Source organism: Kocuria himachalensis (assembly GCF_054784195.1).
The window spans coordinates 1-84420 of sequence record NZ_BAAGPL010000007.1; the positions used below are offsets into that span (position 1 = coordinate 1).

The window sequence follows — 84420 nt, forward strand, 5'->3', positions numbered from 1 at the left end:
CCCTGTCTCTCGCCGGCCACGCGCATCTTCGCCGAGGTCTCCACCGCCCTGGGCCACACCTTCACGCCCAACCCTCAGCAGTGACCACGGTGGCGCCCGGGCCATGCCGTCTCCTGTGGTGATCCGGCGGCGGAAGGTCAGCGCAGCGGCAGTCGCATGAGGACGCGCGGGAACCTGTTGAGCGTCGAGGTGGTGTCGGCGGCCTTGGTGAAGCCGGCGCGCTCGAACATGGCGCGGGTGCCGACGTAGGCCATCGTGGTGTCGACCTTCCGGTCCCCGTTGTCCACGGGGTAGCCCTCGACGGCCGGTGCGCCGTGGCCGCGGGCGTGCTCCACCGCGCCCTCGAGCAGCGCCTGGGCCACGCCCCGGCCCCGGTGGCCGCCGCGCACCCGGAAGCACCACACGCTCCAGACCGGGAGGTCGTCGACGTGGGGGATCGTCCTCCCGTGGGTGAAGGCGTGCAGCTCGGCCCGCGGGGCGACGCCGCACCAGCCGACCACCGTCTCGTCGTCGTAGGCGAGGATGCCCGGCGGGATCGGCCGGGCGCACAGCTCCCGGGCGGTCTGCGCCCGTTCCCGGCCGCTCAGCGCGCGGTTCTGCTTGGACGGGAGCCGGTAGGTGAGGCACCAGCAGACCGCCGAGTCGGGGTTCCGGGGGCCCAGGATGGTGGCGACGTCGTCGAACCTCTCGCTCGTCGCCGGTCGGATCGTGAACGCGGTGGAAGTCATGGTGGTTCCTCGGTGCTGGGCGGTGCCTCTCACCCTAGGGAGAACCCGCCGCACGGACCACCCTCCGGCGGGGCCGAACCTCCGCGCGTCCCGGCCGGCCCCGGACCTGCGGGCCCGCTGCGAGGTGGTCGAGGGGGACCAGGGCGACCTCACCGCCGTGGCCGGGGCGACCGCCGGGGCCGACGCCCTGTACTGGGTGAACCCACCGACGGACGACGACGACCCCGTCGTCGGCCACGCCCGGACGGGGGAGGTCGCCGCTGCGGCGGTGACCGAGAACGCCGTGCCACGGGTGGTCTTCCAGAGCAGCGTCGGGGCCGAGGCCCGCCACGGTTTCGGGGAGATCGACGGCCTGGCCCGCACGGAGGAGCTGTTCGACGCCACGGGTGCGCACGTCACCCACCTGCGCTGCGGTTACTTCTTCACGAACCTGCTGCTGGACCTCGAGGCGGTGCGGTCCGGAGTGCTGAGCACCACCCTGCCGGTCGACCACCGGATGCCCTGGGTGGACCCCCGGGACATCGGGGACGTCGCCGCTGTCCGGCTCCTGGCCACCGACTGGACCGGCCGGCACACCCGGGGCGTGCACGGACCCGAGGACCTCTCCTTCGCCGAGGTCGCTCGGATCGTGGGGGCGGCGGTCGGGCGCCCGCTCACCGCCGTCCAGGTGCCGGAGACCGAGGTGGCTGCGGCCCTGCGCTCGATCGGCTTCACGGACGCGCAGGCCGAGGGGGTGCTGGGATGTCCCGGGGGCAGCGGGGCTTCACCCCGGAGAACCTGCGGGATCTCGTCAGCACGACGCCCACACCGCTGGGCGCCTGGGTCCACGCCGTGCTCCGGCCCGCGCTCGCGGCCTGAGCCGCCCGGGACCCCGCCGGTGTCGGGACCCCGCTGCCGCGCCGCACCGGATCAGGGGACCGGGTCCCGCCGGCGGTCCCAGGTCAGGACCACGTGGCCGCCGTCGAACGTGCTGACGTCCGTCAGATCGAACCGGGCGGGCGAGAACTCCCCGGCCTCGAAGGCCGGTCGCCCCGCACCGGCGACCACCGGATAGAGCTTGGTGACCACCCGGTCGATCTCCGGGAGCACCGCGCCGGCCAGGGACGCTCCGCCGATCAGACAGACGTCGAACGGCGAGTCCTCGGCCTTGAGGGAGCGCACGAGCCCGGCCGGGTCCTCGCGCACGACCGTCACCTCCGGGGTGAGCCCCTGCTGCGTGGTCGACACGACGTACTGGCGCAGGTGCGCGTACGGACTGACCACGCCGATGGCCAGGGCCGGTTCGTAGGTGCGCCGGCCCATGACCACGGTGTCGAAGTGCCGGTGGGGTGCGTCGTCGATGCCGAGGTGGGCGCGGACGTGGGTCGGGAGGGTCTCGGGGAACTCCTCGCCCAGCCAGGCGCCGTAGGCCTCCGAGAGCGGGAAGAAGTCGGTCTCGTCGTGCGGACCGGCGATCCTGCCGTCGATGGAGACGCCGATGAAGTAGGTCAGTCGTCGCATGCTCCCATTGTCGGCTGGCACGCCCGTCGACGTCATGGGGGAGTCGGACGACGACGGCCCGGTGCCGGTGCCGGCGCCCGGGTCAGCGACCGCGCCGGACGCGGTCGAAGGTCTCCCGGGCGACTCCCCACGAGGTCTTGCCGACGTCGAAGTGGTCGGTGAGCATGTACACCGCGATCCAGCGCTGGTAGGTCCACGCCCGGTGGAGGAGTCCGGGGTCGTCCGGCCCGGTGTAGCGCTCGTGCACCGCGCGGACGAAGGCCTCGCCGTACTCGTACAGCTCCGCGAAGTCCACGGCCGGGTCCCCGATGCACATGTCGCTGAAGTCGATGACGCCGAGCCGGGCGGCGTCGTCGTCCCAGAGCAAGTGGCGGCTGTAGACGTCGTTGTGGACGACCACCTCGGGCAGCTTTGCGGCGAGGAGCGCGTCGACCTCGGCGAGGATCCGGTCCACCTCCCTGAGTTCGGCCGGGGTCAGCACCCCGGGCAGGTGCGCGGCGGCCGCGCTGCGGACGTCGTCCTGGTCCTCGGCCAGGAAGGACGCCGGCACCTGCTCCAGCGGCGTGCCGGGGACGGGCGCGGTGTGCAGGGCCGAGAGGAAGCCGGCCAGCTGGTCCACGAGCGCGTCGCGCGCCGTCCCGTCCAGGGAGGCCGGCACCTGCGGTTCGAGCGTCCGGCCCGTCACGAGCGGGTACCCGGCGAACGAGCCGTCGGGCGCCACGCGGTCGTAACGCGGGATCCGCACGGGCAGCCGCGGGGCCAGGTGGTCCAGGACCTCCACCTCCCGTGCGAGCGCCTCCGTGTACGGCGCCTCCTGCGGGAAGCGGAACACCAGGGCGTCGTCCAGGACGACGACGACGTGGTCCCAGCCCTCGGTGATCCGCCGCGCCTCCGACCACGTCAGGTCGGGGAAGGCCGCGGCGATCCGCTCCAGCTCGTCCATTCCGGTCCTCCGTTCTCAGCGGCCCGGGGTGATCAGCCCGGTCTCGTAGGCGAGCACCACCAGCTGCGACCGGTCGCGGGCGCCGAGCTTGGCCAGCAGCCGGGACACGTAGGTGCGCGCGGTGGCGGGGGAGAGGAACAGTGCCTGGGCGATCTCGTCGTTGGACAGCCCCCGCCCCACCTGCTCGAGCACCTCGCGCTCGCGGTCGCTCAGCGCCCGCAGCGGGGCGTCGTCGAGCACGGTCTCCGGCCGCGCCGCGATGGAGCCGAGCACGGTGCGGGTCACTGACGGCGAAAGCAGGGCCTCCCCGGCGGCGACCACGCGGATCGCCCGGCGGAGGTCGGCGGGGGAGACGTCCTTGAGCAGGTAGCCGGCGGCCCCCGCGCGGATCGCCTCGAAGACGTGCTCGTCCTCGTCGAAGGTGGTCAGCACCAGCACCCGGACGTCGTGCAGCGCCGGGTCGGCCACGATCCGGCGGGTGGCCTCGAGGCCGTCCAGCTCGGGCATCCGGATGTCCATGAGCACCACGTCCGGGTGCAGCTCGCGCACCCGGGACAGCCCGCTCCGGCCGGTGGCGGCCTCCCCGACCACGGCGATGTCCCCGTCCCGCTCGGCCAGGGCCCGGAGCCCGGTGCGCACCAGTTCCTGGTCGTCGACGACGACGACGTCGATCACGACCCCAGCCTCCTCGGCAGCGTGGCGCGGACCTCGAAGCCGCCGCCGTCCCGGGTGCCGGCGGTGAGCGTGCCGCCGAGCAGGCAGGCGCGCTCGGCCATGCCCTGCAGGCCGCGGCCGCCGCCCTCGGCGCCGTGTGCCGCACCGGGCGCCGCACCAGCGGCTGCGCCGGGAGATGCGCCGGTGGGTGCGCCGCGCCCGTCGTCGGCGATCCGCAGCTCCAGCGTCCCGTTCCGCAGCCGGGCCTCCACCACGGCGTGCTGGGCGCCGGAGTGGCGCAGGACGTTGGTGAGGGACTCCTGGACGATCCGGTGGGCGGCCGCGTCGATGGTGGTGTCCAGCTCGTGCGGGTGCACGTCGATCCGTGCCGTCACCTCCACGCCGGCGTGCTGGGCCGCGGCGATCAGCTGCGGGATTCCGGCGAGGCCGATGCTGCTGCGCTCCGCCGGGTCGGCGCCGGGGGAGCGGAGCAGCTTCACGGTGCTCCGCAGCTCTCGCAGCGTGGCGGAGGCCGCCGCGCGGATCTGCTCGAGCGCCCGGGCCGCGGCCTCGTCGTCGTGCCCGACGGCCTCGGCGGCCACGCTGCTGTGCACGGCGATCACCGACATCGTGTGCCCGATGGTGTCGTGCAGGTCCCGGGCGATGCCGGCCTTCTCGTCCTGCAGGCGGCGGGCGGCCTCGTGGCGCTCCTCGGCGGTGGCGAGCGCGCGCAGCCGCTCCTCGTGGGCGCGGAGCTCCCGCCGGGATCGCACGCTCACCCCTAGCGCGACGGCCGCCGCGACCAGGGCGACGTCCGTGAGCAGGTCGTAGCTGACGAGGTAGGTGGTCGGCAGGCCCTCGTCCACGCGGAAGTAGGCGGCCACGGACACCAGCACCGCCCCGGCGGCGACCGCCGCTCGGGTGCGGTCCGTCTCGGCGGCGGAGAACAGGGCGGCCACGGCCGGCAGGGCGATGCCGATCGGCGGCAGCTGGAAGACGTAGTAGACGAAGATGCCGAGCACGGTCAGCACCAGCACCAGCCGGGGCGCGTGCCGCCGGGCCAGAAGCAGGGCTCCGAAGCCGGCCGCGAAGAGATAGGCGAGGGCACCGGCGCGGCCGGTGCCCTCCAGGTCCGCGGCGGCGACGACGGCCACGAGCACGGCCGTCGCGGCGGCCAGCACGGCGTCGACCAGCCGGGGGTCGGTCCCCTCGGCCGTCCGGCGCACGGGGCGGGCCGCCACGGTGCTGGGCATGCTTCCAGGGTAGCCAGACCGCCCGCCACCGGGGTCCGTACTGTGGCGACTGCCGGGGTCATGCCCGGGCGACCCGGAGGTCCGACTCCTCGCAGTGCTCGCTGACGTGTTCTTGCTCTGCAAGCAAGACCGCATGCCTTGGTGACATTGTCGGGCTACGGTGAGGCTCATGAACGAGCACGCACACCACGGCCCCTCCCTCGAGCACACCCACGGACACCTGCACGAGGAGGATCTGGCGCAGCTGCTGGACCTGGACGCCGCGATGTCCGGCGCCTCCTGGGAGGAAGTGACCACGTGGGCCACCCAGGACGCCGTGGGCAGCCCGGAGCGGATCGTCGACCTGGGGGCCGGCACGGGCGTCGGCGCCCTCGCGCTGGCCCGGCGTTTTCCGGCCGCGAAGGTGGTGGCGGTCGACCGGTCCCCGGCGATGCTCGACCGCCTGCGGGCCGCGGCCCGCGACCAGGGACTGGACGGCCGGGTGAGTGCGGTGCACGCGGACCTGGATGCCGCCTGGCCTGCGGTCGGTGCGGCGGACCTGGTGTGGGCCTCCTCGTTCCTGCACGAGGTCGCCGACCCCGGCGCGCTGCTGGAGAACGCCCGTGCCGGTCTGCGGCCCGGTGGGCTGCTGGTGGTCGTCGAGATGGACGGCCTGCCCCGCTTCCTGCCCGACGACCTCGGGATCGGCCGCCCCGGGCTGGAGCCCCGGTGCCACCAGGCCCTGGCCGACGCCGGGTGGAACGCCCACCCGGACTGGCGGCCCCTGCTGGAGCGGACCGGGTTCGAGGTCCACGGCCCGCACACCGTCAGCACCGCCGCGCCCCAGGAGCCGTCGGCCACCGCTCGGTACGCCCAGGCCTGGCTGTCCCACATGCGCCCGGCCCTCCAGGATCGGCTGGCCGCGGACGACCTCGCCGTCCTGGACCACCTCCTGACCCCGGACCACCCCGGCGCCCTGCTGCACCGCCAGGACCTGATCTTTCGGGCGAGTCGGACCGTCTGGGTCGCCCGGCGCCCCGAACCGCAGGGCAGGCGATAAGCATCGCGGCCCGGGCGGACGCGCCGCCGGAGCCGCAACGGCACTCCGCCCGGGGTGCTCGTGAGCGGCCGTCCGCTCCGGGCGACCGGCAGGGTCGCCGCCGGGCGATCGGAACCGTCCTGCTCCGGCGACCGGACAGACGCCTCTTGCCCGATCCCGGGGCAGGGCGCCGCTCCGTAGCGTCGACGGCATGAAGAACACCCACGAATCGCCGGCGGCCCGGCCCGCCGGTGGATCGCGCACACAGCGCGCCACGCACCTCCCACATCGCCTGGCCCTCCCGGTCCTGACGGCCTACCTGTGGGTCACGATGACCCTGTTCGGCGCCATCGTGCTGGAGACCTTCATGGTCTACCCCAACGTCTTCGCCGACCCGCCGGCGTCCCTGGAGCTGGGGATGGAGTTCCTCGCCGTCAGCGGCCCCTCCGACTTCTTCCCGCCCCTGGGCTTCGCGAGCTGGGTGCTGGGGGCGGCGTCGCTGGCACTGTGCCGGCGGATGCCCACGGTGCGCTGGTGGGTGCTGCTGAGCCTGGCCATGTTCGTGGCGGAGGGGGTGGTCTCGATGCTGTACTTCTGGCCGCGCAACGAGATCATGTTCGTCGAGGGCCCGGCCGTGCACTCCGCCGAGCACCTGCGCCAGGTCGCCGACGAGTTCGTGACCTGGCACGGCCGCTCCCGGATGGTCTTCAACACGGTCGCGGCCGTGGCCGCCTTCACCGCCTTCGTGCAGGCCCACCGGCACTGGCTCCTCGCCCTCGGTGCCGCCGGTGAGCGCCCTCCCCGGACAGCGGCGGCCCGATCGTAGACACTGGGAGCGGGACGTCCGAGGACACCCATCGTCCTGCCCGCAAGGTCTCCCGGCCCGGCACGCGTCCGGGCGGGGAACCACCGACTCCAGGAGGCGCCGTGCGCGGATCAGCCGTCGTCGTCGGGGCCGGCATCGCCGGCCTGGCCACCGCCCGCGGTTTGCTCAAGGCGGGCTGGTCCGTCCAGGTGCTCGAGCGCTCGCCGGGCCTGCCGGGCACCGGCACAGCACTGGGCATGTGGCCCGAGGCGATGCGGGCCCTGGACCAGCTGGGGATGGGGGAGCGGGTGCGGGCCGCCTCCGTCGAGCAGCGGGGAGCACGGCTCCTCCGGCCGGACGGCACCGAGATCGCCCGCGTCGGCCCCGGGCGCTCCGGCCGGCTGGTCCCCCGGCCCGCACTCCTGGCGGCGCTGGCCGAGGGCCTGCCCCCGGACGTCGTCGCGTGGAACGCTCCGGTGACAGATCACGGCGCCCTGGCCGCGGCAGACGTCGTCGTCGCCGCGGACGGCGTCCACAGCCCCGTCCGCGCCGCGCTCTTCGGCGTCGCCCCGCGGCCGCTGGGCACCGTCGCCCTCCGCGGCACCGTCCCGGGACCGGCGGACGGGGTCACGGAGACCTGGGGGCCGGCACGGCTCTTCGGGATCACCCCGCACGACGCCGAGCGCACCAACTGGTTCGCCAGCGTCCGCGCCGACGTGCTCGACTCCGCGGGGGCCGGGTGCGACGACCCCGAGACCCTCCGCCGGCTCTACGGCGACTGGCACCCGGACGTGCGGCGCGTCCTGGACGCCCTCGGGGACAACCCGATCGACCGGCGCACGCTGATCGACGTCCCCCCGCTGCCGTCCTACGTCCAGGGGCGCACCGTGCTCCTCGGCGACGCCGCCCACGGCATGGCGCCCAATCTCGGGCGGGGCGCCTGCGAGGCCCTCATCGACGCCACGGCCCTCGTCGACGCGCTGACCGGGGGATCCGACGTGCCCGGCGCCCTCCGCCGGTACGACGTCGCACGGCGCCGGCCGACCACCCGCACGGTGCGCCTGGCCCGCCTGGCGAACAGCGTGAGCACAGCTCGTCACTGGCTGCCCGTGCGCAACGTCGTCGTCGCCGCTGCGGGACGCCTGAGCTAGCTCGGACAGGATTCAGTTGCTGACGGCCGGGGCGTCGCGGATGTAGGCGGTCTCCAGGACCTGGGTGGCGGTGAACCGGGCGATGTCGGCGGCGGTGGCCGAGGAACCCACCGCCCCGGGACCGAAGAACCCCACGTACTTCAGCCCCCGGGCGCTTCCTCCGGTGGCGTGCATGAACCGCACGATCGTCCAGTCCAGTCCGGAGCCGGCGACCACCTGCAGCATCCCTGCCATCTGCCGGTAGGCGTGCGGATCGAGGTGGCGGGCCAGGTAGCGGTGGACCTTGATGCGGGTGGTGGGCCTCTCCCTGGGGCACAGGCTGACCACCGGGGTGCCGTGGCCGATGTAGCGGCGGATCCCGTGATGGTGCATGCCGGCCACGATGTGGCCGGTGCCCTCGACCAGGATCGGCCGGCGGGAACGGGGCCGCAGGCGCGGATCCAAGGTGTTGATCACCGCCCCCGAGCCCTCCAGCGCGGCGTCAACGGCGGCGGGGTCGGTGATCTGCCCGGTGACCACCTGCACGGCCGGCCCCCAGGAGGCCGGCGCCTCCGAGGGGTCGGCCACGAAAGCGACGACCTCGTAGCCGCGGAACAGCAGATCCTCGACGAGCTCCTGGCCGATGGCACTGACAGCCCCGAACACGGTGACCTTCATCTGTCCCCCAACGGATGCAGTTGCACGGACGTGTTTCCCGCACCGTAGATCACCCGGTTTCCAAATGAAATGCCATGGAGCGCGTGTGACATCCGCGGACGGGGCGGTGCAGGCCCGTGGGGAGCAAGGACAGGGCCGGGTGCCCGGAACGCTGAGGCGCCGTCTCGCCAGGAGTGGGACCGGGCCGGCGCAGTGTCCTCCTGGCCTCGAAGGTGTCGCGGGACGTGGACTCTTTTGGGGACAGGGCGGCCAGATTGTGACTCCCGGGTAGCCAGTACGCTGATGACAACGCATCGACTGGGCGTTCCCCCACTTCCAGGAAGCGAGACGACGATGACCACCCCCGAGATCCTGCAAGCCGTCAAGGACCTGGTGCAGACCCCGCCCCCGGCCGGGGTGCGCGTGGACCGGTTCGAGATCGTCGACGAGGTCGCCGAGCTCTCCCTGTCCTTCCACGACGAGGTGCTCGAGAACGTCCTGGCCTCCGAACTGGCCTCCACCGGTGGACCCGCCGACTGGAACGACCCCCGTGCGCCGATGGACGAAGGTTCCCCGACCTGGGCCTATGCCGGTGGGATCGCTGCCCTGCTGCACCACGGCTACTTCAACCAGACGGTCCTCGCCCAGCACGAGGCCGCGCTGCTCCGGATTCTCGCCGAGCACGGCCACCCCGGGACACCGGTGACCGCCACCGCCACCTACACCCCGGCCGACCTCATGCCCCACTACCGCAAGCTCAAGGCCGAACACCTCAAGAACCTGAGCGCCCCTCAGGGCTGAGGGGTCGTTCCGGCGGAGGCCCAGCGAGCGGGGCCGGTGGATCCTGCCGGGTACTCCTCCAAGGGAACCTCTCCGGTCTGCCAGGCGGCGCGGATCTGGTCGATGATGCCCCAGGCGTGCTCGGCGGCCTCGCCGGAGAGGGACAGTGAGGGGTCCCGGTCCAGGATCCCGTGCAGGACCTCTCCGTAGGGGTTCAACCTACCGGCGCCGAAGTCGGCGGTGAGCCGTCCGCGATCCAGGACGAAGGGGTCGCCGGGGCCGTTGACGTTGAGCTCCAGCACCATGGCGTCGGGACCCAAGCAGATGCGCAGCACCGTCGGCTCGAGGTGCCCGTCCAGGCCCACGGGCAGGTGCGGGACCTCGCGGAAGGTGATGGCGATCTCCCGCCGGGCCGCCCTCAGGGCCTTGCCGGAGCGCAGGGTGAACGGCACTCCCGACCACCGCCAGGTGGTCGACTCCAGGGTGAGCTCGGCCAGGGTCTCGGTGCCCCGCTGCGTATCCACCCCGTGCTCGTCGACGTAGGAGGGAAGACGGCGGTCCCCGACGGTGCCGGCGGTGTAGCGGGCGCGCCGGCCGGCCGCCACCGGGTCCCCGGCGAAGGGACGCACGGCGCGCAACGCCTCGGTCTTGGCCGCGCGCAGATCGGTGGCGTGCACCGACTGTGGGGCGTCCATGGTGACCAGGGCCATGACCTGCAGCAGGTGGGACTGGATCATGTCGACCATCGCCCCGGCCCGGTCGTAGTAGCCGGCCCGGTTCTCCAGCCCCAGGACCTCGTCGTAGACGATCTCGACCTTCGCGACGTGGTCGCGGTTGAACAGCGGTTCGAACAAGTAGTTGGCGAAGCGCAGCCCCAGGACGTTGAGCACCGTGGACTTGCCCAGGAAGTGATCCACCCTGAAGACCTGGTCCTCATCCACCAAGGAGGTCAGTTGCCGGTTGAGCGCAGCGGCACTGGCACGGTCCACACCGAAGGGCTTTTCCAGGGCCAGCACGGTGCCTTCCGGCAGGGCCACCTGGTGCAGGGCCTCGATGGCCTTGGCCGTCACCGCCGGGGGCAGGGCGAAGTACAAGGCCGGGATGCCCTCGGCTGAGGCCAGCACCTGCTGAAGGTCCTCGGCCGACGAGACATCGGTGACCAGATAATCAGCGTGGCCCAGGACGTGCTCCACAGCGGGCCCGGTGGCCTCGACGCTGTCGAAGGCCGTTCGGACGGTCTCGGCCCACTGCCGGCTGTCGCGCGGGGCGAGGTCGGCGCCGATCAGGCTGATCCGGCGCTCGGGCTGCTCGGTGAGCAACCGGCCCAGACCGGGCAGCAGCAGCCGGGAGGTGAGGTCCCCGGTGGCGCCGAGAACGACCAGGCTCCCGATGTTCTCCGTACCGGTGTTGTCCATGACAGCACGCTACCCCCGCCGGCCCTGGGCGTGGGCGGTGGCCGCTGATTGAATGGGCGCATGAGCGACGACCGGACCGGGGGCCTCTCCACTCCGCTGGAGGACTACGCGCTGCTCTCCGATCTGCGCACCGGCCCCCTGGTGTCCCGCGACGGCAGCATCGACTGGCTGTGCTTTCCGCGTTTCGACTCCCCGTCCGTCTTCGCGGCTCTGCTCGGGGACCCGGAGGACGGCCGTTGGCGGCTGTTCGCCGTGGACGGGACGGTGGTCTCCCGCCGGTACCTGCCGCGCACCTTCGTGCTCGAGACCACCTGGAGCACCTCGACCGGCACCGCTGTGGTCACCGATTTCATGCCGCCCAGTGACGGACAGGCGGATCTGGTGCGCCAGGTGACGTGCACCCGGGGCGCGGTGGCCGTCGAGCACGACCTGCGGATCCGCTTCGACTACAACCGCTCCAAGCCCTGGACCCGGCGGGTGGACCTGCGCGGGACCGCCCGGGACGGGCTGCTGTCGGTCGCCGGGCCCAACGCCCTGCTGCTGGCCGGGCCCCTGCTGCACCCCCACGAAGCCCAGCAGGTCGAGCCCCAGGCGGGCATGGAGCACCGCCACCAGGCCTCCCGGCAAGGCCACCCCGACGACTACCAGGGCGCAGTCTCCGACCGGCTCACCGGGGTCTTCCACCTGACAGCCGGTCAGTCCCTGAACTGGGTGCTCACCTGGCACAGGTCCCACCGGTACCCGCCCACCCCGGTGGACCCCCAGCAGGCCCTGGAGCGGACGGTGGCCTACTGGCAGGACTGGTCCCGGCGGGTGGCGGTCGGCGACCGTCACGACGAGCTGGTGCTGCGCTCCCTGATGGTGCTGCGAGCCCTGACGCACCAGGCCACCGGCGGGATCGTGGCCGCGCCCACCACCTCCCTGCCCGAGGAGTTCGGCGGCGTGCGCAACTGGGACTATCGCTACACCTGGCTGCGTGATGCGGCCCTGACCATCGAGACCCTCATCGCCCACGACTTCACCGACGGCGCGCTGCACTGGCGCAACTGGTTGCTGCGGGCCGTGGCCGGGGACCCGGAGGACCTGCAGATCATGTACGGGATCGCGGGAGAGCGGCAGCTGCCCGAGACCGAACTGAGCCACCTCGCCGGCTACGAGGGCTCGGCCCCGGTGCGGATCGGCAACGGTGCCGCGGAGCAGTACCAGGCCGATGTCGTCGGGGAGGTCATGCTCGCCCTGGCCGCCCTGCGCGACGCCGGGGTGGCCGAGGACGAGTACTCCTGGGGGCTGCAGAAGAACCTGCTGCGGTTCTGCGAGGACAACTTCGACCGGCGGGGCCACGGCATCTGGGAGATGCGCGGGGAGCCGACCTCTTTCGTCCACGGGCGGGTCATGATGTGGGCGGCCTTCGACCAGGGCGTGCGCGCCGTCGAGGACCACGGTCTGGACGGCCCGGCGGAGCGCTGGAAGGGCCTTCGGGACCGGTTGCGGAAGGAGGTCCTGGAGCACGGGTTCGACGAGGAGCTGAACTCCTTCACCCAGACGTACTCCACCTCCGAGGTCGACGCGTCTCTGCTGCAGCTGCCGCACACCGGTTTCATCGCCTACGACGACCCGCGGATGCTGGGCACCGTGGCCCGGATCGAGCAGGACCTGCTGGACGCCTCGGGCTTGTTGCACCGCTACCGCACCGCCACCGGCCTCGACGGCCTGCCGGGTGCCGAGTACCCGTTCCTGATCTGCTCCTTCTGGCTGGTGAAGCAGTACGCGCGCAGCGGCCGGGTCGAGGACGCCGGGGCGCTCCTGGAGCAGCTGACCGGCTGCGCCACCGACCTGGGCCTCTACAGCGAGGAGTACGACCCGGCGAGCGGCCGGCTGGCCGGGAACTTCCCCCAGGCGTTCAGCCACCTCGGCTTCATCCGCGCCGCTGACGCCGTCGCGGAAGCCACCGGGAAGCAGCGGCTGTCCGTAGGTGACCGGCGCCGTGGCGCCGAGGGTGCCGGCGACGACGCGGGCTCGTCCCACCCGCTTCCGCCGGGTTCCTTGGTGTGAGGGGTCTGCAGGACCCGGGCGGCCACCGCCGCCGACGTCGCGGATCTGCGCGCGGAGATCATCGGACTGCGCGAGCTGCTCACCCGGCGCCCAGAGGCAGCGCGCCAGGATGCGCCTCCGTCCTCCTGAGTGCCGGTTCCACGGCTCCGTCAGGGTGCGGGGGGCGACGACGCGGCGTCGGCCTCGGCGACGCGCTTGAGCCGCTGCAGGCTCTCGTGCAGCCCCTCGCGCATCGTGGTCATCCGCTCCGGGTCCCGGCCCAGGGTGCCGATGATGAACCAGCCGATGCGCCCGACCGGGCGGGCGACCTCGTAGGACTCCGTCACCCGGGTGCCGCTGCCCTCGGGCTCGAACCGGTAGCGCCACACGATGGTCCCGGCGAAGGCCTCGGTGCGGGCGAACGCGAACTCCCGCCCGGGCTCGGCGGCCATGACGAGCGGCCTGTTGTGCCACGAGAACCTGGAGTCAGCCGGCACCCGGTTGCGGGCCCGGAAGCGCGCTCCGACGCGGGGCCCGCCGTCGTCGAGCCAGACGACCTCGTCGACCTCGGGACTGTACTCGGGGGTGCGGGTGACGTCGGCGACGAGGTCGTAGACCACCTGAGGCGGTGCCTCGACGTGGATGGAGTCCTCGGCGCGGCCCAGGGTCTGCATGGTGGTCCTCCGTGCGGTGTCCGAGTAGCGCGGGCCCCGGGCACCTCGGGTGCCCGACGGGCCGGGTGCTTCCACGGTAGGACCTCGCCCTGCTGAGCCCTCGGGGCGAGACCGGATCGTTGCTCGGGGCGGTTGCGTGTCGTCGCCCCCGACCGACCCGGGGGCTGCGCTCCACAGGCACGAGTCGACCCCATGAATTGGCACAAGCGCGTGCCAGATCCGGCTCAGCCGGGACACAGCACCCGTTCCTAGCGTGGGGCCGACAACCACCGCACCGATGGAGGATCCATGGACCGCAACACCCCGCACGAGACGGCGCACAGCTACGAGGGCCGCCGGCTGCCGCGGCCCGAGGAGGAGGTGGTCGACCAGGGGCTGGGCTTCGACATCGGCACCCTGATGAACCGGCGGAAGGTGCTGACGGTCTTCGGCCTCGGCGCCTCGGCCTTCGGACTCGCGGCCTGCGGAACGGGGGCGGGCGGTGCCGGCACGAGCGCGTCGTCGTCGGCCTCCACGTCACCGTCGCCCTCGGCCACGGCCCTGGCGGTCGACGAGATCCCGGACGAGACCGCCGGCCCCTACCCCGGGGACGGCTCCAACGGTCCCGACGTGCTCGAGCAGAGCGGGATCGTGCGCAGCGACCTCCGCCCCAGCTTCGGGGACTCCGGCGGGACCGCCGAGGGCGTGCCCATGACGCTGGAGCTGACCATCGCCGATCTCGCCGGCGGCGGGGTGCCGTTCGCGGGGGTGGCCGTCTACGTCTGGCACTGCGACCGCGAAGGCCGCTACTCCATGTACTCGGAGGGCGTCACCGACCAGAACTACCTGCGCGGGGTGCAGATCGCCGACGACGACGGGAAGGTGCGCTTCACCAGCATCTTCCCGGCCTGCTACACCGGGCGCTGGCCGCACATCCACTTCGAGGTCTACCCGGACCAGGCGTCCATCACCGACTCCACCACGGCGATCGCCACCTCGCAGGTCGCCCTGCCCAAGAACGCCTGCGACGCCGTCTACACGACCACCGGCTACGAAGCCTCTGTGGCCAACCTCGCCCAGCTCACCCTGGGCACCGACAACGTCTTCGGCGACGACGGCGGGGCGAGCCAGCTGGGTGCCGTCACCGGCAGTGTCTCCCGGGGCTACACCGTCACCCTGACCGCCGGTGTGGACACGACCACCACGCCCACCGGCGGCGGCATGGCCGGAGCGCCCCCTGGAGGCGAGGGCGGCACCCCGCCGGCACCCCCGGCCAGCTGAGACGGCCGACCACCTGAACCGGAAAGGAGTTCCCGATGGCCAGACTCGTCGACAGCCCGATGTCGTTGTTGCTCATCCTGCTCGTGGTGCTGCTGCTCTTCGGCGCCCCGAGACTGCCGGGCATGGCCCGCAGCCTCGGCCAGTCCCTGCGCATCTTCAAGTCCGAGGTCGCGGAGCTGAAGCAGGACGATCCCACCGGCGAGCCCGGTGCCGCCGATCCGGTCAGGTCCCGGGAGGCCGGTACCTGATCTGCTCGGCCTGGTGCAGGGCCTCCAGCGTGTCCTCGACGCTCATGAGCACCGTGGTCTCCAAGGAGCTCAGGGCGCCGCCCCCGCTGATGGCCAGGGCCACCGCGGCCATGGACACGTTGTCGGGTGCCTCCCAGAGGTTGTAGCCGTCGTGCTCGCCGAAGGCGTACCAGAAGCCGTGCAGCTTACCGCCGACCGATTCGATGTAGTCCTGGGCGGCTTTGCGGCGGTCCTCCGGGTGGGTGATCAGCCGGGCCCAGGTCTCCGGCGTGTAGCTGAATTTCGACAGGTAGAGCGGCATCGTCTCGTCCTTTCATGTCCTGAGGGGCGTCCTCCTGGGCGTCCCGTCGAGGTCCCGTCCGTCCCCGGTTCAGTCCTGCTCGGCGAGGGACTCGATGGGTCGGGGCGTGGTGATGGGGTCGGCGTGGCGGTGGCAGATCCGCCACACGCCGTCCTCCTCGCGGCGGAAGACGGTGGTGGCCCGCAGTGCGAAGGGGATCAGCTCCTCGGTTCCGCCGAGCTTGGCCCGGGAGCGTTCGATCTCCACGACATAGGCGAGGTCCGCGGTGACGACCTGGGAGATGCGCTCGAAACGCACGGTCTCGCCCTCCCGCAGCTGAGCCACGGCCCGTCGTGTGGCCGCGACGACGTGGTCGAAGCCGCGCACCGGTGGACCCAGCGGATTGGCCAGGGTGACGTCCTCGGCCCGGGAGAACATCTCGAGCTTCGGTTCCGGATCGCCGCGCACCAGGGCATTGAGTGCCTGGTGGTCAGCCTCCATGGCCTGGGTCAGCTCTGCGGGGATCATGGTGTCCTCCTGGGTGCCCGGGATTCTCGATCACGGTGGTGCTGACCGTAGGCCCCGGCAAGGACCGACCCAAGGGAATCGGCCGGATCGTCGCCGGCCCGTGACTCATGTCGCCTCCGTGTCAGCGGCGGCGCCCGTTCAGTCCGGGGCGCCGTCGCGGGCGCGAGCGGTCCACGGGCCGTCGCCGAGCTTGGCGTAGGACGCGGCCACGATCTCCTCGAGTACGGTCAGGTCCACCGCGTCGAGGTCCTTGATGTAGATGCAGCCCACCCCGGTGGTGTGGGGGCCCAGGCGCGCCAGGTTCTCCTGGTGGGCGTCGACGCCGTCGTACACGTAGATCGTCGTCGCAGCTTTCCGGGCGGCGAAGCCGGCCGCGGGGGCGTCGCCCTCGTGCCCGCTCGCGTACTGGTAGTGGTACTGGCCGAAGCCCACGATGGTGCCCCACATCTCTGCCGGCTGCCCGGTGATCCGTGCGAACCACGGAACGAGCCGCTCGGCGCCCTCCCGCCGCCTCTTCGGCGTGACGCCGGCAAGGTACTCCTCGACCGGCTGACCTGTCTTCTCCACGGTGGGCTCCTCGGACTCGCTGGGAGACGATCGTCTCAGGCACCAGCGTCCTCGGCCCGTCCGACACGGCGGCGCGGAGCTTGTGCGCACACCGGGCCAGGCCCTGCACCATCACCGTTCGGCTTCTTCTCGGCTCCTGGACGACGACGGCGCCGGCCGTCAGGAGCTGCTCGACGGCGCGCTGCGCGGCCGGTGGGGACACCCCGGCGTGGTCGAGCAACCGGCCGGTGCGGCACCTGCCCGGCGTCAGCGGTACAGGGTGGTGCTGGGTGGCACACCGTAGGTGGCGCGGTAGTGGGACGTGAAGCGCCCGGTGTGGCCGAAGCCCCACCGGGCGGCGATTCCGGCGACGGTCTCCCCCGTGGTGGGATCGGCGTTCAGGAGCTCGGCGTGGGCTCCGGCCAGCCGTGCCTGGGCCAGGTACTCGGTGGGGCTGAGCCGGTGCGGGTGGTTGGCGCGGAAGGCCTGGGTCAAGGTGGGAGTGGGGGTGTTCGCCGCCCGGGCGGCGTCGTCGACGGTGATCGGCTGGTGGGCGTGGTCGTCGATGAACTGTTTGGCGATGCGGTAGCGGCGCGTCTGGGCGGCCATGGACAGCGCGCGCAGCTCCTGGTCCCCGACCAAGGGGAAGCACTCGAGCAGAGCCACGGCCAGGTGCCGGGTGAGGCCGGCGCGGACCAGGGGAGCGTCGAAGAAGGCCCCGGAGTCCACGAGTTCCTGAGCCAGGAGGGTCAGGGAGGACCAGTACTGGCCCAGCCGGGGGGTGAGCGGGTGGGCGGAGGCGAACGCCACCGGGGTGTTCTCGGTCCCGTAGATGGTCTCGGCAATGTCCTGCACCAGGTCCGTGGTGAGGTAGACGTTGCTGGCCCGCAGGGAGTCCACCACGAACAGGGTCGGGCTGGACGGGGTGATCAGCACCGGGGCGCCGAGGCCGGTCCCGGACTCGGTGCGGGTGGACCAGTCGCACTGGCCTGCGGTGCGCTGGATGACGCTGAACATCTGGGTGTCCCCCCACGAGGAGTAGGACCCTTCCACTTCCACCCGTGCCAGGGACACCTCCTCGTCCCCGGCCCTCTCTTCCCGGTAGGACAGGCCACGCTCGGAGGGCTGGAAGGAGAAGCGCGCCCCGATGGTGTCGAACAACAGCATCACGGCCTCCGGGTCGTCGGCCGCCAGTTCGAGGTGGAAGGCCTCATTCACCGGATCCACCCCCCGGGCCCGGGTTCCGCGCCGGGGACGGTGGAGATCGGCCGGGTGTCCCGGCAGGACGGGAGCGCGTGGATGGCCATGTCAGTACCCTCGACATCGAGGTGCAACGGGGTGGAGCCGTGCTGGGTCCTATGATCCTCCCCGGCTCCTCCGACCGGCAACCACCAACGGGTCTCGGTCGGCGAAACCGGGCCGTCCCTCCGGCTCCAGTGGTCTGGGCGCACCGATCCGGTGGCCCTCCCCGCCGGACGAGGGCTGCCGGGCCGGTGTACGCGGACTCCGCACCGCCCCTCAGAGCACCGCCTGCTGGTCTGGCGCCGGAACGTCGGGGGATGCTGCCGCCGCCCAGCCTGTCCGCGCAAGAGGGGGCGCCCGAGGGGTCCCTGTGGCCCGAAAACAGGCTTCTGACGTGGGACGATGCTGATTCCACCGACCATTTCCCCACGTCAGGAGCACTCCCGTGGAAATCATTCCCGAAGCCCGCCCCCTCCATGTGCTGGCCGTCCTGCTCGGCATGGTGCTGGGCATCAAGGCCCCGCCCGAGTCCCGGCGGTCGACCGCTGGTTGGGCACTACTGGCCGCCGTCGCCGCCACCACCTACGTGGCGCTGGTCGCCCGGGACCGGGACCGCAATGTCCAGTGGCATTTGGCGCGCGCCGCCTATGACCGCTGGGGTGATACGTGCCGGTGCTGCTGACGTCGCGGGTTGCGCACTGAGCAGAGAACGCAGGGTCATGCACCTGAGCGGTGCCGGCGATGAAGGAACCTGCCTCCACCTTCGCGCTCAGCAGGGCTTGAAGAACTCCCCGCCCGGCGCGTAGCAGCGCGGGCCCGTGTAGCCCCTTCAGCCTGCGTGCGTTGCTACCGTGGGCCGTCCTCGGACTCCGGTCCCCACCTCGTCAGGTGCCGGCGGCCTGGCGGGGAATGTGAAGCCCCTTGCCGGTGCCTGGCACTGGAGCGCACAGTGTGTGCATGAGGACGACGACGCCGTTGTTCGTGGTGGCCGTGGTGATCGCGGCCCTGGCCCAGCTGGTGGCCGGGTACTTCTACATGGCCAGCGGTCTGATGGCTCCGCTGTGGGCCATCGTGCTCCTGGGCGTGTGGTGGCTGCTCCTCACGTACGTCGGGGTGCGGCTGGTGGAGCGCCGGTCCTACCTGGTGCTGCTGGTCCCCGTCGTGGCCGTCGTGACGTGGTTCGGCGTCATGACATTCGGGGAAGCGGTCCTCGGCTGGACCCCCTGATACCCAGGGATCCTCGATCTGCTGCCGAGCCGAGGTCTCCGCAGGAAATGGGGTGGCACCACTTCGAGGAGTGCCGCACCGGGCTGATCGACGCCGATTGTCGGTGCGGTGATTGAGGTGGCCGTTCGTCTCCTTCAGAATGGCTCCTACCTGTCGTGAGCCCGCACAGAGGTGGAGCCCGAAATGCCCTTGAAGAACTACGGAGTCCTCAAAGGAAGTGCCATCAATCGCGCACTGGGCAGTGGGCGCAATCCCCACTACCAGATCCATGTCGTCGACGACGACACCGACTACCGCATCGCGGTCAACGTCCGGTCAGCGCTGAGCCCCTCGGAGGTCGAGTACCTCGTCGACCCGCGGTTCACGCACCCTGTCCTGCCGCAGCTGGAAGCCCTGGAGCTGGGCTGGCACGACCTCGCCTCGAAGCCGGGCGGTCCTGCCCTGGACTACATCCGGTCCAATCTGTTCGACCCGCGCCAGATGGTGCCGCTGCCGTTCGACATCCCCGGCCCCGACAACGACCTGAACGAGAAGATCGACCACTACATCCAGCGTGCGATGGGCGACGAGTCGGCGATCGTGTACGCATTCGGCGAGCGCTGGGGACCGGAACGGGGCAAGAAGGACAAGATCTTCGGGTTCCTGCCGGGCAACGGGGTCCACGACATCCACATGAACCAGGGGAACGTCGGCCGGTTCGTCGACGACGACGGCGTCTATCAGGACGGTGCCCTGCTCCTGCACTTCCCCGAACAGGCCCAGTGGGTGGGCGTGTTCCTCAAGTTCCAGTCCCAGTCGTGGCACACGGACGACGTGACGGGGCACCGGATCGGCCCGGAGGTCAGCGGTCCGCCCTCGGACGCGGGCATCACACTGCGACCGTTCGAGGCCGGTGGTCTCCCGACGCCGGAGGCGCCGGACGGTGCCGTGCGCATCGTCGCCGCCCTGGCGAACCCCGTCGGCTCCCCCGAGATCGAGACGGTGACCCTGCTCAACGTCACGGACAGGACCGTGGACCTGGCCGGTTGGCGGCTGCTGGATCGCGACAAGAACGCCATGGCGCTGTCCGGTTCGGTCGCCGCGGGCGACACCCTCCGGATCACCCTGGAGGCGCCCGTTGTCCTGTCGAACAAGGGAGGCCAGATCACGCTTCTCAACGCTGAGGGACTGCGCGTCGACGGTGTCGCGTACACGCAGGTGGAAGCGTCGCTCCCGGGGTTCTCGATCGCCTTCTGACGCGGCGGAGCGGTCGATTTCCCCGGCCTCGCAGGCCACCCCGAGCCCCAAGGGGGAGGTCTCGTCGAACACGATGACGGCCCCATCGCTGACCATGGGTTCATGCTCCTTGCCAGGTGGCAGGACGTCGATGCCAGCGGGAAAGGGAACACTCGCGGCAGAACAGGCAGGCGGGGAGAATCGACGCCATCAGCACCGAAGTGCGGGCGGACGGGAAAAGGTGGGTGAACGGTGGAGAGCACGGGTGAGAGCGATCGCCGGAAGGTGGCGGTCCTGGGCGCGACCGGGCAGTTGGGCGGACGGGTGGTGGCGCACCTGCGCGAGAGAGGCGTCGACGTCGTGGAGGTCTCGCGAGGGCAGGGCATCGACGTCTACTCCGGTGAGGGCCTGGACGCCGCGTTCGACGGGGTCTCCACCGTGGTGGACTGCCTCCATCTGCCGACGCCGTCCCGCAAGCGCGCCGTCGACTTCTTCGCCACCACCGCACGCAATGTGCTGGCGGCGGCCCAGCGGAACGGGGTGTCCCGGATCGTGTGCGTCACGATCCTCAACGCCCGAGAACCGGAGGTGCACCGGTGGCTGGGCTACTACGCGGGCAAGGCCGCTCAGGAGCAGACCTACCGTGCCGGACCGGTCCCGGTCACGTTCGTGGCCTCGGCGCAGTGGTACGAACTGGCCGAGACCCTGCTGTCGCAGATCCGCATCGGCCCGCTCTCCGTGGTGCCGGGGATGCGCTCCCGGCCGCTGGCCGCCGACGAGGCCGCCGCGTTCGTCGCCGACCGCGCCCTGGCCCCCGGCGGCGCCGCGACATCCGACGACGCCGTCATCGCCGGGCCCGAGGTCCGCGACATGGCAGAGCTGGCCCGCGCGATCGACCAGCACCGAGGAGGAAGCCGGAAGGTCCTCCGGGTGCCGGTGTCCTTCACACCCCTCGGCAACGGAGGCCTCCTGCCCCGGGGCGACTTCACGACCGCCCCGACCCGGTTCGAGGACTGGCTTCGCGGCACCTCGTGAGGCACGGTCGCCCGCGTCACCGCCGCGGCCGTCCTTGCGGGGGATGTGGCGCCGGAATCCTGCGCCGCTCGAGGTGGAGTCGGCCGTCCTGCAGCTAACCGATCGGTGCGGGCGGACGTTCCCCGGCCAGCACGGCGAGCACGTTGTCGGCGGCGAGCACCGCCATCGCGGTGCGCGTCTCCACGGTGGCGGAGCCCAGATGCGGCACCAGGACCACATTGTCGAGCTCCAGCAGCTCGGGATGCACCTGGGGCTCGTGCTCGAAGACGTCCAGTCCGGCACCCGCGATCCGGCCCTCGCGCAGCGCGGACGCGAGCGCCGCTTCGTCGACGATCGGTCCGCGCGCGGTGTTGACGAGGTACGCCGAGTCCTTCATCGCCGCCAGCTGCTCGGTGCCGATCAGGTGATGTGTGGCGGACCCGTAGGGGCAGTGCAGCGACACGACGTCGGAGACGGTCAGCAGCTCGTCGAGATCGACCCGCCGGGCACCCAGCTCGGCGGCGATCCCGGGATCGATCTCGCTGCGCGACTGGTAGACGACCTCCATGCCGAAGGCCTTGGCCCGGCGCGCGGTCGCCTGACCGATGCCGCCCATGCCGACGACGCCGAGGGTCTTGCCCTGCAGGCTGCTGCCGAGCAGGAAGAACATGCCCCACTTCCAGGCCTGGCCGGAGCGGATGAGCCGTTCCGCCTCGCCGAGCCGGCGGGTCGCCATGAGGATGAGGCCGAGCGCGATGTCGGCAGTCGCCTCCGTGAGCACACCGGGTGTGTTGGTGGCCACGACGTCCCGGTCGGTGCAGGCCGGCACGTCGATGTTGTCGTAGCCGACGGCGACGTTCGCGACCACTTTGAGCTGCGGCCCGGCGGCGTCGAGCAGCTCGGCGTCGATGCGTTCGGTGAGCAGGCTCACGACGGCATCGGCGCCGGACACTCGGCGCAGGAGCTCCTCGCGGCTGATCGACTCCGGACCCGGCCAGGCATCGACCTCGTGCTGGGCGCGGAGCTTCTCGATCGCGGCGTCGGGCACGCGTCCTGTGACGACGACCCGGCTCATGCCGACTCGATCCACTGGCACAGGCGGCCGAGGCCGTCGCGGATGTCGGGGACGTCGATGCCCGAGTAGGCGAGCCGGATGTACTGCTGCTCCTCGCCGGGCTGGCGCCGGCCGAAGTGCTCCCGGGTGCAGAAGGAGACGCCGGTCTCGTGCAGCGCCGCCGTGGCGAAGTCGCCGACCGCCGTGTAACCCATGCGCTCCATGGCAGCGGTGACGTCGGGGAACAGGTAGAAGGTCGACTGCGGTACGGCCACGTGCATGCCAGGAGTGGCGTTCACGAGCTCACAGGCGGCGTCCCGGCGCTCGCGCAGGACGTCGAGCATCTGCTGCACGGGTTCTTGCGTACCGCGGAGTGCTTCGATGCCGGCCCACTGCACGTAGTGCGTGGTGCAGGACTCGTCGTTGGTGTTGAGCGTGCTGAGCACCTTGGCGAGCTCGACCGGCGCGACGGCGCAGCCGAGGCGGGAACCGGTCATGGCGAACTTCTTGCTGAACGTGTAGAGGATGACGGTGCGCTCCGCCATGCCGGGGAGCGACGCGATCGAGCTCGAGACCCCCTCGTAGCGTGTTTCGAAGTAGGCCTCGTCGGAGAGCACCCAGAGGTTGTGCTCCTGGGCGAGCTGCGCGATGGCCTCGCGCTCCGCCGCCGTCGACTCGGCCGAGATGGGGTTCTGCAGGTCGTTGTAGATGATGGCGACCGTGTTCGGGGTGATCGACGCGCGCACTTGATCGAGGTCGATCGCGAAGCCCTCCGGCGTGGGGAGGTAGCGGTACGGCACGGCCGTGCCGCCGAGGTACTCGATCTGTGACTCGTAGATCGGGAAGCCGGGGTTCGGGTAGAGCACCTCCTCGCCGGGGTTCATGACCGCCTGCAGGAACTTCGTGATGACGGGCTTGCCACCCGTCATCACGACGACGTTGTCGGGCGTGAGATCGATGCCACGACGCGAGCCGAGGTCCTCGGCGAGGGCCTCGCGCAGCTGCGGGATGCCGGGGCCGGGGCAGTAGCCCGTGTAGCCGTCGGCGATCGCCCGGTTCATCGCCTCGACGATGTGCGGCGCCGTCGGGATGTTGATGTCGCCGAGGTGGAAGGGGTACACGCGGTTCCCCTGTGCCTTCCAGGCGGCAGCAGCCTGGGCGACACTGAAGGCGGTTTCGGTGCCCAGCCGGTCGAGCCGATGCGCGAGTTCCCGCATGCTGTTCCACTCCTCGTCGAGTTGGCGATCGATCCTCCGGGGATCCGCACTGAGCATACGACTCATATATCAGCTTGGGAAGGGTGATTCGGGGTTGAAATCCCGCAGGGAGGCGGCGAGCGCCGGCAGCTCCTCTCCGTCGCACCGAACGCTTCGCCGCACGCCTGGGTGACAGTCAGCCCTGGTGGCCCAGTACCGAGGGCGCGATCAGCATGTCGAGGCGCACACCCAGCACGGGTGGTCCGGGACGGGTGGAGGGTGCAGCAGTGTTCGCGGCATTGGAGGTTGAGTCCTGGCTATCTCTCCGGCACGTAGAGGTAGGCGCCGACCTGACCAGGGTCGATGGCGACGGAGCGGCGGCTGTACCGGTGGCCCGGGGGCGCGTAGTAGGAATTGTTGTACTCGGAGATGATCACTTTGCCGTCCTCCGTGATTTCATCGACCCAGCCGACGTGACCGGCCGCGCCGACTCCCGCACCGCTGTTGGGCCCCCACCACGCCACTGAATCCACCCGGGGAACGTTGGAGACCGTCCAGCCCGCTGCTTCCCACGCTGATTTCCATTCCCCGCCGTTGCCCTTTGTGTGACCGCCATAGCCGTTGTCGAAAATGATGTCGGTGGGACTGCCGCCCATCAGCTCGTTCACTTTCCAAGCGGCGTAGCTGGTGCATTCACCGTAGAAGAATCTGACCGGGTCCACGTTGTAGACCCCGGGCGCCGGAGTGAAATCGTCCCACGGATAGGTGTTCCTGCCGTGCGCTGACGTGCCGGGCACCCCGGCTCGACCACCGCCGTCGGAGGCACACCCGTCGATGTCGGCGACAGATCCTTGGGTGCTGCCGGCGGCCGCGGCATCCTCCGGGGAGCGGGCCTCCGTGCTGCGCCACTGTTCTTGGTCCTCCTCGTCGGCCGAGCGGTGGACGTCGATGCCGGCCTCCCGGATGATCCTCTCCGCCGGGCCGTAGCTGTCGGCGTAGTGATTCGCGTTGGAGTTTCGCTGTACCCGGTGGATCACATGGGTGATCTCTCCGGTCTCCCACCCGGAGACCGTGACAAGACCGCGGGAAGCGCCGTCGTGCTGGGGGCCGAGCAGGAAGCTCTTGGTCGCGTACTCGGGATCGGTCACCTGCTCGACGGTGCCCCACCCCTGGCTCGTCTGCTGCTGGAAAAGCCCCTTGCTCGTGGTCGCAGTGCCGTCGGGGTTCGTCACCCCCTGTCCTTCGTCACCGAAGTCGAGGTTGAGCAGGGTGGATTCACCCATCGCAGCGATGATGGCGATCTTCGATGCCTGACCGGACAAGCCGAGGGCTGCGGCCGTCCTGTCGATGATCCTGGCGTTCCGGAGCTGCTCGTCGTGAAGCTCTTCGGGCACGTCGAGCCCGTCGTCGACGGCACCGATGGCCGGGTTGACCGTTGATCCTGATTCGCACCTCTGCGAATGGTTGCTGTACCCGATGGAGCCGACCACAAAAGTCACCACGACGATGAGGCTTCCGACGAAGAAGAAGCCGATGACGAGGACGGCGACCAGGGGCTTCCACAGCGGTTTTCCAGTGTCCTGTGCTCGGGATTCTTCGCTGGTCATGGAGCGCTATTCGTCGATTCGGTGCCAGTTGTCGAGGGGGGCCGCGTTGATCAGCCAGCCCTGGTCGGTGAGCTGCGATCGCACGCGGAAGGCCAGCACGTACGTCCCGTCGTCCTGGGTGTCCACGGTGACGTCGGCATGGTGGGCCCAGCGTAGAGAAGTGTCAGAACCCCAGTCCTCGACGTTGCCCTTGATGGCGACGGCACGGACTGCGGTGGGGGTCTTGCCCTCCAGTGCCCCGTTGCTGACGCTGGGAAGCTGCTGGGCGAGGTCCGGGGTCAACCACTGCGGAACAGTCTCCTGCCAGCTCTTGTCCGTCTCAGCGCTGCGGGTGTTGTAGACCGTCAGGAATGCCTCGGCCACTGCGGCCGGGTCGTTCTCGTCCGGTTCCGGGACGGACGAGGGCGCGATGGTCTGCCGCTCGTACTGCCGGGGTCCTGCCGTCTCCGGGGCCTGCGCGTGGTCCGGGGAGGGCTGGGCGAATCCGTTGGCCCTGTCCACCTCGGACCTCGAGGTGGGGCTGCTGGAGCCCTCAAGGCTGCTCTGGGGGCTCTGGGCGGTTTCCGACTGCTGCTGTTCCTGCTGTTCCGCCGCGGCGTCCGGAGCCGGGAGCGGAGTTCTGAGGAAGTGCACGGCCACGATCAGTGCCGCTGCCACCAGGAACGCCGCCCATGCCGTGCTCTTCGCCGTCATCGGATGTCACCCCTTTCTGCTGCACGGTTGGCCCGTGAGCGAGCCCGCGCCTGGTACGTGGCCGGGTGCGTCGCGGCCTGACGGCGGCGGCGGTTCTGGGCCGGGGTGGATTCTTCGACGTCCCAGACGCGGAGGACTCTGGTCCCCTCGGGAACAGAGTTGACGAGTTGCCCGCTCAGCACGTTGTTGGTCGTGCCGTTGCGGTTCACGCGCACTGAGCCGTACTGGCCGGCCGGCATCGTCGAGCGCTTCCGTGTGGGCTCCGTGGCCGGGTGCCGAGCGGCCTCGGAGGACAGTGTGTCCGCCGTGGCGCTGGACTCGGCAGCAGGAAACGCGCGAGCGGTCACGGGCACCCGGTCTCCGGCAGCGGGCTCCACCCGCTCGGGGGTGCGCAACGAGCGCGCTTGGGCGACGTCGTGCTCCTGCTCTGCGGTCTGCGAGCTCGGGAAGGCGTCCTGAGGAGCCAGGTGTCCTATCGGGATCGCCCCGTTCTCATCGCGCACGCTCTGCTCGTGGCCGGTGGGGCCGGCCTCAAGTGCCCTGGCGGAACGCACCGGAGCCGTGTGGGTGCGCGGTGACGCCGCGGAACCGGGCCTGGTGCCGGCACTGGCGTGGGCGTTGTAGAGGCTGCCGGCGACGAACCACCCGGCAGCCGCCGCGCGCGCGGCGACGACGCTGGCCCCCGCGGTGGCGGGAGCTGCTGCTGAGGCGGCTGCCGTCTGGAGTCCCTTGCCCACATACCGGCGGCGGATCTGCTTGGCTGCGGCCTTCTTGCCGGAGCTGGCAAGCTGTGTGGCACTGCGGGAGAACCCCGAGGGCTGGAGAGGAGCGGCGTGGTTGAGCGGAGAACTGCCCAGCGCACGGGCGATCTTCTCGGCGACCGACTTGCCCTGCCGCTTGACGTTCCAGAACGTGAGGGCCATGGCGATCAGGACGAAACCGAAGATCAGGTTGCCGATCATCATCGCGGTTCCACCGAAGGAATCGGTGAACTTGCCGACCAGCCACAGGTAGAGGCTGATCAAGAAGATGTAGGCCCCGACCATGAACACGTTGACGAGCAGCTGCAGCACGGCATTGATGAATGCTTGGCGCCCGCCGCCCGGGAACACCGCCAGGTGGGCCCGGAACACCGTGTTGATGAGCCCCAGTCCGGCCAGCACGACATCCTTGAGCAGGAAGGCCAGGAAGACGACGATCAGGGCCATGAGCCCACCGGTCGATATCCAGAAGATCAACAGGAATGCGAACACCACGAAGTTGTCGGTCTCGTTGGCCGCCTTCAACTCGTCGTTGCAGCCCACCACGGACTTGCGCAGCTTCTCCGTATCGGCGTCGGACGTGGCCTGGTCGTCCCAGATCCGGGCGCACTGGTCGCCCTCGAGGGTGGAGCCGAACGAGAGCACCAGGGCAGGGTGGCGCACCGTGAGGTCGATGATCGGACCGGAGACCGGGCTGGCGGAGGCCGGAGCCCCCTCCTCGGTGCCCGCCACGGTGGCCGTCCCGGCTTCGGTGCCGTACTCGGCGGACGTGCTGATCCACGACTTGATGTGCTCGCTGGGGTTGGCGATGGGGGTGGAGACGAGCCCGGCGAACAGGGCGACGAGAGCGATCTCGGCGATGGCCGCGCCCATCTTGCCCCGGATGAGACCCCAGGCGATCACCACGGCGGCGATGAAGATTCCCAGGCCCACGATCCCGGTCTGGGTCAACAGTCCTTGCACGGTGTTGGACAGGAGGACGAACGGGGAGAGGATCCAGTCCACCCACTCCAGCGACAGGATGAAGTCGCACAGGGCGAGAATGCTGTAGACCACCAGCGTGTAGATCATCCAGGCCAGGCGCATGAGGATGCCGCGGATCTGACGGGTGACGTAGACGGTCTGGCCGTAGTCGAGGGGCAGCTCCGTGTACCTGCCCACGGGCACGCCGTGGGTGTCGGTGACGTCGGCCAGGGGCAGCCAGTAGGTGTCGATGGAGGTCTGCGGAGCCGAATCATCCTCAGCGGCAAGGGCCGGAGCGGTGTTGATCATCTGGCAGACGAGGCAGGTGAACACCACGGCCAGCACCGCCCGGGTCCTGCGGTGGATGCTCAGCCACACCCACAGGTGCAGCAGAGCGTCCTCGGCGGGGGTGCTCGAGATCGTCTTCACGTCTGGGCCTCGATCCGTGCTCTGGGGGGACTGGTCAGGACCGTCCTGGCGCGGTTCTCAGCCTGGGGTATCAGGACCTTGATCTTGCCGATGCGGTTGAGGTGGTCGCGGAACAGGCCTTCACCGCGGCGGTGCACGGGCACCGTGCCGGAAGAATCCATCGGTGACAGGTCCCTCGTCACCAGGTCCACGTACTCCTCGATGGCATAGCTGGGGTCCAGCCACATGAGGTTCTGCTTGGCCATCTCGGTGTCACGGGTGCGGAAGACACCTCGTTGCGGGATCAGGCCGCGCAGCTGCGGCGGGCCCAGTTCCGAGGCGGAGTGCGTGCCCAGCACCACGGCTCCCTTGTGCTTGCGCCCGGTCTTCAGCGCCTCGCTGATGGTGGCGGTGCCTTCGGGGGAACCGGTCATGTGGTGGCACTCGTCCACGGCGAACAGGGTCTCCTGGGAGTCGTCGGCGTACATGATGTTCCGCCCGACGCTGGCGAGGTAGGCGTAGGAGGACCGCCCCATCGTCTTGTCGATGCTCATCTCCTTGCGCGCCTGGGCGTTGTTCAGCTCGTCCGTGTTCGGCAGCGCCATTCCGTGCGTGCAGAAGACCGTGGCCTGGGCGGAGAAGTTCATCGGCGGCAGTGCGGGGTCGAAGAAGGTCGCGCCGAAGTCGATGTCGGCGAACACGTCCATCAGCCGTGCGATTCGGCGAGCCACGTGGCGGTCGGCCTGGTCGACGGCACTGGAGCCGAGGTGGTGCCTGAGCTGACTCAGCGATCCGATCTCGAGATCCTTGTTCAGCAGCTTCTTCAGCTCGGCGTTGAGCACCACCCCCTCGTCGTCCTTGACCGAGACACCGAGCATCATGGTAAGGAGGTTCAGGGTCTCGCGCACCCGCAGTGTGGGGTGGCCGTAGATCCGCAGGGGGTCCAGTGACCAGTCGGGCCGCATGAAGTCGATGACGTTGGCGTGGGTCAGCGACCGGGCCAGTGCCGCCCACTCCTGGTTGTCGGAGTGATCGACCGCGATCATCTGGGCGTTGCGGTCGATGCTGTGGCTGGCCACCGTTTTCATCGCCACGGATTTGCCCGACCCCAGCTCACCGAGGAACCCCATGCTGCCAGAGATGTCGTTCTCCGCCAGGCCGGCCAGATTGAGCAGCAGCGGAGAGAACCGCCCGGTGGTCACGTTGGTGGCGAACCGGAAGCCGTGCGGCATTCCCAGCAGGTCGTTGGTCAACGGCACGCCCATGGAGAAGTTGCGGCCCGTGGTGATCTGCGCGAATTCGTTGGAGACGGAGGAGATCGTCGAGCCGGGCCAGAAGTCCCAGAACAGCTTCTCCTGACCTCCCAGCGGAACGTCGAGGGTCCATTCGTCGGAGGTGTAGAGGTCGCGCAGGTCCTTCATCTCGTCCATGGCGATGTCCGCATCGGGGGCGGCGGAGGAAAAGATGATCGACGCGGCGACCTCGACCTCACGATCGGTGGCGCTCAGATCGGCGACGTACTCCTGGAGGGCCCGGGCCGACTTGTCGATGTCCCCGCTCCCACCGACGATGGAGTCGCTTCCCGACTGGCGCTGCCGGTACTGGTCCTTGAGATTGTGCTCCGCCCTGCGGTTCTTGGCCTTGACCCTCTCGGCCGGAGTGATGACCAGTCGCAGGGCGAAGTCGATGTCGTGGGAGATCGAGGCGGCGAAGTTGATGAACTCGGCGCCGGGAAAGACGAATCCTGCCTGGGGCGTGAGCCCCATGATGGAGAACTGTTGGTAGGAGGGCTCGGTGTCACCGGTCTCGACCTTGAGGAAACGCCGCTTGAACAGTTTGGTCTGGGGCAGCTTCTCGTCGGGCATGTCGCTCAACCCGCCCTCGTCCAGAAGCGGGTCCGGCAGGCAGCTGGAGGGGTTGATCCAGTCCCCGACCTCCGTCACGTCTTTGTGCTCGTAGGGCAGGTTCAGGGCCGCACCACGGCTCACCAGGTGGTCGGTGATCCACCGAACCGCTGTGATGCCGACTCTCTGCGGGTGGAAGGTGGCCGGGATGTTCTTCTCGATCAGGGACATGCGGGTCTTCCAGGTATTGAAGGCCCGCTCCGCCGGCGGTCTGATCGGAAGCCGGGCGATCTCCGAGACGGTCAGGTCGAAGGAGCGGCGGAAGTTGCTCCACAGCTCGTTCGGGGTCTTGTAGGAGAGCGGGGTGATGAGGAAGTACAGCCGCTCACCCGACGGGTTCTCGGACAGGTCCTGATAGGTCAGGCTGCACTCCTCCAACCACTGCTGAGAGGGGCGCTCGACGTCCTGGAGCATCTTGCCCATCAGGGTGTCGGGAGAGCTGCTGGTGACGAGCCCGAGCAGCATCACCTCTCCGGTCAGCGCCTGAAAGAGGTCCTGGTGCTTGGCGCGCACGGACTCTTTCTGCGCGATGGTGCCGAGACCGTAGGCCTGCCCGTCCAGCTGCCAGATCCCGTAGGCCACGCCGTCGCGGGTGACGAAGACGTTTTCGCGCATCCAGCGGATGGGCTGGCGGATGGTGTCGGCCATGAGAGCGCTCCTTGCGATTCTTCAGCGCGCGGTGGTCATGTCGGCCGTCAGCCGATCCAACCCGCAATTGATCGGCATCTGCCGGACGGTCGGCGCGTTCCGGTCGTCCCGTGTCGCATCTTTGACCGTGGTGTCGTCGGACGGGATCTTGTTCGCCGGTCTTGCCTTGGTTCTCGAGTAGGAGGTGGGAATTCCCCGGCCGCGGTACTTGCCTGTCCGCGGCCGCGACATCAGGGTGATGCAGCAGTTGATGAGATTGATGATCGACCGGCGTGAGCGAGGGAGCTTGCCGACCCCGTAGGTGATGCCGATGGCTGCGGCGGCGATGTACAGAACATCGGCGATCGTCCCCTGGCTCCAGATCGGGCGGGTGATGAATCCGGTCACCAGGACCATGATCCCGACGACGAACTGCGTCACGGTGTAGGGCCCCCCGGGAATCGCCTCACCCGTGGGGGTCACACCGATGAGTTGCTGGAACTTGCGCGCCGCGGTGTAGAACTTCCCGGTCTGCACGTGATCATGGGTGCTCATGAGGTCGCTTCCCGTTCAGTTCTCATGCCCTGGCCAGGACAGCGGCCGGAGCACAGGCAACCACCTGACCGGTGGCAACGCTGGTCCCCGTGGCGGTGGTCTCCTGCTGGGCCGCTCCGGCGAAGAACATGATCAGGGCGGGCAGCGCGGCGATGAGACCGCCGATGACGACACCCATGATGACGGACCCGACGTTCTTGCCCCGCCAGGCGATGATGATGGCCACGAGCAGCCCGAGCACGATCAGTATGCCCTGAATGGCTGTCTGGGTCTGAGCGGTCTTGTCGTTGACCCAGTCGAAAAGACCGGTGGCCTGGATCGAGGCCGTGGCCTGAACCACGTGCACGGTGGCGGCGGAAGTAAACACGGGGGTGCTCCTCGGGGGTCGTCTTCGGTGTGTCAGTCGGTTGCTCAGTTGCTCAGTTGCTCAGTGCCGGGGCGGAGTTGAGCGACTGGACTTCCCAGCGCCCGTCCCGGACGTTCATGCCCAGCACGTACTGGGCGGGCTTGGTGGTTTCATCCCGGGTGAGATCGACGTTGACCAGCAGTTCGGCTGTTCGACCATCAGCCGGGTCGGAATCCGCAATCTCCTCGGTCGATGTCAAGGTTCTCACCGTGGCCCGGGTCCAGTAGGCGGGGGTGATGGCAGTGATGGTCGATTCCGGGGAGACGACTCGGGTCACATCGCCCTGTCCGGTGAGGTATGCCGTCATGAAGTCGTCCACTGTGGCCTGCAAGTCCCTGTCCACCACGCGGCCGGGATATCCGAGCTCGGGGGAGGACCCGATGGCGGGCATCGAGACCGGCGTCGGCAGTCCGACGGGAGCCAACGTGTCCCCGTCAGCCTGCACGGCGACCTGATACCAGTATGGCGTCCAGGAGGTCACCTCTTCCCCGTCCTCGTCCTTGGTGGTCTCGATGGAGGCGGAGACGACCACGGTTGTCATGTCCCCCGGCGCATCCTCCACGCTCGCCACGGTCAGATCGCGGTAGCTGATGGGGCTTCGGCCCCGGAGCCCCGCCCCGGCTTCCGGGCTGAACTCGTCGAGTGCGGCGTGATCATCGCTGGTGGCCGTCAACCAGGCTGACAGGTAAGCCTGCGCCAGGGCGCCGGCCTCCTGTTGCTGGGTGCTCACGCCAGGAGCGGCAACCGGTTGGGCTGCGGGGGCGGGCCGGATGAAGGCCAGGACACCGCACAGTGAGCCCAGGCCCATGAGGACGATGAGGCCGTAGACCAACCACTTCCCCGCGGCCGAGGCACCGGACTGGATGACGGTTCCGTCGCCGGTCGTGCTCCGGGGCCGCCGCTCCTGCCTCGATCCACGACGCGCATCCACGGTGGACGAACCCGCTGTGGGCAGTCTTCTCTTGAGGGGGTTGATTTTCTCTGTCATTGCGGGGGGTTCCTTTGTCACTGCAGCCTGTGCGATGCCTGCCGCGATGCCTCGGCGATCTCGACCTGGTCGGATGCGAGCGCCTGGTTCTCAACGTCCCATAAGATTTGGCGAAGCTCATCCGCTATGCGGGACCGGTGTCGGTCTGCCCATTGCGCACATGTCCGCAAGGGCGCGTCCACCAGCTCGCAGGCGTCGAGTATTCGCTGAGGATCACTGCTCCCGGTCAAGGTGGCAACGATCCACTCGATATCGGTGTCAAGCCGGCCAATCCTCCACTCGACCTCATTGCGGAAGATCTCCGGCAACGTGTCCTTGATCTTCTTTGCCGTGCGTGTCCGTCGCGTGCGTGCGGCGGGACCCTCGCTTTCCTCATCCGGCCAGAGTGCTCTGCTCGTCGTGATGGCATCTGCGGCTGAACCATTGAGGTGCAGATAGGCCACCGTTTCAGCGGGCTTACCGCCGGCTACGGCACCGACCGCACTGTAGATCTGCGGCCTGCCCAACAGCGCGAGGGTGAACCTGGGGGCCTGCTCCTGAGCCGATGGGGCCGAAGTTGCGGGCTCCGGCGCCGGGATGGGCGCCCCCGACATCCCGTTCTCCACCAGGCTACTCTCGTGCTCGGGAATCACGCTTTCCCGATCCAGCATGGCTTCGAGTTCCTCCACGCTGATGCTCGTGGACCCAGCCGGCTTGTCGGCGTCGCCTGCGGGAAGGAAGTTCCGCACCGTGAGGTTTTCGACGGCTTCAGCCGCAGATTCGGCTTCCTGCCGGCGCTTGTGCCACGTGATGTCCATCGCCGCGTAAAGACCGTCTCCTTCCGCAACGAGATGGGGCCAGATCTTCAATCCGTTCGGGCCGGCATTGACGATGGTTGCCCCGCCGTCCTCGTCCTCGGAAATGAACATCGCCTGCTCGGTGACGACAGTGTCGGTCATCAGCCCCACGTTCTCGGATCGAATACGGTCGTAGGCCTCGATGGTGGCAGGGCCGGATCCCATGACGTAGATGGTGGCTGATGTCCCGTGCAGTTCCCCCGGGGTGATCTGCTCCATTGATTCTACGAGGTGGAAACGGGATTCATCGTGGTACGGGGTGAGGAAGCTGACCAGCTTGGGGCCCAGCTCCCGGTAGCCGACCAGCCAGATGTGCTGGTTCCTGGCCCACGGCTCAGTGGCCTGCTCCATGACCTGACCAACCATGATGGCGGTGGTAAAACGGGCCAGACCGACAGAGCCGAGCACTTCCCAGCGGTTGGTGTTCACCAGCACTTTGGCCCCGGCCACCGAGTTTCCGATGGCGGTCAGTGCTGCGGTCTGCTGCCCGTAGACGGTGCCGGTCGACAGCGCGAGCGCATCGGTGTGGGCGATGGCCCAATGGTCCTTGTATTCCTCGGAGACAGGATAGAAGGGTTCGTCCAGGTGCACCTCCTCGCCGAAGGAAAGGGTGACCTCGTGCTCCTTGATCTGTCCCATTTCGACGATGGGCAGTTCGGGTCGGTCCCCGAAATAGAACGCCACCTTTTCCATCGCGTCCAGACCGGTACCAACAGGCGTGTGGCTGATCTGATTGGTGGAAGACGGGATGATTCGACGGCGCCGATGAGTCCTGATGCCCTCCTGAAGAATCCACTGGTCGATTTTTTCTTCGCGGCTGTTGTCCATTTCCCCTCCACCTCGACATATTGGTGCTCAGAGGTTCCGCCGATCGGCGAAACCTCCGAGGACGAATCCGCAGCGAAGCTGAGAGCACGAAGGCAGCGAAGCCGAGGTCAACCGTACCGCGACGTGCGTCAACGCGCAGGAGGACCCCGCGCCTTCGTGAACCAAAACCCGGACGGCTTGCTCATCATCGACGAGGGCAGAGGCCGTGCGTTGGGTCGAAGTCCGACCACTGGCCGGCAACCGCCGAAAGCTCGTCGCACAGATCGAGGACCGTCTGCGGGTCGTCGTCGATGGGCAGGATGTCGATCTCCGTGGACATCGTGGCCTGTTCGGGCAGCTGGTCCTCGTGGACGTGGACCGGCCCCTCACGATGTCCTGGGATATCCCTTCAGGGGATTGGGGTGTGCGGTTTCCGTCGGGACGGAAACCGCACTCCCTGCTCACGTGCGTGGGGTCAGCGCACGCGGATGTAGACGGGGCCGGAGCCGACGTTGACGGTCTGGATGACCGTTTGGTTGCCGTTCCAGCCGCCGTGGACGGCCTTGCCGCCGCCGATGTACACCGCGATGTGGGCGAAGCCCATGCCGCCGTTGGCGTAGTAGACCAGGTCACCGGGCTGGGCCTGGGAGGCGGAGACCTGGGTGCCGAGCTTCAGGTAGGAGGCCGGCCACCCGTGGTGGTTGATCCCGGCCGCGCGCAGGGACTTGGTGACCAGGGCGGTGCAGTCCTGGCCCACGCCCAGCTGGTTCTTGGCCGCGGCGGCGATGGTCGCGGCCTTGTCGGACTGGGACTGGATGCTGACGAGCTGCTGGGGGGCCGCGGCGGAGGCGGCCTGGGCCGGGGCCACGCTGCTGAGCGCCAAGGCGCCGCCGGCGACCGCCAGGATCGCGGTGCGTCCGAGGCGGAACGAGCTCTGGGCGCGGTGGCGGGGCGTGCGGGACTGGAAAATGGGCATGAGTGTTGTCCTCCCTCTTGCCTGCGAGGTGAGCTGTCGGATGCGGGTGGGAGACACCCGGTCGTCAGGATGGGGGCCCTGACGACTTAACCCCTAGGTCCCGGGGGAGGGACCGTTCATGGTTCCCCCGCTTCTGCCGAGCGATGTTTTCTGGGGGCCCCGGGCACCGGCAGAATTCGGCGATGTGCACAGGGATACCGATCGGTGAGGCGACCGGCACGGAGAGAACACTAACCGAAGAATAACGGGAAAGTCTCGTTTTGATCACGGGCGTGTCTCGGTTTCTCTTCCGGCTCAGCATCCCACCTTCGTAGCCAGACGACGTGGCTCGGTGAGGGGCGCTGACCAAGATCCTCGGGGAGGCTCAAGTCAAGACGAAAGTGCTCTTGACCTGGGGCTCCGTGCAGGTCGTGTCGGCGGGTGAGCACCATCTTGCTCTGCAGCGGGAGGTCCGGTGGTGACACTTGGGTCATGGCGCGGCAATTCACCGGGAAAGCTTTACCAATTCCTTGATTATCGACGGGAGGGGTTTTGTCCCTCCGGGTGGAAAGGATGACTTTTGGTGCGCCCTATGGTCCGGTCATGAATTCACAAAAAGAAAGCTCTCGAGCGGCACGGCGACGACCACGGCGTGAACCTCACCCAGCTGCGGGCGGTTGCGAAGCGGCTGAAGACGCAGCAGGACCTCGCGCTCGCGCTCTGGGAGACCGGCGACACCGCGGCGAGACTGCTAACGCTGCTGATCTGCCGCCCGAAGGCGTTCGAGCGGGACGAGCTGGACGCCATGGTGCGCGAGACGCGCGCCCCCAAGGTGTACGACTGGTTCGTGAACTACGTGGTGAAGAAGAGCCTGCACGCCGAGGACCTGCGCGTGGCGTGGCTGGCCGATCCGGATCCCGTCGTCGCGAGCGCCGGGTGGGCGCTGACCGCCGACCGCGTGGTGAAGAAGCCCGAGGGTCTCGACCTCGCCGGCCTGCTCGACGTCATCGAGGCGCAGATAAAGGCCGCCCCGAAGCGCCTGCAGTGGGCGATGAACACCTGCCTGGCGCAGATCGGGATCGAGCACGCGGAGCACCGGGCCCGTGCCGTCGAGATCGGAGAGCGCCTGGAGGTGCTCAAGGACTATCCGACGCCGCCGAACTGCACGTCCCCGTTCGCCCCCGCCTGGATCGCCGAGATCGTGCGCCGACGGGACGATCGGTAGGAGGGGCGCCGGCGCTCGTGCCGTGACTCACCGGAGTGCGGGGCTGTCCGGAGCGGCCGGGAGTCGCCAGGTGCCGGCCGGAGTCCCATAAGCGATCCTGATGATTCATGCGCAGGATTCATCGCTGTTGTTGACGCTTCCAAGGACTCACACTGGTGTTGTGCACGTCACACTCCGCAGGGCGGAGTCTTTCGTGCCGCGACCTCCCCTTCACTGCCTTCAGGAGAACCTGCCGCCATGACCACCGACGTGTCATCCCTGCCCGGGATCGGTATCACCTCCCACACCGTGGGCCCACTGGTCGATGCCCAGGCGCAGCTGGCCTCCGCCGTGGCCACCCTGGACTACGAGCCCGGTCTGCAGGCCCTGCTGGCGAGCCCGCGGCGGGAGATGACCGTGAGCATCCCGCTGCGCCGTGACGACGGCTCGGTGGAGGTGCTGACCGGCCACCGGGTCCAGCACAACGTCTCCCGGGGCCCGGCCAAGGGCGGGGTGCGCTACAGCCCGCAGGTCGACCTCGACGAGGTCCGTGCCCTGGCGATGTGGATGACCTGGAAGTGCGCCCTGATCGACGTCCCCTACGGCGGGGCCAAGGGCGGCATCACCGTGGACCCCCGCCGCTACTCCCGTCCCGAGATCGAACGGCTGACCCGCCGCTACACCTCCGAGATCCTGCCGATCATCGGCCCGGACAAGGACATCCCCGCCCCGGACATCGGCACGGACGAGCAAACCATGGCCTGGATGATGGACACCTTCTCGGTCTCCTCCGGCTACACCGTGCCCGGGGTGGTCACCGGCAAGCCGGTGAGCCTCGGCGGGTCCCTGGGGCGCGCCTCGGCGACCTCGGCCGGGGTGGTGCACATCGCGCTGGCCGCCCTTGAGCACGTCGGCATCACCGCGGCGCGGGCCACCGCGGCGGTGCAGGGCTTCGGGAAGGTGGGCGCCGACGCCGCCCTGTTCCTCACCGAGGCCGGGGTGAAGGTCGTGTCCGTCTCCGACCAGTACGGAGCGGTCCACCGGGCTGACGGCCTGGACATCCGCGCCCTGCAGGAGCACGTGGCCGTCATCGGCTCCGTCGTCGGCTTCCCGGGGGCCGAGACGATCCCCGGCGAACAGCTGCTGGCCCTCGAGGTGGACCTCCTGGTGCCCGCGGCGGTGGAAGGGGTGCTCACCGGCGCCAACGCCCACGAGGTCCGGGCCCGGGTCGTCGTCGAGGGCGCCAACGGCCCCACCACCGCCGAGGCCGACCGGGTCCTCGCCGAGGCCGGGGTGCTGGTGGTGCCGGACATCCTGGCCAACGCCGGGGGCGTGGTCGTCTCCTACTTCGAGTGGGTGCAGTCCAACCAGGCCTACTGGTGGTCCCGCCAGGAGGTCGACCACCGCCTCGAGCACCGCATGCTCTCCGCCTGGCACCACCTGCTCGACGTCGCCTCGGCCCGGGGCCTCACCCTGCGCGAGGCAGCGACCGTCACCGCCGTGGAGCGCGTGGCCGACGCCCACCGCACGCGAGGCCTCTACCCCTGATCGGCCGGGGGCGGGCCTCCTGAGGAGTCGGGGCCGGACGAGGGCATCCCGCCGGGGCGGAGTGAATCCCCGGGGATCCACCGGCGGGGCTACCGTGAGGTTGACGCGACGACATCGCGTTCCCTGGTCCGTCCCGAAAGGCCCTGCATGTTCCTCCGCTCCGGTGCCGCGCCCCGCCGTCGTCCTGTGCTGCCCCCGAAGGTGGCCTTCTGGGTGCAGGCATCCGTGCTGGTGGTGGTCATGGCCGCTTCCAGCGCGCCCAGCCCGCTGTACCCGCTGTACCAGGACCTGTGGGGCTTCCCGCCGGTCGTGCTGACCGTCATCTTCGCCGCGTACGTGGTGTCCCTGCTCGCCGCGCTGCTCACGGTGGGGGCGCTGTCCGACCACCTCGGGCGGCGCCCGGTGCTGCTGGTCGCCCTGGTCCTGGAGATCGCCGCGATGGCCGTGTTCGTGCTGGCGGACAGCGAGGTGACCCTGGTGGTGGCACGGCTGGTCCAGGGCGTGGCGACGGGCACCGCGACCGGGGCGCTGGGCGCCTACGTGATCGAACTCGAACCGGAGGAGCGTCGGGGGCTGGGGACCGTGATCACCGGAGCGGGACCGGTTCTCGGCCTGGCCGGGGGAGCGGTGGCCTCGAGCCTCATCGTCGCGGCCGCTTCGCAGATGATCGACCTCATCTTCCTCGTGCTGCTGGGACTGCTGGTGCTGCAGCTCGTGGGCACGGCGTTCGGCCCCGAGACCGTGGAGCGCGCCCCTGGGGCGCTGGCCTCGCTGCGTCCGCGGGTCTCCTTCCCTCCGCAGGTGCGCCGCTCGGCGGTGTGGGTGCTGCCCGCCACGGCCGCGTGCTGGTCCCTGGGCGGGCTGATCATCTCCCTGGGGCCCAACCTGGTTCGATCGCTGACCGGGGCGGACTCCGTGGTCCTCACCGGACTGGTGGTCGCGGCGCTGACGGGCACCGGCGGGATCGCGATCCTGCTGTTCGGCGCGACGGCGCCGGAGCGGGTGCTGGCCGTGGGCATGAGCGTCCTGGTGGTGGGCATGGCCGCCACGGTCGCCGCGCTCGTCGTCGGATCCGTGGGGCTGTACTTCGCCGCGACGGTGGTGGCCGGCGTCGGCTTCGGCGCCGGCTTCCTCGGGGTGCTGCGCACGCTCCTGCCCCAGGCGGCACCGCACGAGCGGGCGGGGCTGCTCTCGGCGATCTACGTGGTCAGCTATCTCTCCCACAGCATCCCGGCGGTGGCGGCCGGTGCCGTGGCGGGCCGGATCGGCCTGGTGCCCACGGCGGTGGGCTACGCGGGCATGGTCCTGCTCCTGGCCCTGGTCGTGCTCCTCGGCCTCCTGCGGAACCGCTCCCGACGCTCATGACCTCCGGCGGTGGTGGAGGATGAGCAGTCGCGCGTAGCCGTCCGTGAGTCGCTCGATGAGGTCGACCTTCAGGTACTCGTGCTCCGAGATCCGGCGCACGGTGTGCAGGGAGATCCCGTCGTACTGCACGGGGTGGGGCAGCTCGCCCCGCCCGCCGGGAGGCTCCACGTCCAGGCGCCACGCGTCCAGGTCCTTCTGCGGCGTGGGGTCGTGCAGCGGCGTGCGCGTCCACAGCCGGCCGTCCGTGCCGACGACCAGGCCGCGGACGACGTGCCACCCGTAGCCGCACGCGACCCGGGAGAACGCGTGGCCGACCAGGGGGTAGGACCTGGCGCCGCGGGGGACGTGCACAAGCTTGGCCGGCTTCAGGCCCTCTCTGCGCAGCAGGTCGCTCGCCTCGACCCCGACCTTGCGCACCTCGTCCAGGGCCCACTCCAGGCTGGCCTCGCGTGCACCGCGGTCGTGCGGGGTGCGGCGGCGCGGCTTCGGCTCGTGCGGTGCCCGGGCGGCAGCGCGGGTACGCCGTTCGTCCTCGATGCTCATGCCAGCCCCTTGCCTCGGTCGCCTCGATTCTATGTGGGCCACGTCACTCAGGGCGTATTTTCGACGAGGCGGTGCGCGTGGTCCTCCGCCGGATGTCGCGTCGGTCGTTGCCGGCGCCAAGGACGGAGGCCCTGTCCGGTCACCCCGGGCCGTCGACCGCGGTTCCCGGGCCGCGGCTGCGCGGTGCCGTCCACTCGGCGGCCGCCCGGCGTTCGGCGTCCCGGCCCAGGGGCCGTGTGCCCCGGCCTCGGACGCGGCGCTCCAGCGCCACCAGGAGCGTGAGCAGCACGACCGCCACCAGCACCTGCCACTCACCCTCGACCGCGCCAAGGCTCCCGGCGGCGTTCCAGGAGGCGTGCTGGATGCCGATGGCCAGCACGCTGCCGCCCGTGTCCAGCAGGTGCATGCCCAGCAGGTACCGGTAGACGGGCACGAGCAGGAAGAGCAGGGCCAGGTTCCTGGCGACCTCCTCGTTCCAGCCCCCGGCCAGGTACAGCGGCAGGTGGATCGCGGCGAAGGGCAGGCTCGTCAGCAGCGCGCCGACCAGCAGCCCGTGCCGGGCGGTGAGCCGGGTCTGGAGGAACCCGCCCCAGGCGGTCTCCTCCCACAGGTTGACCACCAGCGCCCCGACGACGAGGGTGCTGAACAGGTACCACCCCGCCTCGCCCGCCCAGCCGGCCGCAGGACTGCGCAGGGTACCGGTGGCCGCGGTCAGCGCCAGGGTGAGCACCGGCATGCCCAGCAGGACCACGGCCCAGCGTCCTGCGCCGAAGCGCCAGGCGAAGGCCCGCCCCAGCAGCCGGCGGATCCCGCCCGGACCGTCCGCCAGGCGCGTGACCAGCAGTGCAGAGCCCAGCAGGCCCACGTAGGTCAGGAACAGCAGGAACGGCTCCCCTGGCAGGCCCGTGAGTGCGGGAACCGTCAGCGCCGCCCAGCCCAGGCCCAGGGCCAGGACGAGGAAGACCGTCACGGGCCGGCGCCGGGCCGGCGAACGGCTCCGGGGGCGGTGGCCGGTGTCCCGGGGGTCCGGGGCGGACGTGGTCATGGTGTTCCTCCCGACCGGTGCGTGCCGTCCGCACCCGGGGACGGGGGACTCCACTGCCGCGTGCGCGGGCGGTGATAATCGTCGTCGTGGCGCGCCCTGGTGCGTGACTCTCACAGTGCGCGCGGGAAAGGGCGGGAGCAAGGGGGAGCGGTGGGGGAGCACTTGTGTGTCACCGGCAGCCGTCCATGATGGAGAAGGCACGGCCGCGCGCGGTCCGTCCGCAGCCGGACCGGGATCGCCTCCCGAGCCCGGAGATCCGATCGAGTGGATGCCACGACGCACAGGAGGTCTCCGATGACCCGCACCGTCTTCTACACCGCCACCACCCTGGACGGCTACCTCGCCGACGAGCAGGACTCCCTGGAGTGGCTGTTCCGGCAGGACTCCGATCCCGAGGGCCCGTTCCGCTACGACGAGTTCATCGCCGGGATCGGGGCGGTCGTGATGGGCCGCACCACCTACGAGTGGGTCCGCGCGCACCTCCAGGCCTCCGGCGAGGACTGGCCCTACGACATGCCCACCTGGGTGGTCTCCCACGCCGAGCTGCCGGGGATCGGCGGAGCCGACCTCCGCTTCGCCCAGGGGGAGGTGGCACCGATCCACGCCGCCCTCGCGGAGGCCGCCGGCGGGAAGGACATCTGGGTCGTCGGCGGCGGCGACCTGGCCGCCCAGTTCGCCGAGGCCGGACTGCTGGACCAGCTGATGGTCTCCATCGCGCCGGTCACTCTCGGAGCGGGCCGCCCACTGTTCCCCCGCCGGTTCGACCTGGAGCTGACGGACGTGGCCCGGAACCGCGCGTTCGTCTGCGCGACCTACAGCGTCGTGGGCCCGATAGCGCCCTCGGACGGTGGACCGGCCTCCTGACCCCGAGGAGGCTCACATCTCGATCCGGTGCGCCTCCCGCAGGTTCACGAAGCGCTCGGGGTTCGAAGTCAGCACGATCACCGCCTCTCCACCCCCACCAGGCCGGTCAGATGTTTGAAGTCGTCGGTGTTCCGCGTGACCAGGGTGAGCCCGTGCACCATCGCTGTCGCCGCGATCATCCTGTCAATGACATTTTTGCGATGCGATGCACCATTCCTGACCGCTTCCTCGACCAGCACGCCGAAAGCCAAGGCGCATCGGTCATCGTAGGGAATGCCGGCACCGAAAGTGGCCCGCGTCCTCGCGAGTTCGTTCTCCCGCAGGGCCTACTTTGTCGGGTCCGAGGCCATGGCCGCCACTCCCATGTGCCTTTCCGACAGGGACAAGGAGCTGATGGTCAATCCGGAGAAGCCGCGCAGATCGGGGGTCTCCTGCTCCGGGTCCAGGAGAGCGATCAGGATGTTGGTGTCCAGCAACCCCCTCACGGGCTGTCCCAGGGATCATCCGCGACGACGTTCTTCCGGTCCTCCGACAGCTCCTTGATCCAGTCGGTGCTCTCCGGGGAGGCGGTCATGAGGCGGTACACGTCCTCAGGGCTGACGTCCCTCGGCTGCTCACTGCCCAGCGCCGGAAGCGCCGCCTGCCCGAGTGCGGGCGGGAACGAAGGCTCAGGCCGGGCGGCGGGCTGAGCCTGCACTACGTACGCCTCCTGCTCGGGTCGCACCACTCGCAGCCGTCGTGCTACGCCTGAGACGAGGACACGGGGTGCCTTGGACCCGTGGGAGCGACGCCGGATGCTGCCTCGCTTCGGCTGGTCACGATCCAGGCTCACGGCCACCCCCTTCCTCTCTGGCAGATATCGGACGTACTGATGACTTATCTGAAGAGCGTAGAGATGCCGGCTGGGACGCACCAGGGCAGTCGGCGCCGGGCCCGGCTCACATCTCGATCCGGTGCGCCTCCCGCAGGTTCACGAAGCGCTCGGGGTTCGAGGTCAGCACGATCACCTGGGTCCGCTCCCCGGCGGTGGTGATGGCCGAGGCGAGCCGGCGGAGCCGCTGCGGGTCGGAGTGGCCCAGGGCGTCGTCCAGCAGCACCGGGACCCCGTCCTCCGGATCCACGAGCAGGGCGGTGGCGAGCCGGATGAGGATCACCAGCTGCTCCTTGGCGCCGGTGGAGAGGGAGTGGAACGGCAGCCAGTCGCCATGCAGCTTGCGCTGCTCGACCTCCAGGGAGCCGCTCACCTGGACCTCGAAGTCCGGGTCGTAGACGGCCCGACCCAGCCGCTCCACCTCGGTGCGGAACGGCTGGACGTACTGGGCGTGGGCGCGCTCGCGGTGCTCCAGCAGGGTCCGCTCCAGCAGCAGGGCGGCCTCGGCCCGCCGCTCGATCCCGGCGAGGTGGCGCCGGGCGGCCTCGAGCCGTGTCTCGGCCTGGTCGTGGGCCAGCTGCACCCGGTCCCGGCCCATGCCCTCGAGCCGGCCCGACAGGGACTGGTGGCGGCCCCGCCGCTCGCCCAGCAGCGTCTCGAGCCCTGCGATCTCGTCCGCGACGTGCTGCTGGTCGGCGAGCACCCGGTCGGCGTCGAGGCCGGCGAGGGCCGCCTCGTGCCCGTCGATCTCCTCCTGGACCGCGGCGAGCGCCTCGGCCGCCGCGGTGGCGGCGCGGTCCAGGTCCTCGTCCGGCACCTCGCTGCGTGCGTCCTCGAGCCGGGACCGGGAGCCGGCGAGGGCGCGCTCCTGCTCGAGCGCGGCGCCCTGGAGGGAGTGCAGCGTCGTCTGGGCGGACTGCAGGGCGGACCGGGCGGCTTCGGCGGCGGCCTCGGCATGGAGCGCGGCGTCCTCGGCCCCGGTGAGGGCGGCCTCGGCGGCCTCGACCGTCTCCTGGGCGGCGCCGGCGGTCTCCGGCAGGGGGGCGTCGTCGGCCCGCCGCGCACCGTACTGCTCGATCGCGGCGGTCAGCCGGTCCCGGTCGTCGCGCAGGCGGCTCTCGTCCTCGCCGTCGAGCAGACGGTCGCGCTGGGCCACGGCCTCGCGCACCTGCTGCGCCAGCTCCTGGGCCTCGCGCCACGCGGCGCGGGCATCGGCGACCGATTCGACCCCGTGCCGCGCCAGCAGCGCGGTGAACTTCTCCCGCGCCGTGCGGGCGGCGTCCCGGCGGGCCGCGATGCCCTGCTCCGGGAAGACCCGCACCCGCCACTCGCCGGGGATCTCGACCTCGACCTCGTCCGTCACCGGGACGGACCACGGCTCGTCCGGGGCGATCTCCTCGGTGCTGTCGCCGCGCACGATCGGGCGCGCGCGGCCCAGCGCGGTCAGCTCCACCCGGGCGCTGCCGGCCGCCAGCTCCGCCTCGGCCTTCTCCGCCGCCCGCTCGGCCCGCTCGAGCTTCTCCAGGACGTCCTCGACGAGCTCCGTGGCGGGACGGGACCGCAAATCGGCCAGCTGCGCCCGGACCGCCTCGAGCGAGTCCAGGATCTCGAGCACGCGGCGGTGGCGCTCGACGTCGTCGAGGTGCTTCCGGTCCTCCCGGGCGGCGCGGTGGGCCGCCCGGGCCTCCTGCACGGCGGCCTGGGCCGCGGTCCGGCGCTCCTCGGCCTCCGCGGCGTGCTCGCGCACCGGGGCGAGATCCTGCTCGCAGGACCGCAGGTCCTCGGCCAGCGCCGCGCTGCGCTCCTCGTCGGCGGTCAGCGCGGCCACGAACTCCGCGCGGCGGGCCGAACGCTCCCGGGCGCGGTCGAGCTCGCCCTGGGCGGCGTCCCGGCGGCGCTGGGCCTCCTGCCGCTGCCGCTGGACGGCCTCGATCTCCGCGGCGGCACGGTCCAAATCCGCCTTCTCCGTGCGGGCGGTCCCGAGCTTCCGGCCGGTGGCGGCGATCTCCTCCGTGAGCTCCGCCAGCTCCTCCTCGACCACCGCGATGCCCCGCAGCTCCTCGGCGGCCTCCGCGGCCGCGGTCGCAGCCTCTCGGCAGTCCGTCTCGGCCTGGAGGTACTTGGCGTTCTTCTTCCGCGTCGCGGTCCAGTACTTGTCACACTCCGCGCTCACGCGCTCCAGCAGCGAGGCGACCTCGCGGTCGTCGCCCTGGGCCTCGCCGGCGTGGCACTCCAGCGCACGGCGCAGCGCCGCGCTGTCGGTGAGGGCGTTCTGGGTCAGCCCGCCGGCCTGCATGAAGCGCACGGCTTTCCACAGCGCGGTGTCGGCCCCGCCCCACAGCAGCTCGGCGGCGTCGTGGGCCTCGCGGCCGGTGAGCGTGCGGCCGTCCCCGGCCCCGCCCACGTGGCGGAGGGTCGTGGACGGCCGCTTCAGCCACTGCTTCGTGTAGACCACGCGGGTGGAGCCGATCGAGAACTCCGCCTCCACGAGGACGGGCACGTCCCGGCCGGCGGGCTTCGCCCCGGTGATCTTCTTGTGCTTGCTGTTGTCCGGCAGCTCGATCAGCGCGTCCAGGGCATCGATCATCGAGGTCTTGCCGATCTCGTTGCGGCCGGTCAGCACCACGACCCCTGCGTCGGGGAACTCGACCTCGCGGGCGGTCACGCCGCGGAAGTTCTCCAGCTTGAGACGGTGCAGCTTCATCGGGTCGGTCCTCCCACGAGGCGGTACAGGAGCCGGAGCGCGTCCCCGGCGGCGGGTGCGTCCTCGGACTCCGAGGCCGCCAGCTCGCGCAGATCGGTCACGGCGTCGGCGGCGTACCCGCCCACGTCGAGGTTCTCGAACTCGTGCTCGTCCGGGACGACCGCGAGGTCGGTGTGCCGCTCCCAGGCGTTGAGGCTCGCGAAGACCTCGGCCTGCTCCTCCAGCAGGCCGTCCAGCAGGGAGGACTCGGAGAGGTTCAGGGTGCCGGTGAAGACGGTCTTGAGGATGATCCGCTCCTTGGGCGTGAGGGCGGCGAGCTCGGCCCGCAGCGTCTCGACGTCGTCGGAGCCGTCGATCTGGCGTTCGAGGACGCGGTGCTCCCACTGCCCCACCTCGTGGGAGGTGACCGCCACGGTGCTGCCGTCCAGGGCCACCTCGAGGACGTGCCCGCGGCCGGGCTCGCGGAAGCCCGTGGATTCGTGGGTCCCGGAGTAGTGGATGGCGCCGCGGTCGTCCTCGGGCCAGCGGATGTGCCGGTCGCCCAGCGCCACGTAGTGGATCGTCCCGCGCGCCAGCGCCTCGTCCAGGGGCGCGCGGCGCACGGTGACCTGGGAGGAGCGGTCGGGGTCCAGTTCGTCGAGCATCCCGTGGCCGACGACGACGCGCAGCGTCCCGTCCGGCTCCAGCCCCTCCAGGGCCGGTGCGACCGGGTCCGCGTCGGGCCGCTTGCTGCGCCAGGGGGCGGCCACCAGCTCGACGCCCTCGGCGACGGGCCACGGGCCCACCGCGTCCAGGAGCACGACGTTGTCCGGCTTCAGGTTCCGAAAGGCGTCCTGGGCGTAGATGGATCCCGGGCCGAGGGGATCGTGGTTGCCGGGCAGCAGGTACACCGGCAGCTGCACCGAGCCCATCGCGTCCAGGGCGCGCCCGACGTCCCGCCGGCTCAGGTTGGCGTGCTCGAAGACGTCGCCGGCCACCACCACGAACGCGCATCCCCGGGCGCGGGCGAGCTCTCCGATACGGCGGATCGTCTCGACCCGGTCGCCCGTGTACCGGGACTGGGCCTCGCCCTCGAGGTAGTGCCGGGTCATGCCCAGCTGCCAGTCGCTCGTGTGGAGGAAACGGGTGCTCGTCATCGAGGCTCCTCGTGCGGTCGGGGGGTGCCGGCCCGGGGTGCGGGTCCTCTGCCACGGTATCGGGATCGGCGGACACCGGAGGCTGCGGCGCCCCGGCCCGCCGGCGTGTGCTTGAGTGGGCGCATGGAGCCGACCAGCCCGGGAGACCTGTGGACAGCCATTCACGTCGAGCGGGCGCGGCTGGCCGAGGACCTGGCCGGCCTGGACGAGACGCAGTGGGCGGCGCCGTCCCTGTGCGGGCGGTGGACCGTGGAGGACGTCGTGGCCCATCTCACCGCGGCGGCGAGCATCGGCCGGCTGCGGTGGCTCCGGAGCGTGCTGGGCGCCCGCTTCGACTTCGACCGGCACAACCAGCGCCGCCTGGAGGAGTACCGGGGGGCCACCCCGGCCGAGACGCTCCAGCGGTTCCGCGCCGTGACCGCGAGCACGAAGGCACCCTCCAAGGACACGGCGGCGTGGCTGGGGGAAGTCGTCGTCCACGGCCAGGACGTCCGCCGCCCGCTCGGGCTGCCGCGCACGCCGCCGGTCGAGACCGTGACCGCGGTGGCGCGGTTCTACGTGGGCAAGGACTTCGCGGTGCCCAGCCGCAGCGCCGCCCAGGGCCTCCGCCTGGTGGCGACCGACGGCCCCTTCGAATCCGGCTCCGGACCCCTGGTCAGCGGGACCACGCTGGCGCTCGTCATGGCCCTGGCCGGCAGGGCGACGTACTGCGACGACCTGACCGGTGAGGGCGTCCCGATCCTGCGGTCCCGCTGCGCCCCCGTCTGAGAGGGTGGGGGAGGGCCGGCGACGGGCTGGCCCCGCACGCCACCACATACTTGCGCGCCACCACATATCCGAGCAGAGGAGACACCATGCCCGAGACGATCGCCGGGATCACCGTTCCGGACTCCGCCCTCGTCCGCGAGACCACCGAGCTGGTCCGGCGGGCCGCCGACGAGAGCCTGTTCAACCACTCCCGCCGGGTCTTCCTCTTCGGCATGCTCAAGTCCGCCGCGCGCGGGCACGAGGTGGACCCGGAGCTCGCCTACGTCGGGGCCATGTTCCACGACCTGGGTCTCACGCAGGAGCACCGCACGAAGCACCAGCGCTTCGAGATCGACGGCGCCGAGGCGGCGCAGGCATTCCTGCGCGACCACGGCCGCTCCGTGGAGGAAGCCCGCAACGTGTGGCTGGCGATCGCCCTGCACACCACCCCGGAGATCCCCCTGCACCTGGCGCCCGAGGTCGCCGTGGTCACGCTGGGTGTCGAGACCGACGTGCTGGGTCTCGACCTGGACGAGATCTCGGAGGAGCACCGCGCCGAGGTCGTCGCCGCGCACCCCCGGCCGGACTTCAAGAACAAGATTTTCCGCGCCTTCCACGACGGCATGGTGGACCGGCCCGAGACCACCTTCGGCACCATGAACGACGACGTGCTCGCCCACTTCGACCCCGACTTCCACCGGGAGGACTTCGTGCGCATCATCCAGGAGAACGCCTGGCCCGAATGAGCACCGTGGGGTCTCCGCCATCGTGCGGAGGCCCCGGGCGGCCGGGCCGCAACAAGGTGGTTCCACCGTTGTGCCGTCCGCAGGGCGGGAGGAGCATGGAACCCCGGCCCGTCGACGCTCCAGGAGTTCCCGTGGCGTACAAGTTCTTTCCCCACATCCCCGTGGCCGACCTGGAGCGCTCGCGGTCCTTCTACCAGGCCCTGGGCTGGCGGACGGCTCCCGGCATGGCCGAGGGGCACAGCCTGATCCTGGACCTCGGGGAGAACTTCGGGGTCACGCTCGTCGAGCGGCGGTTCATGCAGCAGGCCGTCGGCGAGGACCAGGAGCTCGCCGATCCCCGCCGCACGGTGAGCGGCAGCTTCGCCCTGCTCGTCGACATCTTCGAGGAGGTCGATGCCCTGGTCGACCGGGCGGTCGCCGCCGGCGCCACCGCCGGGCAGCGGAAGGACGACAGGTACACGAGCCACCGGGTGTTCGCCGACCCGGACGGCCACCGGTGGAACATCGTGTGGGCGGACCCGATCGTGTCGGCCCGGGAATGAGGCACGGTCCGGGCGAAGTGCCCCGGCGCCCAGCTGCCGCGGGGCCGAGCCGAGACCCCGTCCCGGGACGGCATTCACAGGATTCACCGACGTTCACAGGGTCGTGTATCGGTGTCGGGGGACATGCCGGCTTCGGATCCACTCGCCAGGCATCGCCGTGGCCGGGCCCGGCTCATCCTCGCTGGTAGGCGTGGCCCATCTCGGTGTGGGACCAGCGGGTCTCGACCCGGGGATCGCCGCTGCGCCGCACGGCCTCGGCGGTCTCCCGGTCCAGCTCGGAGCGCCACTCCTCGATGGTGAGCAGGTCCGAGGACCGTAGCAGCGGCTGCCGGTAGATGTTCAGGGCCCGGGCGACCTCGCCCTGCTCGAGGGCGGTCCGCAGCTGCAGGACGTCGCTGGTGACGGCGGCCGGGTCGGCGAAGCGGTAGGGCCCGGTGGTGATCACGGCCCCGAGCCGGCGGCGCACCCGGTGGATCTCCGTGCGGACCGTGCCCGGTGTGCCGTGCTCGCCGTAGAGCTCGTAGGCCATCTCCTCGGCGCTCCACCCGCGCTCGCGCAGACTGAGCAGCGCGAGGATCTCCGCGGACCGCGTCGGCAGGGCGAACCAGTCCCCGCCGCCCACCCGGGCCGTGGCCGGCTCGGCGAGCAGGCGCAGCTCCAGGGACGGCGTGCCGGTCGTGCCGGCGGAGTGGGGGCGTGAGGGCGCCTGGGCGGCGAGCAGCGTCTCGACGACGCGCGCGGCCGAGCGGACCAGGGCCCTGGTGTCCGGGGTGGCGGTGCCCTGCGGGCCGGACAGGTCGATGACGCCGAGCACCTCTCCGCTGCCCGGATGACGCACCGGGGCGGACGTGCAGTCCCAGGCGCTGTGGGACAGGGCGAAGTGCTCCGTGCCCCGCAGCTCCTCCGCGGTCCCGCTGCGCAGCGCCTGGGCGATCGCGTTGGTGCCCACGCCGTGCTCGTCCCAGCCGGCGCCCTCGACGAAGCCGAGCCCGTCGGCGCGTCCCAGCGGCGAGCGTCCCCCGCGCCGCCACAGCACGGTGCCGTCGGGACCCGTCAGGACGGCGACCCGGGCCTCGGCGGGGTCACGGACGACGCCCAGGAGATCTGCGACGACGTCGACGTGCGCCCCCAGCGGCGAGGCCGCGCGCAGCTGCTGGACCTCGTGGTCCGGGAGCACCTCCCGCGGGCCGTCCAGGTCGCGGGACATGCCCCGAGCGGCGCACCGTTCCCAGGCGGAACGCACCCGTTCCGGTGTCCTCACCGATCCGCAGCTGTCCACAGCGCACTCCTCCGTCCTCTGCGCCCGTCCCGATGTCACAGGAACCGTCCTGACGTCACCGGGTCCGCCCCGACGTCACGGGGTCCGTCGAGATGCAACGTCGAGGAAACCCCCTCGGCCCCACAGTGGTGACACGCATCACATCGGAGCCTATGCCACGGGGCGTCCGGCGTACATCGAGGAGGAACCATGACCGACACCGACACCGGCACGCGTGCCGGAACGGACATCGCCCGTACCTGGCTGGCGTCCCTGGAGGACGCCCTCACGGCCGGCAACCCGGACGCGGCGGCGCAGCTGTTCGAGGAGGAGGGCTTCTGGCGCGACTTCCTGGCGTTCACCTGGAACCTGAAGACCCTGGAGGGCCGTGAGCGGATCTGCCGGATGCTCGCGCAGACCCTGCCGCACGTCCGGCCCTCCGGGTGGGAGGTCGAGGGCGAGCCCACCACGGCGGACGGGGTCACGGAGTGCTGGGTGCGCTTCGAGACCTCCGCCGGGACCGGGTGGGGCTACCTGCGGCTGCGCGAGGGCAAGGCGTGGACCCTGCTGACCACGCTCCAGGACCTGAGGGGGTTCGAGGAGAAGAAGGGCCCGCGCCGGGACCGCGGGGTGGTCCACGAGATCACCCGGGAGCGCACCACCTGGCTGGAGCGGCGCCGGGCGCGGGACGAGGCCCTCGGCCGGACGGAGCAGCCGTACTGCCTCGTCGTCGGCGGCGGCCAGGGCGGGATCGGCCTGGCCGCCCGGCTGCAGCGCCTCGGCATCCCCACGATCGTGGTGGACAAGCACGAGAAGGCCGGCGACGCCTGGCGCAACCGCTACAAGTCCCTGCACCTGCACGACCCGGTCTGGTACGACCACATGCCCTACCTGCCGTTCCCGGACGACTGGCCGGTGTTCCCCGCCAAGGACAAGGTCGCCGACTGGCTCATGCACTACGCCGACATCATGGAACTGAACTACTGGGCGAAGACCGAGTGCCGGTCGGCCGAGTGGGACGAGCAGACCGGCACCTGGACCGTCGTCGTGGACCGCGACGGCGAAGAGATCACGCTGCACCCCACCCAGCTGGTCTTCGCGCTGGGCGTCTCCGGGTACCCGAGGGTCCCCGGGTTCCCCGGCGCCGACGTCTTCCGGGGCGCGCAGCACCACTCCTCCGCCCACGCCGGCGGCGACGACTGGGCGGGCAAGCGGGCCGTGGTCATCGGCTCCAACAACTCCGCCCACGACATCTGCGCGGACCTCTGGGAGCACGGGGCCGAGGTCACCATGGTCCAGCGCTCCTCCACCCACATCTCCCGCAGCGAGTCGCTCATGGACCTGGTCCTCAAGCCGCTCTACTCGGAGGAGGCGCTGGAGGCCGGCATCACCACGGAGAAGGCGGACATGCTGTTCGCGTCCTGGCCGTACCGGGTCCTGCCGGACGTCCAGCGGCCCGCGTTCGAGGAGATGGCCCGCCGGGACGAGGAGTTCTACGCGGCGCTGGAGTCCGCCGGGTTCGACCTCGACTTCGGGGAGGACGGCTCCGGGCTGTTCCTGAAGTACCTGCGCCGGGGCTCCGGGTACTACATCGACGTGGGCGCCTCCCAGCTGATCATCGACGGGCGGGTCCGGCTGGCCTCCGGCCAGGTCGACCACCTCACCGAGGACGCGGTGGTCCTCGACGACGGGACCGAGCTGCCGGCGGACCTGGTCGTCCACGCCACCGGCTACGGGTCCATGAACGAGTGGCTCGCGGACCTGATCTCCCCGGAGGTCGCCGACCGGGTGGGCAAGTGCTGGGGATACGGCTCGGACACCACCCGAGACCCCGGGCCCTGGGAGGGGGAGCTGCGGAACATGTGGAAGCCCACCAACGTGGAGAATCTCTGGATCCACGGCGGGAACCTGCACCAGAGCAGGCACTACTCCAAGTACCTCGCCCTGCAGCTCAAGGCCCGCATGGAGGGAGTTCCCACGCCGGTGTTCGAGCTCGAGGAGTCCCATCACCCGCGGTGATCCCTGCCCGAGCACGAGGGCTGGGCGCCGGATCGGACGATCCGTTCCGGCGCCCTTCCTTGGGTGGTGGGCTCGGCGGTGGAGGATGTCGCCGCCGGGGAGCGGCGCCTGCCGATCCCTGCCTGGGCTCAGCACCCAGGTCGTGGCGCGGAACCGCCCGGGGTCACTCCTCGAGCTTCTTCGCCTGCTCGTCCCAGGCGGTGTGGGCGTCCCGGCCCTCGGTGGGGTGGTAGGTCTCCCGCAGGGCACGGAGTGCGGCGGTGCGCTGCTGGGCCAGGGCCTCCGCGGCGGCCCTCGTGGCGGCGTCCTCGCGGGCCTGCGCCCGGGCGGCGGTCACGGCGTCCATGATGAGGTCCACGCCCAGGGCGCCGCCCTCCAGGTAGGCGGTGCGGACCTGCGGGTCCGGGTGGTACAGGTACTGGTCGTTGACCTGGCCGAGGGCGGTGTCGAACTCGGCGTCGGTCGAGTCGGAGATCATCGCGACCGTGCGGTCCAGGCGGGCGTCCAGCTGGTCGAGCAGGTCGTGCCGGCGGGCGCTGCCGCGCAGGGACCACAGCGCCCGGCCGTGCGTGCGGAGCCGGTCCACGTCCCAGTCCGCCTGTGGGACCACGGACAGGGTCCCCGTGAGGAGCCGGGGATCCCTGGACTCCTCCGGCGGGGGCAGGGAGCGGAGGTGCCACGAGATCCAGGCCGTGCGCATGTTGGACGCTCCGGCCGCCCGGGACTCCTCCACAGTCGTCTGCCCGGACCGCCGGGCACTGCGCGGCGGCTCGTCGTCGTCGTCCTGGAGGGCGGTCTGCCGGGCCGTGCGCGTCTGGCTCGTGATGAAGCCGGCGCTGAGCCAGACCAGCAGGCCGAGCAGGACCAGGCCGAGAACAGCCACTCCGCCGAGGATCAGGAACCGGAACAGGCCGACGAAGACCACCGCCGCGATCAGGACCACCCAGACGGTGGCTCCGCTGCTGCTCCCGGTGTCCTTCATGACGGCCCCCGTCCACCACGTGCGCGCTGGGCACCCATTCTACCGCCGCGGCAGCGGCGGCCCTGGGGCGAGCTGCCGGCGATCAGGACCGGACGGGCAGACCCTCGCGGAAGACCCGCTTGAGCTCGGTCAGCTCCGGGCCGTGCCCGGTGCCCTCGGTGTTGAGCACCGGCTGGTGCGCGGCGACCCACCGCTGCTCGAGGGCGTCGACGTCGTCCTTGTTCTCGCGCCCCGCCCAGCCGAGGAGCAGGTGCTCCTGCATCCAGGCCGTGAGCCGCTGCTCGTGCTCCTCGGCGAGGAGCACCCGGTTGCGGCCGTCCAGGGCCGCGCCGTCCCGCCAGGACGGGTCGCCGGGCAGGAGCACCGCGAGCAGGGTGCGCCGCAGCGCCGAGGAGCGGGTGCGGCGCAGGTGCTGGCCGGTGATCCGCCGGTGGAGGTCGCGCCGGGCGCGCCCCACGTAGAGCAGCTCGGCCGTTCCCGAGCTGTGGCGCAGCCGCGGCACCGCGGGCAGGTGCAGCCCCGCCGCCTCCGGGGTGGGGGAGCGGGAGGTGTCCAGCCACCAGGAGTACACGCCGCGGGAGTGGTGGACCTCTGCCTCCAGTGGCGTGCTGAGCGGGAGCGCGGCCAGACCGGGCTCGGCGGGCTGCGTGCTCATGGGTCACCACCTTCCACGGTCGTTCTCGACTGCAACTCTGCTTCGACTGTAGGCGCAGGAGGCGGCGGTGCCCAGTCCTCCCCGTGTGCGTCGTCGTTTCCCGTGGCGCCCTTGCCATACCTAGTGCTGCTAGGGTTCAATGCATAGCACAACTAGGTATAGGAGGCGCGGTGCGCATCGACAAGGACCTGGTCGCAGCCTCGGCCACCCCGCTCGTACTGGGGATCCTGGCGGACGGCGACCTGTACGGCTACGCGATCCTCAAACGGGTCAGCGAGCTCTCCGGCGGCTCCATGCAGTGGACCGACGGCATGCTGTACCCGCTGCTGCACCGGCTCGAGCGGCTCGGCTACGTGTCGTCCTCGTGGGGCACATCGGAGGCCGGGCGCCGGCGCAAGCACTACGCGATCACGCCGGCGGGCCGGGCCGCGCTCGCCGACCGGCAGGAGCAGTGGGCCGTCGTGGCCGACGCGCTGCGGCAGGTGTGGCAGGCCGCGCAGCAGCCGCCCGCCACGACCGAGCGGTGGGCGTGATGGAGCTGCACGCGGAGCAGGAGGCCCAGATCGGCCGGTGGCGCGGCTACGTCCAGCGCCGCCAGGCGATCTCCCCGGCCGACGTCGACGAGCTCGAGGACCACCTGCGCGAACAGGTGGCGGACCTGCGGGCCACCGGGCTCGACGACGACGAGGCCTTCCTCGTCGCGATCAAGCGCATGGGCAACCTCGACGCCGTCTCGCACGAGTTCGCCCGCGAGCACTCCGAGCGGCTGTGGAAGCAGCTCGTGCTCGTCCCGGAGGACGCCGAGGACGCCGGCGTGCCGCCGTGGCGGGAGCTGGGCATCGTCCTCGCGCTCGCGGTCGGGGCGGGGGTGGCGGTCAAGGCCGGCATCGCCTGGTTCGGCGAGGAGGCGGTGCTGGCGCGCAACCTCGGCCTGCTCGTCCTGCCCTTCCTCGCCGGGTACTTCGCGTGGAAGCGCCGGCTCACCGCGCGCGTGCTGGCGGGACTGCTCGTCCCGTTCGCGGTGCTGGCGGTCGTGCTCAACGTCTATCCCTTCGTTCCCGGCGGATCCACCGAGCTGCTCGCCGTTCTGCACGCCCCGGTGGTCCTGTGGCTGCTGGCCGGGGTCGCCTACATGGGCGGGAGGTGGCGCTCCGACGGCCGGCGGATGGACTTCGTCCGCTTCACCGGCGAGCTCGTGATCTACTACACGCTCCTGGCCCTGGGCGGGGCGGTGCTGGTCGGACTCACGTTCGGGGCCCTGCAGGTCGTCGGCATCGACCTGGAGCCGGTGCTGGAGGACTGGATCCTGCCGTTCGCCGTGCCCGGGGCGCTCGTCGTGGCCGCGTGGCTGGTCGAGGCCAAGCAGAACGTCGTCGAGAACATCGCCCCGGTCCTCACGCGCGTGTTCACCCCCCTGACGATCATCATGCTGCTGGCCCTCCTGGCGGTGCTCACGGCGGCGGGCGGGCTCGTCGACGTCGACCGCGGGCTGCTCATCCTCATGGACGCGATCCTCGTGCTCGTCCTGGCGCTGCTGCTCTACTCGATCTCCGCCCGGGACCCGCTCGAGCCGCCCGGTCTCTTCGACGGCCTGCAGCTGGTGCTCGTCGTCGCGGCGCTGGCGGTGGACGCGGTGATGCTGACCGCGATGCTGACCCGGATCGCCGAGTTCGGCTCCAGTCCCAACAAGATCGCCGCGCTCGGGCTGAACCTGCTGCTGCTGGTGCACCTGGTGCGAGCGGGCTGGCTGAGTGCCGGGTGCCTGCGGGGACGGCGGCCGTTCGCCGAGCTCGAGCGCTGGCAGACGCGCTACCTGCCGGTCTACGGCCTGTGGGCCGCGATCGTGGTGGTGGTCTTCCCGCTCGTCTTCGCCTTCGCCTGATCGACGGGTTCTCCGGCCGGGCCGTGGAGCGGGGCGGAGGGGCCTGCGCGTCCTGGTGGCAGGGGAGTCGCCCCCCGACGACTGACCAGTTGGTCCGAGGCCCGCTGCCACCAGGACGGCGGCATCATGATCGACGTCGTCCTGGTGGCCTTCCGGCCGGTCGCTCCGACGTGATCCTCACGCGGCGGCTCAGCCCCCCGGCCGGCCACTCGCGTGATGCATCAACACTAACACCGGGTTATTACTCGATCGATCCGCATTCTGTACACAGTTGCGCTGACCTGCCCGCCTCCCTGCCTCCACGTCCTTGCCTCGGCTCAGGTGGCGCCCCACAGCGGGGGCGGCAGATCCTCCGGGCACTCCGACAGCGGGTGCTGGACGGCTAGGCGCTCGTGCGCACGACCAGTTCGGGGGGGAGCTGGACGCTCTCGACGTCCTTGCCGTCCAGCACGTCCATCAGCATCTCGAACCCCTGCCGGCCGATGCGGTGCATGGGGGAGCGCACGGTGGTGAGCCCCACGCTGCCGGCCAGCGGGGTGTCGTTGAACCCGACGAGGGCCGTGTCCTCCGGGACCGTGATCCCCTCCCGGGCGAACGCGCCGAGCGCGCCGAGCGCCGCGAAGTCGTTGACCGCGAAGACCGCCTCGGGCAGCGGACCTGCGGCGAGGATCTGGGCGGCCGCCGTGCTGCCGGCCGGGGCGTCGAAGCCACCGGGGACCACCAGGGCCGGGTCCACGCCGAGACCGTGCTCGGTGAGCGCGTCCAGGAAGCCCGCGCACCGGTCGATCGAGGTCGAGGCCCGTGGATCGCCCGCGATGATGCCGAAGGTCCTCCGGCCGGAGGCGACGAGGTGCTCCGCGACCAGGCGTCCCCCGGTGTAGTCGTCGCAGGTCACGGACCGGTGGCCGGGGGAGCGCCGGCTCACGAGGGTGAAGGCCACCCCGTGGGCTGCGAGCTCGTCCAGGAAGGGGTCCTCGAACAGGGCGTCGCCGAAGATCAGCCCGTCGGCACGGCGGTCCAGCAGCTTCTCCGCCTTGGCGCGATGGGACGCAGGGTCGTCCAGGGAGTTGGAGACCACGGTGAAGTAGCCGTGCTCGGAGGCGGCCTCGTCGATGCCCTCGTACATCGTCGCCAGGACGTAGTCCTGCAGGCGGGGCACGACGACTCCGATCATGTGGGACTTGGCCGTGCGCAGCGAGGCGGCGTAAGGGTTCTTGCGGTAGCCGCGCTCCTCCGCGAGCGCGAAGATGCGCTCCGTGGTGTCCGGCGAGGCCCACTTGGAGTCCAGGCCCTTGGGGTCGTTGAGCACCCGGGAGACCGTGGAGGGGTTGAGGCCCAGCTCGCCCGCCAGGGCCTTCAGCGTGACGGTCGGTCGTACGCCCATGTCGACCCCTCCCCTCTGTTTCCACACAGTAACGGACGTTAAATTCTCGTGAATGTGTTGCGCATCACTCCTGATCCACTCTAGGGTCAGAACCAGCCTCTTACGCAATCGATTGCGGCATTCGTTTGCATGGGAACTCTTGCACACTGAATCGGGACCGACCCAAGGGAAGCAGGCGGCGCGTGACCCACATCCAGCTGCTCGGCACGGGAGGCACCATTGCGTCCCGCGGCGGGGGCTCCACCGGATCCGTGGCCACGGACACGGCGGCCGACCTGTCCCGGAGCCAGTACGGCGAGCTCACCGTCTCGGCCCGGGACGTCCTCACGACCAACAGCTATCGACTCGCCCTGGGGGACCTGCGGCTGATCGCGGAGGCGACGCAGGAGGCCCTGGCCGACCGGGACAACGACGGGGTGGTGCTCACTCACGGCACCGACACCCTGGAGGAGACGGCGTTCCTGCTGGATCTGGTGCACCGCTCGCCCAAGACCGTGGTGCTCACCGGCGCCCAGCAGCCGGCCGACAGCCCGTCCCCGGACGGCCCGCGCAACGTCGAGGAGGCGGTGCTGGCCGCGGCATCACCGGGACTGCACAACAGCGGCGTGCTCATCTCCTTCAACGGGACGGTCCGCTCGGCACGGGGCGCCCGGAAGGCCCACACCACCGCGAGCAGCCCGTTCCAGGGCGGTGCCGAGGTCGCGCACACGGCGGGGGGCCAGCTCGTCGTCACGGCGATCCCGCGGCGCCGCCACCCGCCGCTGCCCCTGCCGCCGGCCGCCTTCGACACCACCCGAGTGGAGATCGTCACCGCTTATCCCGGGGCCACGCCCGATCTCCTGGACTTCGCCGTGCAGTTCGGCGCCCAGGCAGTCGTGCTGGCCGGAACGGGGGTCGGCAACGCCGGTCCCGGCTTCGCGGAGAACGTCGCCCAGGCCGTCGAGAGCGGGTGCGCGGTGGTCCTCAGCACGCGTGTGCCGTGGGGGCCCGTGGTCCCGCTCTACGGCAACGGCGGGGGCACCGACCTCGTGGCGGCGGGAGCCATCCCGTCCGGTGACCTCAACCCGTTCCAGGCGCGCATCCTCGCCGCCCTCCTGCTCTCCCACGGCACCTCGGCCGCCGAGCTGCCCTGGGCGTTCGAGGCCCACCTGTAGGTGGTCCGTCCCATCCACCATCGACTCCTAATCCACCGACCAGAGGAGACATCATGTCCAAGAAGATCTACGTGTCCGTCGGGATCGACGTCGACGCCGTCGGCGGCTGGCTCGGCTCCTACGGCGGCGAGGACTCCCCGGGCGACATCTCCCGCGGCCTCTTCGCCGGCGAGGTCGGCGTGCCGCGGCTGCTCCAGCTCGCCCAGCGCCGCGAGATGCCGGTGACCTGGTTCTGGCCCGGCCACTCCGTCGAGACGTTCCCGAAGGAGTTCGACGCCGTCGTCGCCGCCGGCCACGAGATCGGCGTCCACGGCTACAGCCACGAGAACCCCATCGCGATGACCCGCGAGCAGGAGACCGAGATCCTCGACTACTGCACCGACCTCATCGAGCGGCGCGCCGGCAGGAAGCCGGTCGGCTACGTGGCGCCCTGGTGGGAGTTCTCCGGGGTGACCAACGAGATCCTGCTCGAGCGCGGGTTCCTCTACGACCACTCGCTCATGCACGACGACCACACCCCGTACTACGTCCGGGTCGGCGACACCTGGACCAAGATCGACTACGACGCGGCCTCGGCCCACGACTGGATGAAGCCCCTGGTGCGCGGCGAGGAGACCGACCTCATCGAGATCCCCGCCTCGTGGTACCTCGACGACCTCCCGCCGATGATGTTCATCAAGTCCAGCCCGAACAGCCACGGCTTCGTGTCCCCGCGGGACATCGAGCAGCTGTGGAAGGACCAGTTCGACTGGGTCTACCGGGAGATGGACTACGGCGTCTTCCCGCTCACCATCCACCCCGACGTCTGTGGCCGCCCGCAGAACCTGCTCATGCTCGAGCGGCTCTTCGACCACATCGCCGGCCACGACGGCGTCGAGTTCGCCTTCATGGAGGACGTCGCCCGCGACTTCGCCGCCCGCAATCCCCGCACCTCCGCCTGATCCCACCGGCACGAAGGAACACCGCCATGTCCGCTCTGCGCTCGAACCCGACGCCCTCCGGCGTCGAGCCCTGGAACGTCAAGATCACCCCGAAGGTGGTCAAGCAGGTCTCCGTCGTCTGCTTCATCGCCTGGGTGGCCTCCGTCTACGACTTCACCCTCTTCGGCACGCTGCTCCCCGTGATCGCCGAGGACTTCGGCTGGTCGGTGGCGGAGTCCACCGCGATCAACACCTACGCCACGATCGGCGTGTTCATCGTCGCCCTGGCCGTGGGCACCATCATCGACAAGATGGGCCGCAAGAAGGCGCTCATCGTGCTCATGCTCGGCGGCGCGGTGGCGTCCGGTCTCACCGGTGCCGCCCTCGGGGCCGCGAGCCTGATCATCATCCGCTCCTTCTCCGGCTTCTCCATGTCCGAGGAGGTCGTCAACGCGGTCTACCTCAACGAGATGTACAAGGAGGCCAAGAGCCGCGGCCTCATGTACTCGCTGGTGCAGGGCGGCTGGCCGGTCGGCGCGCTGGTCTCCGCGGGGCTGTCGGCCCTGACACTTCCGATCATCGGCTGGCGCTGGAGCTTCGTGGTCGCCGCGGTGCTGTCGATCATCGTCGTCCTGCTGGCCCTGCGCCTGCCGGAGTCCCCGACGTTCGCCGCCATGAAGGAGGTCCGGCGCCGCCGGGCCGCCGGTGACACCGCCGGTGCCCACGCCCTCGCGGCCGAGCACGACCTCGAGGAGGCGGCCCACCACGCCACCGGCATCAAGGACGTCTTCACCCCCGAGCTGCGCCGGCACACGACCTGCCTGTCCCTGGCGTGGTTCTTCAACTGGTTCGGCATCCAGGTGTTCTCCGTCCTGGGCACCACCATCCTGGTCGAGGCCAAGGGCGTCTCCTTCGACAACGCCCTCATCATCCTCGTGCTCTCCAACGCGGTGGGCTTCGTGGGCTACGTGTTCCACGGCTGGCTGGGGGACAAGATCGGGCGCAAGCCGACCGTGGTCCTCGGCTGGATCGCCGGTGGCATCGTGAGCCTGGCCATGCTGCTGGGCCCGGGCACCTCCGGCTACATCATCCCGCTGTACGCCATGACGCTGTTCTTCCTCACCGGCCCCTACGCGGCGCTGCTGTTCTACATGGGCGAGTCCTTCCCGCCCCAGGTGCGCGGCATGGGTGCGAACGTGGCCCACGTGATGGCGCCGCTCGGCGGCATCGCCGGCTCCGGGCTGCTCACCATCCTGCTCACCGCGGGGGTGGACACGGCCACGGCGGCGATCATCACCGGCTCCGGCGGGCTGATCCTCTCGGCGCTGTGCATGGCCGGCACCCGCACCCTGAAGGACGCCCACCTGCGGACCACGGTGATCGCATGATCCGCGACGACGGACTCGAGGGAAAGGTCGCCGTCATCTCCGGCGGCGGCAGCGGGATCGGCCGGGCCCTGGCGGTCGCCTACGCCCGGGCCGGGGCCCACACCGTCATCGGCTACCTGCCCTCGGACCCCCACGACGCGACGGACACCGTCCGCGCCGTGGAGGCCGCGGGCGGGCGCTGCACGGCCGTCCCCATGGACGTGCGCAGCTTCGAGGACACCGAGAAGCTCGCCCAGACCGCGCTCGACGAGTTCGACCGGCTGGACATCTCGGTGGCCGCGGCCGGCATCCTCCGCCGTGCCGCGCTCGCGGACATGACCGATCAGGCGTGGGACGACATGATGGCCGTCGACCTCTCCGGGGTGATGCGCGTCTTCCGCTCCTGCAGCACGCGGATGACCCACGGCGGGGCGATGGTCGCGACGTCGTCGATCGCCGGTGGCGTCTACGGGTGGGAGGAGCACAGCCACTACGCGGCGGCGAAGTCCGGGCTCATCGGCCTGTGCCGCTCGCTGGCCGTCGAGCTCGCACCCCGGAAGATCCGGGTCAACGCCGTCATCCCCGGGCTGATCGAGAGCCCCCAGTCCCTGGACCCGGTGAACTCCCTGGGCCGCGAGGGCCTTGACGCCGCGGGATCGATCATCCCGTGGGGCAGGGTCGGCAACGTCGACGAGGCCGCACGCACCATCCGCTTCCTCACCAGCGACGACTCGGCCTACGTCACGGGGCAGCAGCTCGTCGTCGACGGCGGGCTCACCGTCCGCTGGCCGAGCTGAGCCCTCCAGGAAAGGCAGCCATGGAACAGCAACTGACCGGGAAGGTCGCCGTCGTCACCGGCGGCGGCAGCGGCATCGGAGCGGCGATCGCCATGCTCTTCGCCCAGGAGGGCGCGGACATCGCCGTCCTCGACCGCGACGAGCAGCACGCGACGGCCGTCGCGGAGGAGTGCGGCAGCTTCGGCGGGCGCACCACGGCGCTCGCCGTGGACGTCACCGACGGCGAGGCGGTGCGGCAGGCGATGGGACGGGTCGTCGAGGAGCTCGGCGGGATCGACGTCCTCGTCAGCGCCGCCGGCATCCTCGACGAGACGCCGCTGCTGGAGATGACCGAGGCGACGTTCGACAAGGTCCTGGCCGTGGACCTCAAGGGCGTCTTCCTGGCCGCGCGCTGGGCCGCCCCCCACATGGTGGAGCGCGGCGGCGGGCGGATCATCAACATTGCCTCGCAGCTGGGCATCAAGGGCGGCACGGGCCTGACGCACTACGTCGCGGCCAAGGCCGGGGTGATCGGCATGACGAAGGCCATGGCGCTGGAGCTCGCCGAGCACCACATCCTCGTCAACTCGATCGCGCCCGGACCCGTCGTGACGCCGCTGATCGAGGGACTGTCCGAGGAGTGGAAGGCCGCCAAGCAGGCGGAGCTGCCCATCGGCCGCTTCGGCCAGGCCCACGAGGTGGCGCCCACCGCGCTGCTGCTGGCCTCCTCGCCCGGCGGTGACCTCTACACGGGCCAGACGCTGGGGCCCAACAGCGGCGACGTGATGCCGTAGCCGGCGCGGGAGGAGACGGTCAGGATGTGCGCAGGATGCCCCGGGGGGCGTGCGGTCTCGAAGGTGACGGCCTACATCAACCTCAACCGGATGAAGCAGGCCGTCCTCGCGGAGCTCCGGCGCAGCGTGGGACCCCGCGCGAGGATCACCGTCCTCGGCGACCGGTGGGTGCTGGCCTCCCGGACGGGGAGGCAGCAGGTCTTCCCCGACGTCGAAACGCTGGCCGACGCCCTGGTCGACCAGCACCTCGTCGACCGGCGTGTCCTGCCGGACGACGGCGGGGAGTTCGAGCGGATCCTCGTCGACGGGACCCAGCACAGCGCTGCGCCCATCGACGCGGGGCAGCTCGTGCGGGCGCTGCTCCTCAGCGCCGACACCGTGTGACCCTGCCAGGAGGCCTCGCCGACGGCGCGGGCCCCGAACCCCCGGGGCGGCTCCCCGCAGGAGGCCGCCCCGGGGAGTCGCTCCGGACACCCCGGAACGACCATCGAAGGAGATGCTCATGACCGACCTCACCCCGCTCTGGTCCCCCCTCCGGATCGGTTCCACCCGGCTGGAGAACCGCGTGGCGCTGGCTCCGATGACCCGGATCAGCGCCACGGAGGAGGGCCATGCCACCGATCGCATGGTCTCCTACTACGAGGCCTTCGCGCGCGGAGGCTTCGGGCTGCTGATCACCGAGGGGATCTACCCCGACGCCGCCTACGGGCAGGGCTACCTGTTCCAGCCCGGGATCGCCACCGAGGAGCAGGCACGGTCGTGGGCCGACGTGGTCGACGCCGTCCACGCGGCCGGTGCGAAGATCTTCGCCCAGCTCATGCACGCCGGTGCCCAGGCCCAGGGCAACCGGTTCGTCGACTCCACGATCGGTCCCTCCGCGGTGGCCCCCAAGGGCGAGCAGCTGGGCTTCTACCGTGGTGAGGGCCCGTACCCCGTGCCCGCGGAGATCACGGCGGAGCAGATGGAGGAGGTCCGCCGGTCCTTCGTGTCCGCCGCGCTGCGCGCCCAGGACGCAGGGTTCGACGGTGTCGAGATCCACGGCGCCAACGGATACCTGCTGGACCAGTTCCTCACCGACTACCTCAACCTCAGGACCGACGAGTACGGAGGATCGCCGGAGAACCGGGTGCGGTTCGCCGCCGAGATCTGCCGGGCCGTCCGCGAGGCCGTCGGCCCGGACCTGACGGTGGGCATCCGGATCTCCCAGGCCAAGGTCAGCGACCACGACCACCGGTGGAGCGGCGGGTCGGACGAGGCGCGGGTGATCTTCTCCACCCTCGGGGCCACCGGGATCGACTTCGTCCACACCACCGAGTACCGGGCGACCGCCCCGGCGTTCGGCGACGACGGCCCCTCCCTGGCCGCTCTCGCCAAGGAGCACTCGGGTCTTCCGGTGATCGCCAACGGCCACCTTGACGACCCGGAGACGGCCGTCTCCATGCTGGCCGGCGGGGCCGCGGACGTCGTGGCTCTGGGCAAGGCGGCCCTGGCCAACCGGGACTGGCCCCGGCGCGTGCGCAGCGGCCTGCCCCTCGACGAGCTCGACGCGAGCCTGCTCGCCCCCATGGCCGACGTCAAGGACTGGGAGCTGGAGCTCTCCTAGGAGGGCGTCCCGGAGGCCGGGTGGGCACCGTCCGGCCGCGGCCTGGGCCCGGACGGCGAGCAGCGCGGCGGGGCGGTGCCACCACGGCACCGCCCCGCCGCGTCCGGAGGCCACCTCACAGCGCCCAGATCTCCTCCAGCCGCTCGGCTCGCTCCCGGCGGGCCTGCAGCGCCTCCTCCATCGACACCGCGCGGAACCGGGTGGCCGCGCCCGGGGCGGCCCGGGCCAGCAGGTCCATGTCCGCGGAGATCACGGTGCCCACCATGGCGTAGCCCCCGCCCGAGACCGCGTCCCGGTGCAGCACGATCGGCTGGGTCCCGCCGGGGACCTGGACGGAGCCCACGGCGTAGCCGGCGTCCACGATGTTGGAGGGGTCCGAGCCGGCCCCGAAGGGCTGCTCGCGCCGGATCCACTCCACGCCGGGGCCCTCGAAGCGCAGCCCCATGCGGTCGGCCACGGGGGTGAGCTTCCACTCCTCCTCGACCAGCCGGCGCCGGCCCTCGTCCGTGAGCAGGTGGTCGTAGAGGCCCCACACGATCCGCAGCTCCAGTGACCTCCCGAATGCCGGTCGGAGGCGCTCCGGGATCTCCTCGACCTCGGGCAGCAGACCCGTGGGCTCGCCCACGGGCACCACGTCCCCGGCCGCGAGCTTCCGGCCGTCCAGCCCGCCCAGCCGCCCGATCGCGTAGGTGGAGCGCGAGCCGAGCACCTCCGGCACGGCGATGCCGCCGCGCACGGCCAGGTAGAACCGGGCGCCGCCGCGGAGCACGCCGAACTTCACGGCGTCCCCGGCGGCCAGCTCGATCCGCCGCCACGCCGGGTGCTCCTCGCCGTTGACCAGCACGGGGAGGTCCGCGCCGGTCACGGCGATCGTCGTCGGGGCGTCCACGGTGAAGGCCGGTCCCGTGTAGGTGCACTCGAGCACGGCCTCGGCGGCGGAGTTGCCGACCAGCTTGTTCGCCGCCTGCGCGGACTCCTGGTCCATGGCCCCGCCCTGCGGGATGCCCACGTTGTAGTACCCGATCCGTCCCTGGTCCTGGATGGTGGTCAGCAGTCCGGGCTGCTCAATCGTCAGCGCCATCGAGGGCCTCCAGGAGCGTGCGGTTGTAGGTGTCGGGAGCGGCGAGCGCGGCTTCGACGTCGAGGGTCACGGGCGCCTGCTTGTACCGCCAGGTGCCGTCCTCGACCTGCTGCTGGATGGAGCGGTACTCGGCCTCGTCCACGGGCCGGAACTTCACGAGGTCCCCCGGCCGGAACAGGATCAGGAAGTCCCGGAAGTCGTGCAGGTGCTGCTCGGGGTCGTAGATGGGGGCGGCGGCGATGCCGAACATCTGGTAGCCGCCGGCGCCGCGCACCGAGTAGATGCAGGCGAAGCACCCGCCGTGGCCCACGGTCAGCGGGGGCGTGTCGGTGCGGGGACTGAGGTACTTGGGCACCTCGAGCTGCCGGTCCCTCGGCACGAGCTGGTACATGAACGGCAGCCCGGCCACGAACCCCACCATGGACACCAGCCACGGGGACTCGTGGTGGCGCCGGATGAACTCGGCGGCGTCCGCGAGGCCGTTGACCTTCGCGGCGTAGTCGAGGTCGGTGCCGGCCGGGTCCTGGTGGTAGCCCTCGCGGAAACGGGCCACGACCTCGGCGGTGTAGGGGTCCTGGTACCAGACCGGGACCTCGATGATCCGGGTCTCGGCGGTGTACTGCGTGGACTCCCGGGCCCGGCCCTCGAGCTCCTGCGTGCGGCGCTCGAGGTCCTCGGCCTCGATGACGTCCGGGTCGAAGCGCACCAGCAGGGACGCGTTGGCGGGGCAGACGTCCACCACGCCGGGCAGGTCCAGCCCGGTGAGGCCCTGCGCCACGGTGGTGGCCAGGTAGTTGGCGGTGAGGTTCATGGCCTCGTCGAACTCCACGAACAGGAACTCGTCACCGCCCCACGTGTACCGGGCGGTGGGCAGGTACAGGGTCTCGGTCATGGTGCGCCCCCCTCGCTGGGAATGTCGCTGGGAATGTCGCTGGGCTTGTCGCTGGGCTTGTCGGCCAGCAGCTCGGTCTCGATCCAGGTGGTGTGGTGGGCCACGGCCGCGAACTCCCGGTCCAGCACGAGCCGCCGCAGCAGCGGCACCGTGGTCCTGATCCCCTCGACGTGCGTGGCGGCCAGGGCCGCGCCCATCCGCTGCACGGCCGTCTCCCGGTCCTCGGCGTGCACGATCAGCTTGGCCAGCAGCGAGTCGTAGTACGGGGCCACGGTGTCGCCGCTGCGCACGCCGGTGTCCACGCGGTACTCGGGTCCTTCCGGCCAGTCGAGGCGGCTGATCGTGCCCGGGCTCGGCATGAACTTCTTCTCCGGGTCCTCGGCGTTGATCCGGCACTCGACGGAGTGCCCGTCGAAGGTGATGTCCTCCTGCCGCAGCCGTGTCCGTCCGGTCGAGGCGATCGTGAGCTGCTCGGCGACGAGGTCCACGCCCGTGACGAACTCCGTGACCGGGTGCTCCACCTGCAGGCGGGTGTTCATCTCGATGAACGCCGCCTCGTGCCGGACGGGGTCGTAGAGGTACTCGACCGTGCCCACCCCGGTGTAGGAGCACAGCCGGGCCAGGTTCACGGCGGAGTCCCGGACGCGCTCGCGGACCTCGTCCGGCAGGTCCGGGGCGGGGGCCTCCTCCACGATCTTCTGGGAGCGGCGCTGCAGGGAGCAGTCGCGGTCGCCCAGGTGCAGGAACGTCTGTCCGTCGCCGAGGACCTGGACCTCCACGTGCCGGGCCCGCTCCACGAACCGCTCCAGGTACACCGTGGAGTCCCCGAAGCTCGCGCCGGCCTCGGACCGGGCGGTGTCGACGGTTCGCAGCAGGTCCTCCTCGGCGCGGACCAGGCGGATGCCGCGCCCGCCGCCCCCGGCCGAGGCCTTGATGACGAGCGGGTAGCCGACCTCCCGGGCCAGCGCCAGGACGGCGTCGTCGTCGCCCTCCAGGGGGCCGTTGGAGCCGGCGAGGACGGGCACCCCGGCCGCGATCGCGGCCTCCAGGGCGCGGGTCTTGTGGCCCATCAGGTCGATGACGTCGGGATCCGGTCCCACCCACGTCAGCCCCGCCTCCTGGACGCGCCGGGCGAACGCGGCGTTCTCGGAGAGGAACCCGTAGCCGGGGTGCACCGCGTCGCACTCGTGCTCCAGGGCCGCGGCCACGAGCGCCTCCGCGTTGAGGTAGGACTTCTGGGCCGGGGCGGGCCCCACCACGGCCACGGCGTCGGCGAGCTCCGCCGCCAGCGAGTCCTGGTCCACCTCGCTCACCGCCAGGACGGTGCGCAGGCCCATCTCCCGCGCCGAGCGCAGGATCCGGACCGCGATCTCGCCCCGGTTGGCGATCAGGAGCGTGGAGATCGGCACGGCTCAGCCCTCCGCGACGACGGCGATGACGTCCCCCGGGTTGACCATGTCGCCGTCCTGGACCTCGAAGGCCTGGAGCGTGCCGGCGGTGTCCGACTGGACCTCCGAGAACTGTTTCATCACCTCGATGAGCCCGATGACCTGGCCGGTCTCCACCGGGTCGCCGTCCCGCACGAACGGGTCCTTGTCGGGGGAGGGGCGGCGGTAGAAGACACCGGGGAGCGGGGACTGGATCTCGGACATGGTGCGGGTCCTTTCGGTCGGGTCGGGAGAGGTCGGGTCTGGAGATGTGGAGTCGGGAGACGTGGGGTCGGAGGGCATCGGGTCGGAGGGCATCGGGTCGGACGATGACGACGGCGGTCGGGCGGGTCAGGTGTCCCGCCCCGGGTGGGCGTCGATCGCCTCGCGGACGGCGCGGGCCACCGCGGGCGCCCCCGGGGCGTCGGAGTGCACGCAGACGGACTCGAAGCGCATCGGCAGCTCCGTGCCGTCCTCGGCCCGCACGACTCCCTCGGTCAGGGCCTGCGTCACCCGCTCGGCGGCGGCGCGCGGGTCGGTGGTGTGGGGCGTGCGCTGGATGATCAGCCCGCCCGCGGCGGTGTAGTCGAGGTCCACGTAGAGCTCCGCCACGAACGGCACGCCGCGCTCGGCGCACACGGACTCGTGGGCGGTGCCGGCCATCCCGAGCACGGGGACGCGGTAGTCGGCGGCCACCGCCGCCACCGCCTCCATGAGCGCCGGATCCTTGGCGACCATCCCGTAGAGCGAGCCGTGCGGCTTGAGGTGGTGCAGCTCCGCCCCGTGCTGGAGCAGGAAGCCGGTGAGGGCGCCCACCTGATAGCGGACCAGGGACTCGACCTCCTCCGGGGTGAGGACCATGGCGCGGCGGCCGAAGCCCCACTGGTCGGGCAGGGACGGGTGGGCGCCGATCGCGACTCCGTGGGCCACGGCGGCGGCCACGGTCGCGGACATGATGTCCGGGTCCCCGGCGTGGAAGCCGCAGGCGACGTTGGCGAGGTCCACGACCTGCAGCAGCTCCGGGTCGTTGCCGAAGCGGTGCAGGCCGATCCCCTCGCCCATGTCCGAGTTGACGGTGGGCCGGGTGCGGGTCTCAGGTGTGGCCATGGTCACAGCCTATGGACGTGGGGCGTCCGAGGGAACGATTCTCGAATGCTCGTGGGTGATCGCAGGACCATCCCGGGGTGATCCGGGGGCACGTGGGGTCCGTCACTGTGCTTTCCGGCGAACACCTGTAGAGTCATGACCAGTTGTTGAAGTTTCGTTCTTGCAGTTCAAGCAGTTCGCCCGATTCCGGGCGCAGCAGTTTTTCTGAGAAGACGTTCTGGCAGGCATCGCAACGCCCGAGCACCCCGATCGTCGGGGACGCTCCGTTTCCTCAGAAAGACAGGTTCCCCATGACTACTGGCACCGTGAAGTGGTTCAACGCCGACAAGGGCTTCGGCTTCATCACCCCCGAGGACGGCTCCAAGGACGTGTTCGCGCACTTCTCCGCGATCAACTCCGGCGGCTTCCGCTCCCTCGAGGAGAACCAGCGCGTCGAGTTCGAGACCCAGGACGGCCCCAAGGGCCCCCAGGCCGCGAACATCACCGTGCTTGCGTGAGAGCACGCTGATCTCCTCGTGAGATCACCGGCGCGGGGCTGAACGCCCCGGCGTCGACCTGACATCGCCACCCGGCTCCGGCCGGGTGGCGATGTCTTTTTCTGCCGAGCCGGAGGGAGGGCCGACGATGCCCGAGGTCGAGGTGCAGCCGACGACGGCCCAGGTGCGCCGCCTGCTGGAGACGCAGCTGCCGCAGGAGCTCCGCGAACTCCTGGACCGGCCGCCGACGCCGGTGGCGCAGGGCTGGGACAACGCGCTGTTCCGGCTCGGTCCCGCCCACGCGGTGCGCCTGCCGGTGCGCCGCGCCGCCGTCCCGTGCCTCCTCCGCGAGGCGCGGTGGACGGCGGTGGCCGGCGCGCCGCTGGCCGCGCTGGGGGTCGCCGTGCCCCGGCCGGTGTTCCGCGGCCGGCCCGGCGCGGGGTACCCGTGGCCCTGGGCGGTGGTCCGGTGGATCGAGGGCGAGGCCATCGCGACCCTGCCGCTCGCCGGTCGCGGCGGGCTCGCGGAGGACCTGGCGCTGGCCCTGACCGCGGTGCACCGGCCGGCACCGGGGGACGCCCCCCACAACCCCTACCGGGGTGTTGCCCTCGACGCGCGGCTCCGCACGGCGCCCCCGTCCTGGGCGTCCGCGGCCGCGGTGCTCGGCGCGCGGCGGACCGAGCGGCTCCGCGGCGTCGTCGACGACGGTCTGCGCGCCGCCCCCTGGTCGCGGCCGCCGGTCTGGCTGCACGGTGATCCGCACCCGTGGAACCTCGTGCACCGGGACGGCCGGCTGGCCGGTCTCATCGATTTCGGGGACGTCTGCGCCGGGGATCCCGCGTCCGACCTCGCCGGCGCGTGGCTGGCCTTCGACGCGGACCAGCGCTCCCGCTTCCGCGCCGTCGTCGGCACGGCCGGCCGGTACGACGACGACGTGTGGCGCCGCGCCGCCGCCTGGGCCGCCCTGTACGTCGCGGCGCTGGTGGCGAACCCCGGAACCGGCCCGGACTTCGGTGCGGTGGTCCGGCACGCGGCGGCCCAGCTGGACCCGGGCTCCTGAACCCCGCTGGATCGCCCGCCACCGGTCCGAGGACAATGGGCCTCCCAGTGCACGAGGAGGGGCAGCTCATGGACATCGTCATCGTGCCCACCGCCGCGGACGTCGCCACGCACGCGGCCCACGTCGTCGCCGGCCGGATCGCCGAGGAGCCGGCCACCGTGCTGGGGGTGGCCACCGGGTCGTCGCCGGTCGGGATCTACCGGGAGCTGGCCCGGCGCCGGGCCGAGGGCTCGCTCGACCTCGCGCACCTCACGTGCTTCGCCCTCGACGAGTACGTCGGTCTCGCGCCGCAGCACCCGCGCAGCTTCGCCGCCTACCTCGACCGGGAGGTCGTCCGGCCCTTCGGCCTGGCCCCGGAGCAGGTCCGGGTGCCGGACGCCTCCCGCGCCGAACTGGACGAGGCCGCCGAGGAGTACGAGCGGGCGATCGCCGCGGCCGGCGGCATCGACCTCCAGATCCTGGGGATCGGCACGAACGGCCACATCGGCTTCAACGAACCGATCTCGTCGCTGTCCTCCCGCACCCGCGTCGCGACCCTGTCCGCGCAGACGCGCGCCGACAACGCCCGCTTCTTCGACCGGCCCGACGACGTCCCCACCCACTGCCTCACCCAGGGGCTGGGCACGATCCTCGAGGCACGCCATGTCCTCCTGGTCGCGCAGGGGCAGCGGAAGGCGGCGGCCGTCGCCGCGGCTGTGGAGGGTCCGGTGGCCGCCCGGTGCCCGGCGTCAGTGCTGCAGTTCCACCCCCGGACCACGCTGGTCCTCGACGAGGCCGCCGCGAGCGGGCTGACGCTCAGGGACGGCCACAGCCCTGTCCCGGACCAGGGGGATGGGCCGGGACCGGACGGTTCCGCGCCCGCGTCATGAAACGCACAGAATGCATCACGATGCACCCGGTCGGAGCGGAAATGCCGGATCGCCGCCGGACACCGGGCCCGCCGCCCCGCGCAGAGGACAGCATCACGATCCGACCAGTGACGTTGCAGTTGTGAACTGCCTACGATGCGCTTGCACATCAGCACTCCCAGAAGCGAGGGAACACCATGAAGAACAGTGCAGCGGGCGTGGCGACGGCGACGGCTATCGGGCTCGCGGCCCTGACCGCGGCACCCGCGGCGGCCGCACCGGGTGATCCGATGGTCTTCACCGACTGCGCCACGGCGGCCGGGTACGGCGTCCACAACATCCCCGTGGAATCGGTCAGCCACAGCACGAGCCTCGTCGACGACGACGGCGACGGCATCGTGTGCGAGAGCGCCGAGTGGGCCTACGACCCCACCCGCATCCCCGTGGAGAACGAATCAGGGGGGTACAGCCACACCGTCATCGACTGGGTCCCCGGCGCCGGCCCCGGGCCGGACGCCCAGCCCGGCGAGGTGCCCGGGACGGACCCGTACACCCAGGTCGACGAGGTGCCCGTGGGTGGAGCCGACACCGGTGCCGCCGCGGACACCCGATCCGGCGGTCCCGTCCTCGCCGGCGGCCTGGCCCTGGTCGCGGCGGCCGCCGCGGTGGCCGTGCGCCGGCGCGGCACCGGCCGGGCGTAGCCGGAGCCGCTCGGAGGGGCCGATCCCCGTGACGGATCCGACCGCCGACCTTCGCAGGGGCCGCCTGGTCCCCGCGACGGTCCTCCTCCTGCTGCTCAGCGGCTGCGCGGGCGAGTCCCCCGCGCAGCCCGCGGCCCCGACGTCGTCGGCGGCGTCCGCCTCGCCGACGACGACGGCGCGCTCTCCGGCGGCCGCGCCCGCCACGCCGGCCCCCGGGCCGACCGCCGCCCGGGCACCGGAGGCGCTGCCGCCGGTGCTCGCGGCGTCCGCGCCCGTGTCCGTGCGGATCCCCGCGGTGGGAGCCCGGTCAGAGCTGCTGCACCTGGGCCTGCGCCCGGACGGGTCCCTGGAGGTGCCGCCCACCCACCCCGGGGCCCCGGCCTCCTGGTACACGTCCTCGCCCACACCGGGTGAGCGGGGACCGGCCGTCCTGCTCGGCCACGTCAACGCCACCGACGGCGGGCCCGGCGTCTTCGCGGGGCTGCGCGGCCTCGCCCCCGGCGACACCGTGGAGATCGCACGGCAGGACGGCAGCACGGCGGTGTTCGTCGTCGCCCGCGGGGAGCAGTACGCCAAGGACGCCTTCCCCACGCGCGCCGTCTACGGCAACACCGCCGGAGCGGAGCTGCGCCTGATCACGTGCGACGGCTACGACCCCACCACCGGCCTGTTCGACGACAACTACGTGGTCTACGCGACGCTCGCCGCCTGAACCCCTGCTTCCTCCCGCGAGGTCGCACCTGTCGGGGACCGCGGACACGCCTCGTCCTTCAGGCGGAGGTGCGATCGCACACCACGGGGGAGGATGAGAGGGCGCTCCACCGTCCCGTTCCCGTTCGACCGAAGGAGATCCCCATGAGCAACCCGTATCCCCAGCAGCCCGAGGGCGCCCGCGGCGGCCCGCCGCAGTACCAGGCCACCGGTGACCAGTACGGCGCCGGTCACGGTGGCGGACATCCCGGTGCCGAGCCCCCGGAGGTCAAGCGGCTCCTGACCCTCACCCTCGTCTCGGCAGCCGTCTACCTGCTCAACGACATCGTGGGGCTGATCGTCTCGACCACCGCGGACACCACCGCGATGTACCGGGAGATGGGCCTGTCCCCCGACCAGATCGCGGCGGCCGACCAGACCGCGGGTGTCGCCACGGTCACCGGCATCGTGATGCTGGTGATCGCCCTGGGCCTGTACGCCCTGGTCTACGTGTTCCTGAAGAAGGGCAAGAACTGGGCCCGCGTCCTGGGCATCGTCCTGTCCATCCTCAGCGTGGTCGGGACGCTGATCGGCCTCCTCGGGGCGATGGCCTACGGCGGGCTCGGGATCGTCCTGCTGATCCTCGGGCTGCTGCTGGTCGTGGTGAACGTCCTGTGGCTCGTGACCGCGTTCAAGGCCCCGGTCAAGCACTGGTTCGCCCCGCGCCGCATGGCCTGATCCGCCCCGGCGCCCTCCGGGCACCCGGCAGTCCCCACCGCAGCGCCGCCCGGCCGCCGAGGCCGGGCGGCGCTGCGCCCGGGCGGGCCGACCGGTCCGCTCAGTCGTCCGGCCCGATGACGCGGTCGCGTCCGGCGAAGAGGGCGACGACGCACAGCGCCACCATGAGACCCGCCATGAGCAGCAGCGGCGGCTCCCACCGCCCTCCGGCGTCGTAGAGAGCGCCGAAGACGGCGGGGGCGATCGCGGCCAGTGCGTAGCCCACGGACTGGGCCATCCCGGACAGGGCCGCCGCCTGACGGTGGTCGGTGGACCGGAGGCTGAACAGGGACAGCGCGACGACGATGAGGCTGCCGCAGCCGACCGCCCCGAGCACGATCCACAGCAGCGTCACCCCCGGCGCGACGGCCAGCCCCGCGAAGCTGACCAGGGCCAGGGCGCTGCCCGCGAAGGCCACGAGCCGCTGGTCGCCGATCCGGTGCATCAGCGTCCCGGTGCCCAGGCTGGCGCCCATCCCGATCAGCAGGAACAGCGCCATGTGCGTGCCGGCGCTCGTCGCCGAGACGCCGTGGCTGCGCTCGATGCTCGGCAGCCACGCCATGAACACGTAGAACGCCACCGACTGCAGGCCCATGAACAGGGTGACCTGCCAGCCCAGCGCCGACCGCCACGGGGACCGGTAGGGGCCGGGCTCCTCCTCGGGGGCCGCCGACCCGGAGCTCCCCGACCGCAGCCCGGGGGAGAGCACCACCAGCGCCACGACGGCCGGCACCGCCCACACGGCCAGGGCGAGGCGCCACCCGGCCGGACCGGCGTGGGCGATCGGGACCACCACGGCGGAGCCGGCCGCGGCCACTGCGCCCTGGATCGAGGTGTACACGCCGGTCACCTGGCTCACGCGCAGCGGGAACTCCCGCTTCACCAGCGAGGGCAGCAGCACGTTGAGGAACGCGATGCCGATGCCGACCACCGCGGTGCCCACCCACACGGCGCCCTCCACGGGCGCGGAGCGGCCGACGATCCCGGCCGCGAGCAGCAGCAGCGACAGCCACAGGGCCCGGTCCAGGCCCGTCCGGGCGGCCACCGCCGGGGCCACGGGGGAGAACAGGGCGAACATGGCCAGCGGCAGCCCGGTCAACAGCCCGGCCTGGCCCGCCGAGATGCCGAGGTCGCGGCTGATCTCCTCGAGCAGCGGGCCGACGGTCACGAATCCGACGCGCAGGTTGACCGCGATCAGCACCACGCCGAGGAAGCCGAAGCCGAGGCGGGCCCGCCGGCCCGTGGCCGATGACGCGTTGGTGAGCACGGCGCACCCTTTCAGGAAGCAGGAGGGAGGATCTCCGGACAGCGTAGACGGGCCGGCGCGCCCCGGCACGCCGCCCCGTCCCGACCGGTCCCGACCGGTCGTCCTGCTGGAGTCCTACCGTGGTCAGCCCAGAATCAGGTCCGCGATGAACAGCAGCGGGATGGACCCGGCCCAGACGGCGGTGGTGATGCCGGACCAGCCGCGCAGCGCGTCGGTGCCCTGCAGCCCCGTGAAGCGGGTGACCACCCAGAAGTAGGAGTCGTTGAAGTAGCTGAACACCATCGATCCCGCCGTGCAGGCCAGGGCGGCGACGAGCGGGTCGATGCCCAGCGTGGTCACCAGCGGCGCGGAGACGGAGGCCGCGGTGATCATCGCGACCGTGCCGGAGCCCTGGGCGATGCGCACGAGGGTCGCGACCAGGAACGGCACGAGGAACGCCGGCAGCGGCGTGGAGGCGATGGCCTCGGCCAGGGCGTCGCCCACGCCGGAGCTGCGGAGCACCTGACCCAGTGCGCCGCCGGCGCCCGTGATGAGCAGGATCAAACCGGCCGAGGCCGCGGCGTCCGCGAACCATCCGTGCGCCTTGTTGCGGGGCGTCCACCGGGGCAGGATCACGTAGAGGGCCAGCACCATGCCGATGATCAGGGCCACCACCGGATTGCCGATGAAGGCGAACGGGACCACCCAGGAGGAGGGCTCGTACTCGTCGCCGCCGATGACGCCCTGCGCGTTCTGGTCGATCGCGCCGGTGACCGTGTTGAGGATGATCAGCAGCAGCGGGACGAGCAGGGGCAGGGACGCCACCAGTGCGCCGACCTTGTGCGGCTTGGCGCCGGCCGGCGGCTCGCCCAGGTCGTAGGACGGATCCGCGGTGGGACCCTGCGCCGCCTCGTCGTCGAGCCCGTCCCGCGGGCCCTCCTGCAGGCCCGCGCCCGCAGCGCGGGAGTCCCGCCCGACGCCGGCCGGAGCGACCGTGCCGTAGACGGCCGCGCGCACGTGCTCCTCCCCCCTGGACTCCGGCTGCGGACCGATCCACTTCGCGTAGAAGATCACGACGGGCAGCAGGAGCACGGTGAACACCAGGCCGCCGAGGATCAGCGCGCCGAGGTCCGTGCCCAGGATGCCGGCCACCGCCAGGGGGCCCGGGGTGGGCGGCACGAGGTGGTGGGTGAGCGTCATGCCGCATCCCAGCGCCAGGGCGAGGGTCACGTGGCCGGCCTGCTTCACCCGGGCGATGGACCGGGCGAGCGGGTTCATGATGACGTAGCCGGAGTCGCAGAACACCGGGATGGAGACCAGGGCGCCCACGCTGCCCATCGCCCACGGCTCGCGGCCGTGGCCGAAGACGCGGAGGAAGGCGAGCGCGGGGGCATCGGCGGCCCCCGACACCTCGAGGATCTTGCCGATCCCCACGCCGAGGCCGATCACGATGCCGATCGAGGCCAGCGTGTTGCCGAAGCCGGTGGTGATGGCCGAGACGATGTCGAGCACCGGCTGTCCCGCGACCAGCCCGGTGACGAGGGCGGCGATGAGCAGCGCCACGAAGGCGTCCAGGCGCGTGCGGAGCACCAGCACGATGATGGTGGCGATGCCCAGCACGCGTGCCAGGAGTAGTTGCAGATCCACGGTGATCGGCTCCTCGGGAACGGGGGAATTGACGAGATCGACGCTGCATGTGAGGGTGGTCACACATATGATGTCTGACAAGAGGCAGGTACTCGCCGTGGATCCCTACCCCGACGCGCGCCCCGTTCCCCCCGTGCGGACCACCGTGGACCGGCGCGCCGATGGCTAGGAAGTCGCTGGTCGAGGCCGTCGCCGAGGACCTGCTCGAGCGCATCCTCGAGGGCGAGGTGGGCCCGCACCAAGCCCTGCCCCCCGAGGCCGAGATCGCCCGGAAGGCCGATGTCAGCCGGCTCACCGTCCGCGAGGCCCTCAAGGCCCTCCAGGCGCAGAACATCGTCTACGTGCGGCGCGGACTGGGGACCTACGTGAACCCGCCCGACGCGTGGACCGGTCTCGAGGCGATCCTGAAGGCGGCCGCCCGGGGCACGACCTCGCACCAGGTGGCGCTGCGGCTGCTGGAGGTGCGGCGCATGGTGGAGACCGGCTCCGCGGAGCTGGCCGCCGTGCACGTCACCCCGCAGGACCTCGCCGCGATGGAGGACTCGGTCCGGGACCTCGAGCGCGCGCACGAGGCGCAGGACCTGGACGAGGTCACCCGCGCCGACATGGCCTTCCACGACGCCGTGCTCCGGGCCTCGGGCAATCCCTTCGTCCCCGTCCTGCTGGCCCAGCTCTCACAGCTGCTCTACGTGGAACGCCGGGCGACCTCCGCCTTCCCCGAGGTCCAGCGGCACGCCATCGAGCACCACCGCAGGGTCCTGGAGGCCATCGGCACCCGGGACCCCGAGACCGCGCGCAAGGCCATGGAGGCCCACATCGACCAGACCTACGCCGACTACGAGCACTACATCGGCCGCGGGGCCGCGCCCGGCGAAACCGATCCCGCGCCGGGCCGGGCGCCCGACCCGGCGCCAGGGTCCGCCCCCGACAGCCCCGGACCCGCTTCCCGCAGCACAGGAGATGACTGACATGACCGCGACCACCGCCTTCCCCGCCGAGCGCACCGCCGTGCTCACCGGCGCCGCCTCCGAGCGCGGCATCGGCCGCGCCACCGCCGACCTCCTCGCCGGCCAGGGCTGGAACGTCGCCGTCCTCGACATCGACGGCGACGCCGCCGCCGAAGCCGCACAGGACATCACCGGCCGGCACGGGGTGCGGGCCTTCGGGCTGCGCACGGACGTGTCCGACCAGGACTCCGTGAACGAGTCCGTGGCGCGCGTCGAGGCGGAGCTCCCGCCGATCGTGGCCCTCGTCAACCTCGCGGGCATCAGCTCGCCCACGGAGTTCATGCAGGAGACCCGGGAGGCCTGGGACCGGGTCTTCGCCATCAACATGACCGGCACGTTCATGATGACCCAGCGCGTGCTGGCCGGGATGATCGAGCGCCGGGTCGGCCGAGTGGTCAGCGTCTCCTCGATCTCCGCCCAGCGCGGCGGCGGGACCTACTCCAAGGTCGCCTACAGCGCGTCCAAGGCCGCGATCATCGGCTTCACCCGGGCCGTGGCGCGCGAGATGGGCGAGCACGGGATCACCGTGAACTGCATCGCCCCCGGTCCGGTGGACACCGACATCATGGGCGGCACGCTGAGCGACGAGCGCAAGGCGGACTTGTCCAAGGACATCCTCGTCGGCCGCGTGGGCACCGTGCGAGACATGGCCGCCCTGCTCGCGTTCCTCGTCGGGGAGGACGCCGGATTCATCACCGCAGCGACATATGACATCAACGGGGGACTGCAGATCTCCTAGCCGCACCGCATTCCCCGGTCACCGCGGCCGGCCCGGAGCGGGGGCTGTCCCGGTCGACGCACGCAACGACGCCGGGGGCCGGTGTCCGCTCGGCACCGGCCTCCGGCGTCGTCGCGGCCCGCCCCGGCGATGCCGCGGCGGGCTCGGACGGGCTCACCAGCGGGGGTGGATCTCCTCCCGGAAGTAGGCGTCGTAGATCCTGCGGACGCCGGCGTCGATCTCACGGCCCAGCTCCCCGGTGTCCGCCGCCGAGGCGTTGCCGCGGACCTGCTCCACGCTGCGCGCCCCGGGGATCACGGTGCTGACGCCGTCCTGGGCGATGATCCACGCGATCGCGGCCTGCGCCGTGGTCACCCCGTCCGGCAGGAGTCCGGCGAACTCGCGGACGGCTTCGAGGCCCCGCTGGAAGTCCACCCCGGAGAACGTCTCGCCGACGTCGAAGGCGTCGCCGCCGCGGTTGTAGTTGCGGTGGTCGTTCTCCGCGAATTGGGTGTCCGCCGTGTACTTCCCGGACAGCAGCCCCGAGGCCAGCGGGACCCGGGCGATGATCCCCACCCCGGCCTCCTTGGCCGCCGGCAGCACGGCGTCCAGCGGCTTGAGCCGGAAGGCGTTGAGGATGATCTGGACGGTGGCGGTGCTGCCGCGGGCGATGGCCGCGAGTGCCTCGTCGGTGCGCTCCACGCTGACGCCGTAGTGGCGGATCGCGCCCTCCTCGACCAGGGTGTCCAGGGCGTCGTAGACCTCCTGGTCGCTGTAGACCGGCGTGGGCGGGCAGTGCAGCTGGACCAGGTCGAGGGTGTCGGTGCCCAGGTTCCGGCGCGAGCGGTCCACCCACTGCCGGAAGTTCGCGAGCGTGTAGTTCTCCGGGACCTGGTCCACGCGGCGGCCCATCTTCGTGGCCACGGTGATGTCCAGGTCGGGGCGCTCGCGCAGGAACGCGCCGATGGTCTGCTCGCTGCGGCCGTCGCCGTAGACGTCGGCGGTGTCGAAGAACGTCACTCCCGACTCCACGGCGGCCTCCAGCACAGCGGTGGCCTCGGCCGGGTCGACGTCACCCCAGTCCGCGCCCAGCTGCCACGTGCCCAGGCCCACGGTGGAGACCTTCCGTCCGGTCCTGCCGAGTGTGCGTTGTTCCATGCGTAGAATCCCGTTCCGCGATCAGTGGAGGGTCACCCGGGGGACCGGGGGACGGCGGCCCGCGGATGCGGGAGCGCCGGGGACCACCATGCGGTGCGACGTGTCCGCCGCGCAAGCACCGGGAAGGGCCCGGTGCTTGCGCGGGCCTGCGCCACTGGGCCCGTCCGGTGCCGTGCAGTACCGTTCTGGCCATGACCGTCGAGGGTGGTGCGAACTCCGCACGGCCTCCGCGCGCCCCCAACATCCGGGACGTGGCCCGGGCGGCCGGGGTCTCCCACCAGACGGTCTCCCGGGTGATCAACGGGCACCCCGCGCTGCGCGACTCGACCCGTCAGCGGGTGCTGCAGGCCATGGAGGAGCTGCGCTTCCGGCCCAACCGGGCGGCCCGCGCCCTGGTCACGAGCGAGTCCAGGACCATCGGCGCCCTCGTCTCCTCGGGCGCCGAGTACGGCCCGTCCGCCAGCCTCCGGGCGGTCGAGACGGCCGCCGACGAGGCCGGCTACGTGGTGGACACCGCCCACATCGACCACGCGGACCGCGCCTCCATCGAGTCCGCACTGGACCGGATGGTCGCCCACGCGGTGGAGGGTCTGGTGATCCTCGCGCCGCAGTCGCGCACGCTGGAGGTGATCGAGCAGCTGTCCATCCGGATCCCGTTCGTCACCGTGCACTCCCTGCACAGCGAGGACCACCGGATGTCGGTCGACCAGCTGGCCGGTGCCCGGTCGGCCACCCGTCACCTGCTGGAGCTGGGCCACCAGCGCGTGCTCCACGTCCCCGGTCCCGAGGGCTGGGTCGAGACGGACGCCCGCCGGCAGGGCTACCGCGAGGAGATGACCGCCTGGGGGTTCGAGCCCGTGGTGGTCCCCGCGGGTGCGTGGACGGCGGACTCCGGCTACCGCGCGGGGCTCGGGCTGCGCGGGAGGAGGGGGTTCAGCGCGGTCTTCTCCGGCAACGACCACATCGCGCTGGGCCTCGTCCACGCCTTCGTCGAGGCCGGCCTGGACGTGCCGGGGGACGTGAGCGTGGTGGGCTTCGACGACGTCCCGGAGGCCGCGCACTTCCTGCCGCCGCTGACCACGGTGCGCCAGGACTTCCCCGAGCTGGGCCGGCGCTGCATGGCCGTGCTGCTCGCCGAGCTGCGGGGGGAGCAGCCGGTCCGGCCCGGGGACGTGGAGCCCGTGCTGGTGGTCCGCGACTCCACCGCCGCGCCCCGGGCGACGCCCGACCAGGGCCGATAGACGCCGGTCCGCGCCGTTACCAAACTGTTATCAAGTGATGTGGGACACGTGGTTCCGCGCTGGGGTAGGTTGGCCCGAACATCAGATGTGACCGTTCACATTCCGAGGTGGGTCCGGCCGGTGGCCACCCTCCCGGAGCGTGCGGCTCGAACGACAACGAGGTCCTCCGTGAGCCAGCCCAGCCCAGATCCCACGTACGTCATCGGCGTCGACTACGGCACCCTGTCGGGGCGGGCCGTCGTCGTGCGGGTGCAGGACGGCGCCGAGATGGGCTCCGCGGTGCACGAGTACCGGCACGCCGTGATGGACACCGTGCTCGCCGCCACGGGAGAGCCCCTGCCGCCGGAGTGGGCGCTCCAGGTCCCCGCGGACTACGTGGACGTCCTGCGGCAGGCGGTGCCCGCCGCCGTCCGCGCCGCCGGCGTGGACCCCCGCGCCGTGGTGGGCGTGGGCACCGACTTCACCGCGTGCACCATGGTCCCCGTCCGGGCCGACGGCACGCCCCTCAACGAACTGCCCGGTCTGGCAGGCCGTCCGCACGCCTACGTGAAGCTGTGGCGCCACCACGCCGCGCAGGGCCAGGCCGACCGCATCAACGAGCTCGCGGCCCGGCGCGGGGAGCGGTGGCTGGCCCGCTACGGCGGCCTCATCTCCAGCGAGTGGGAGTTCGCCAAGGGCCTGCAGCTGCTCGAGGAGGACCCCGAGCTCTACCACCTCATGGACCACTGGGTGGAGGCCGCCGACTGGATCGTGTGGCAGCTGACGGGCACCTACGTGCGCAACGCGTGCTCCGCCGGGTACAAGGGCATCCTGCAGGACGGCGAGTACCCCGACCGCGAGTTCCTGGGCGCCCTGAACCCCGAGTTCGCCGGATTCGCGCAGGACAAGGTCGATCACCCGGTCGGGGCCCTCGGCACCGCCGCGGGCATGCTCAGCGCGCAGGCCGCGGAGTGGACGGGCCTGCCCGCCGGCATCGCCGTGGCGGTGGGCAACGTCGACGCGCACGTGAGCGCTCCCGCCGCCCGGGCCACCGCACCGGGGCAGATGGTGGCGATCATGGGCACCTCCACCTGCCACGTCATGAGCTCCGACACCCTGCGCGAGGTCCCGGGGATGTGCGGCGTGGTGGACGGCGGCATCATCGACGGGCTCTACGGCTACGAGGCCGGGCAGTCCGGGGTGGGCGACATCTTCGGCTGGTTCACGGCCCACTTCGTGCCGGGGCGGCTCCAGGAGGAGGCCGCCGCGCGCGGACTGAGCGTGCACGAGCTGCTCACCGAGCAGGCGAGCCGCGAACCGGTGGGCGCCCACGGGCTCCTGGCCCTGGACTGGCAGTCCGGCAACCGGTCCGTGCTCGTGGACCACGAGCTCTCCGGGCTGCTCGTGGGCCTCACCCTGGCCACCCGCCCGCACGAGGTGTACCGCGCCCTGCTGGAGGCCACCGCCTTCGGGACCCGCACGATCGTCGAGGCCTTCGCCGCCGCCGGGATCCCCGTCACGGAGTTCGTGGCGGCCGGCGGGCTGATCAAGAACTCGTTCCTCATGCAGATCTACGCCGACGTGCTCGGCATGCCGATCTCGGTGATCGGCAGCGACCAGGGCCCGGCCCTGGGCTCCGCCATCCACGCGGCCGTGGCCGCCGGCGCCTACCCGGACGTCCGGGCGGCGGCCGCGGCGATGGGCCGGCTCGAGCGCAACGCCTACACCCCGAACCCCGCGCACACCGAGGCCTACTCCGTCCTCTACGAGGACTACACCGCGCTGCACGACCACTTCGGCCGCGGCGGCAGCGACGTCATGCGCCGGCTCAAGGCGCTCCGGCGCACCGCCCGCTCCACCCAGGAGATCTCCGCATGAACGCCCTGACGCTCGAGCTCGAGGAGCGCGTCGCCCGCGTGCGGCGCGAGGTCGCGGACCTGCACGCCGAGCTGGTCCGCTACGGGCTGGTGGTCTGGACGGCGGGCAACGTGTCCGGGCGGGTTCCCGGCACGGACCTCTTCGTGATCAAGCCCAGCGGCGTCAGCTACGACGACCTCGCCCCGGAGAACCAGATCCTGTGCGACCTGGACGGCCGGCCGGTGCCCGGGACCCCCGGCGCGGAGCGCTCGCCGTCCAGCGACACCGCCGCCCACGCCTACGTCTACCGGCACCTGCCGGAGGTCGGGGGAGTGGTCCACACCCACTCGCCCTACGCCACCGCCTGGGCGGCCCGCGGCGAGCCCATCCCCTGCGTCCTGACCGCCATGGCTGACGAGTTCGGCGGGGAGATCCCCGTGGGGCCCTTCGCGATCATCGGCGACGACTCGATCGGGCGCGGCATCGTGGAGACCCTCTCCGGCCACCGCTCGCGCGCGGTCCTCATGCTCAACCACGGGCCCTTCACCGTCGGCAAGGACGCCCGGGACGCCGTCAAGGCCGCGGCCATGCTCGAGGACGTGGCCCGCACCGTGCACCTCTCCCGCCAGCTGGGCGAGCCGCTGCCCCTCGAGCCGGCCCACGTCGACTCCCTGTTCGACCGCTACCAGAACGTCTACGGCCAGCAGCCCGCCGCCGTCCCCACCACCCCAGGAGCGCCCTCCCGTGAATCCTCTGCCCACCGCCCTTGACCACTACGAGGTCTGGTTCCTCACCGGCAGCCAGGACCTCTACGGCGAGGACACGCTGCGCCAGGTGGCCGAGCAGTCCCGCGAGATCGTCCGCATGCTCGGCGAGGCCGGGCTGCCCGTCGAGGTGGTCTGGAAGCCCACGCTGAAGGACGCGGACTCGATCCGCCGCACGGCCCTGGAGATCAACGCCGCGGACGGCGTGATCGGCGCGATCGCCTGGATGCACACCTTCAGCCCGGCCAAGATGTGGATCACCGGCCTGGACGCGCTGCGCAAGCCGCTGCTCCACCTGCACACCCAGATCAACGTCGCGCTGCCCTGGGGCGAGATCGACTTCGACTTCATGAACCTCAACCAGGCCGCGCACGGCGACCGCGAGTTCGGTTACATCCAGACCCGGCTCGACGTCCCGCGCAAGACCGTGGTGGGCCACGTCTCGACCCCCGGCGTCACCGCGCAGATCGCGTCCTGGCAGCGCGCGTGCGCCGGCCGGGCGGCGGTGCAGGGGCTCAAGGTGGCCCGGTTCGGCGACAACATGCGCAACGTCGCCGTGACCGAGGGCGACAAGACGGAGGCCGAGCTGCAGTTCGGGGTCTCCGTGAACACCTGGGGCGTCAACGACCTCGTGGCCGTGGTGGACGCCCAGTCCGAGGACCGCGTGGACGGGCTCGTCGCCGAGTACGAGGAGCTCTACGACGTGGCCCCCGAGCTGCGCCGCGGCGGCGAGCGCCACGAGTCCCTGCGCTGCGGGGCCCGGCAGGAGCTCGGGATGCTCCAGTTCCTCGAGGAGGGCGGCTTCGGGGCCTTCACCACGAACTTCGAGGACCTCGGCGGGCTGCGCCAGCTGCCGGGCCTCGCCGTGCAGCGGCTCATGGCCCGCGGCTACGGGTTCGGGGCGGAGGGCGACTGGAAGACGGCCCTGCTGGTGCGGGCCGCCAAGGTGATGGGCGCCGGGCTGCCCGGGGGCGCGTCCCTCATGGAGGACTACACGTACCACCTGGTGCCGGGGGAGGAGAAGATCCTCGGGGCCCACATGCTGGAGATCTGCCCGAGCCTCACCACGGCGCGGCCCTCCCTCGAGGTGCACCCCCTGGGCATCGGCGGGCGGGAGGACCCCGTGCGCCTGGTGTTCGACACCGACGCCGGCCCCGGCGTGGTCGTGGCGATGTCCGACCTGCGGGACCGCTTCCGGCTCACCGCCAACACCGTGGACGTCGTGCCCCCGGACGCCCCGCTCCCGCACCTGCCGGTGGCCCGGGCCGTCTGGCGGCCGCACCCCGACCTCGCGACCTCGGCCGCGGCCTGGCTCACCGCCGGCGCCGCCCACCACACGGTCCTCACCACCGCGGTGGGCGCCGAGGTGATCCAGGACTTCGCCGACATGACCCGCACCGAGCTGCTCGTCATCGACGACTCCACCACCCTGCGGGAGTTCCAGCGCGAGGTGCGGTGGAACGCGGCGTACCACCGGCTCGCCCAGAAGCTCTGACCGCGGGCACCACGACTCCTCACGACCACTGCGACCGCTCACGGACACCACGACCGCTCACGAACACCACGACCACCGGGCAGCGCGGCCCGGACCGACGAAAGGCACGACCATGACACTGAAGAAGACCCTCACCGGGGTGACCGCCCTGACCCTCGCCCTGGGCCTCACGGCCTGCGGCGGCAACCGCGGCGCCGACGCCGAGGAGGGCTCGAACGAGGGCGCCCGGATCGGCGTGGCCATGCCCACGCAGCAGTCCGAGCGCTGGATCGCCGACGGCGAGAACGTCAAGGCCCAGCTCGAGGAGCTCGGCTACGAGGTGGACCTCCAGTACGCCAACGACGACATCCCCACCCAGATCTCGCAGATCGAGAACATGATCAACGGCGGGGCCAAGGCCCTGGTGGTCGCCTCGATCGACGGCACCACGCTGACCAGCGTGCTCGACACGGCCGAGACCCAGGAGATCCCCGTGATCGCCTACGACCGCCTCATCAACGAGTCGGACACCGTGGACTACTACACGACCTTCGACAACTACGAGGTGGGCGTCCAGCAGGGCACGTCGCTGCTCACCGGGCTCGGGGTCCTCGACGAGAACGGCGAGCCGACCGGCGAGAAGGGCCCGTTCAACGTGGAGCTCTTCGCCGGCAGCCCCGACGACAACAACGCGACCTTCTTCTGGAACGGCGCGATGGACACGCTGAAGCCGTACCTGGACGACGGCACGCTCAACGTCCCCAGCGGCCAGACGGAGTTCGAGCAGGCCGCCATCCTGCGCTGGCTGCCGGACACCGCCCAGGACCGGATGGAGGACCTCATCACGGTGGGCGGCGGCGACCAGCTCGACGGCGTGCTGTCCCCCTACGACGGCCTCTCGATCGGCATCATCTCCGCGCTGCGCTCCGGCGGCTACTCCCAGGACGAGCTGCCCGTGGTGACCGGCCAGGACGCCGAGGTCGGCTCCGTGAAGTCCATCGTCAACGACGAGCAGTACTCCACGATCTTCAAGGACGTCCGCGAGCTCGGCGAGCGCGCGGTGCTCATGGTGGACTCCCTGATGAAGGGCGAGGAGCCCGAGGTCAACGACGAGGAGACCTACGACAACGGCGTGAAGGTGGTCCCCGCCTACCTGCTCGAGTCGCAGATCGTCACGAAGGACAACTACCAGGAGGTCCTCGTGGACAGCGGCTACTACGAGGCGTCCGAGCTCGAGTGACCGCGACCGGCCG

General features: G+C 71.3%; 82 protein-coding genes, 2 pseudogenes and 1 riboswitch. Of the genes and pseudogenes, 42 read left to right on the top strand and 42 right to left on the bottom strand.

All coding sequences use genetic code 11. The annotated features are described in order from the left end of the window. Nucleotides 1-137 precede the first annotated feature (137 nt). Nucleotides 138-728, bottom strand: a complete 591-nt coding sequence (locus ACYVM4_RS05020) for a GNAT family N-acetyltransferase (protein WP_368822778.1) — start codon at nt 726-728, stop codon at nt 138-140. Here ACYVM4_RS05020 and ACYVM4_RS05025 point away from each other — a divergent pair. After that, a pseudogene (locus ACYVM4_RS05025) lies at nt 727-1362 on the top strand (NAD(P)H-binding protein); the annotation flags it as partial. The gene ACYVM4_RS05020 and the pseudogene ACYVM4_RS05025 overlap by 2 nt on opposite strands. Before the next feature lie 275 nt (nt 1363-1637). Here the strand turns inward: ACYVM4_RS05025 and ACYVM4_RS05030 are convergent. From ACYVM4_RS05030 to ACYVM4_RS05045, 4 genes are all read right to left on the bottom strand, one after another. Then, a complete protein-coding gene (locus tag ACYVM4_RS05030; RefSeq protein ID WP_368822777.1) occupies nt 1638-2228 on the bottom strand; it encodes a dihydrofolate reductase family protein in 591 nt (196 codons plus the stop codon). Between the two features lie 82 nt (nt 2229-2310). After that, nucleotides 2311-3171, bottom strand: coding sequence for a phosphotransferase family protein (locus tag ACYVM4_RS05035; protein ID WP_460667833.1), 861 nt, complete (start codon nt 3169-3171; stop codon nt 2311-2313). A gap of 15 nt (nt 3172-3186) precedes the next feature. Further along, nucleotides 3187-3846 (bottom strand): response regulator, encoded by a 660-nt coding sequence (locus tag ACYVM4_RS05040; protein WP_460667834.1) that lies wholly within the window; start codon nt 3844-3846, stop codon nt 3187-3189. Further along, on the bottom strand, nt 3843-5078 hold the full coding sequence (locus ACYVM4_RS05045) for a sensor histidine kinase (protein ID WP_460667835.1): 1236 nt from the start codon (nt 5076-5078) through the stop codon (nt 3843-3845). Before ACYVM4_RS05045 ends, ACYVM4_RS05040 begins: the two co-directional genes overlap by 4 nt. 169 nt (nt 5079-5247) lie before the next feature. On the opposite strand from ACYVM4_RS05045, the gene ACYVM4_RS05050 reads away from it, so the two are divergent. The 3 genes from ACYVM4_RS05050 to ACYVM4_RS05060 all read left to right on the top strand — a co-directional run bounded on the left by ACYVM4_RS05050 (nt 5248) and on the right by ACYVM4_RS05060 (nt 8052). Continuing rightward, nucleotides 5248-6117 (top strand): class I SAM-dependent methyltransferase, encoded by an 870-nt coding sequence (locus tag ACYVM4_RS05050; RefSeq protein ID WP_368822773.1) that lies wholly within the window; start codon nt 5248-5250, stop codon nt 6115-6117. A gap of 190 nt (nt 6118-6307) precedes the next feature. After that, complete coding sequence (locus ACYVM4_RS05055) at nt 6308-6922, top strand: hypothetical protein (protein ID WP_460667836.1); 615 nt, start codon at nt 6308-6310, stop codon at nt 6920-6922. A 101-nt stretch (nt 6923-7023) separates the two neighbouring features. Beyond that, complete coding sequence (locus tag ACYVM4_RS05060) at nt 7024-8052, top strand: FAD-dependent oxidoreductase (RefSeq protein ID WP_460667837.1); 1029 nt, start codon at nt 7024-7026, stop codon at nt 8050-8052. A gap of 12 nt (nt 8053-8064) precedes the next feature. Here the strand turns inward: ACYVM4_RS05060 and ACYVM4_RS05065 are convergent, their stop codons facing one another. Further along, nucleotides 8065-8709 (bottom strand): NAD(P)-dependent oxidoreductase, encoded by a 645-nt coding sequence (locus ACYVM4_RS05065; protein ID WP_368822770.1) that lies wholly within the window; start codon nt 8707-8709, stop codon nt 8065-8067. A 333-nt stretch (nt 8710-9042) separates the two neighbouring features. Here ACYVM4_RS05065 and ACYVM4_RS05070 point away from each other — a divergent pair, with 333 nt between their 5' ends. Next, a complete protein-coding gene (locus ACYVM4_RS05070) occupies nt 9043-9489 on the top strand; it encodes a hypothetical protein (RefSeq protein ID WP_368822769.1) in 447 nt (148 codons plus the stop codon). Here ACYVM4_RS05070 and ACYVM4_RS05075 read toward each other — a convergent pair. Further along, on the bottom strand, nt 9480-10883 hold the full coding sequence (locus tag ACYVM4_RS05075; protein ID WP_460667838.1) for a glucose-6-phosphate dehydrogenase: 1404 nt from the start codon (nt 10881-10883) through the stop codon (nt 9480-9482). The genes ACYVM4_RS05070 and ACYVM4_RS05075 overlap by 10 nt on opposite strands. A 60-nt stretch (nt 10884-10943) precedes the next feature. Between ACYVM4_RS05075 and ACYVM4_RS05080 the strand changes: the two genes are divergently transcribed. After that, on the top strand, nt 10944-12935 hold the full coding sequence (locus ACYVM4_RS05080; protein ID WP_460667839.1) for a glycoside hydrolase family 15 protein: 1992 nt from the start codon (nt 10944-10946) through the stop codon (nt 12933-12935). Nucleotides 12936-13084: 149 nt separating this feature from the next. Here ACYVM4_RS05080 and ACYVM4_RS05085 read toward each other — a convergent pair whose 3' ends face one another. Beyond that, nucleotides 13085-13588 carry an SRPBCC family protein gene (locus tag ACYVM4_RS05085; protein WP_460667840.1) on the bottom strand — a complete coding sequence of 168 codons (504 nt, stop codon included), beginning with the start codon at nt 13586-13588 and terminating at the stop codon, nt 13085-13087. A gap of 288 nt (nt 13589-13876) precedes the next feature. Here ACYVM4_RS05085 and ACYVM4_RS05090 point away from each other — a divergent pair, with 288 nt between their 5' ends. Both ACYVM4_RS05090 and tatA read left to right on the top strand, forming a co-directional pair. Next, complete coding sequence (locus ACYVM4_RS05090) at nt 13877-14848, top strand: intradiol ring-cleavage dioxygenase (protein ID WP_460667841.1); 972 nt, start codon at nt 13877-13879, stop codon at nt 14846-14848. 35 nt (nt 14849-14883) lie between these two features. After that, a complete protein-coding gene (gene tatA, locus ACYVM4_RS05095; RefSeq protein WP_460667842.1) occupies nt 14884-15096 on the top strand; it encodes a twin-arginine translocase TatA/TatE family subunit in 213 nt (70 codons plus the stop codon). Here tatA and ACYVM4_RS05100 read toward each other — a convergent pair. The 4 genes from ACYVM4_RS05100 to ACYVM4_RS05115 all read right to left on the bottom strand — a co-directional run bounded on the left by ACYVM4_RS05100 (nt 15071) and on the right by ACYVM4_RS05115 (nt 17668). Next, complete coding sequence (locus ACYVM4_RS05100; protein ID WP_368822764.1) at nt 15071-15397, bottom strand: GYD domain-containing protein; 327 nt, start codon at nt 15395-15397, stop codon at nt 15071-15073. The two genes, tatA and ACYVM4_RS05100, sit on opposite strands and share 26 nt — an antisense overlap. A 69-nt stretch (nt 15398-15466) precedes the next feature. After that, nucleotides 15467-15904, bottom strand: coding sequence for a YybH family protein (locus ACYVM4_RS05105; RefSeq protein WP_368822763.1), 438 nt, complete (start codon nt 15902-15904; stop codon nt 15467-15469). Nucleotides 15905-16042: 138 nt separating this feature from the next. Next, nucleotides 16043-16471, bottom strand: coding sequence for a DUF1801 domain-containing protein (locus ACYVM4_RS05110; protein ID WP_460667843.1), 429 nt, complete (start codon nt 16469-16471; stop codon nt 16043-16045). A 246-nt stretch (nt 16472-16717) separates the two neighbouring features. Further along, nucleotides 16718-17668 (bottom strand): AraC family transcriptional regulator, encoded by a 951-nt coding sequence (locus tag ACYVM4_RS05115; protein ID WP_460667844.1) that lies wholly within the window; start codon nt 17666-17668, stop codon nt 16718-16720. 469 nt (nt 17669-18137) lie between these two features. On the opposite strand from ACYVM4_RS05115, the gene ACYVM4_RS05120 reads away from it, so the two are divergent. The 4 genes from ACYVM4_RS05120 (at nt 18138) to ACYVM4_RS05135 (ending at nt 21169) form a co-directional block, all read left to right on the top strand. Then, nucleotides 18138-18374, top strand: coding sequence for a hypothetical protein (locus ACYVM4_RS05120; RefSeq protein ID WP_460667845.1), 237 nt, complete (start codon nt 18138-18140; stop codon nt 18372-18374). 275 nt (nt 18375-18649) lie between these two features. Next, a complete protein-coding gene (locus ACYVM4_RS05125; RefSeq protein WP_460667846.1) occupies nt 18650-18919 on the top strand; it encodes a hypothetical protein in 270 nt (89 codons plus the stop codon). Between the two features lie 183 nt (nt 18920-19102). Next, a complete protein-coding gene (locus tag ACYVM4_RS05130; protein WP_460667847.1) occupies nt 19103-20155 on the top strand; it encodes a DUF2278 family protein in 1053 nt (350 codons plus the stop codon). A gap of 231 nt (nt 20156-20386) precedes the next feature. Then, nucleotides 20387-21169, top strand: coding sequence for an SDR family oxidoreductase (locus ACYVM4_RS05135; protein ID WP_460667848.1), 783 nt, complete (start codon nt 20387-20389; stop codon nt 21167-21169). Nucleotides 21170-21263: 94 nt separating this feature from the next. Here the strand turns inward: ACYVM4_RS05135 and ACYVM4_RS05140 are convergent, their stop codons facing one another. The 12 genes from ACYVM4_RS05140 to ACYVM4_RS05195 all read right to left on the bottom strand — a co-directional run bounded on the left by ACYVM4_RS05140 (nt 21264) and on the right by ACYVM4_RS05195 (nt 34929). Continuing rightward, entirely contained in the window at nt 21264-22223 is a 960-nt protein-coding gene (locus ACYVM4_RS05140) for a 2-hydroxyacid dehydrogenase (RefSeq protein WP_368822748.1), read from the bottom strand. Beyond that, a complete protein-coding gene (locus tag ACYVM4_RS05145; protein ID WP_460667849.1) occupies nt 22220-23419 on the bottom strand; it encodes a pyridoxal phosphate-dependent aminotransferase in 1200 nt (399 codons plus the stop codon). Before ACYVM4_RS05145 ends, ACYVM4_RS05140 begins: the two co-directional genes overlap by 4 nt. Before the next feature lie 296 nt (nt 23420-23715). Then, nucleotides 23716-25005 (bottom strand): CHAP domain-containing protein, encoded by a 1290-nt coding sequence (locus tag ACYVM4_RS05150; protein ID WP_460667850.1) that lies wholly within the window; start codon nt 25003-25005, stop codon nt 23716-23718. A 6-nt stretch (nt 25006-25011) separates the two neighbouring features. Continuing rightward, a complete protein-coding gene (locus tag ACYVM4_RS05155; RefSeq protein ID WP_368822745.1) occupies nt 25012-25698 on the bottom strand; it encodes a hypothetical protein in 687 nt (228 codons plus the stop codon). Next, the gene (locus tag ACYVM4_RS05160; RefSeq protein ID WP_460667851.1) at nt 25695-27851 is read right to left on the bottom strand and encodes a hypothetical protein; all 2157 of its coding nucleotides are present in this window, start codon (nt 27849-27851) and stop codon (nt 25695-25697) included. Before ACYVM4_RS05160 ends, ACYVM4_RS05155 begins: the two co-directional genes overlap by 4 nt. Then, the gene (locus ACYVM4_RS05165; protein ID WP_460667852.1) at nt 27848-30382 is read right to left on the bottom strand and encodes an ATP-binding protein; all 2535 of its coding nucleotides are present in this window, start codon (nt 30380-30382) and stop codon (nt 27848-27850) included. Before ACYVM4_RS05165 ends, ACYVM4_RS05160 begins: the two co-directional genes overlap by 4 nt. 21 nt (nt 30383-30403) lie before the next feature. Next, nucleotides 30404-30916 (bottom strand): hypothetical protein, encoded by a 513-nt coding sequence (locus tag ACYVM4_RS05170; protein WP_460667853.1) that lies wholly within the window; start codon nt 30914-30916, stop codon nt 30404-30406. 22 nt (nt 30917-30938) lie between these two features. Then, on the bottom strand, nt 30939-31283 hold the full coding sequence (locus tag ACYVM4_RS05175; protein ID WP_460667854.1) for a hypothetical protein: 345 nt from the start codon (nt 31281-31283) through the stop codon (nt 30939-30941). A 52-nt stretch (nt 31284-31335) separates the two neighbouring features. Then, nucleotides 31336-32310: a conjugal transfer protein gene (locus tag ACYVM4_RS05180; protein ID WP_460667855.1), complete on the bottom strand. Its 975-nt coding sequence runs from the start codon at nt 32308-32310 to the stop codon at nt 31336-31338. Between the two features lie 17 nt (nt 32311-32327). After that, a complete protein-coding gene (locus ACYVM4_RS05185) occupies nt 32328-33974 on the bottom strand; it encodes a hypothetical protein (RefSeq protein ID WP_460667856.1) in 1647 nt (548 codons plus the stop codon). Between the two features lie 184 nt (nt 33975-34158). Further along, nucleotides 34159-34293, bottom strand: coding sequence for a hypothetical protein (locus ACYVM4_RS05190; RefSeq protein ID WP_460667857.1), 135 nt, complete (start codon nt 34291-34293; stop codon nt 34159-34161). A gap of 135 nt (nt 34294-34428) precedes the next feature. Beyond that, nucleotides 34429-34929: an NlpC/P60 family protein gene (locus tag ACYVM4_RS05195; protein WP_460667858.1), complete on the bottom strand. Its 501-nt coding sequence runs from the start codon at nt 34927-34929 to the stop codon at nt 34429-34431. A gap of 5 nt (nt 34930-34934) precedes the next feature. Next, nucleotides 34935-35121: riboswitch (cyclic di-AMP (ydaO/yuaA leader) on the bottom strand. A 415-nt stretch (nt 35122-35536) separates the two neighbouring features. On the opposite strand from ACYVM4_RS05195, the pseudogene ACYVM4_RS05200 reads away from it, so the two are divergent. The 3 genes and pseudogenes from ACYVM4_RS05200 to ACYVM4_RS05210 form a co-directional block, all read left to right on the top strand. After that, nucleotides 35537-36133, top strand: a pseudogene (locus ACYVM4_RS05200) (DNA alkylation repair protein); the annotation flags it as partial. Nucleotides 36134-36370: 237 nt separating this feature from the next. Further along, complete coding sequence (locus ACYVM4_RS05205) at nt 36371-37660, top strand: Glu/Leu/Phe/Val family dehydrogenase (protein ID WP_460667859.1); 1290 nt, start codon at nt 36371-36373, stop codon at nt 37658-37660. A 147-nt stretch (nt 37661-37807) separates the two neighbouring features. Further along, on the top strand, nt 37808-39025 hold the full coding sequence (locus ACYVM4_RS05210) for an MFS transporter (protein WP_460667860.1): 1218 nt from the start codon (nt 37808-37810) through the stop codon (nt 39023-39025). Here the strand turns inward: ACYVM4_RS05210 and ACYVM4_RS05215 are convergent. Then, entirely contained in the window at nt 39020-39568 is a 549-nt protein-coding gene (locus ACYVM4_RS05215) for a hypothetical protein (protein WP_460667861.1), read from the bottom strand. The genes ACYVM4_RS05210 and ACYVM4_RS05215 overlap by 6 nt on opposite strands. 139 nt (nt 39569-39707) lie before the next feature. Continuing rightward, nucleotides 39708-40613 carry a CPBP family glutamic-type intramembrane protease gene (locus ACYVM4_RS05220; protein WP_460667862.1) on the bottom strand — a complete coding sequence of 302 codons (906 nt, stop codon included), beginning with the start codon at nt 40611-40613 and terminating at the stop codon, nt 39708-39710. A gap of 294 nt (nt 40614-40907) precedes the next feature. On the opposite strand from ACYVM4_RS05220, the gene ACYVM4_RS05225 reads away from it, so the two are divergent. After that, nucleotides 40908-41477, top strand: a complete 570-nt coding sequence (locus tag ACYVM4_RS05225) for a dihydrofolate reductase family protein (RefSeq protein WP_460667863.1) — start codon at nt 40908-40910, stop codon at nt 41475-41477. Nucleotides 41478-41554: 77 nt separating this feature from the next. Here the strand turns inward: ACYVM4_RS05225 and ACYVM4_RS05230 are convergent, their stop codons facing one another. The 4 genes from ACYVM4_RS05230 to ACYVM4_RS05245 all read right to left on the bottom strand — a co-directional run bounded on the left by ACYVM4_RS05230 (nt 41555) and on the right by ACYVM4_RS05245 (nt 46188). Further along, nucleotides 41555-41728, bottom strand: coding sequence for a PIN domain-containing protein (locus ACYVM4_RS05230; protein WP_460667864.1), 174 nt, complete (start codon nt 41726-41728; stop codon nt 41555-41557). Between the two features lie 75 nt (nt 41729-41803). Next, entirely contained in the window at nt 41804-41962 is a 159-nt protein-coding gene (locus ACYVM4_RS05235; protein WP_460667865.1) for a hypothetical protein, read from the bottom strand. A gap of 453 nt (nt 41963-42415) precedes the next feature. Then, a complete protein-coding gene (locus ACYVM4_RS05240) occupies nt 42416-45052 on the bottom strand; it encodes an AAA family ATPase (protein ID WP_460667866.1) in 2637 nt (878 codons plus the stop codon). Then, nucleotides 45049-46188 carry a metallophosphoesterase family protein gene (locus ACYVM4_RS05245; RefSeq protein ID WP_460667867.1) on the bottom strand — a complete coding sequence of 380 codons (1140 nt, stop codon included), beginning with the start codon at nt 46186-46188 and terminating at the stop codon, nt 45049-45051. Before ACYVM4_RS05245 ends, ACYVM4_RS05240 begins: the two co-directional genes overlap by 4 nt. Before the next feature lie 123 nt (nt 46189-46311). On the opposite strand from ACYVM4_RS05245, the gene ACYVM4_RS05250 reads away from it, so the two are divergent. The 3 genes from ACYVM4_RS05250 (at nt 46312) to ACYVM4_RS05260 (ending at nt 48223) form a co-directional block, all read left to right on the top strand. After that, a complete protein-coding gene (locus ACYVM4_RS05250; RefSeq protein WP_460667868.1) occupies nt 46312-46956 on the top strand; it encodes a maleylpyruvate isomerase family mycothiol-dependent enzyme in 645 nt (214 codons plus the stop codon). Nucleotides 46957-47042: 86 nt separating this feature from the next. After that, a complete protein-coding gene (locus tag ACYVM4_RS05255) occupies nt 47043-47681 on the top strand; it encodes an HD domain-containing protein (RefSeq protein WP_460667869.1) in 639 nt (212 codons plus the stop codon). A 131-nt stretch (nt 47682-47812) separates the two neighbouring features. Beyond that, on the top strand, nt 47813-48223 hold the full coding sequence (locus ACYVM4_RS05260) for a VOC family protein (protein WP_460667870.1): 411 nt from the start codon (nt 47813-47815) through the stop codon (nt 48221-48223). A 172-nt stretch (nt 48224-48395) separates the two neighbouring features. On the opposite strand, the gene ACYVM4_RS05265 is transcribed toward ACYVM4_RS05260, so the two are convergent. Continuing rightward, nucleotides 48396-49430 carry a GAF domain-containing protein gene (locus ACYVM4_RS05265; RefSeq protein WP_460667871.1) on the bottom strand — a complete coding sequence of 345 codons (1035 nt, stop codon included), beginning with the start codon at nt 49428-49430 and terminating at the stop codon, nt 48396-48398. Nucleotides 49431-49691: 261 nt separating this feature from the next. Between ACYVM4_RS05265 and ACYVM4_RS05270 the strand changes: the two genes are divergently transcribed. Beyond that, on the top strand, nt 49692-51500 hold the full coding sequence (locus ACYVM4_RS05270; protein WP_368822721.1) for a flavin-containing monooxygenase: 1809 nt from the start codon (nt 49692-49694) through the stop codon (nt 51498-51500). A gap of 163 nt (nt 51501-51663) precedes the next feature. Here ACYVM4_RS05270 and ACYVM4_RS05275 read toward each other — a convergent pair whose 3' ends face one another. Further along, entirely contained in the window at nt 51664-52482 is an 819-nt protein-coding gene (locus tag ACYVM4_RS05275; protein WP_368822720.1) for a hypothetical protein, read from the bottom strand. Nucleotides 52483-52564: 82 nt separating this feature from the next. Continuing rightward, nucleotides 52565-53137 (bottom strand): GIY-YIG nuclease family protein, encoded by a 573-nt coding sequence (locus ACYVM4_RS05280; protein WP_460667872.1) that lies wholly within the window; start codon nt 53135-53137, stop codon nt 52565-52567. 170 nt (nt 53138-53307) lie between these two features. On the opposite strand from ACYVM4_RS05280, the gene ACYVM4_RS05285 reads away from it, so the two are divergent. Both ACYVM4_RS05285 and ACYVM4_RS05290 read left to right on the top strand, forming a co-directional pair. After that, on the top strand, nt 53308-53670 hold the full coding sequence (locus ACYVM4_RS05285; protein ID WP_368822716.1) for a PadR family transcriptional regulator: 363 nt from the start codon (nt 53308-53310) through the stop codon (nt 53668-53670). Further along, nucleotides 53670-55019, top strand: a complete 1350-nt coding sequence (locus tag ACYVM4_RS05290) for a permease prefix domain 1-containing protein (RefSeq protein WP_460667873.1) — start codon at nt 53670-53672, stop codon at nt 55017-55019. Before ACYVM4_RS05285 ends, ACYVM4_RS05290 begins: the two co-directional genes overlap by 1 nt. Before the next feature lie 382 nt (nt 55020-55401). Here ACYVM4_RS05290 and ACYVM4_RS05295 read toward each other — a convergent pair whose 3' ends face one another. Then, the gene (locus tag ACYVM4_RS05295) at nt 55402-56403 is read right to left on the bottom strand and encodes a LacI family DNA-binding transcriptional regulator (RefSeq protein WP_368822714.1); all 1002 of its coding nucleotides are present in this window, start codon (nt 56401-56403) and stop codon (nt 55402-55404) included. 182 nt (nt 56404-56585) lie between these two features. On the opposite strand from ACYVM4_RS05295, the gene ACYVM4_RS05300 reads away from it, so the two are divergent. The 7 genes from ACYVM4_RS05300 to ACYVM4_RS05330 all read left to right on the top strand — a co-directional run bounded on the left by ACYVM4_RS05300 (nt 56586) and on the right by ACYVM4_RS05330 (nt 63017). Continuing rightward, a complete protein-coding gene (locus tag ACYVM4_RS05300; RefSeq protein WP_460667874.1) occupies nt 56586-57557 on the top strand; it encodes an asparaginase in 972 nt (323 codons plus the stop codon). A gap of 53 nt (nt 57558-57610) precedes the next feature. Further along, nucleotides 57611-58498, top strand: coding sequence for a polysaccharide deacetylase family protein (locus ACYVM4_RS05305; protein ID WP_460667875.1), 888 nt, complete (start codon nt 57611-57613; stop codon nt 58496-58498). Between the two features lie 26 nt (nt 58499-58524). After that, a complete protein-coding gene (locus ACYVM4_RS05310; protein ID WP_460667876.1) occupies nt 58525-59865 on the top strand; it encodes an MFS transporter in 1341 nt (446 codons plus the stop codon). After that, complete coding sequence (locus ACYVM4_RS05315) at nt 59862-60641, top strand: SDR family NAD(P)-dependent oxidoreductase (protein WP_368822709.1); 780 nt, start codon at nt 59862-59864, stop codon at nt 60639-60641. Before ACYVM4_RS05310 ends, ACYVM4_RS05315 begins: the two co-directional genes overlap by 4 nt. Before the next feature lie 20 nt (nt 60642-60661). After that, nucleotides 60662-61414, top strand: a complete 753-nt coding sequence (locus ACYVM4_RS05320) for an SDR family NAD(P)-dependent oxidoreductase (RefSeq protein WP_368822708.1) — start codon at nt 60662-60664, stop codon at nt 61412-61414. A gap of 63 nt (nt 61415-61477) precedes the next feature. After that, a complete protein-coding gene (locus ACYVM4_RS05325; RefSeq protein WP_460667877.1) occupies nt 61478-61798 on the top strand; it encodes a hypothetical protein in 321 nt (106 codons plus the stop codon). A gap of 118 nt (nt 61799-61916) precedes the next feature. Continuing rightward, nucleotides 61917-63017: an oxidoreductase gene (locus tag ACYVM4_RS05330; protein WP_460667878.1), complete on the top strand. Its 1101-nt coding sequence runs from the start codon at nt 61917-61919 to the stop codon at nt 63015-63017. Between the two features lie 115 nt (nt 63018-63132). Here ACYVM4_RS05330 and ACYVM4_RS05335 read toward each other — a convergent pair whose 3' ends face one another. The 5 genes from ACYVM4_RS05335 to ACYVM4_RS05355 form a co-directional block, all read right to left on the bottom strand. Continuing rightward, on the bottom strand, nt 63133-64098 hold the full coding sequence (locus ACYVM4_RS05335; protein ID WP_460667879.1) for a 5-oxoprolinase subunit C family protein: 966 nt from the start codon (nt 64096-64098) through the stop codon (nt 63133-63135). After that, a complete protein-coding gene (locus ACYVM4_RS05340; protein ID WP_460667880.1) occupies nt 64082-64990 on the bottom strand; it encodes a 5-oxoprolinase subunit B family protein in 909 nt (302 codons plus the stop codon). The genes ACYVM4_RS05335 and ACYVM4_RS05340 overlap by 17 nt, the downstream gene beginning before the upstream one ends. Beyond that, nucleotides 64987-66399 carry an acetyl-CoA carboxylase biotin carboxylase subunit gene (locus ACYVM4_RS05345; RefSeq protein WP_460667881.1) on the bottom strand — a complete coding sequence of 471 codons (1413 nt, stop codon included), beginning with the start codon at nt 66397-66399 and terminating at the stop codon, nt 64987-64989. The genes ACYVM4_RS05340 and ACYVM4_RS05345 overlap by 4 nt, the downstream gene beginning before the upstream one ends. 3 nt (nt 66400-66402) lie before the next feature. Next, nucleotides 66403-66642 carry an acetyl-CoA carboxylase gene (locus ACYVM4_RS05350; protein WP_460667882.1) on the bottom strand — a complete coding sequence of 80 codons (240 nt, stop codon included), beginning with the start codon at nt 66640-66642 and terminating at the stop codon, nt 66403-66405. 126 nt (nt 66643-66768) lie between these two features. Next, nucleotides 66769-67524, bottom strand: a complete 756-nt coding sequence (locus tag ACYVM4_RS05355) for a 5-oxoprolinase subunit PxpA (RefSeq protein ID WP_460667883.1) — start codon at nt 67522-67524, stop codon at nt 66769-66771. Nucleotides 67525-67814: 290 nt separating this feature from the next. Here ACYVM4_RS05355 and cspE point away from each other — a divergent pair, with 290 nt between their 5' ends. The 6 genes from cspE to ACYVM4_RS05385 all read left to right on the top strand — a co-directional run bounded on the left by cspE (nt 67815) and on the right by ACYVM4_RS05385 (nt 72037). After that, on the top strand, nt 67815-68021 hold the full coding sequence (gene cspE, locus ACYVM4_RS05360; RefSeq protein ID WP_035923571.1) for a transcription antiterminator/RNA stability regulator CspE: 207 nt from the start codon (nt 67815-67817) through the stop codon (nt 68019-68021). Nucleotides 68022-68148: 127 nt separating this feature from the next. Further along, the gene (locus tag ACYVM4_RS05365) at nt 68149-69060 is read left to right on the top strand and encodes an aminoglycoside phosphotransferase family protein (protein WP_460667884.1); all 912 of its coding nucleotides are present in this window, start codon (nt 68149-68151) and stop codon (nt 69058-69060) included. Nucleotides 69061-69128: 68 nt separating this feature from the next. Continuing rightward, complete coding sequence (gene nagB, locus ACYVM4_RS05370) at nt 69129-69929, top strand: glucosamine-6-phosphate deaminase (RefSeq protein ID WP_460667885.1); 801 nt, start codon at nt 69129-69131, stop codon at nt 69927-69929. Nucleotides 69930-70105: 176 nt separating this feature from the next. Further along, the gene (locus tag ACYVM4_RS05375) at nt 70106-70609 is read left to right on the top strand and encodes a hypothetical protein (RefSeq protein WP_460667886.1); all 504 of its coding nucleotides are present in this window, start codon (nt 70106-70108) and stop codon (nt 70607-70609) included. A gap of 28 nt (nt 70610-70637) precedes the next feature. Next, nucleotides 70638-71321 (top strand): class F sortase, encoded by a 684-nt coding sequence (locus ACYVM4_RS05380; RefSeq protein ID WP_460667887.1) that lies wholly within the window; start codon nt 70638-70640, stop codon nt 71319-71321. Between the two features lie 143 nt (nt 71322-71464). After that, nucleotides 71465-72037, top strand: a complete 573-nt coding sequence (locus tag ACYVM4_RS05385) for a hypothetical protein (protein ID WP_460667888.1) — start codon at nt 71465-71467, stop codon at nt 72035-72037. A gap of 100 nt (nt 72038-72137) precedes the next feature. Here the strand turns inward: ACYVM4_RS05385 and ACYVM4_RS05390 are convergent, their stop codons facing one another. Both ACYVM4_RS05390 and ACYVM4_RS05395 read right to left on the bottom strand, forming a co-directional pair. Continuing rightward, nucleotides 72138-73343 (bottom strand): MFS transporter, encoded by a 1206-nt coding sequence (locus ACYVM4_RS05390; RefSeq protein ID WP_368823205.1) that lies wholly within the window; start codon nt 73341-73343, stop codon nt 72138-72140. Nucleotides 73344-73466: 123 nt separating this feature from the next. Then, on the bottom strand, nt 73467-74969 hold the full coding sequence (locus tag ACYVM4_RS05395; RefSeq protein WP_460667904.1) for a GntP family permease: 1503 nt from the start codon (nt 74967-74969) through the stop codon (nt 73467-73469). A 161-nt stretch (nt 74970-75130) separates the two neighbouring features. Here ACYVM4_RS05395 and ACYVM4_RS05400 point away from each other — a divergent pair, with 161 nt between their 5' ends. Both ACYVM4_RS05400 and ACYVM4_RS05405 read left to right on the top strand, forming a co-directional pair. Beyond that, nucleotides 75131-75937, top strand: a complete 807-nt coding sequence (locus ACYVM4_RS05400; RefSeq protein ID WP_368823203.1) for a FadR/GntR family transcriptional regulator — start codon at nt 75131-75133, stop codon at nt 75935-75937. A gap of 1 nt (nt 75938) precedes the next feature. Continuing rightward, nucleotides 75939-76715 carry an SDR family NAD(P)-dependent oxidoreductase gene (locus ACYVM4_RS05405; RefSeq protein ID WP_460667889.1) on the top strand — a complete coding sequence of 259 codons (777 nt, stop codon included), beginning with the start codon at nt 75939-75941 and terminating at the stop codon, nt 76713-76715. Between the two features lie 153 nt (nt 76716-76868). Here ACYVM4_RS05405 and ACYVM4_RS05410 read toward each other — a convergent pair whose 3' ends face one another. Continuing rightward, nucleotides 76869-77852: an aldo/keto reductase gene (locus ACYVM4_RS05410; protein ID WP_460667890.1), complete on the bottom strand. Its 984-nt coding sequence runs from the start codon at nt 77850-77852 to the stop codon at nt 76869-76871. A gap of 191 nt (nt 77853-78043) precedes the next feature. Here ACYVM4_RS05410 and ACYVM4_RS05415 point away from each other — a divergent pair, with 191 nt between their 5' ends. The 5 genes from ACYVM4_RS05415 to chvE all read left to right on the top strand — a co-directional run bounded on the left by ACYVM4_RS05415 (nt 78044) and on the right by chvE (nt 84407). Beyond that, a complete protein-coding gene (locus ACYVM4_RS05415) occupies nt 78044-79093 on the top strand; it encodes a LacI family DNA-binding transcriptional regulator (protein WP_460667891.1) in 1050 nt (349 codons plus the stop codon). 168 nt (nt 79094-79261) lie between these two features. Beyond that, complete coding sequence (araB, locus tag ACYVM4_RS05420) at nt 79262-80950, top strand: ribulokinase (RefSeq protein WP_460667892.1); 1689 nt, start codon at nt 79262-79264, stop codon at nt 80948-80950. After that, complete coding sequence (locus ACYVM4_RS05425) at nt 80947-81699, top strand: L-ribulose-5-phosphate 4-epimerase (RefSeq protein ID WP_460667893.1); 753 nt, start codon at nt 80947-80949, stop codon at nt 81697-81699. Before araB ends, ACYVM4_RS05425 begins: the two co-directional genes overlap by 4 nt. Continuing rightward, the gene (gene araA / locus ACYVM4_RS05430) at nt 81674-83188 is read left to right on the top strand and encodes an L-arabinose isomerase (RefSeq protein WP_460667894.1); all 1515 of its coding nucleotides are present in this window, start codon (nt 81674-81676) and stop codon (nt 83186-83188) included. Before ACYVM4_RS05425 ends, araA begins: the two co-directional genes overlap by 26 nt. A gap of 112 nt (nt 83189-83300) precedes the next feature. Continuing rightward, nucleotides 83301-84407, top strand: coding sequence for a multiple monosaccharide ABC transporter substrate-binding protein (chvE, locus tag ACYVM4_RS05435; protein ID WP_460667895.1), 1107 nt, complete (start codon nt 83301-83303; stop codon nt 84405-84407). Nucleotides 84408-84420: the final 13 nt, after the last annotated feature.

Bases quoted from the DNA above. Each gene is read 5' to 3' on its own strand.
- ACYVM4_RS05020 (WP_368822778.1), bottom strand. From the start codon at position 728: ATGACTTCCACCGCGTTCACGATCCGACCGGCGACGAGCGAGAGGTTC.
- ACYVM4_RS05030 (WP_368822777.1), bottom strand. From the start codon at position 2,228: ATGCGACGACTGACCTACTTCATCGGCGTCTCCATCGACGGCAGGATC.
- ACYVM4_RS05035 (WP_460667833.1), bottom strand. From the start codon at position 3,171: ATGGACGAGCTGGAGCGGATCGCCGCGGCCTTCCCCGACCTGACGTGG.
- ACYVM4_RS05045 (WP_460667835.1), bottom strand. From the start codon at position 5,078: ATGCCCAGCACCGTGGCGGCCCGCCCCGTGCGCCGGACGGCCGAGGGG.
- ACYVM4_RS05050 (WP_368822773.1), top strand. From the start codon at position 5,248: ATGAACGAGCACGCACACCACGGCCCCTCCCTCGAGCACACCCACGGA.
- ACYVM4_RS05055 (WP_460667836.1), top strand. From the start codon at position 6,308: ATGAAGAACACCCACGAATCGCCGGCGGCCCGGCCCGCCGGTGGATCG.
- ACYVM4_RS05065 (WP_368822770.1), bottom strand. From the start codon at position 8,709: ATGAAGGTCACCGTGTTCGGGGCTGTCAGTGCCATCGGCCAGGAGCTC.
- ACYVM4_RS05070 (WP_368822769.1), top strand. From the start codon at position 9,043: ATGACCACCCCCGAGATCCTGCAAGCCGTCAAGGACCTGGTGCAGACC.
- ACYVM4_RS05075 (WP_460667838.1), bottom strand. From the start codon at position 10,883: ATGGACAACACCGGTACGGAGAACATCGGGAGCCTGGTCGTTCTCGGC.
- ACYVM4_RS05080 (WP_460667839.1), top strand. From the start codon at position 10,944: ATGAGCGACGACCGGACCGGGGGCCTCTCCACTCCGCTGGAGGACTAC.
- ACYVM4_RS05085 (WP_460667840.1), bottom strand. From the start codon at position 13,588: ATGCAGACCCTGGGCCGCGCCGAGGACTCCATCCACGTCGAGGCACCG.
- ACYVM4_RS05090 (WP_460667841.1), top strand. From the start codon at position 13,877: ATGGACCGCAACACCCCGCACGAGACGGCGCACAGCTACGAGGGCCGC.
- tatA (WP_460667842.1), top strand. From the start codon at position 14,884: ATGGCCAGACTCGTCGACAGCCCGATGTCGTTGTTGCTCATCCTGCTC.
- ACYVM4_RS05100 (WP_368822764.1), bottom strand. From the start codon at position 15,397: ATGCCGCTCTACCTGTCGAAATTCAGCTACACGCCGGAGACCTGGGCC.
- ACYVM4_RS05105 (WP_368822763.1), bottom strand. From the start codon at position 15,904: ATGATCCCCGCAGAGCTGACCCAGGCCATGGAGGCTGACCACCAGGCA.
- ACYVM4_RS05125 (WP_460667846.1), top strand. From the start codon at position 18,650: ATGAGGACGACGACGCCGTTGTTCGTGGTGGCCGTGGTGATCGCGGCC.
- ACYVM4_RS05130 (WP_460667847.1), top strand. From the start codon at position 19,103: ATGCCCTTGAAGAACTACGGAGTCCTCAAAGGAAGTGCCATCAATCGC.
- ACYVM4_RS05140 (WP_368822748.1), bottom strand. From the start codon at position 22,223: ATGAGCCGGGTCGTCGTCACAGGACGCGTGCCCGACGCCGCGATCGAG.
- ACYVM4_RS05145 (WP_460667849.1), bottom strand. From the start codon at position 23,419: ATGCGGGAACTCGCGCATCGGCTCGACCGGCTGGGCACCGAAACCGCC.
- ACYVM4_RS05150 (WP_460667850.1), bottom strand. From the start codon at position 25,005: ATGACCAGCGAAGAATCCCGAGCACAGGACACTGGAAAACCGCTGTGG.
- ACYVM4_RS05155 (WP_368822745.1), bottom strand. From the start codon at position 25,698: ATGACGGCGAAGAGCACGGCATGGGCGGCGTTCCTGGTGGCAGCGGCA.
- ACYVM4_RS05165 (WP_460667852.1), bottom strand. From the start codon at position 30,382: ATGGCCGACACCATCCGCCAGCCCATCCGCTGGATGCGCGAAAACGTC.
- ACYVM4_RS05170 (WP_460667853.1), bottom strand. From the start codon at position 30,916: ATGAGCACCCATGATCACGTGCAGACCGGGAAGTTCTACACCGCGGCG.
- ACYVM4_RS05180 (WP_460667855.1), bottom strand. From the start codon at position 32,310: ATGACAGAGAAAATCAACCCCCTCAAGAGAAGACTGCCCACAGCGGGT.
- ACYVM4_RS05185 (WP_460667856.1), bottom strand. From the start codon at position 33,974: ATGGACAACAGCCGCGAAGAAAAAATCGACCAGTGGATTCTTCAGGAG.
- ACYVM4_RS05190 (WP_460667857.1), bottom strand. From the start codon at position 34,293: ATGTCCACGGAGATCGACATCCTGCCCATCGACGACGACCCGCAGACG.
- ACYVM4_RS05195 (WP_460667858.1), bottom strand. From the start codon at position 34,929: ATGCCCATTTTCCAGTCCCGCACGCCCCGCCACCGCGCCCAGAGCTCG.
- ACYVM4_RS05205 (WP_460667859.1), top strand. From the start codon at position 36,371: ATGACCACCGACGTGTCATCCCTGCCCGGGATCGGTATCACCTCCCAC.
- ACYVM4_RS05210 (WP_460667860.1), top strand. From the start codon at position 37,808: ATGTTCCTCCGCTCCGGTGCCGCGCCCCGCCGTCGTCCTGTGCTGCCC.
- ACYVM4_RS05215 (WP_460667861.1), bottom strand. From the start codon at position 39,568: ATGAGCATCGAGGACGAACGGCGTACCCGCGCTGCCGCCCGGGCACCG.
- ACYVM4_RS05220 (WP_460667862.1), bottom strand. From the start codon at position 40,613: ATGACCACGTCCGCCCCGGACCCCCGGGACACCGGCCACCGCCCCCGG.
- ACYVM4_RS05225 (WP_460667863.1), top strand. From the start codon at position 40,908: ATGACCCGCACCGTCTTCTACACCGCCACCACCCTGGACGGCTACCTC.
- ACYVM4_RS05240 (WP_460667866.1), bottom strand. From the start codon at position 45,052: ATGAAGCTGCACCGTCTCAAGCTGGAGAACTTCCGCGGCGTGACCGCC.
- ACYVM4_RS05245 (WP_460667867.1), bottom strand. From the start codon at position 46,188: ATGACGAGCACCCGTTTCCTCCACACGAGCGACTGGCAGCTGGGCATG.
- ACYVM4_RS05250 (WP_460667868.1), top strand. From the start codon at position 46,312: ATGGAGCCGACCAGCCCGGGAGACCTGTGGACAGCCATTCACGTCGAG.
- ACYVM4_RS05255 (WP_460667869.1), top strand. From the start codon at position 47,043: ATGCCCGAGACGATCGCCGGGATCACCGTTCCGGACTCCGCCCTCGTC.
- ACYVM4_RS05265 (WP_460667871.1), bottom strand. From the start codon at position 49,430: ATGTCCCGCGACCTGGACGGCCCGCGGGAGGTGCTCCCGGACCACGAG.
- ACYVM4_RS05270 (WP_368822721.1), top strand. From the start codon at position 49,692: ATGACCGACACCGACACCGGCACGCGTGCCGGAACGGACATCGCCCGT.
- ACYVM4_RS05275 (WP_368822720.1), bottom strand. From the start codon at position 52,482: ATGAAGGACACCGGGAGCAGCAGCGGAGCCACCGTCTGGGTGGTCCTG.
- ACYVM4_RS05280 (WP_460667872.1), bottom strand. From the start codon at position 53,137: ATGAGCACGCAGCCCGCCGAGCCCGGTCTGGCCGCGCTCCCGCTCAGC.
- ACYVM4_RS05290 (WP_460667873.1), top strand. From the start codon at position 53,670: ATGGAGCTGCACGCGGAGCAGGAGGCCCAGATCGGCCGGTGGCGCGGC.
- ACYVM4_RS05295 (WP_368822714.1), bottom strand. From the start codon at position 56,403: ATGGGCGTACGACCGACCGTCACGCTGAAGGCCCTGGCGGGCGAGCTG.
- ACYVM4_RS05305 (WP_460667875.1), top strand. From the start codon at position 57,611: ATGTCCAAGAAGATCTACGTGTCCGTCGGGATCGACGTCGACGCCGTC.
- ACYVM4_RS05310 (WP_460667876.1), top strand. From the start codon at position 58,525: ATGTCCGCTCTGCGCTCGAACCCGACGCCCTCCGGCGTCGAGCCCTGG.
- ACYVM4_RS05315 (WP_368822709.1), top strand. From the start codon at position 59,862: ATGATCCGCGACGACGGACTCGAGGGAAAGGTCGCCGTCATCTCCGGC.
- ACYVM4_RS05320 (WP_368822708.1), top strand. From the start codon at position 60,662: ATGGAACAGCAACTGACCGGGAAGGTCGCCGTCGTCACCGGCGGCGGC.
- ACYVM4_RS05330 (WP_460667878.1), top strand. From the start codon at position 61,917: ATGACCGACCTCACCCCGCTCTGGTCCCCCCTCCGGATCGGTTCCACC.
- ACYVM4_RS05335 (WP_460667879.1), bottom strand. From the start codon at position 64,098: ATGGCGCTGACGATTGAGCAGCCCGGACTGCTGACCACCATCCAGGAC.
- ACYVM4_RS05340 (WP_460667880.1), bottom strand. From the start codon at position 64,990: ATGACCGAGACCCTGTACCTGCCCACCGCCCGGTACACGTGGGGCGGT.
- ACYVM4_RS05350 (WP_460667882.1), bottom strand. From the start codon at position 66,642: ATGTCCGAGATCCAGTCCCCGCTCCCCGGTGTCTTCTACCGCCGCCCC.
- ACYVM4_RS05355 (WP_460667883.1), bottom strand. From the start codon at position 67,524: ATGGCCACACCTGAGACCCGCACCCGGCCCACCGTCAACTCGGACATG.
- cspE (WP_035923571.1), top strand. From the start codon at position 67,815: ATGACTACTGGCACCGTGAAGTGGTTCAACGCCGACAAGGGCTTCGGC.
- ACYVM4_RS05365 (WP_460667884.1), top strand. From the start codon at position 68,149: ATGCCCGAGGTCGAGGTGCAGCCGACGACGGCCCAGGTGCGCCGCCTG.
- nagB (WP_460667885.1), top strand. From the start codon at position 69,129: ATGGACATCGTCATCGTGCCCACCGCCGCGGACGTCGCCACGCACGCG.
- ACYVM4_RS05375 (WP_460667886.1), top strand. From the start codon at position 70,106: ATGAAGAACAGTGCAGCGGGCGTGGCGACGGCGACGGCTATCGGGCTC.
- ACYVM4_RS05385 (WP_460667888.1), top strand. From the start codon at position 71,465: ATGAGCAACCCGTATCCCCAGCAGCCCGAGGGCGCCCGCGGCGGCCCG.
- ACYVM4_RS05400 (WP_368823203.1), top strand. From the start codon at position 75,131: ATGGCTAGGAAGTCGCTGGTCGAGGCCGTCGCCGAGGACCTGCTCGAG.
- ACYVM4_RS05405 (WP_460667889.1), top strand. From the start codon at position 75,939: ATGACCGCGACCACCGCCTTCCCCGCCGAGCGCACCGCCGTGCTCACC.
- ACYVM4_RS05410 (WP_460667890.1), bottom strand. From the start codon at position 77,852: ATGGAACAACGCACACTCGGCAGGACCGGACGGAAGGTCTCCACCGTG.
- ACYVM4_RS05415 (WP_460667891.1), top strand. From the start codon at position 78,044: ATGACCGTCGAGGGTGGTGCGAACTCCGCACGGCCTCCGCGCGCCCCC.
- ACYVM4_RS05425 (WP_460667893.1), top strand. From the start codon at position 80,947: ATGAACGCCCTGACGCTCGAGCTCGAGGAGCGCGTCGCCCGCGTGCGG.
- chvE (WP_460667895.1), top strand. From the start codon at position 83,301: ATGACACTGAAGAAGACCCTCACCGGGGTGACCGCCCTGACCCTCGCC.